Genomic DNA, 111,856 nt, shown 5'->3' with positions numbered 1-111,856 from the left:
CTTCGTTCTCGTCCGTGAAACGGTAGATCGATACGACCGGGCCGAAGGTCTCCTCCGTGCAGACCGCCATGGGTGCCTCGACGCCGTCCAGGATGGTCGGCTCGTAGAAGTAGGGGCCGATGTCGGGGCGCGCTACGCCGCCCGCGACCAGCGTGGCGCCCTTGGCGACGGCCTCCTCGACGTGCCGCGTCACGGTCTCCAGCTGCCGCTCGCCGACGAGCGAGCCCATGTCGGCGCCGTACGCGAGGGACGTGCCGAGCCGCATCGCCCTCGTCCGCTCGGCGAAGCGCTCCACGAAGCGGTCGGCGATCGACTCGTGGACGTACAGCCGCTCGATGGAGATGCACAGCTGGCCCGCGGAGGAGAAGCAGGCGCGCACCGCGCCCGCGGCGGCCTTGTCGACGTCGGCGTCGTGCAGGACCAGCATGGCGTTCTTGCCGCCGAGTTCGAGCGAGACGCCGACCAGGCGGGCCGCGGCGCCCTGCGCGACCTCGCGGCCGGTACGCGTGGAGCCGGTGAAGGAGACGTAGTCGGCGTGCTTGACGACCTCGGGGCCGACGACCGGGCCCTCGCCGAGGACGACCTGGAAGACCTCGGACGGCAGGCCCGCCTCGATGATCAGGTCACGGGCCCACAGGGCGGTGAGGCAGGTCTCCGTGTCCGGCTTCATCACGAGCGCGTTGCCCGCGACCAGGGCGGGCAGCGCGTCGCCGATGGAGAGTTCGAGCGGGTAGTTCCAGGGGGCGATCTGCCCGACGACACCGCGCGGCTGGCGGTTCTCGGTGACCTTGGTGAGCGTCGGGACGACGCCGGTGTGCCGCTTGGGGCTCAAGTACGAGGGGGCCTTGCGGCCGTAGTGCCGGGCGGCGACCGCGACGGCCTGGATCTCCTCGTGGGCGTGGAGGCGGGCCTTGCCGGTCTCCAGCTGGATCAGGTCGAGCACCTCGGCCTGGCGCTGGAGCACCAGGTCGTGGAAGCGGAGCAGGACGGCCGCGCGCTGCCGCACGGGGTGCGGGCCCAGGCGATCTGGGCGGTGCGGGCGCGCTGGAAGGCGGTGGCCACGTCCTCGGGGGTGGACTCGGGCAGGTCGGCCAGCTTCTCGCCGGTGAGCGGCGTGTGGTTGGCCGTGCGCCCCGACCCGATGACGTCACGGGTGAGCTGGGCGATCAGCTCGGGCGTGACCACGTCGGCGGCGGTACGCGCGCCTGCGGGGGCCGGGGCGGTCGGGTTGGTTCCGAGGGGCGCTGCGGTGGCCTGCGAGTCCGTCATGCTCGTGAGAGTAGGCCCACGTCAGGGTTTTGGGTACCCATCGGTAACGGGCTTCACGGGCCACTCACACGACGCCAGTGTTTGCTGGCGACAAAGCCGCTGATCAGGGCGTTGTCGCACGCCGTGCCCCTCCTGGGGCCTGTCTCAGAGCTTGTCGAGCTCCAGCTTCGCGATCGCGGCCTTCGCCACCTCGCGGCCGCGCGCCGTGAAGTCGCCCTTGCCCGGGTAGTCGATCCACAGCCGGTACATGTCGCCCGACTTGGTCCGGTAGTAGAAGATCTTCGCCTCGTGCGGCAGCTCGGTCTGCGAGTCGGTGTACGTGACCGTGTTCTCGGCGGCGGGCCGGTCCTTGAACGTGGTCTCCTTCGTCTTCCCGTGCGGCGCGGGATCGCTGTCCATGTCGCTGAACAGCGACTCGCCGCTCTCCTTGAACTTCTCCATGTCGGCGTACGCCTGTGCCGCCGAGGTCCCGGCGATGTCCTGGGTCGTGTCCGTCTTCTCGGCGAGGTCGAGCGTGAGGAAGATGGCGCCGCTCGGATCGTCGTACCTGACCCAGTTGTTGTTCGTGTCGGTCGCTTCCGGCTTGCTCTCCACGTAGTGCTCCGGCGCGGAGACCGTGGCGGCGACCACCGCTGTCTTGTGCTTCTTCCAGCCCTCCGCCTCCGATGAACCCCCGAACGGGTTCACGGCCACCAGCACGCCCGCCGCCACCGCCGCGACGACCACCCCGGCTATGACGGCCAGCGCCTTGCGGCTCAGGAAGACGCCCTTGCCGTCACGTCCATCGCCACCGCCGCCGTCCGCGACGGTGACGACCTGCGTCGGCGCCGGCTGCGGCGGCTTGGCGGCTTCCTCCAGGAGGGCGCGGACCTGTGCGGCGTTCGGGCGCTGCGCGGGGTCCTTGGCCAGCAGGCCGTCGATGACCCGGGCGAGCGGCCCCGAGGCGGAGGCGGGCGCGGCGGGCGTCGCGTTGAGGACGGACTGGAGCGTCGCCGGGGTGTTGTTGCGACGGAACGGAGAGACGCCCTCCGTCGCGGCGTACAGCACGACGCCCAGCGACCAGAGGTCGGAGGCCGGGCCGGGGCGCTGGCCCAGCACCCGCTCCGGGGCGATGAATTCGGGGGAGCCGACGAAGCCGCCGGTGTCGGTCAGGTTGGTCTCGCCCTCGATCTGGGCGATGCCGAAGTCGGTGAGGATCACCCGGTCGTGCCTGCCGAGCATGACGTTGTCCGGCTTCACGTCACGGTGCAGGATGCCCGCCTGGTGCGCGGCGTCCAGGGCGTTCAGGACCTCCAGGCCGATGCGCGCGGCGTCCCGGGCGCCCAGCGTGCCCTCCTGGAGCGCGGCGCCGAGCGAGCGGCCCCGCACCAGCTCCATGACGATCCACGGCTGCCCGTCCTCGACCGCCACGTCATGGACGTTGACCACCGCGGGGTGGTCGAGGCGGGCGGCGGCGCGGGCCTCGCGGCGCATCCGCTCGAAGGCGTTGGCGCGCTCACGCTCGGGCAGGTGGTCGGGCAGGCGCGGCTCCTTCACGGCGACCTCGCGGTCCACCGTCTCGTCCTTGGCGCGCCACACCGTGCCCATGCCGCCGTGGCCGAGCTTGGCCAGCAACCGGTAGCGGCCCGCGATCAGCCGCCCGGCGCCCGGGTCCGGCGCGGGCACGGGCGCGGCGGCCTGCTGCGCGTACGGGTTGCCGGGGTGCGCGCCGCCGCTCTGCCCGGGTCGTCCGGGAACAGGCGTTCCCGGGGCACCGGACTGCCCCGGCACACCGGGCTGTTGCGGCGGCTGCAAGCTGAAGCTCGTGGGCTCGTACGGACCGTAGGAGGCTCCCCCGTCATGACTCATGCCCCCATGACTACCCTGCCGGGTACCTACGTTTCCAGCCAGGCCCCCCAGTTGTGACCTGGGCGATGCACGCCACGGGGCGGGGATTCATCGGCGTACGAACGTGTCGACCGCCGTGTCGAAGTACTTCCGCACCTGCTCCGCCTCCTCCACCGGTCCCGAGACCCACACGTCGTACATCCGGCCGCCCTCCTCCCAGCACAGGTCGTACGTGTGCCGCTCGCCGGCCGGCTTGTCGAAGCCGTCCCACGTGAACTCCAGGAGGGCGGCCGGGCGGCCGTTGCGCGTGGTCTCGGTGACCTCGCCGTCGCGGTAGCCGGGGTGGGTCCGTGGCCCCTCGGTGTCCGAGCGGCGCTGCGCGGCGAGCGGGCCGCCCGGCTCCCGGTCGGACTCCCTGATGCCGATGCGGTAGGTGCCGCTCGGCGAGAGGTAGAAGACGCGGGGCCCCTCGGTCCGGCGTGCGAAGCCCTTCGGCACGGCGATCGAGAAGCCCTCCGGGTCCTTCGCCAGGCGGTACCCGTCGGGCGGCTGGGGCGCGGGCGGCTTGGGCGTACGGGTGCTCCGGGTGACTGTGACGGTGGGCGTCGGGCCGCTGACGGAGGTGGCGGGCGAGGCGGTGTTCGCCGGCGTACCGCCGTCCCCGTCCCTGCCGAGCAGCAGCGCGGCGGCCGAGACCCCGGCCCCGGCCACGGCCGCCGCCAGCGCCCCGGCGATCAGCATGACCCGCCCCTGACGGCCGCGCGCCGCACCGGGCTCCGGCAGGCCGGTGCCCGCCCCGCCGTGGCCCGAGCGCGCGGGCATGTGCCCGGTGTCGACGTATGCCCGCAGCAGCCGTTCCGCCTCCGCCGCGTCGATGCGCCGCCGCGGGTCGCGCTCCAGGAGGCCGAGGACGGCCGGGAGGAGCGGCGCCGCGCTGTCCGGCGGTCGTATCTCCTCGTAGACGACGGCGTGCAGGACGCCGCCGATGGAGTCCCTGCGGAAGGGCGACTCGCCGGACAGCGCGGTGACGAGCAGCGCGCCGAGCGACCACAGGTCCGACTTCGGGCCGGTCCGCTCCCCCGCGATGCGCTCGGGCGCGGTGTACTCGGGCGAGCCCACGAACGACCCCACCTCCGTGAGCGTCGTCGCGCCGCTGACCTGCGCGATCCCGAAGTCGGTGAGGACGACACGGCCGGTGGCCCGCTCCACCAGTACGTTGGCGGGCTTGAGGTCGCGGTGCAGGACGCCCGCCTCGTGGGCCGTGCTCAGGGCGCCGAGGAGGTTGATGCCCATGCGCGCGACCGCCTGCGCGTCCAGCGGCCCGTGCCGTGCGATCCGACCTGCGAGGGAGCCGCCCTCGATCAGCTCCATCACGATGTAGGGCTGTTCGTCGTGCACGACGACGTCGTGGACGACGACGATGTGCGGATGCCGCAGCTGCGCCACGGCCCGGGCCTCGCGCAGGGTCCGCTCGCGCGCCTGCGTGGCCTCGGTGTCGGAGAGCGACTCGTCCCGCTCCAGCTCCTTGACGGCGACCTGGCGCGCGAGCACCAGATCGGTGGCCCGCCACACGACGCCCATGCCGCCCCTGCCGAGCCGCGCCTCCAGGCGGTAACGGCCCGCGATCACACGGGCGTTGCTCCCACCTGCGTGGTCTCCCAGGCTCCCCATGCGGCCATCATGCCCCACACGTGTACGAACGGAATGGGTCTCACCGAGCGGCTGGCGGGTTCCGGCCGCACGGGACGGGCGCACCGGGAGCGCCGGGAGCACCGGGGAGCGCCGAGGGGGCGCCGGGGGCGCACCACGCGCCCCCCGGCGCGGGCGCGGGCGCTCAGCCCTCCCGCCATCCCCGCAGCATCGCGTCGAACTGCTCGCGGGTGGTGTCCCAGTCGTCGGCGGGGGCCGACATGTAGAGGGCGTACTCCACGCCGTCACGGCTGAGATACGTCTGTTCGATCGCGCGGCGCGGACCCCTGGTGGTGTCGTTCGCCCCGGCCTTCCAGCTGAACTCCCACAGGGCGCCCGGCCGGTCGCGGAACGTGTTGGAGTTCAGGTGCAGCCGCCGGTACTCGGGGAGCCGCAGGGCCTTCTCCAGCGACAACAGGTGCAGGTACGAGGTCTCGTACTGCGGTTTCCTGTCGACGGCGATGCGCAGGAAGCGGCGGCCGCCGTCGGGCGTGTAGTCGACCTGGTTGCCGTCCACCTGGCGCTTCCAGCCCTTGGGCAGCATGAGGCTGAAGCCGTCCGGGTCCTTCACCCGCCGCCAGTCCGCCGGGATGCCGCCCACGGTCTCGCCCGTACTGCTGCCGGCCGCGGACCGCTCCTGGCCGCCGGCTCCCGTGAGCTGTAGATAGCCGAGGACACCGGCGCCGCCGAGCAGCGCCGCCGCGACGGCGAGTGCGGCGACGGCGAGCCGGCGGCGGCGCCTCCCGGCCGGACGGGCCGGGGCGGAGGTGTGGGCCCCGATCGCCACGGCGGGGCCGTCCGCGGCCTCCTCGGCCGCGGCGGCGGCGACGTCGCGCCGCGTGCCGGAGGCGGGGTGCGCGGCGGAGGCGGGGGGCGCGCCGGAGGCCGGGTGTCGGCTCGTGGCGTGCGCCTGCGTCGGCACGTATGCCTGCGCGGTGTGCGGGCGGCGGCCCTCTGCCGCCTCGGCGAGCATGTGCTCGGCCTCCTCGGCGGTGGGCCTGGCCGCCGGATCCTTGCGCAGGAGGGCGCTGATGACGGGCGCGAGGACCCCGGCGTGCGCGGGCGGCGCGGGCTCCTCGGTGACCACGGCCTGCATGGTGCCGATCGGTGACGTGCGCCGGAACGGGGAGGTGCCCTCGACCGCCGTGTACAGCGTCGCGCCGAGCGCCCACAGGTCGGAGGCGGGGCCGGGGTTGGCGCCGCTGACCCGCTCGGGTGCGAGATAGTCGACGGAACCGACGACTTCCCCGGTGCGCGTGATCGTCGAGTCGCCCTCGATCGCCGCGATCCCGAAGTCGGTGAGCAGGATCCGCCGGTCCCTCGCCAGGAGTACGTTGCCGGGCTTGACGTCGCGGTGCAGCACCCCGGCGGCGTGCGCGGCGCGCAGGGCCTTGAGCGTCCACAGGCCGATGCGGGCGGCCTCGATGGCGTCGACGCGGCTCTCCTCCTTGACCGCGTCGGCCAGCGAGCGGCCTTCGACCAGCTCCATCACGATCCAGGGCCGGTCGTCGTAGTCCAGGACGTCATGGACAGTGACCACGGCGGGATGGTTGATCCGGGCGGCGGCCCGCGCCTCGGCGTGCGTGCGCGCGAGGAGGATCGTGCGGTCGGCCTCCTGCGCGTACTGCGCGGCCGTCAGTTCCTTGACGGCGACGGCACGGTGCAGCACCTCGTCCCGGGCGCGCCACACCCGCCCCATGCCACCGCGGCCGATGGACTCCCCGAGTCGGTAGCGGCCCGCGAGGAGCAGGCCCTGGCTCTGATTCACGTTCCCCCGCAATGGTCTTGACAGGGTCAGGGTAGGGAGGGAGGGGCGCGCGCGGAACCACAGGGGGCCCATGGAGACCTCTATGTGACGCATGCCGTTGATGTACCGGGGCGGGTCAGTCGGCGGTCCGCGAGTCGCCGGGGGCTAATCGGTGACCTGGTACGTCTTCGACGCCTGCTCGAACAGCCGTGTCACCTCGTCCCGTTCGGCCTCGGGCCCCCGCACCTGCACCACGTGGTACTTCCCGCCGGCGACCATCGCGAGATTGCGTACGTAGACCTCACGGCCCTCCCCGTCCTGCCAGGTGAACTGCCCCTCCGCCATGGCCCGCCCGCCCACGTCGATGCGGCGCATGCCGCTGGAGGTGGCCCAGGAGGAGTCGCGGAACGGCTGGAGCTCGCGCTCGTGCTCACGCTGGTACTTCATGGGGTCGCTGCCGTAGCTGTCCGTGGTGTCGCGCCCCGGCACCACGAGCAGTTCGAAGTCGCCGTGGGTGTAACGCACCTGGCCCCGACCGTTCTTGGGCTGCCGGTCCCAGCCGCGCGCCACGGCGACGCGGAAACCTTCCGTGTCCTTGCGCAGCGTGAAGCCTTGCGGCACCTCGGGGCTGTGGGGCCCGTCGGTCTGCGCTTCCTGCGAACTGGGGCTGTTGCCGGCCTTGTCCTCGCCCTTGCCGTCGCCCTTGCCGTCGTTCTCGCCTTCGGCCCTGCCGTCGTCGTTGTTCTTGCCGTTCTTGCCGTTCTTGCCGGGCTTCTCCTCCTGGCTGGGGTCCGCGCTCGCCTCCCCCACGGTCCCGGCTCGGTCACCCGGCTCCTTCTCACCGGCCTTGGGCAGGAACAGCATGGCGTACGCGACCGCCGCGGCGAGCCCGACGAGGATGGCGATGAGCAGCAGCCGCCCCAGCGAACGGGGCCGCGCGGTGCCCAGGGCCTGCGGTACCCGCTGCGGCCCCGCCTCGCGGAACGGCTCAGCCCCACGAACCGGCCCGGCCTCGCGCGGCGCGGCCTCACGGGACCGCTGCGGCTCACGGGACCGCTGCGGCTCGCGTAGAACACGCGCGGCCTCGACGGCCCGCGCCTCCTTGCCCCTGCCCCGCTTGTGGCGGCCGTGGCCCCCGGCGGGCGCGGGCGCGGCGGAGCGGCGCCCGCGCACGACCTCGCGGCGCCTGCGCACGACCTCGCCGCGACGGCGTACGACGGGCAGCCGCCCGGCGTCGTACGGCGGCACCGGCACGACATGCGTCCCGGCCTCGGGCTCCGGGGCCGACCGCACCAGGGAGCGGAGCCAGCCGCTCAGCTCCTCGAAGTCGAGCCGCTCGGTGGGGTCCTGACGCAGCAGGGACTCGACCACGGGCCGCAGCGGGCCGCACTCCTCGGCGAAGGCGGGCGGCTCGGCGCACACCATCTGCACGAGTTCCGCGGTGCTGTCCTCGGGGTAGGGCGCGTGTCCCTGCACGGCGCGGAAGAGCAGCGCCCCGAGGGCCCACAGGTCGGTGGCGGGGCCGATCGGCGCGGCGAGCTGCCAGTTCTCGTGCACGGGACCGGCCTGCTCGGGCGCCCACCGCTCGGTGACGGCCCCGACGACCACCATGCGGGCGTGCCGGGCCCGCTCGGCGGCCAGCGCGGTGGCGGGTCCGCGGGGGGTTCCGGCCTCACCGCCGGTCATGTCCCACGCCCCACGCTCCTCGCGCGCGCCGCCGGGCGCGGGGGAGGTGCGACGCGCCGCGCCATGCGCCTGGGTCGCCTGGGCCTGAGCCGCCTGAGCCTGGACCGTCTGAGGCTGGATCGCCTGAGCCCGGGCCGGCGTGGTGACTGGGCCGCCGGGCTCACGCGGGGCCACCACTCGCCCCCCGCTCTCGCCCCGGACCGCCTGCCCGCCCCGCCGGGCTGCGTCGCCGTCCCTGCCGCCCTGCCCGGAGCGGTCTCCGTCCCGCGCCGCCAAGCCCTTCTGGCCGTCGCCGCGCGGAACCGCCCCATGCCAGGGCTTCGTCTCGCCGACTCCATACGGGTCCGAGATCCGCCCGGCCGCTGCGGGCTCCGCGGCGCCGCCCCGAGGCCCCGGCACGCCCGCGGCCCGAGGCCCGGTGCCGCCCGCGTCCGTCCCCGTCGGCGGCTCCTCCTCGACGCGTGCGGAGGCCTGTGCCGAGGCCCGTGCGGCGCCCGCGCGATACGCCGCGAGGGACCCGCCGCGCGCGGCCCGCGCCGCGCCCCGGCCGGAGTCCCCGGGCTCTCCGGGTCCCCCGCCGCGCTCGATCTCTTCGTGCTCTTCATACGCCTCCGGTGCGGGCTCAAGCGGCACGCCCCTGTACTCCACCCGCGAGGCACCTTCATACGCACCCTCTGAGGCACCTTCATAGGCGCCCCCAGGGGCACCCTCATACGCGGCCACGTTCCCGACCGATCCCGCCGAACCGGCGGCCTCCCCCGCCTCCACGGGCCGGGGGTCGTACCCGCACAGGGCCTCCTCGGCCGCGCCAGCGGCGAGTCCCGTCAGCATCACGCGACCGTCGTCGCAGATCAGCACCGTGCGCGCGGTGATGTTCCGGTGCACCCAGCCGTGCGCGTGCAGCACCCGCAGCGCGGCCAGGACGTCCGCGGCGACCTCGGCCGCCCGGTAGGGGCTCAGCGGCCGGTCCGCGAGGAGCGCCGCCAGCGGCCTCGCCGCCACCAGTTCGCTGACGATCCACAGCGAGCCGCCCTCGGCGAACACGTCGAAGACCTGGTCGAGCCGGGGGTGGTCCGGTATCTGCGCGGCCGTCTGCGCCGCCTCCATCGCGCGCCGCACGGCCGGATCGGTGGGCCTGCGTGTCGTGCGCGCGGAGGCCCGCCGCACCCCGGCGCCGCCCGGACGCGCTCCCGCCCGGGGCACGAACCCCTCGGGCAGGTCGTCCTCGTCGAGCACCTCGGCCTCGACCACCTCGGGCAACGGCACCTGCCTGACCAGGACTTCCTGGCCGCTGTAGGTGTCGAAGGCACGGGATTCGGCGAGCTCGTACTCGTCCGAGGGAGGCAGCGGCAGGCGGTAGCGGTCGGCGAGCACCCGTCCCGCATAGTCGTCCACGACGCCTCCCCCGTCCGCCCGGTGGTCAATTCCGATCGACTTACGGCTTGTTGCGGCTCGTTGCGGCTGCCTACGGCCCGCAAGCATTCACGATACGTGCCATGGGCGAACCGCAATGAGGGGATACGAGATCTCAGCTCACGACTTCGGCTGGAACGTCCTCGTGAAGGTCCGCCACGTGGCCCGCCGCTCCTCGCCCTTCCAGTCGTCGGCCTTGGCGGTGTACATCATTCCGTAGCCGAGCCCGCCGTTGACGACGAAGCCGCGGTCGACGGAACGGTACTTCGTGCCGCCCTCTACGTAGGTGAACTCCCAGTCAGCGGTGTTCCACCCGCGGAAGTCCACCTTCTCGATCCTGATCCGGTCGTACTGCGACCGGACCATGTAGTTCTCCTGGTTCTTCCAGTCGCTCACCGGGTTGCCCTTGGGTGTGGTAGTCCAACCGATGAGCAGCTTCTGGCTGTTGGGCCCGGTGAACCGCGCGCCCGCCGTGCCCGTGGACCGGTACTTCCACCCCTTCGGCAGCCCGATCTTGAAACCCTGGTCGTGCTCGTACGTGGACGCCGCGCCGTCACCCGGCTTCTTGCCGTCGTCCTTGCTGGGGTCGTGCCCCTCGCCCTCGTCCGAGTCGGCCTCGTCGCCCTTGCCCTGGTCCGTGCCCTGGCCCTGCCCCTGCCCCTGGCCCTTGTCGTCGGCGGAACCGGAACCCGAGCCGCCGTCCGTCTCCTTGCCCGCGTCCTTGCCGGTGTCCTTGCCGTCTCCGCCCGCGGTCGCCCCGCTGGACGCGGCCTTGTCGCCGCCCTTGCTGTCCCGGCCGGAACCGCCGTCCTCATCACTCGACAGCGCGAAGGCGAGCACCGTGCCGAGGACGGCGAGCACGGCCACCACGGACGCGATGACCAGCGTCCGGCGCGGCACCACATCGGTGAGCGACGCCTTGGGCGGCACCCGGGGCGCCCCCCGCGGCGGCGCGCTCGGCGCCGGCGGCACAGGCGCCCCGCGCCCGACCCCGGACGCACCGGAACCGACCGAACCAGGCCCGGAACCCGAGCCCGCACCTGTCCCCGAACCGGCCGCAGCACCCGCACCCGCACCCGTGGCGGCCTTGCGCACCGACCGCAGCGCACCCTTCAGCCGATCCGCGGCCTCCTCACCCTTGCGCCCCGCGACGGACCCGGAGGCGGCGGACGCACCGGCGGCACCGGCGGCCGCGCCCGCACCGGCCTTCTTCGTCAGCCTGGCCGGAGTGCCCGGCCGGGCCGTCTTGGACGGCTTCGAGGGCTTCGACGGTTTGGACAGTCGGCTGGTCCTGGCCGGCGGCGGCGGAACCGGAGGCAGCGGCACGACCTTGGTCGCCTCGACCGGTTCCGGCTCCGCCTCAGCCCCCGCCCCGTGGATGACGTCCATCAGGAGCGCCCGCGCCCCTGCGTCGTCCAGCCGCTGCTGGGGGTCCTTGGCGAGCAGGCCGTAGATGACCGGCGCCAACGGCCCCGCGTTCTGGGGCTTGTCGACGTCCTCGGTCATCACCGCGGTGAGGGTCGCGATGGCCGACCCCTTGTCGTACGGAGGTACGCCCTCCACCGCCGCGTACAGCAGGCCGCCCAGCGACCACAGGTCGGCCGCGGGGCCCGGCTTGTGCCCGCGCGCCCGCTCCGGGGAGATGTACGAGGGCGCGCCGACGAGCATGCCGGTCGACGTGATCGACGGGTCACCCTCGACCTGGGCGATGCCGAAGTCGGTGAGCACGACCCGGCCGTCCTCGGCGATCAGCACGTTCGACGGCTTCACGTCGCGGTGCAGGATCCCCTCGCGGTGCGCGGACCGCAGTACGTCGAGGATGGCGAGGCCGACCTCGGCCGCCCGCCGCGGCGTGAGCACGCCGTCCTCACGGATCGCCTCCGCGAGGGACTTGCCCTCGACCAACTCCATCACGATCCACGGCCGGTCGTCCTCGTCGACGACGTCATAGACCGTCACCGCGCTGTTGTTGCGGATCCGCGCGATCGCCTTGGCCTCGCGCAGCGTCCGCGTGATGAGCCGCCGCTTCTCGTCCTCGTCGATACTCGACGGGAACCGCAGCTCCTTCACCGCGACCGTACGGCCCAGGGTCTCGTCCTTGGCGCGCCACACAGTGCCCATGCCGCCGCGGCCGAGCACCTCTCCCAGCCGGTACCGGCCGGCAAGGAGACGTTCGCTCTTGTCCCGACGGGCGTCACCCGTCTGCTCCGCGTCCGACATGCGTCCCCTCTGCTGCTACCGCTGCTACCCGCGCAACCCGCCCTGACAGAGCCTTCATTGTCCCTTACTCAAGGACCGGCCGGCGCCCAGGGTCCACCGTCCCTCATGAGAGACCACGTACCGGGAGGAAGCGCCACGCCGACACCGCGCTCACTGGCGGCCGTCGCCCTGGCGGCGATCCTCATCAGCCTGACGGCAGGCCAGCCGCACCGCACGGCGTCGGCCCTGGATGCCACTCTTCCGCTGCTCACCGGTCCCGGCAAGGCCCCGGCCGCGGCCCTCCTGCCCCGCGAGCGGTCCGCACCACCCCCACGCCCCCTCCGCCCCCGCCGTCAGCCCTCCCTCACGGAGCCTCAACAACCCCGTGAGGCAAGGCCCGTACGCCCCGGCGCGCCGCTTCCCGAGGCCGGCACACGGAGTCGCCCGGCTAACCGAGCGGCACGATGTCCGGCGCGCCCAGCCGCGCCGCGTCCGCCGTCAGGTCGTCCGGCTGACGCTGCGACTCCCGCTCGGCCTCCACCCGCTTCTCGTAGTGCTGCACCTCCCGATCGATCTGGCCCTTGTCCCAGCCGAGGACCGGCGCCATCAGCTCGGCACACTCCCGGGCGCTGCGCGTGCCCCGATCGAACGTCTCGATGGAGATGCGCGTCCGCCGCGTCAGGACGTCGTCGAGGTGCCGGGCGCCCTCGTGCGACGCGGCGTAGACGACCTCGGCCCGGAGGTAGTCGTCGGCCCCCGGCAGGGGTTCGCCCAGCTTCGGGTCGGTGGTGACGAGTTCGAGCACCTCTTCGGCCAGCGCGCCGTACCGGTTCAACAGGTGCTCCACGCGCACGACATGAAGGCCCGTCCGGGCGGCGATCCGCGCGCGGGCGTTCCACAGCGCTTTGTACCCCTCGGCCCCGACCAGGGGGATGTCCTCGGTGACGCAGTCGGCGACCCGCTGGTCCAGACCGTGCACGGCCTCGTCGACGGCGTCCTTGGCCATCACCCGGTACGTCGTGTACTTGCCGCCAGCGATGACGACCAGGCCGGGCGCCGGGTGCGCGACCGTGTGCTCGCGCGACAGCTTGCTCGTGGCGTCCGACTCACCGGCGAGCAGCGGCCGGAGGCCGGCGTAGACCCCCTGGACGTCGTCGCGGGAGAGCGGCACCGCGAGCACCGAGTTCACGTGTTCGAGCAGGTAGTCGATGTCGGCGCTGGACGCGGCCGGGTGGGCCTTGTCGAGGTCCCAGTCCGTGTCGGTCGTGCCCACGATCCAGTGCCGGCCCCAGGGGATGACGAACAGGACGCTCTTCTCGGTCCGCAGGATCAGGCCGGTCGTGGAGCTGATCCGGTCCTTGGGGACGACCAGGTGGATGCCCTTGGAGGCCCTGACGTGGAACTGCCCGCGCTCCCCGACCATGGCCTGGGTGTCGTCCGTCCACACGCCGGTGGCGTTCACGATCTGCTTGGCGCGGACCTCGTACTCCCCGCCGCCCTCCACGTCCTGCACCCGGGCGCCGACCACGCGCTCGCCCTCACGCAGGAAGCCGGTGACGCGCGCGCGGTTGGCGACCTTCGCGCCGTACGCCGACGCGGTGCGCACGAGGGTGGCGACATAGCGGGCGTCGTCCATCTGGGCGTCGTAGTACTGCATCGCGCCGACGAGCGCGTCCTTCTTCAGGCAGGGGGCGACCCGCAGGGCGTGGCGGCGCGTCAGGTGGCGGTGCATGGGCAGGCCGCGGCCGTGTCCGCGCGACATCGACATGGCGTCGTACAGCGCGACGCCCGATCCGGCGTACCACCGCTCCCAGCCCTTGTGCTGCAAGGGGTAGAGGAACGGCACCGGCTTCACGAGGTGCGGGGCGAGCCGCTCCAGGAGCAGGCCGCGCTCCTTCAGCGCTTCCCGGACGAGCGCGAAGTCGAGCATCTCCAGATAGCGCAGCCCGCCGTGGATCAGCTTGCTCGACCGGCTCGACGTGCCCGAGGCCCAGTCGCGGGCCTCGACGAGGCCGGTGGACAGTCCGCGGGTCACCGCGTCGAGGGCGGTCCCGGCGCCGACCACCCCCGCGCCGACCACCAGGATGTCCAGCTCCCTGTCGGCCATTCCCGCAAGTGACTCGGCACGCTCCGCCGGCCCCAGTGTCGCTGTCCTCACCGCTGCCTCCCGCTGTGATCGGGTGTGGTCGGACTCACATCATGCCCAGATTTCCTTCGCCCTCGCCGATCTCGTCCGCAGCCTGTGGACAACACTCCGGACCGGCACAGCAGTGCAATGCCACAAAACGGTCATATTTACTCCTAGTCTGACATTGCGCTGGTCCCCCTTGTCCACAGGGCTTGCGCGCTCGTCCCGCTCCGGCTATTGGGAGGACGGCCCACCGCCATGCCCGCAGATCTCGCCGTCATCGGTCTCGGCCACCTCGGCCTGCCCCTCGCCCAGGCCGCCGTCGCGCGCGGCATCGCCACCATCGGCTACGACCCCGCCCGCGCCGCCGACCTGGCGGGCGGCCGCCTGCCCTGCGACGGCGCCGAGGGCACCCTCACCGCCGCCGACGTCCGCCGGATGCTCTCGGGGGGCTTCCGGCCGACCACCGACCCGGCCCCGCTCGGCCGGGTGCGTACCGCCGTCATCTGCGCGCCCACCCCGCCCGCCGCCGACCGCTCGCTCGACCTGAGCCAGGTCGCCGACGCCGCACGGGCCCTGGCCGCACGTCTGCGCCCGCACACCACCGTGATCCTCGAATCTCCCGCGTACCCGGGTACCACCGAGGAATTCGTCCGGCCGCTCCTCGAATCCGGTTCGGGTCTGCGCGCCGGCCGCGACTTCCACCTCGCCTACTCCCCGGGCCGCCTCGACCCCGGCAACCGCTCACACGGCTACGCGTGCACCCCCAAGGTCATCGGCGGCCTCACCCCGGCCTGCACCGAATCGGCGGCCGCCTTCTACGGCCGCCTGACCGACAAGGTCGTACGCGCCCGAGGGCCCCGCGAGGCCGAGACCGTGCACCTCCTGGAGACCAACTACCGGCACGTCAACATGGCCCTGGTCAACGAGATGGCGGTGCTCTGCCACGACCTGGGCATCGACCTGTGGGACGTCATCCGCTGCGCGGAGACCAAGCCCTTCGGCTTCCAGGCCTTCCGCCCCGGCCCCGGCGTCGGCGGCCACGGCGTCCCTCTGGACATCCCGAACCCGTCCCGCGGCGCCCGCCCCCTGCGCATGGTCGAACTGGCCCAGCAGGTCAACGACCGCATGCCCCAGTACGTCATCCAGCGCTCGGCGACGCTGCTCAACGAACACGGCAAGTCCGTCCGCGGCGCCCGCGTCCTGCTCCTCGGCGTCACCTACAAGCCCGACCTCGCCGACCAACAGGGCGCCCCCGCCCAGGAGGTGGCGACCCGTCTGATGGAGCTGGGCGCCGCCGTCAGCTACCACGACCCCTACGTCCCCAACTGGAGCGTCCTGGGCCGCCCCGTCCCGCGCGCGGACTCCCTCTACGAGGCGGCGGCCGAAGCCGACCTCACGATCCTGCTCCAGCACCACCGCACGTACGACCTCCAGGGACTGGCCGTGAAGGCGCAGCTGCTCCTCGACACGCGCGGCGCGACCCCGGCGGGCGCGGCGCACCGCCTCTAGGCACGCGCGCGTGCACGTACGCGTGAGGCCCGGACGCATAGGCGTCCGGGCCTCACCTCGGTCACACGCTCGGCGCGAGCGTCACCGCTTGTGCTGCGAGTCCCCGACCGTCACCTCGACGCGCTGGAACTCCTTGAGCTCGCTGTAGCCCGTCGTGGCCATCGCGCGGCGCAGCGCCCCGAAGAAGTTCATCGAACCGTCCGGAATGTGCGAGGGACCGGTGAGGATCTCCTCGGTCGTGCCGACCGTGCCGAGGTCGACCTTCTTGCCGCGCGGCACGTCCTCGTGGACGGCCTCCATGCCCCAGTGGTGGCCCTTGCCGGGCGCGTCCGTGGCCCGGGCCAGCGGGGAGCCCACCATCACGGCGTCGGCGCCGCACGCGATGGCCTTGGGCAGGTCGCCGGACCAGCCCACGCCACCGTCGGCGATGACGTGCACGTAACGGCCGCCGGACTCGTCCATGTAGTCGCGGCGGGCGGCCGCGACGTCGGCGACGGCGGTGGCCATCGGGACCTGGATGCCCAGGACGTTGCGCGTGGTGTGCGCGGCGCCGCCGCCGAAGCCGACGAGGACACCCGCGGCGCCCGTGCGCATCAGGTGCAGAGCGGCGGTGTAGGTGGCGCAGCCGCCCACGATGACCGGCACGTCGAGCTCGTAGATGAACTGCTTGAGGTTCAGCGGCTCGGCGGCGCCGGAGACGTGCTCGGCGGAGACGGTGGTGCCGCGGATCACGAAGAGGTCGACCCCGGCGTCCACGACCGCCTTGGAGAACTCGGCGGTGCGCTGCGGGGAGAGCGCGGCGGCGGTGACCACACCGGAGTCGCGCACCTCCTTGATGCGCTGCCCGATGAGGTCGGCCTTGATCGGCGCGGAGTAGATCTCCTGGAGGCGCCGGGTGGCGGTCTCCGAGTCCAGCTCGGCGATCTCGTCGAGCAGCGGCTGCGGGTCCTCGTACCGCGTCCAGAGGCCTTCGAGGTTCAGGACGCCGAGGCCGCCCAGCTCACCGATGCGGATGGCGGTCTGCGGGGAGACCACCGAGTCCATGGGAGCGGCCAGGAAGGGCAGCTCGAAGCGGTAGGCGTCGATCTGCCACGCGATCGAGACCTCCTTCGGGTCGCGGGTGCGCCGGCTCGGTACGACGGCGATGTCGTCGAAGGCGTACGCGCGGCGGCCGCGCTTGCCGCGCCCGATCTCGATCTCAGTCACGTTGTGGGGCCTTTCCCTCTTGGTCTGCCTGTCCAGTATCCCCGACACGCACGGAAGGGGCGGCCCCGGTGAGCGGGACCGCCCCTCCACGCGCGCGTGGAGCGCAGGAGACTACTTGCTACGGCTGTAGTTCGGCGCCTCGACCGTCATCTGGATGTCGTGCGGGTGGCTCTCCTTGAGCCCCGCGGACGTGATGCGGACGAAGCGGCCGTTGGCCTGGAGCTCGGGGACGGTGCGTCCGCCCACGTAGAACATCGACTGGCGCAGACCGCCGACCAGCTGGTGGACGACCGCGGAGAGCGGGCCGCGGTAGGGCACCTGGCCCTCGATGCCCTCGGGCACCAGCTTCTCGTCGGAGGCGACGCCCTCCTGGAAGTAGCGGTCCTTGGAGAAGGAGCGCTGGTCGCCGCGGGACTGCATGGCCCCGAGCGAGCCCATGCCGCGGTACGACTTGAACTGCTTGCCGTTGATGAACATCAGCTCACCGGGGGACTCCTCGCAGCCGGCGAGCAGCGAGCCCAGCATGACCGTGTCCGCGCCGGCGACGAGCGCCTTGGCGATGTCTCCGGAGTACTGCAGGCCGCCGTCGCCGATGACCGGGACACCGGCCTCCTTGGCGGCGAGCGAGGCTTCGTAGATGGCCGTCACCTGCGGGACGCCGATGCCGGCGACGACACGCGTCGTGCAGATGGAGCCGGGGCCCACACCGACCTTGATGCCGTCGACACCGGCGTCGATGAGCGCCTTGGCGCCCTCGCGCGTGGCGATGTTGCCGCCGATGACGTCGATGCCCGGGGCGTCGGACTTGATCTTGGCGACCATGTCGCCGACCAGACGGGAGTGGCCGTGCGCGGTGTCGACGACGATGAAGTCGACGCCCGCGGCAACCAGCGCCTGGGCGCGCTCGAAGGCATCACCCGCGACACCGACGGCGGCGCCGACCAGGAGGCGGCCCTCGCCGTCCTTGGCGGCGTTCGGGTACTTCTCGGCCTTCACGAAGTCCTTGACCGTGATGAGGCCCTTGAGGATGCCCGCGTCGTCGACCAGCGGCAGCTTCTCGATCTTGTGGCGGCGCAGCAGCTCCATGGCGTCCACGCCGGAGATGCCGACCTTGCCGGTGACCAGCGGCATCGGCGTCATGACCTCGCGGACCTGACGGCTGCGGTCGTTCTCGAAGGCCATGTCGCGGTTGGTGACGATGCCGAGCAGCTTGCCCGCCGCGTCGGTCACCGGGACGCCGCTGATGCGGAACTTCGCGCAGATCGCGTCGGCCTCACCGAGCGTCGCGTCCGGGTGCACGGTGATGGGGTCGGTGACCATGCCGGACTCGGAGCGCTTCACCAGGTCGACCTGGTTGGCCTGGTCGGCGATGGAGAGGTTGCGGTGCAGCACGCCGACGCCGCCCTGCCGCGCCATGGCGATCGCCATGCGGGACTCGGTGACCTTGTCCATCGCGGCCGACAGCAGCGGGACGTTGACGCGCACGTTCTTCGAGATGAACGAGGAAGTGTCGATCTGGTCGGGCGCCATGTCCGACGCGCCCGGCAGCAGCAGCACGTCGTCGTAGGTCAGCCCGAGTGTCGCGAATTTCTCGGGCACCCCAGTCGAAGAACCGCCGTTTGCAGTCATGACACCTTCCCCAAATGGCCTTGATCGGTGCGGATGTCCATGCTAACGGGAACCGAGGGTGTCTCATTCCACGATCAAGATCATCGAGCAGCTTTGTACGTTCGTACGTCAGTGCCCGCTGTGGTACGACCCTCAGTACTTACTGCTCGACTTACTGCTCGGCGAGCGCCCGCAGGCGGCTCAGTGCCCGGTGCTGGGCCACCCGCACCGCCCCGGGCGACATGCCCAGCATCTGTCCGGTCTCCTCGGCCGTGAGCCCGACCGCGATCCTGAGCAGCAACAGCTCGCGCTGGTTCTCCGGAAGGTTGGCGAGGAGCTTCTTGGCCCACTCCGCGTCACTACTGAGCAGGGCGCGCTCCTCCGGGCCGAGCGAGTCGTCGGGCCGCTCGGGCATCTCGTCGGAGGGCACGGCGGTGGATCCGGGACGGCGCATCGCCGCGCGCTGCAGATCGGCCACCTTGTGCGCGGCGATCGCGAAGACGAACGCCTCGAAGGGCCGTCCCGTGTCCTTGTAGCGCGGCAGGGCGAGGAGCACCGCGACGCAGACCTCCTGCGCCAGGTCCTCCACGAAGTGCCGCGCGTCACCCGGCAGCCGGGACAGCCGGGCGCGGCAGTACCGCAACGCCAGCGGGTGCACGTGCGCCAGCAGGTCGTGCGTGGCCTGTTCGTCGCCGTCGACGGCGCGAAGGACGAGGGCACCGATCACCGTCGTCTTGTCATCGCGCATCGGTCCATGGTGCCTTGGTGGCGACTGATCCGTGGCACCGCGTCCGTAGTTGTGCACTGAAGCGTTATGAGCAGGTGCGCCGGAACTCATCTCCTGCGCCCTCCCCTCCCGCTCGATCGACTCGTCCCCGAGGAACTCCACACCTCAAGGATGCGGCATCGGCGGCGAAGCGACGGCAACCGCTCCCGAAAAGGTCGAAAGCGGGCGTCCGTCGCCCCGCCCACCGAGCGGCGGGCGGGGAGCACCGCGCCCCCGCTGCGGCGCACTCAGCGGACCAGACCCCAGCGGAAACCGAGCGCCACCGCGTGTGCCCGGTCCGAGGCGCCGAGCTTCTTGAAGAGCCGCCTGGCGTGCGTCTTCACCGTGTCCTCGGAGAGGAAGAGCTCGCGTCCGATCTCCGCGTTCGACCGGCCGTGGCTCATGCCTTCGAGGACCTGGATCTCACGCGCGGTGAGCGTGGGCGCGGCGCCCATCTCGGCCGAGCGCAGTCTGCGCGGGGCGAGCCGCCACGTCGGGTCGGCGAGCGCCTGCGTGACCGTCGCCCGCAGTTCGGCGCGCGAGGCGTCCTTGTGCAGATAGCCGCGGGCACCGGCGGCCACCGCGAGCGCGACCCCGTCGAGGTCCTCGGCGACGGTGAGCATGATGATGCGCGCACCGGGGTCGGCGGACAGCAGCCGCCGGACGGTCTCCACGCCGCCCAGACCGGGCATGCGTACGTCCATCAGAATCAGGTCCGAGCGGTCGGCGCCCCAGCGGCGGAGGACTTCCTCGCCGTTGGCCGCCGTCGTCACACGCTCGACGCCGGGCACGGTCGCGACCGCCCGGCGGAGCGCCTCTCGGGCAAGCGGGGAGTCGTCGCAGACGAGGACGGATGTCATGACTGTCCTCCGCGGCTCTCACAGCTGCTGCGCGTCACCTTGAGCCTCCAGGCTGGTACTTATTCGTCACCTGTGCGGTTGACGCTCTCGGACACCTGCCCGAGCGCTTGTTCTTTCAACCGCCTCCGCCCTCTCAACGACGGTCACCCGAAAGAGTTACGGGGCTGCCAGTCATCTTCGGCACTCTACGTGAGGGCCCGAACACAGAGCAGAGCGTGCGGCAGACCCTCAACGTTTCATCACAAGCTATGCCCCATTTAGCGGCTTTTCTTCCCATTTACCGGTGTCTGTGGCTAGATTCGCAATGAGTCATATTTTCATCTCCTTAGATAGTAGATGTACGGTCGTGGGCACCGTACCCGCGTCAGAACGGCTTCAAGGGGACCAGCAATGGCAGATTTCTCCCGCCTTCCCGGACCGAACGCAGATCTGTGGGACTGGCAGCTCCTCGCGGCCTGCCGCGGGGTCGACAGCTCGCTCTTCTTCCATCCGGAGGGCGAGCGGGGCGCGGCGCGCAGCGCACGAGAGAACTCCGCCAAGGAGGTCTGCATGCGGTGCCCGGTGCGCGCGGAGTGCGCCGCTCACGCACTCGCGGTGCGCGAGCCGTACGGCGTGTGGGGCGGACTGACCGAGGACGAGCGCGAGGAACTCATGGGGCGGGCCCGCAACCGCCTGGTCACGGCGTCCGCGTCGGTGGACAGAACCGCGTCACACCCCTGAAGGAACGTTTCTCCAAGCAGGTCCGGCGCCCCCGCCCGGCGGTCAGCGGGTCGCGGCACGCGCGAGGTGGTCCAGCGTGGCGGCGACGGCCGGCACCTGCGCCAGATCCGGCAGGGTGAGCGCGACGATCTCCCGCCGCACGGCAGGCTCCACCGTCACCGTGCGGGCACCCCGGGGGCGCACCGACTCGATCGCGAGCTCGGGCAGTACGGCCACCCCGAGGCCCGCGCCGACCAGCCCGATCACCGCCGGATAGTCGTCGGTCGCGAAATCGATCCGGGGCACGAAGCCGGCCCCCTCGCAGACCTCCACCAACTGCCGCCGGCAGCGCGGGCAGCCCGCGATCCACGGCTCATCGGCGAACTCCCCGATGGTCACCGCGTCGGCCCCCGCGAGCCGGTGCCCCTCGGGCACGAGCCCGACGAGCCGGTCCGCGAGCAGGGGGCGTACGACGAGGTCGTCCCACTCCTCGCCGGCGGACGCACCGGCGCCCTTGCCCTGAGGCGCTTCGCGCCGCCCCTCGTACCGGAAGGCCAGCGCCACGTCGCAGTCGCCCTCGCGCAGCATCTCCACCGAGCGCGGCGGTTCGGCCTCCACGAGGGAGACGCGCGTGCCGGGGTGGGCCGCGCGCAGCGCGGCGAGGGCGCCGGGCACCAGTGTCGAACTGCCGCTCGGGAAGGAGACGAGGCGGACCCGGCCCGCACGCAGGCCCGCGATGGCGGCGATCTCCTCCTCCGCGGCGGTGAGGCCGGCGAGGATGCCCGTGGCATGCCTGACCAGGGCCTCGCCCGCCTGCGTCAGCCGCATCTCGCGGCCGGTGCGGATGAGCAGCGGCGTACCGGTCGAGGCTTCGAGGGCCTTCATCTGCTGGCTGACGGCGGGCTGGGTGCAGCCGAGCTCGCGGGCCGCCGCCGAGAAGGAGCCGGTGGCGGCCACGGCGCGCAGGACACGGAGATGACGGGCCTCGATCATGATTCCGATCATAAGCGATGCTTGGGCCTGAGGCGAAATATTCGGTCGCGCCTTTGGGTTGGGTGGACCTACGCTGCGGGATCATGAAGCTTCTCTCTGTGAATCTGGGCCGTCCCGAAGCCGCCTCGTACACGGATGCCCCCTCCGGCCGCACCGGCATCGCCAAGCGCCCGGCGTCAGGACCGGTCAAGGTGACCGCGCCGGGCCCCAAGGGCGTCGCAGGCAGCGGCCTGGCCGGCGACGCGGTCGCCGACCTGCGCCACCACGGCGGGAACGACCAGGCGGTGTACGCCTACGCGCGCGAGGACCTCGACGCCTGGGAGGACAAGCTCGGGCGCTCCCTGCCCGACGGCTCCTTCGGCGAGAACCTCACGACGTCCGGGCTCGACGTGAGCGGCGCGAGGATAGGCGAGCGCTGGCGGGTCGGCGCCGACCTGGTGCTCGAAGTGACGAGCGGCCGTATCCCCTGCCGTACGTTCCAGGGCCACCTCGGCGAGCGGGGGTGGGTGAAGCGGTTCACCCTGGAAGGCGTTCCCGGCGCCTATTTCCGGGTGATCGAGCCCGGTGAGATCAAGGCCGGCGACCCGGTCGAGATCCTGCACCGGCCGGCGCACGAGGTCACCGTCGCCCTCCAGTTCCGCGCCGTCACGACGGAGAACACGCTGCTGCCGCGGCTGCTCGCCGCGGGCGAGGCGCTGCATCCCGAGGTGGCGGAGCGGGCGCGCAAGTACGCGGCGCGCTCCGGCGCGGAGGTCTCGTGATCCGGAGGCATGGCGTCCGTGCGGCGCGGCCGTCGTCGGACCTCACTAGCCTTGGGCCATGACTACGGCTCTGATTACGGGATCAACCGCCGGCATCGGCGCCGCCTTCGCGCGACGCCTCGCCGGTGACGGCCACAACCTCGTCCTGGTGGCGCGCGACACCAAGCGGCTGCGGGAACAGGCGACCGAGCTGCACGACCGGCACGGCATCGAGGCGGAGGTGCTCACCGCCGACCTCGCCACGGACGAGGGCATCGAAGCCGTGGAGAAGCGGCTCTCGAACCGCAGGGACACGGTCGATCTGCTGATCAACAACGCCGGGTTCGGCAACAAGGGCCGGTACCTGGAAGTCCCGATGGCCGACGAGCTGACCATGCTCAAGGTGCACTGCGAGGCGGTGCTGCGCCTGACGTCGGCGGCCGTGGAATCGATGCGGGAGCGGGGCCGGGGCGGCGTGGTGAACGTCGCGTCGGTCGCGGCGTTCCTGCCGCGCGGTACGTACGGGGCCTCCAAGGCCTGGGTCGTGCAGTTCACGCAGGGCGCGGCAAAGGACCTGGCCGGTTCCGGGGTGCGGCTGATGGCGCTGTGCCCCGGCTTCGTGCGGACGGAGTTCCACGAGCGGGCGGGGATGGGCACGTCCAACATCCCCAACTGGATGTGGCTCGACGCGGACAAGCTGGTGGCGGCGGCGCTGGCCGACTTGGCGCGGGGCCGGACGGTCTCGATCCCGGACCCGCGGTACAAGGCGCTGATGGGCGTCGCCAAACTGACGCCCAGGTCTCTGCTGGGCGGGGTCACGTCGCGTAGAGGGCGGAAGTACGGCCCCCAGTAGCCCTGGCCCTGGGCGGGCCGCGAGCCCCTAAAGGGGCCGTGCCCCGTCAGGGGTGCGGGGAACTGCGCGACCGGCCAGGAACAACCCGCACCCGGCGACGCACAGCAACCCGGCAGCCGCACCCCGGAAAAGGCCGAGGCCCGGCTCCCCCGCGAGGGGAAGCCGGGCCTCGGTACACCGTTCAGGCGGAGCGGCAGCGATCAGTGCGAGTGACCGTGACCGTGGCCGTGTCCGGCCTCCGCCTCGTCCTCGGCCGGCTTCTCGACGACCAGCGTCTCGGTCGTAAGGAGCAGCGAGGCGATCGACGCGGCGTTCTCCAGCGCGGAGCGCGTGACCTTGACCGGGTCGATGACGCCGGCCTTGACCAGGTCGCCGTACTCGCCGGTCGCGGCGTTGAAGCCGAAGCCCTTGTCCAGCTCGGCGACCTTGGAGGTGATGACGTAACCCTCCAGGCCGGCGTTCTCGGCGATCCAGCGCAGCGGCTCGACGGCGGCGCGGCGGACGACGGCGACACCGGTGGCCTCGTCGCCGTCCTTGCCGAGGTTGCCCTCAAGGACCTTCACGGCGTGGACGAGCGCGGAGCCGCCACCGGAGACGATGCCCTCCTCGACCGCGGCGCGGGTCGCGGAGATGGCGTCCTCCAGACGGTGCTTCTTCTCCTTCAGCTCCACCTCGGTGGCGGCGCCGACCTTGATGACGCACACGCCGCCGGCCAGCTTCGCGAGGCGCTCCTGGAGCTTCTCGCGGTCCCAGTCGGAGTCCGTGGCCTCGATCTCGGCCTTGATCTGGGCGACGCGGCCCTCGACGTCGGCCTTGTTGCCGCCGCCGTCGACGATCGTGGTGTCGTCCTTGGTGATGGTGACGCGGCGGGCGGTGCCGAGCACGTCCAGGCCGACCTGGTCGAGCTTGAGGCCGACCTCCTCGGCGATGACGGTGGCACCGGTGAGGGTGGCCATGTCGCCGAGCATCGCCTTGCGGCGGTCACCGAAGCCGGGGGCCTTCACCGCGACGGCGTTGAAGGTGCCGCGGATCTTGTTCACGACCAGGGTCGACAGGGCCTCGCCCTCGACGTCCTCGGCGATGATCAGCAGCGGCTTCGAGGAGTTGGACTGGATGACCTTCTCAAGCAGCGGCAGCATGTCCTGGATGGAGGAGATCTTGCCCTGGTGGATCAGGATGTACGGGTCGTCGAGGACGGCCTCCATACGCTCCTGGTCGGAGACCATGTACGGCGAGAGGTAGCCCTTGTCGAAGGCCATGCCCTCGGTGAAGTCGAGCTCCAGGCCGAAGGTGTTGGACTCCTCGACGGTGATGACACCGTCCTTGCCGACCTTGTCCATCGCCTCGGCGATGAGCTCGCCGACCTGCGGGTCCTGGGCGGACAGACCGGCGACGGCCGCGATGTCGGCCTTGTCATCGATCGGCCGGGCGGTGGCGAGGAGCTCCTCGGAGACGGCCTTGACGGCGGCGTCGATGCCCTTCTTCAGGGCGGCCGGGGAGGCGCCGGCGGCGACGTTGCGCAGGCCTTCCTTGACCAGGGCCTGGGCCAGCACGGTGGCGGTGGTGGTGCCGTCACCCGCGATGTCGTTGGTCTTGGTCGCCACCTCCTTCACCAGCTGGGCGCCGAGGTTCTCGTACGGGTCCTCGACCTCGACCTCACGGGCGATGGTGACGCCGTCGTTGGTGATGGTGGGGGCGCCGAACTTCTTGTCGATGACGACGTTGCGGCCGCGGGGGCCGATCGTCACCTTGACCGTGTCGGCAAGCTTGTTGACGCCGCGCTCAAGGGCGCGACGGGCGTCCTCGTCGAACTTCAGGATCTTCGCCATGGGAGCGATTCAGCCCTCTCGAAAACTCGGGTGAACGAACTGCGCCCCTCGCCGCCCGGCAATCAGCGGGGTGACCAGGGGCGCAGCTCGAAAAGCAATGCTTCTGCTTCGGGTGAACTACTTCTCGACGATCGCGAGCACGTCGCGAGCCGAGAGGACGAGGTACTCCTCGCCGTTGTACTTCACCTCGGTGCCGCCGTACTTGCTGTACAGCACGATGTCGCCGGTCTTCACGTCGAGCGGCAGGCGCTCGCCGTTCTCGAAGCGGCCCGGGCCCACGGCCAGGACGACGCCCTCCTGGGGCTTCTCCTTGGCGGTGTCCGGAATGACCAGGCCGGAGGCCGTGGTCTGCTCGGCATCGAGCGGCTGGACCACAATGCGGTCCTCAAGCGGCTTGATGGCAACCTTGGAGCTGGTGGTCGTCACGATCCGGTCTCCCCCTTCGGAGATCTCACGGGGTCAAGTCTGAGGTGTGGCGACCAGGTGGATCCGTCGTCGCGGGTGCCGGACCTGCCCGTCGCTGTTGGCACTCTCCAACGGGGAGTGCCAGAAGCGAGACTAGGACGGCGATTAGCACTCGGTCAAGCGGAGTGCCAATCGGCGGCGTCGGGCTTTACGTGTTCCGGCTTCACGGGGAGGGGGTGCCCCGTGGCCGGGCGGGCGCGGGAGTGGCCTTGTCCGGACAACGGCTCCGCGGGGTCCGGGGTTCCTCCCCCGGCGTTTCCTTCGTGTCGTTCGCGTGGGGCGGCCGCGTCTTTAGGGCCTGCCCGCAGCGGGAGCCGTCAGGCTTGCGCGGCGGCAGTCTCTCCGCGGCTTTGCGGCCCAGGCGTTCGATCGGATCGACCGACTCGGCGCAGGCCGTCAGCAGCGCGGGCGCGAGTACTCCGCACAGCAGGGCCCCGGCGAGGAGGCGGCGGTGTGCCCGCGCCCGCCGGGTCACAGGTAGTCCTCCAGCCGGGCCACCGCGTAGCCCTTGTCCGTGACCGTCTTCATGACCCGGCGGACCATGTCGGGCATGGTGCCCTTCCAGTCCTCGCGGCCCCGGAAGTGGGTGAGGATGATGTCGCCGGGATGCAGGTCACGGTCCCACTCGCGGTAGGCCATGCGGTCGGCGAAGGCCTCCGCGTTCCACAGCGGCACCGCCTTGATGCCGCAGGACTTGGCGGCCCGCAGCGTGTCCCGGTTGTAGTTCCCGTACGGCGGCCGGAAGAGCTCGGGCCGCTTGCCGTAGCGCTTCTCGATGACGTTCTGCATGCCGCAGATCTCGCGGCGCTGGCGCTCGTACGACAGTTTGGGCAGGTACGGGTGGTGGAGGGTGTGGTTGTTCAGGACGACACCGCGGTCCTGCATCGTCTTGAAGTAGCCGTAGTCCTCCTTGACCAGGTAGTCGCTGAGGAAGGCGGTGTAGGGGATCTTCAGGTCGCTCATCATCCGCAGCAGCGCCCGGTCCTTCTCGGCACCGTCGTCGATGGTCAGGAAGACGACCTTCTTCTTGGTCGGGATCGTCGTGAAGACGGGCGGCAGCTTCGCCTGGCCCTTGACCTCGAAGCCCTTGCGGGTGGTCAGGCGCGGCTTCTTCGCGGGCGGCGGGGGCGCGGTCAGCGGCGTCTTGGCGAGGCCCCAGCGCTTGGCGGCGGCGACCCGCGCCGCCTGGGCGGCGCCGAGCTGGCGGGCGTAGGAGTCGAGGGCCCGGGCGGGCGGGGCCTGGAGCGGCTGCTGGCCATGAGCGGGCGCCACGCCGCCGGAGCCGACCTCGGAGACACAGCCCGAGGCGACCGCCGCGACGGCCAGGGCGGCCACCACGGCACGCGCCTGATTCTTCCGTCTTACGGCGGATTCTTCGTTTTGTCGTACGAGTTGCATGGCGCCGGATCCTCGCAGCTCACCGCCGCACCCGGCGGCCGACACCGCCGCCCGCCGCGCACCATCCACCGACTGGCCCACAATGGGGCAGGTGAACGCCCCGAACACACCGAGCAGCCCCGCCGCCGGCCACGCCTGCGGCGACGCCGGTCCCGGTGACCCCCTCGCCGCCTTCGCCGCCCTGCGCACCGGCACCGGCCGGGCCCTGCTCGACGAGGTGCGGGATGTCGAACCCGCCCAGGAACTCGCCGCCGCCACCCGGCTGCGCCGCGCCTACCCGGCGCCGCTGGTCTCCGCCGCCCTCGCCCAGGCGCGGCTGCGCCGGCGGGCCGCGGCGAAGTTCGGCGCCGAGGACGCGGCCCGGATGTTCTTCACACCGAACGGCGTCGAGCAGTCCACCCGCGCCTCCGTCGCCGCGCACCGGGCCGAGCGCTTCAAGGCCCTCGGGGTGCGTTCCCTCGCGGACCTGTGCTGCGGCATCGGCGGCGACGCGATCGCCCTGGCGCGGGCCGGGATCTCCGTACTCGCCGTCGACCGCGACCCGCTGACGTGCGCGGTCGCCCGGGCCAACGCGGAGGCGCTCGGCCTCGCCGGCCTGATCGAGGTGCGCGAGGCCGATGTCACCGACGTCGACACCTCGGCGTACGACGCGGTGTTCGTGGACCCGGCGCGGCGCTCCTCCAAGCGGGGCCGCATCTTCGACCCGGAGTCCTACTCCCCGCCGCTGTCCTGGGCGGTCGAGGCGGCCCGCGAGGCCCCCCGCGCCGCGCTGAAGATCGCCCCCGGCATCCCGCACGGGGCGGTCCCCGCCGAGGCCGAGGCCGAGTGGATCTCGGACGGCGGCGACGTGAAGGAGGCCGTGCTGTGGTTCGGCACGGACTCCCCCGCCTCGCACCGCGCGACGCTCCTGCCCCGCGACGTCTCCCTGCACAGCCCCCTCGCCACCATGCTGCCCGACCCTGGGGTGCGCCCCGTGGGACGGTACCTGTACGAGCCGGACGGCGCCGTCATCCGCGCGCACCTGGTCGCCGAGGTCGCGGCCCGGGTCGGCGGCGGACTGATCGACGAGACCATCGCGTACGTGACCTCCGACGAGCTGCGTACGACTCCGTATGCCGTCGCGTACGAGATCACCGATCAGCTTCCCTTCGGCGTGAAGAAGCTGAAGGCGCTGCTGCGCGAGCGGGAGGTGGGCATCCTCACCGTGAAGAAGCGCGGCTCGGCGGTCGAACCGGAGGAGCTGCGCCGGAAGGTGAAGCCGCAGGGCAAGAACGCGGCGACGGTGTTCCTGACGCGCGTGGCGGGGGCGCCGGCGATGCTGATCGGACACCCGGCCCCGTAAGGGGCGCGGGGAACTGCGCCACCAGCCACAGCCGACCCGCGGGCTCCGAGATGTCAGCCCCGCCGGCGCTTGAGGAGCGGGGCCCGGGGCGGAGCCTCGATGCGGGAGCTGTGGGCGCGGGCAACAGGGTCCGGGGCGGGGTCCTGGGGCGGTGGTGCGGGCGATGACGGGCGCCGGCCGTGCACCACCGCCGTCGCCAGCGCGGCCGCCACCAGGAGCCCTGCGGACACCGCGAAGGCCGCCGCCTGCCCCTCGGCGAGGGAGGCCCGGTCCGTGCCCGCTCCCGTGGCGTTCGCCGCGACCGTGACCAGGACCGCGAGGCCGAGCGAGCCGCCGAGCTGGCGCGAGCTGTTGAGCAGCCCGGAGGCCATGCCGGTCTCCTCGGGTGCCACACCGCTGGTCGCCGCCGTGCCCAGCGGGACGAAGCACATGCCGATGCCGACGCTCGCGACCAGCGAGGGCCCCAGGATGGAGCCCAGGAACGTGCCGCCCGCCTCGACCGTCAGCGCGAACCACCCGAACCCGGCGGCCCCCAGCAACCCGCCCGCCACGAGCAGTGCCCGCTCACCGGCCCGGCCGATCAGCCGGGTGGCGGCCATCGACCCGGCCACGACACCCGCGCAGAACGGCAGGAAGGCCGCACCGGCCGCCGTCGCCCCGTACCCCATCACCTCCTGGAGGTAGAGCGAGGTGAAGTAGAAGGCGGCGAACTGCCCCGACGACATCAGCAGCGCGAAGACGTTCGCCGAGAGCACGGGCCGGTGGGCGGTCCCCAGCAGACCGAGCCGCAGCAGCGGCTCCCGCTTGCGGGCCTCGACGGCGACGAAGGCCACGAGCAGCACGGTCGCGGCGCCGAGCGTGCCCAGCGTGGTGCCGGACCCCCAGGCGTACGTCTCCGTGCGCACGAGACCGAGTACGAGCACCGCCGTCCCGGCCGTGACGAGCAGGGCCCCGGTGACGTCCAGGCGGGGCGCGGGCCCGGTGCGGCGGTCGACGGGCACCCCGCGGCGCGAGGCCAGGAGGGCGGCGGCGACCACGGGGACGTTGACGAGCATCACGGAGCGCCAGCCCACCCAGTCGGTGAGCAGCCCGCCCGCCATGATCCCGACCGCGCCGCCGAGCGCGCCCGAGACGCCCCACAGCCCGAGCGCCCGGGAACGCGCGGGCCCCGCCGCGTAGTTGACGGTGATCAGGGCGAGCGCGACGGGGGCGAGCGCCGCCGCGCCCGCGCCCTGCACCGCGCGGGCCGCGACGAGCTGCCACGGCGTCAGGGCGAGCCCGCCCACGAGACTGGCCACGCCGAAGACGACGAAGCCCCACAGGAGGGTGCGCCGCCGCCCGGCGAGGTCGGCGAGGCGCCCGCCGAGCATGAGCAGGCCGCCGAAGGCGAGGGCGTAGGCGTTGACGACCCAGAGCAGCGAGTCGGGGGCGAAGCCGAGGTCGTCACCCATGTCGGGCAGGGCGATGTTGACGACGGACATGTCGAGGGAGACGAGGAACTGCACGGTGAGCAGCACCGGCAGTAACCGTCCTTGCGAGGCACGCGAGTTCACCTTGTTCACCATGCGCGGCACATTACTATACGCGTATAGAAACTCCGCAAGACCTGGCCGCGCGGGCAGGCATGACAATGGGCGGGTGGCAGCAGAGAAGGACCCAGGGACAGCCGGAGACGCAACCGGAGAGCCGAGGAAGCGCCGCGCGGGGCGCCCCCGACGCCTCGAACCGGAGACGATCGTCGCGACCGCCCGCCGCATCCTTCAGGAGGAGGGCGTGGCGGCCCTGAGCATGCGCCGGGTCGCCAAAGAGGTCGGCACGACACCGATGGCCCTGTACCACCACGTGCGCGACAAGGACGAGCTCCTGATGCTCACGCTCTCCGGTACCGCCGCCACGGCCCCCCGCCCCGACCTGCCGTCCGACCCCCGCGAGCGCCTCCTCGCCGTCACCCTGCACATGCACGGCACGCTGGCGCGGATGCCCTGGGTGGTGGAGGTGCTCAGTCTCGGCGACCTCACCGACAAGGGCGCCCTGTGGATGGTCGAGGAGATCGTCGGCGCGGGCATCGCGTGCGGCCTTACCCCGGCGGAGGCGGTCCGCGCGTACCGGACCCTGTGGCACTGCGTCCACGGCGACCTGGTCTTCCGCCGCGCGATGGAGCGCCGCGCCGAGGATCCGGGCCGCAAGCGGTACTTCCCCGACATGCTCACGGACGCGGACGCGGCCGAACTCCCCCACCTCGCGGCGCTCGCGGACCAGTGGGCCGAGCTGACCGAGGACTACGACGTGGGCCGCCAACTGGGCGCGGTGATCGACGGGTTGCTGGGCCGGGCGGGACGGGAGGAGCAAGCCGGGCGCCAGCGGGCGGACTGAGCCTCGTGCCAGGCTCGCCGCCATGCCCTTCGACCACAACGACCACTACCACCCGCTGCTCCTGAGGCTCCTGCCGCCGCACGGCCGCACCGCCCTCGACGTCGGCTGCGGCACCGGCCGCTTCGCCCGCCTGCTCGCGGCGCGCGGCTACGACGTCGACGCGCTCGACGCGTCGGCGGAGGTCGTCGCCGCGGCGGAGGCGGCCGGCGGCGGGCCCCACTACCGGCGGGCGGACGTCACCGCGGAGGACCTTCCCGAGGGCCGCTACGACGTGATCACCTGCCTGGCGAGCCTGCACCACATGCCGTTCGCCACCGTCACACGGCTGCGCGCGGCCCTCGCCCCCGGCGGCACCCTGCTCGTCCTCGGCTGCTACTCCGGGATCACGTGGTGGGACCTCGCGGCGTCGCCCGCCAACGCCGTGGCGCGACTGGCGGTCCACACGGGCGAACGCCTGCGCGGTACGTACACACCACCGCTCAAGGCCCCGGTACGCCGACCCGACATGACGCTCCCCGAGATCCGCGCCGAGGCGGCCCGCCTCCTGCCCGGCGGCAGCGTACGGCAACTGCTGTTCTGGCGGTACCTGCTGACGTACCGCCAGGCGTGAGCGTCAGTCCGCGTCGCCGACCGACTCGAACCGCCAGCGGTGCACCGCGCGCGTGACCAACTCCGGCGCGGGCTCCGGCAGTTCCGGCAGCTTCGCGTCGTACGCGGCCTCCCACCACGTGATGACGAGGACCCGGTCCCGCGGCGCGCGGAAGTACTCCCGGCGCAGTGGCGCGACGTCGAACCGCTGTTCCCGCGCCCACGCCAGCAGCTCCGCGCCCCGCCCCTCGGCGGCCCGGGCCTCCCACATCAGCGCGACGGTCACGAGTAGAGGTTCTCCTTGCTGACCTCGTGCACGTGGTCATGGTCGTGCGTATGCCCGTGCGTGTGGCCCGGCACGTGCGGCTCCGTCACCGGCAGCGACGAGTCCGCCGACAGGTCGAGGGACGAGGCCGAACGGTTGCGCGCCACCATCTCCGCGCCGAGGGCGGCGACCATCGCGCCGTTGTCCGTGCACAGCTTCGGGCGCGGCACGCGCAGCCGGATGCCGGCCTTCTCGCACCGCTCCTCGGCCAGCGCCCGCAGCCGCGAGTTGGCGGCCACGCCACCGCCGATCATCAGGTGGTCGACGCCCTCGTCCTTGCAGGCGCGTACGGCCTTGCGGGTCAGCACGTCGACGACGGCCTCCTGGAAGGACGCCGAAACGTCCCGCACCGGCACGTCCTCACCCGCGGCACGCTTCGCCTCGATCCAGCGGGCGACGGACGTCTTCAGTCCGGAGAAGGAGAAGTCGTACGCGGGGTCGCGCGGCCCGGTGAGACCGCGCGGGAAGGCGATCGCCTCCGGGTCGCCCTCGCGCGCGTACCGGTCGATGACGGGGCCGCCCGGGAAGCCGAGGTTCAGCACCCGCGCGATCTTGTCGAAGGCCTCGCCCGCCGCGTCGTCGATGGTCGAGCCGAGCGGCCGCACGTCGGAGGTGATGTCGGCGGAGAGCAGCAGGGAGGAGTGGCCGCCGGAGACCAGGAGCGCCATGGTCGGCTCGGGCAGCGGCCCGTGCTCCAGCTGGTCCACACAGATGTGCGAGGCGAGGTGGTTCACGCCGTACAGCGGCTTGTCGAGCGCGTACGCGTACGCCTTGGCCGCCGAGACGCCGACGAGCAGCGCGCCCGCGAGCCCGGGCCCGGCGGTCACCGCGATGCCGTCGAGGTCCTTCGCGCTCACCCCGGCTTCCTTCAGGGCGCGGTCGATGGTCGGCACCATCGCCTCCAGGTGCGCGCGGGAGGCGACCTCGGGGACGACACCGCCGAAGCGGGCGTGCTCGTCGACGCTGGAGGCGACGGCGTCGGCGAGCAGCGTGGTGCCGCGGACGATGCCGACGCCGGTTTCGTCGCAGGAGGTCTCGATGCCGAGGACGAGGGGTTCGTCGCGCGAGTCAGCCATGAATCTCGGTTCCTTGTACGCCGGATACGGGGGTGGAGGGATCGGTGCGACGCATGACCAGGGCGTCCACGTTGCCCGGTTGGTAGTAGCCGCGCCGGAAGCCGATGGGCTCGAAGCCGAAACGCTCGTACAGCTTCTGTGCGCGTGTGTTGTCGACCCGCACCTCCAGCATGACCTCGGCGCACTCGAAGGCGGTGGCGGCCTGGAGCAGGTCGGTCAGGAGCCGGGCGCCGAGCCCGGTGCCCCAGTGGTCGCGGGCGACGGCGATGGTCTGGACGTCGGCGAGGTCGCCGGAGGCGGCGAGGCCCGCGTACCCGACGAGGCGGTCGCCGTCCATGGCCACCACATAGCGGCGGGTGGCCAGCGCCCCGCGCGCGTGAGCGAGTTCGGACCAGAACATGCCGCGCGACCAGGCGTCGTCGGGGAAGAGCTCCTTCTCCAGGGCGAACACCGCGTCGATGTCCCACCAGCGCATCTCGCGCAGCACGACGGCCGCGTTCACTCCGGTCACTTGGGGGTGACCACCTTGTAGTTCTTCGGTACCTGGGCGTCGGGGCGGCGCAGGTACAGCGGCCTCGGCTCCAGGAGTTCCTCGCCCGCGGCGAGCCGCTCGGCGGCGAGGGAGGCGAGGGCCGCCGCCGAGACGTGCTCGGGGGCACGGGCGTCCGGGAAGACCTCGGGGTAGAGCAGCGCGCCCGCGCCGACCGCCGGCAGGCCCTCGACCTCGGCGGCGATGTCCGCGGGCCGGTCGACGGCGGCGTCGGTCACGCGGGTGCGCGCGTCGTCGTAGCGCGCCCAGTAGACCTCCTTGCGCCGGGCGTCGGTGGCGACCACGAAGGGGCCGGCCTCGATGCCGGAGGCGTACGCGAGCCCGTCCAGCGTGCACACGCCGTGCACGGGGACGCCGAGCGCGAGGCCGAACGTCTCGGCGGTCATCAGGCCGACACGCAGTCCGGTGTAGGGGCCGGGGCCCACCCCGGCGACGACAGCCGTGACGGCGTCGAGTCTCAGGCCGGCGTCGGCGAGGACGCGGTCGACGGCCGGTAGCAGCAGTTCCCCATGCCGGCGGGCGTCCACCTGGCTCGATTGGGCCACGACGGAGGAGCCGTCGTGGAGGGCGACGGTGACGGCGGGCGTTGCGGTATCAAGAGCGAGCAAGAGCACGCGAACAGCCTACGGCTCCGGCGCCCGCCGCACGGCCGCCCCGGGATGAGCGGCGACTCCTGCTACCGTCACTTCATAGTCGTCGCAGTACGAAAAGGTGGGTGGCGCAAGGTGTCAAGGAGCAGCTCGGGATTTGTGGCCGGGCTCACCGCCGCTGCGGTCGCCGCGATCGGCTTCCTCGCCTACCAGGCCTCGGCCAGCGTCCCGGAGGACCTGGGCAAGCGCCCCGAGAAGTCCCCCGGCGCCTCCGCCCCGCGCAGCCCCAAGGAGAAGGCCGACCCGACGGTGGTGCCCGCTCGGTCCGGTGCGGGCGAGCGGGTCGTGTACTCCCTGGCCGAGGACCGCGTCTGGCTAGTCGAGGCCTCGGGCAAGCCGCGGATCACCTACAAGGTGACGCCGGGCTCGGTCGACCCGGCGCCGGGCACGTACGCCGTCACCTCCCGCTCCGGCTCCGTCACCGGTACGGACGGTGTGCCGATCGAGCACGTCGTGCGGTTCACGAGCGTCGACGGCATCGCGGTCGGGTTTAGCGCCGCGGTCGACAACTCCACGCCGAAGCCCGACCCGTCGAAGAAGACCGGCGGCATCCGCGAGTCGCGCGCGCACGGCAACGCGATGTGGGAGTTCGCGACGATCAGCAAGAAGGTCGTCGTCGTTCCGTAGGCCGGTTCCCGGCGGGCGCCGGATGCCTGGGCGGCGTGGAGACGGCCGTGGCGGCGGCGCACGATGCCAGCAGGTCGCTCATCGACAGGTGCGCGGGGCCGGAGACGGCCAGAGGTCCCGGCAGCCCGTGCGGCTGCGGCTGTGCGTCACGTTCTGAAGCCGGCATGGATGCCTCCTGGGCTCCCGGGGACAGACGTGGTTAGGTAGACCTAACCAAGACCGGTCTCCATGTGACCACGGGCGACGCACGCGACGCAATATTTTGCCGACGACTTGTCGGAACCTTCGGGTGAACGTACCAAGCCCGTGCCGCGCCTAGGCCGCGAGCGACGCCAGGTCCGCGTCGGCCCACCGCTCGCCGAGCCCGGTCAGCGTCACCTCGCGCACCTCGTCCGTCGTGTCGCCGACGGCCCGGTGGATGACGACGTGCAGCCGGTCCTCGGTCAGCTCCTCGACCTTGCCCTCGCCCCACTCCACGACGACGACCGATTCGGGGAGCGAGACGTCGAGGTCGAGATCCTCCATCTCGTCGAGGCCGCCGCCCAGGCGGTACGCGTCGACGTGCACCAGCGCGGGGCCCGCGCCGAGCGGCGGGTGGACGCGGGCGATGACGAAGGTCGGCGAGGTGACGGCGCCGCGCACGCCGAGCCCTTCGCCGAGACCGCGGGTCAGCGTCGTCTTGCCGGCGCCGAGCTCACCGGTGAGCATGACGAGGTCGCCGGGGTGCAGGAGTTTGGCCAGGCGTCGGCCCAACTCGCCCATCTGTTCGGGGGAGTTGATGGTGATCTTGAGAACGTTGGCGGGGGCCTGGTGGTGCGGTGCTTCCATACCGACCACGTTAGCCGCTGGAGGACCCCGCGTCGGCTGCCGCCCGGCCACCGGCGCCCACCCTGGACAGCAGGTCGGCGAGGCGGTCCGTGACCACCTCGGGGTGTTCCAGCATGACCAGGTGCCCGGCGTCGGGGACCAGGACCAGCTCGGCGTCCGGCAGCAGCGCGGCGATCGCCTCGCTGTGCTCGCTCGGTGTGACCAGGTCCTTCTCCCCCGCGAGGACCAGCACCGGCAGCCCCGCGAAGTGCGCGAGGGCCGCCGCCTTGTCGTGCTCGGCGAAGGCCGGGTAGAACTCCGCGACGACGTCGATCGGCGTCGACTCGATCATCCGCTCGGCGAAGCGCGAGATCGCCGGGTCGACGTCCTTGCGTGAGAACGAGTACCGCTTGATGACGCCCGCGAAGAGATCGGCGGTGGCCCGCCGCCCGCGCTCCACCAGCTCGGCCTGCGAGCCCAGCGCCCGCAGCACGCCGGGCAGCACCCGCCGCACCGCGTTCATCCCCGCCACCGGCAGCCCGAAGTTCACCTGACCGAGCTGCCCCGAGGACGTACCGACGAGGGCGACGCCCACGACGCGCTCGCGGATCAGCTCCGGGAACTGGTCGGCCAGAGCCATCGTCGTCATGCCGCCCATGGAGTGCCCGACGAGGACGAGCGGCCCCTTTGGCGCCGCCGCGTCGATGACGGCCTTCAGGTCGCGCCCCAACTGGTCGATGGAGACCGGCACGTCGCGCTCCGCCTGGTCGACGCCCCGGCCCGAGCGGGCGTGGCTGCGCTGGTCCCAGTAGACCGCGCGGACCGTGCCGCGCAGGGCGGCCCGCTGGAAGTGCCAGGAGTCCTGGTTCAGGCAGTAGCCGTGGCTGAAGACGAGGGTGACGGCACCGGCCGGGGCGCCCTCGGCTTCCTCGACCTCGTAGGCCAGCTCCGTGCCGTCGTCCGCGTACGCCGTGCCGGGCATGCCGCGCAGCGAGCCGTAGGGTCCCGCGGCGTCCAGGGCGAGGCGGGCCTTCTTGCGCATGCCCCGGCCGACGGTGAGCCGCTCGATGGCGACCCCGGCGGCCGCGCCCGCGGCGATGACACCCAGCGCCGCGCCGGCCACCCCGGCCCGGCGCCAGCTCCCCGCCGCGGCGGCGGCCTCCGTCACCGCTTCCGCCGCGGCAGCCCCCGTGCTGCTCTCGCTCACGTGCCGCTCCTAGTCAGTGGTCGGACTGCTCGTTCACGTCTCTCCGGTGCCGGGCCGCTCATTCACGTATACGCGCGGCACACGCGATCCGATGCGGGTGACGATCTCGTACGCGATGGTGCCCGCCGCCTGCGCCCAGTCCTCGGCGGTCGGCTCCCCGCGGTCACCCGGCCCGAACAGCACGGCCTCGGCGCCCACTTCGGGCTCGTCCCCGCCGAGGTCGACCACGAACTGATCCATCGCCACGCGGCCCGCGGCCGTCCGCCACTTGCCGCCGACGAGCACCGGGGCCGTGCCGGAGGCGTGACGCGGGATGCCGTCGCCGTACCCGGCCGGGATGAGGCCGAGGGTCGTCTCCCCGGGGTGACGTAGTGATGCCCGTAACTCACGCCGTGGCCCGCCGGGGCGCGCTTCACGTGGGCCAGCGAGGCGGTGAGCGTCATGACGGGCCGCAGCCCGAAGTCCGCGGGGGTGCCCACCTCGGGGCTCGGCGAGACGCCGTACGTCGCGATGCCCGCCCGTACGAGATCGAAGTGCGCCTCCGGGAGCGTGAGCGTCGCCGGTGAGTTGGCGATGTGCCGCACCTCGGGGCGTATGCCCTGGTCCTCGGCGTACGCGACCATCTCCCTGAAGACGGTGAGCTGGGCGGCGATCGAGGGGTGCCCCGGCTCGTCGGCGCACGCGAAGTGCGACCAGAGACCGGTGACCTTGACGAGCCCCTCGGCCTCGGCGCGCAGGGACTCGGCGATCAGCTCGGGCCAGTCGGCCGGCATGCAGCCGTTGCGCCCGAGGCCGGTGTCGGCCTTGAGCTGGATACGTGCGATGCGCCCCGCCTCGCGGGCCGACGCCGTCACCTCGCGCAGCGCCCACAGCGCGCTCACCGACATGTCGAGGTCGGCCTCGACGCCCTCGCGCCAGGGGCCGCCGGGCGTCCACAGCCAGCACATGATCCGCCCCGGCAGGCCCGCCGCGCGCAGGGCCAGGGCCTCCTCCGGCGTCGCGGTGCCGATCCAGGCGGCGCCCGCCTGGACAGCGGCCCTGGCGCAGGGCACCGCTCCGTGGCCATACCCGTCGGCCTTCACCACGGCCATGAAGGCGGCGCCCGGCGCGTGGGCGCGCAGCGAGCGCACGTTGGCGCGCAGAGCGGCGAGGTCGATCTCGGCGCGGACGCGGAAAGAGGCTGTCTCGTTCATCGCGCACCAGTCTCTCAGAGCGCACCGACAGCCAGACCCGCGTGCCCGGCGGCACATCCCACCGACCACATCCCACCAAGTCGGCCCCGGCCAACCGCGCCCCGCCGCACATCCCGCCAAGCAACGGAGACCACCTCAGCCACATCCTGCGCGGCCACAGGCGCCCCATCAGCGGCGCGCCGGGCGGCGAGGCCGTGCAGATACGCGCCCACGGACCCACGCACACGCCCGGCAACCGCGTCAGCCACACCCCACCCGGCCGGACCACCCCCACGACCGCTGCCCCCCACAGCCCGTCAACCGCCCCGCCGCACATCCCGCCAAGCAACGGAGACCGCCTCAGCCACATCCTGCGCGGCCACAGGCGCCCCATCAGCGGCGCGCCGGGCGGCGAGGCCGTGCAGATACGCGCCCACGGACCCCGCGTCCCGCGCGCCGAGGCCCGCCGCGAGCAGGGACCCCGCGAGTCCGGACAGCACGTCGCCGCTGCCCGCGGTGGCGAGCCAGGGCGTGCCGGTGGCGTTGACGCGCACAGCACCCTCGGGCGAGCCGACCAGGGTGGTGGAGCCCTTCAGCAGGACGGTCGCACCGAACCGCCCCGCCAGCTCCCGCACGGCGGCGAGCCGGGCCGCTTCCACCTCCTCCCGGGCGACACCGAGAAGGGCGGCTGCCTCCCCCGCGTGCGGCGTGAGCAGCGTGGGCGCGCGGCGCTCCCGCACCGCCCGCTCCTGGGCAAGCCGCAGCCCGTCGGCGTCGATCAGCACCGGCACCTCGGCGCCGACCACGTCCCGCAGCCGCTCCTCGTCGTCACCGAGGCCGGGCCCCACGACCCAGGCCTGCACCCGCCCCGCCTTCGACGGCGGCCCGGCGGAGACCAGCGCCTCGGGGAACCGCGCGATGACGGCGTCCGCGGCGGGCCCCACGTACCGCACGGCGCCCGCGCCCCCGCGCAGCGCCCCGGCCACGCAGAGCACGGCGGCGCCGGGATACCGCGCGGAACCGGCGACGACACCGACGACCCCGCGCCGGTACTTGTCACTCTCGCCACCCGGCAGCGGCAGCAGCCCCGCGACATCGACGTACTGAAGGGCCTCCAACACCCGCTCCCGGTCCACCAGTTCCAGACCGATGTCGACGAGCCGCACGGCACCCGCGTACTCCCGCCCGGGATCGATCATCAGCCCCGGCTTGTACGCCCCGAACGTCACCGTCACATCGGCCCGCACCGCCTCGCCGTGCACCTCACCGGTGTCCGCGTCGACGCCGCTCGGCAGATCCACGGCGACGACCAACGCGTCCGGCGCGGCGGCGGCGACGAGCCGGGCCGCCCGCTCCCGGAGCCCGCCCCGCCCCCCGATCCCCACGATCCCGTCCACGACCAGCCGGGCCCGCGCGACCACGCCCTCAGCCCGGTCGGCACCGCCGTCCACGATCACACCCCCGGCGGCCCGCAACGCGGCGAGCCCTCCGGCATGGGTCCGCTCCGGAGCCAGCAACACCGCGCTGACCCCCGCCCCCCGCCGGGCGAGCCGGGCCCCGGCATACAGGGCGTCCCCACCGTTGTCCCCACTGCCCACCAACAGCGTGACCCGGGAGCCGTACACCTTGCCGAGCAACTGCGCGCACTCGGCGGCGAGCCCCGCCGCGGCACGCTGCATCAAGGCCCCTTCGGGCCCCCGCGCCATGAGCTCAAGCTCCGCCGCCCTGACACTCTCCACACCGTACGCATCACGCATGCCCGTGAGTGTCCCCCACCAGCGAGCCGCGAACCCGACGAAATGCCGCACCCGCGAGCGCACCGGAGGGGACGCGGGGGTATGTGCGCGCGGAGCACAGTGGTGGTCATCAGGGCACCGAAGCAGCAAAGGCCCGGCGCCAAGATGGCGAGCACGGACATACCCCCGCGCCCCCGCCCCCGAAAACGACCCCAGGCGCCCCCGCCCGAGCCGCACGCGCACCCGCACCCGCACCCGCACCCGCTACCCCTCAGCAATCACCACCGCAGAAGCAACCCCCGCGTCATGGCTGAGCGATACATGCCAAGCCCGCACCCCCAACTCCGCCGCCCGAGCCGCCACAGTCCCCCGCACCCGCACCCGCGGCTGCCCACTCCCCTCCACGAACACCTCGGCATCGGTCCACCGAAGCCCCCCCGGCGCCCCCAACGCCTTCGCCAAGGCCTCCTTCGCCGCGAACCGCGCCGCCAGCGAAGCCACCCCCCGCCGCTCCCCGCTCGGCAGCAGCAACTCGCTCTCCAGGAACAGCCGTTCGGCCATCCCCGGCGTCCGCGCCATCGCGGCCCCGAACCGCTCGATCTCGGCCACGTCGATGCCGACCCCGATAATCACAGGCCCACTCACCCCAGAAATCGCCCGAAAACCACCGGCTCAGCGTGACACACCCCACCACACGCCCCACCCCACCACCGTTCGAACAGCCGTAACAATGGACTGTGATCCCTTCGGTCTCCGCGCCAGACAAGGCGCAGCGGAGCGCCCACCGGCACAAGCCGGAGGCGACTCCCTACCTCGACCTCACCCGCGCCGAGTGGAGCGCTCTGCGGGAGAAGACGCCCCTGCCCCTGACGGCGGAGGAGGTGGAGAAGCTGCGCGGCCTCGGAGACGTCATCGACCTGGACGAGGTCCGCGACATCTACCTCCCGCTCTCCCGCCTCCTGAACCTCTACGTAGGAGCGACGGACGGCCTGCGCGGCGCTCTCAACACCTTCCTCGGCGAGAAGCGGTCCCAGTCCGGAACGCCCTTCGTCATAGGAGTCGCGGGCTCCGTCGCCGTCGGCAAATCCACCGTCGCCCGCCTCCTCCAGGCCCTGCTCTCCCGCTGGCCGGAACACCCCCGCGTGGAACTGGTGACGACCGACGGCTTCCTCCTGCCCACCAAGGAGCTCGAAGCGCGGGGCCTGATGTCCCGCAAGGGCTTCCCCGAGTCGTACGACCGCCGCGCCCTCACCCGCTTCGTGGCGGACATCAAGGCGGGGAAGAAGGAGGTCACGGCCCCGGTCTACTCCCACCTGATCTACGACATCATCCCGGGCAAGCGCCTCACCGTCCGCCGCCCCGACATCCTCATCGTCGAGGGCCTGAACGTCCTGCAGCCCGCCCTCCCCGGCAAGGACGGCCGCACCCGCGTGGGCCTCGCGGACTACTTCGACTTCAGCGTGTACGTCGACGCCCGCACCGAGGACATCGAGCGCTGGTACCTGAACCGCTTCAAGAAACTGCGCGACACGGCGTTCCAGAACCCGTCCTCGTACTTCCGCAGGTACACGCAGGTGTCGGAAGAGGAAGCCCTCGACTACGCCCGCACGACCTGGCGCACGATCAACAAGCCGAACCTGCTGGAGAACGTGGCGCCCACCCGGGGCCGCGCGGCCCTGGTGGTCCGCAAGGGCCCCGACCACAAGGTGCAACGCCTGAGCCTGCGCAAACTCTGATTTCCCCCGCCCGCCCCACCCATCTCGACCGCCCGACTACCCTGCGCACATGCTGCACCTGCGCCTGATCTCCCCTGCGGACAAGACCGACGACGTACTGCGCCTGATCGAGGGAACGACCGGCACCACGCACCTGGCCGTGGTGCCCGGCGCGGCCCGCCACCCCAAGGGCGACGTGATCATGTGCGACGTCGCACGCGAGGCGGGCGACGAGCTGATCGGCGGCCTGCGCGCACTGGACCTCGACAAGTGCGGCTCGATCGCGGTCGAGAATATCGACCTGTCCCTCTCCGACCGCGCCGACAAGGCGGAGCACGACGCTCCGGGCGAGGCGGCGGACGCGGTCCTGTGGGAGCAGCTGTCCGACGCGACCCACGAGGAGTCGACGCTCTCGATCACGTACATCGCGTTCATCACGCTCGCCACGATGATCGCGGCCTGCGGCGTCGTGCTCGACAACGCGATCCTGATCGTGGGCGCGATGGCCGTCGGACCGGAGTTCGGCCCCCTCGCCGGTTTCTGCACGGCCCTGGTGCGGCGCGCGCCCCGGCTGGCCCTGCGCTCACTGGTCGCGCTGCTGGTGGGCTTCCTGGTGGCGATGGTGGTGACGGTCGGGTTCAGCTACTTCATGGACGCCACGGACCTGTTCACCCACCAGGCCCTGAAGGCGGAGCGGCCGAACACGAACTTCATCTACCGCCCGGACTGGTTCTCGTTCGTCGTCGCGGTCCTCGCGGGCGCCGCGGGCACGCTCTCCCTCACGTCGGCGAAGTCGGGCGCCTTGGTGGGCGTGGCGATCTCCGTGACGACGGTCCCCGCGGCGGCGAACGCCGCGGTCGCCTTCAGCTACAGCGAGTACAAGCAGGCGTGGGGCTCCACCGAACAGCTCCTGCTGAACCTGCTCGGCATCGTGCTGGCGGGCACGCTCACGCTGCTGGCCCAGAAGGCCCTCTGGGCCACGCAGCGCGACCGTACCGCCAAGCCGCGGCGCGCTTAGCCCAGCGCGGACTTGACCGAGTCCGCGAGCCGCTCGGCCACGGACCGCGCCTGCTCGATGTCGGCGGCCTCGACCATGACCCGCACCAGCGGCTCCGTCCCGGAGGGCCGCAGCAGCACCCGGCCGGTGGAGCCCAGCTCGCGCTCGGCGTCGGCGACGGCGGTCGCCAGCTCGGCGGAGGTCTTCACGCGCGACTTGTCGACGTCCGGCACGTTGATGAGGACCTGCGGCAGCCGCTCCATGACACCGGCGAGGTCGGCCAGCGTACGTCCGGTCTCGGCGACGCGGGCGGCCAGCAGCAGCCCGGTCAGCGTGCCGTCACCGGTGGTGGCGTGGTCGAGGACGATGACGTGCCCGGACTGCTCGCCGCCGAGGGCGAAACCGTGCTCCTTCATCGACTCCAGGACGTACCGGTCGCCGACGGCGGTCTGCACCAGGGAGAGGCCCTGGGCCTCCATGGCGAGCTTGAAGCCGAGGTTCGACATGACGGTGGCGACAACGGTGTCGTGACGCAGTGTGCCGTGCTCGCGCATGGCGAGGGCCAGCACGGCGAGGATCTGGTCGCCGTCGACCTCCGCGCCGGTGTGGTCCACGGCCAGGCAGCGGTCCGCGTCCCCGTCGTGTGCGATGCCGAGGTCGGCTCCGTGCTCGACGACGGCGGCCTTGAGCAGGTCGAGGTGGGTGGAGCCGCAGCCGTCGTTGATGTTCAGGCCGTCGGGCTGCGCGCCGATGGTGATGATCTCGGCACCGGCGCGCGTGAACGCCTCGGGCGAGACACGGGCGGCGGCGCCGTGCGCCTCGTCGAGGACGATCTTCAGTCCGTCGAGGCGGTTGGGGAGGACCCCGAGCAGGTGCGCGATGTACTGGTCGAGCCCCTGGTCGTAGGCGTTCACGCGGCCGACGCCCGCGCCGGTGGGCCGCTGCCACGGGGCGGCGGTGCGGTGCGCGAACTGCTCGTCGTACTCGGCCTCGATGCGGTCCTCCAGCTCGTCGGCGAGCTTGTGGCCGCCGCGCGCGAAGAACTTGATGCCGTTGTCAGGCATGGCGTTGTGGCTGGCGGAGAGCATCACGCCGAGGTCGGCGCCCAGCGCACCGGTGAGATGGGCCACCGCGGGAGTGGGCAGCACACCGACGCGCAGGACGTCCACGCCCGCGCTCGCGAGGCCGGCGACCACCGCGGCCTCCAGGAACTCCCCGGACGCGCGCGGGTCCCGCCCGACCACCGCCACCGGGCGATGGCCTTCAAAGGTGCCCACCTCGGCCAGTACGTGCGCCGCCGCCACGGAGAGTCCGAGCGCGAGCTCGGCCGTCAGATCCGCGTTGGCGACACCGCGCACGCCGTCCGTGCCGAAGAGTCGTCCCACTGCTGTCCTCCGAACGTTCGTTCTTGATAGACGAACGCCCCGGCGAGCACAGGATGTGCCGCCGGGGCGAACGAAAAGTACAAGCTGGCCAAGCAGGCAGCGATTAGCGCTTGCTGTACTGCGGGGCCTTACGGGCCTTCTTGAGACCGGCCTTCTTGCGCTCGACCGCACGGTCGTCACGCTTGAGGTAACCGGCCTTCTTGAGGGCGCCGCGGTTGTTCTCGACGTCGGCCTCGTTCAGCGCACGGGCGACACCGAGACGGAGCGCACCGGCCTGACCGGAGACGCCGCCACCCGCGATGCGGGCGATGACGTCGTAGCGGCCGTCGAGCTCAAGCACCTTGAAGGGCTCGTTGACTTCCTGCTGGTGGACCTTGTTCGGGAAGTAGTCCTCAAGCGTGCGCCCGTTGACCTTCCACTTGCCGGTGCCCGGGACGATCCGGACGCGGGCGATGGCGTTCTTGCGACGGCCCAGGCCGGCGGCCGGCTGGGGGTCACCGAAGCGCGCGGCGTTCGACTCCGAGGTGTACTCGCCCTCAAGGGGAGCCTCGGACTCGGTGGTGTACTGCTCGACGTCAACAACCTCGGTCTCTTCGACCGGCTGCTCAACGGTGGTCTCGGCCACGATTCTCCTCAGATTTCTTTTCGTCTTAGGGGGTGGCCGGAACTACTGCGCGACCTGGGTGATCTCGAACGGGACCGGCTGCTGAGCACCGTGCGGGTGCTGGTCGCCGGCGTAGACCTTCAGCTTCGAGAGCATCTGACGGCCCAGGGTGTTCTTCGGGAGCATGCCCTTGACGGCCTTCTCCACGGCCTTCTCGGGGCTCTTCTCAAGCAGCTCGTCGTAGCGGACGGAACGCAGACCACCCGGGTAACCGGAGTGGCGGTACGCCATCTTCTGGGTCTTCTTGTTGCCGGAGAGGTGCACCTTCTCCGCGTTGATGATGATGACGAAGTCACCGGTGTCAACGTGGGGGGCGTAGATCGGCTTGTGCTTGCCACGCAGGAGGGTGGCGGCGGTGGTCGCCAGACGACCGAGGACGATGTCCCGGGCGTCGATGACGTGCCACTGGCGGGTCACATCGCCGGGCTTGGGGCTGTACGTACGCACTTAGTAGCCTTCGCTTCTTCAGTGGATGGGGTCCAGACACACGGCACCCAGGAAGCGATCATGCAGCTGGGGCTCACAATGCCGGGGACGCTGCCCGTATGCGAGCCACTGGTAACTGCTCCAGGGAACCTACGTAAGGGCCCTTTCGCGTGAGATCGAGGACACCAATACGTATCAATCCCCGAGAGTACCTGCGCCGCCCCGTACCGGTCAAAACGCGGCCCTGAAGACCGGCACCGGCGACTCACACATCACGGACAGGTCTGTACTCATCAGGGTAACCGCCCGCCCGCTCCACCCCGCACCGAGCGTGCAGCGCCCCCACCGCACACGCCCACCCGACCGTGACCGCGAGCAGACACAGCGTCGCCGCGTCCTTGAAGGCCCGCCGCGTCATCGGCTCCAGCCAGGGCCAGGTGAAGCCGGGTACCTGCGGGACCAGCGCCACCCAGAACCACGGACCGCGCCCCGGCGCCCCCGCCGTCAGCACCCCCGCGAGCAGCAGCGGCAGCACGACGAGGAGGTAGTGGTCGTACGAGGGCCGGGAGACGAGAAAGGCCGAAAGCATCAGCATCGTGGCGCACTCCACCACCCTGGACGGCCCCTCGTCGCCCCTCCCCCACCGCCGCCAGGCACACCACACCCCGGCGGCGGCGGCACACCCCGCGAGCAGCGTCGCCGCCGACTGCGGCACCCCGACCCGCGCCAGGACCGCCGAGGGCGACGCCTCGTAGAGCCGTACGAAGGCGTCGTCGCCGCGCAGCAGGAAGGGCAGCGTCCGCGTGAAGAACCCGGCGGGATCCGGCATCACGAGCGCGGCCCCCAGCGAGGCCACCGCGGGGACCGCGACCGCCGCCCCGAGCGCCCGCCACCGCCCCGCGAAGACGAAGAGGAGCGCGACGGGCACGAGCAGCGGCTTCACGGCGACGGCGGCGCCGATGACGAGCCCGGCCGCGGTCCACCGCCCGCGGCACACGAGCAGCAGGGCGAGCGGCAGCGCCGCCGCGGACGCCACCGTCCAGTTGCCGAGCTGGACGAGGTGCCCGAAGGGCGTGAAGCCGAGCGCGAGCCCCAGCAGGCCGTACGCGGCGAACCGGCTGCGCCACGGCACCTCGTACAGCCGCAGCGCGCACAGCCAGCCGGCGACGAGACCCGCGGTGACACCGGCGGGCACCAGGAAGCGCACGACCCCGGCGGGGAGCAGGGCCTGCGGCACCGCTGCGAGGACGGCCGCCGGCAGGTAGAGGAAGTGCCGGTCGGCGTAGGGCGAGCGCCCGTGGATCCACGCCTCGGCGGCCCGCACCACGATGGCGTTGTCCATGCCGCCGTCGGGCGACCGCAGCCCCACCCGGACGGCCCCGGCGAGCAGCACCAGACCGAGGACGGCCCGGACATGCCACCCGGAGGGCCGCAGCAACCATCCGCTTACCGCCGATTTGCCCGTATTCATACGGCTCAGGCTAGGCCGGGGACCCCCCGCGACCCCCGCTCAACATCCCGGGCCCCCGTCTAAGATGCGCCCCATGAGCTTTGGGCAAGGGGGACCTCAATGGGGTCCGGGGGGAACGGGCGGGCCCGGCGGCGGTCCCACGCCCGACTGGGCGGCGCTCGCCGAAGCCTCCGAGGCACGCACCCGGCGCCGCAAATGGCTGATGATCGGCGGCGGCGCGTTCGCCACGATCGGCATCGCGGCGGCCGTGGCGATCACCGTCGTCTCCGCGAACAGCGACGACGCCACCGCCTCGAACAAGCCGGCCAGTGAACTGCCGGCGACGGCGGACATCCCCGGGGAGAGCGACGACCCGGGCCCGACCTTCAAAGAGACCACGCCGCCGCCCCCGCCGAACCCCAAGGACTTCATCTCCAGCGCCAAGAAGGACAAGGCGCCCCTCACCCCGGAGGGCCTCTTCCCCGGCAAGACGTTCACCTCGGGCGAGACGGTCTACAAGAAGGGCGCGACGGACAGCACCAAGAGCTGCGCGTCCGTCACCCAGCCCGCCCTCGGCGCGATCCTCACCAAGCACGACTGCACGCGTCTGATCCGCGCCAGCTACCTCAAGGGCGGCCTCGCGGTCACCGTCGGTGTCGCCGTCTTCGACACCTCGGCCGACGCCGCGAAGGTCAAGGACGAGGTGAATAAAGGCCTGGTCACCGCGTTGCCCGGCAAGGGCGTGCCCGGCTTCTGCCAGACCGGGGTGTGCCGCGGCACGTACAACGCGTACGGCCGCTACGCCTACTTCACCACCACGGGCTACACCAACGGCAAGGACGTGACGACGGGCGACAGCAAGGCCTACGCCGTCGGCGACACCCTCGCCCGCTTCGCCTTCCAGCGGATCAACCAGCGGGGCGAGGCCCAGGCATCGGCCGCGGCCGCCGCCCCGCGGTAGCCCTCCAGCCGGCTCAGCAGCAGCCTGAGCCGGAGCCGGGCAGCGTCCGCTTGTTGCGCGCTTCCTTGTTGCGCGCGGCGAGCAACTCGTCGGCGGGGTAGCCGACTTCCTCCAGCGTGAGCCCGTGCGGCCGCACCACGTGCACCGCCGAGTCCCGCACGCGCGCCTGAAGCACCTTCCCGGGCCACTCCACGGGCCGGTGCCCGTCCCCCACGAACAGCATGGCGCCGACGAGGGAGCGCACCATGTTGTGGCAGAAGGCGTCGGCGCGGACGGTCGCCTCAAGGATCCCGTCGGGCCGCCGCTCCCACCGCAGCTCCTGGAGCGTACGAATGGTGGTGGCCCCCTCACGCCGCTTGCAGTAGGCGGCGAAGTCGTGCTCGCCGATCAGGTGCTCGGCGGCGGCGTTCATGGCGTCGAGGTCCAACTCCCAGTCGTGCCAGAGCACATGACCGCGCAGCAGCGGGTCGACGCCACCGGGGTGGTCGGTGACGCGATAGGCGTACCGCCGCCAGACGGCGGAAAACCGCGCGTTGAACCCGACGGGCGCCTCGGCCACCTTCCACACCCGCACGTCGTGGGACAGCCGCCCCGCGAGCCGCCGCAGCAGCTTCTCGCGGTGCTCCTCCCACACGCTCTCGGGCAGATCGACGTGGGCGACCTGCCCCCGCGCGTGCACCCCGCTGTCGGTCCGCCCCGCGACGGTCAGCTCGTACGTCTCCTGGGAGCGCGTCACGGTCCGCAGCGCGGCCTCGATCTCCCCCTGGACGGTCCGCTGCCCGTCCCGCTGCTTGGCCCACCCGGAGAAGCCCTTGCCGTCGTACGACAGGTCAAGCCGCACCCGCACGAACCCGGGCTCTACTTCGTCACTCACTCGTGGATCCTCTCAGGCAACACAAAAGCGGGCCCGCCCCCGCAAGGGACGGACCCGCGACGCCCTGAAGGGGCGCGGGGAACTGCGCGACCGGCCACGACGAGGCCGCAGCCGACGACGCGCAGTCCCCGTCAGGACACTTACGCGTCCTTCGACTCCTCGGCCGGAGCCTCGACAGCCTCGTCGGACTTGGCCTCGGCGGCGTCGTCCTTCTTGAGGGAGTCTTCCTTGACCGCACGCTTGGTCGCGGCCTCGGCCTCACCGGTGGCCTCCTGGGCCACGGTCAGGGCCTCCACCAGCTCGATGATCGCCATGGGCGCGTTGTCGCCACGACGGTTACCGATCTTGGTGATACGGGTGTAACCACCCGGGCGGTTCTCGTAGCGCGGGCCGATCTCCGTGAAGAGCGTGTGCACGATGCTCTTGTCGGTGATGACGGACAGCACCTGGCGGCGGTTGTGAAGGTCACCCTTCTTCGCCTTGGTGACCAGACGCTCCGCGTACGGACGCAGGCGACGGGCCTTCGCCTCGGTGGTGGTGATGCGGCCGTACTCGAAGAGCTGCTTGGCGAGGTTCGCCAGCAGAAGCTTCTCGTGCGCGGCGCTGCCGCCCAGACGGGCACCCTTGGCAGGCTTCGGCATGGTGTTTCTCCTTGATGTCTGCCCCGGCCGTATCAGGTACCGGGGTCAGTGGATCCCGCGCCCCTGAAAAGGGGCGCGGGGAACTGCGCGACCAGCCACAACGGTCCCGCAGCCAAAATCGAACCGTCAGTCCGAACTCTTAGTACTGCTCGGTCTCGACGAACCCGGCGTCCGCGTCGTCGTCGGCGCCAAAGGCGTCCGCGGCGGCGGTCGGGTCGAAGCCGGGAGGCGAGTCCTTCAGCGCGAGACCCATCCCGTTGAGCTTCATCTTGACCTCGTCGATCGACTTCGCACCGAAGTTGCGAATGTCGAGCAGGTCCGCCTCGGAGCGGGCCACGAGCTCGCCCACCGAGTGGATGCCCTCGCGCTTGAGGCAGTTGTACGACCGAACGGTGAGCTCCAGCTCCTCGATCGGCAGCGCCAGGTCGGCGGCCAGGGCGGCGTCCGTCGGGGACGGGCCCATGTCGATGCCCTCGGCGTCGATGTTGAGCTCGCGGGCCAGACCGAACAGCTCGACCAGGGTCTTGCCGGCCGACGCCATGGCGTCACGCGGACGCATGGCCTGCTTGGTCTCGACGTCGACGATCAGCTTGTCGAAGTCGGTGCGCTGCTCGACACGGGTCGCCTCGACCTTGTACGTGACCTTGAGCACCGGCGAGTAGATCGAGTCGACCGGGATGCGCCCGATCTCCTGACCGACCTGCTTGTTCTGGACGGCGGAGACGTAGCCGCGGCCGCGCTCGACGGTCAGCTCCATCTCCAGCTTGCCCTTGCCGTTGAGCGTGGCGAGGACGAGGTCGGGGTTGTGGACCTCGACACCGGCCGGCGGGGCGATGTCAGCGGCGGTGACCAGACCCGGACCCTGCTTGCGCAGGTACATGACGACGGGCTCGTCGTGCTCGCTGGAGACGACCAGCTGCTTGATGTTGAGGATCAGGTCGGTGACGTCCTCCTTGACGCCCGGCACGGTGGTGAACTCGTGCAGGACACCGTCGATGCGGATGGACGTGACAGCCGCACCCGGGATCGAGGAGAGGAGCGTACGACGCAGGGAGTTGCCGAGGGTGTACCCGAAGCCCGGCTCCAGCGGTTCGATCACGAACCGGGAGCGGAATTCGTCGACGACTTCTTCGGTCAACGAGGGACGCTGAGCAATCAGCATGTTGCGATCCTTCAGTCAGGGGCACCCACTATTTGATGCCCTGAATTCACTACAAGGGTACGGGCGGCACGCCTCCGAAGAGCCGTACCGCCCGGAACCTCAAGACAGACTGCCGTGCGTCAGACGCGGCGGCGCTTGGGCGGACGGCAGCCGTTGTGCGGCGTGGGCGTCACGTCCTGGATCGAGCCGACCTCAAGGCCGGTCGCCTGGAGCGAACGGATGGCGGTCTCGCGACCGGAACCCGGGCCCTTGACGAAGACGTCGACCTTGCGCATGCCGTGCTCCTGCGCGCGACGGGCAGCCGACTCGGCGGCCATCTGCGCGGCGAACGGCGTGGACTTGCGCGAGCCCTTGAAGCCGACGTGGCCGGCGGAGGCCCACGAGATCACGTTGCCGGTCGGGTCCGTGATGGACACGATCGTGTTGTTGAACGTGCTCTTGATGTGAGCGTACCCGTGGGCAACGTTCTTCTTTTCCTTGCGGCGCACCTTCTTGGCAGCGCCCTGACGACCCTTGGGGGGCATCTATAACTCCTACGGGAGGTGGTCGGTCCTGCAGCGTCAGCTGTCGATAGACCGCTGAGCGAGGACTACTTCTTGCCCGGCTTCTTCTTACCGGCAATGGCGCGACGCGGGCCCTTGCGGGTGCGGGCGTTCGTGCTGGTGCGCTGACCGTGGACGGGCAGGCCACGACGGTGACGCAGACCCTGGTAGCAGCCGATCTCGACCTTGCGGCGGATGTCGGCCTGAATCTCGCGACGGAGGTCACCCTCGGTCTTGATGTTGGCGTCCACGTACTCGCGGATCTTGACGAGGTCTTCCTCGGTCAGGTCGCGGACGCGGGTGTTGCGGTCCACCTCGGTGGCGTCCAGCGTCTGCTGGGCCAGCGTGCGGCCGATGCCGAACACGTAGGTGAGGGCAACCTCGATGCGCTTGTCGCGCGGGAGGTCAACGCCTTCAACGCGTGCCATTCATGGCTCCTGTTGATTCTTCGGAGGTCTTCAGCAGAACCACTCCCAGACGCCGTCCTCTTCCACTGGAGAAGATTTGGTACGTACTGGGTCCCCGGCCTCCGACCGGGGGTGTCGCCCTCCATTACCAAAGGAACTGAAGAGGGACGGGTCCTGCATATGTGTATTACGTGCGTCGCGCGAAACTCTGCGAACTGCAGTCGTGCGTCAGCCCTGGCGCTGCTTGTGGCGCGGGTTGTCGCAGATGATCATGACCCGGCCGTGACGGCGGATCACCCTGCACTTGTCGCAGATCTTCTTGACGCTCGGCTTGACCTTCATTGGGTGAGGTTCTCCGGGTCAGTGCCACCACCCCGCCGCGGCGGAGTGCGGGCAAGATCTACTTGTACCGGTAGACGATCCGGCCACGCGTCAGGTCGTACGGAGACAGCTCCACCACGACCCGGTCGTCAGGGAGGATGCGGATGTAGTGCATACGCATCTTGCCGCTGATGTGTGCCAGGACCTGGTGGCCGTTCTGGAGCTCCACCTTGAACATGGCGTTCGGAAGAGACTCGACGACAGTGCCTTCGATCTCGATGGCACCTTGCTTCTTGGCCACGCTTCGCCCTTCGAATCGACTACCTTGATCGGCCACGTACGGGCACATCTCCGAATGGAGACACACGTATGCACGAGAGCCGACGCGTCAGTCTACGTCAGCACACCCCGAAAGACGAATCGAGAAAGTCTGCCCCACGACGGAGATCCTTAAGCAAGGGGGTCACGCTCGGCCCAACGGATCCGGCGCCGCCGTCACCCCGTACTCCGCCAGCTTCGCCCGACCGCAGTCCGGAGCCGTCAGCACCAGCGGACCCTCCTCCGTCAACGCCACCGAGTGCTCCCAGTGCGAGGACCACGTGCCGTCCGTCGTGATGACCGTCCAGTCATCCTCCAGGACCTCCGTGCGGGGAGTGCCGAGGGAGACCATCGGCTCGATCGCGAGGCAGAAGCCGGGGACCAGCTTGGGGCCCTTGCCGCGGCGGCGCTCGACGTAGTTCAGGAGGTGGGGGTCCATGTGCATCTCGGTGCCGATGCCGTGGCCGCCGTAGTCCTCGATGATCCCGTACTTGCCGCCGCCCGGCTTCGGCTGGCGGCGGATGTACGTCTCGATGGCGCGGGAGATGTCCACGAGCCGGTTGCCCTGCTTCATGGCCGCGAGACCGGCCCACATCGACTCCTCGGTCACCCGGGAGAGCTCGATCAGCTCCGGGGCGTGACCGGTGCCGACGAACGCGGTGTACGCCGCGTCGCCGTGCCAGCCGTCGATGATCGCGCCGGCGTCGATGGAGATGATGTCGCCGTCCTTGAGGACGGTCTTGTCGTCGGGGATGCCGTGGACGACGACCTCGTTGACCGAGGTGCAGATCGTGGCGGGGAAGCCGCCGTACCCGAGGAAGTTCGACTTCGCGCCGTGCTCGGCGATCACCTTGCGGGCGACCTCGTCGAGATCCCTGGTGGTGGCGCCGGGCACCGCCGCCTCACGCGTGGCGGCGTGAATCGCGGCGACGACAAGGCCCGCCTCACGCATCTTCGCGATCTGCTCGGGGGTCTTGATCTGCACCATGGGGCTTCCGCTCTCCGTCATCCGTCGACAATCCGGCCGCGTACGCACAACACAACCGGCTACGTACACGCGACACGTACGTAGACAACAGTACGGCCGCGGTCCCCCGACGGGCACCGCGGCCGAAACAGCGTACTGACTACTTGTCGCCCTTCAGGGCTTCCATCGCACGCTCGGTGACCTCGTCCACCTTGCCGAGCGCCGAGATCGTGACGACCAGACCCTGGGTCCGGTAGTAGTCGATGATCGGCTCGGTCTGCGTGTGGTAGACCTCAAGGCGCTTGCGGACGGTGTCCTCGCTGTCGTCCGAGCGCTGGTACAGCTCACCGCCGCAGACGTCACAGACGCCCTCCTGCTTCGGCGGCGAGTACGTCACGTGGAAGACGTGGCTGGACTCCTTGCGGCAGACGCGACGGCCGGCGATCCGCTTGACGACCTCGTCCTCGGGGACCTCCAGGTCCAGGACGGCGTCGAGCTTCACGTCATCGGCCTTCAGCGCCACGTCCAGCGCCTCCGCCTGCGAGACGTTGCGCGGGAAGCCGTCGAGCAGGAATCCGTTCACGGCGTCCGGCTGCGCCATGCGCTCCTTCGCCATGCCGATCGTCACTTCGTCGGGCACGAGGTTGCCGGCGTGGATGTACTCCTTCGCCCGCTTGCCCAGCTCCGTGCCCTGGCTCATATGGGCACGGAAGAGGTCGCCCGTGGAGATGTGCGGGATCGACAGGTTCTTGGCGAGGTACGCGGCCTGCGTGCCCTTGCCCGCACCGGGCGGCCCGACGAGGACGATTCGCATCAGCGGAGGAACCCTTCGTAATTGCGCTGCTGGAGCTGGCTCTCGATCTGCTTCACGGTTTCCAGACCCACACCCACGATGATGAGGATGCTCGTCCCGCCGAACGGGAAGTTCTGGTTTGCCCCGAAGCCCACCAACGCCATCGTCGGCACAAGAGCGATCAGACCCAGATACAGCGAACCCGGCCAGGTGATCCGGTTGAGTACGTAGCTCAGGTACTCAGCGGTCGGACGGCCAGCCCGGATGCCCGGGATGAAGCCACCATACTTCTTCATGTTGTCGGCGACTTCCTCGGGGTTGAAGGAGATCGCGACGTAGAAGAAGGCGAAGAAGACGATCAGGATGAAGTACGTGGCGATGTAAATCGGATGGTCACCCTTGGTCAGGTTCGCCTCGATCCACGTCTTCCATCCCGCATTGCCGCCCGCGAACTGGGCGACCAGCGCCGGAATGTAGAGCAGCGAAGAGGCAAAGATCACAGGGATGATGCCCGCCTGGTTCACCTTCAGCGGGATGTACGTCGACGTCCCCCCGTAGGATCGGCGGCCGATCATGCGCTTCGCGTACTGGACGGGGATGCGCCGCTGCGCCTGCTCGACGAAGACCACCAGGCCGACCATGACAAGACCGACTGCGATGACGGTGCCGAACTCGATCCAGCCATCGGCCAGCGAGCCCTGCTCCTTGATGGCCCACAGGGCGGCCGGGAAGGTCGCGGCGATCGAGATGAACATCAGGATCGACATGCCGTTGCCGATGCCGCGGTCGGTGATGAGCTCACCGAGCCACATCACGCAGGCCGTACCGGCGGTCATCGTGATGACCATGGTGATGGTGACGAAGATCGACTGGTCGGGGACGATCTCGCTGGCGACGGGGCAGCCCTGGAAGAGGGTGCCGGTGCGGGCGGTGGCCACCAGGCCCGTGCCCTGAAGGATCGCGAGCGCGATCGTCAGATAGCGCGTGTACTGCGTGATCTTCGCCGTGCCGGCCTGACCCTCCTTCTTGAGGGCCTCAAGCCGGGGGATCACCACGGTCAGCAGCTGCAGAATGATGCTCGCCGTGATGTACGGCATGATGCCGAGCGCGAAAATCGTGATCTGGAGCAGCGCGCCACCACTGAACATGTTGACGAGACCGAACAAGCCCTGAGTCTGACTCTGATTGTCGATACAGGCCTGGACGTTCTTGTAGCTGACCCCGGGAATCGGCACATGCGTACCCACCCGGTAGATCACGATGATGCCGAGCGTGAAGAGCAGCTTCTTGCGCAGGTCGGGCGTCTTGAACGCCCGGGCGAACGCGGTGAGCACGGTGCCTCCTGCGACCCCCGCGCGCGTGCGCCAGAGGTGGTGGTCTTGAGGTTCGACGAATACGTATCAGTCAACAAAACCGTGCGGGCAGACCGCACGGAGCTTAGACAGTGCACGCCACCTTACCGGCGTCCGTGCCCCCCTTGGAACGACCAACCGGGGATGCCCCTTTTGTGGGGCATCCCCGGCTGGGAATCGCTCATGTCATCGACACGTCTGAGGAAGTCAGACGAGCTCGGTGACAGTACCGCCCGCGGCGGTGATCTTCTCCTTGGCGGAGCCGGAGACGGCGTCGACCGTCACCTGCAGCGCCACGGTGAGCTCACCCTGGCCGAGGACCTTGACGAGGCTGTTCTTGCGAACGGCGCCCTTGGCGACGAGACCCTCGACGGTGACCTCGCCACCCTCCGGGTACAGCGCGCTCAGCTTGTCGAGGTTCACGACCTGGAACTCGGTCTTGAACGGGTTCTTGAAGCCCTTGAGCTTCGGGAGACGCATGTGGAGGGGCATCTGGCCACCCTCGAAGCGCTCCGGAACCTGGTAACGGGCCTTGGTGCCCTTGGTACCACGACCAGCGGTCTTACCCTTGGACGCCTCACCACGACCCACACGGGTCTTGGCGGTCTTGGCGCCCGGGGCGGGCCGGAGGTTGTGGACCTTCAGCGGGTTCTGCTCCGCCATGTCAGTCGACCTCCTCAACCGTCACGAGGTGGCGGACGGTGTGCACCATGCCGCGGAACTCGGGACGGTCCTCCTTGACGACCTGCGTGTTGATGCCCTTGAGACCAAGGGAACGCAGGGTGTCGCGGTGGTTCTGCTTGCTGCCGATGTACGACTTCGTCTGCGTGATCTTGAGCTGTGCCATTACGCAGCACCAGCCCCGGCACGCGCCCGCAGCAGAGCCGCGGGAGCGACGTCCTCAAGCGGCAGACCACGGCGAGCCGCGATCTCCTCGGGACGCTGCAGACCCTTGAGGGCCGCCACGGTCGCGTGCACGATGTTGATCGCGTTCGACGAACCGAGCGACTTCGACAGGATGTCGTGAACGCCGGCGCACTCGAGCACGGCACGCACCGGGCCACCGGCGATAACACCGGTACCGGGGGAAGCAGGCTTGAGCAGGACGACGCCCGCGGCCTTCTCGCCCGTGATCGGGTGCGGGATGGTGCCCTGGATACGGGGGACCTTGAAGAAGTGCTTCTTGGCCTCCTCAACACCCTTGGCGATGGCGGCCGGCACCTCCTTGGCCTTGCCGTAACCGACACCCACGGTGCCGTCACCGTCGCCCACCACGACCAGCGCGGTGAAGCTGAAGCGACGACCACCCTTCACAACCTTGGCGACGCGGTTGATCGCGACAACGCGCTCAACGTACGCGGTCTTCTCGGCGGCGGCGTTGCCACCGTCGCGACCCTTCCGGTCCCGCCGCTCGCCGCCACCGGCACCGCCACCGCGGCGCTGGGGTCCAGCCATTGGAATTACCTCTCTCTGTTTCCGCTAGCTACGCAGTGACACAAGTCGCTGCGCGACGGACGACTCAGAACTTGAGTCCGGCTTCGCGGGCGGCGTCCGCCAGGGCGGCGATGCGCCCGGCGTACTGGTTACCACCACGGTCGAACACGACAGTCTCGACACCGGCGGCCTTGGCGCGCTCGGCGACCAGGGCGCCGACCGACTTGGCGGCCGCGGACTTGTCGCCCTCGGCGCCGCGGATCGTGCTGTCCAGGGTCGACGCCGACGCAAGGGTGTGACCCTTGATGTCGTCGATGACCTGGGCCACGATGTGGCGGTTGGAGCGCGTCACGACCAGGCGCGGACGCTCAGCCGTACCCGAGATGTGCTTACGGATGCGGATGTGACGACGCTTGATGGCAGCACGCTTGTAAGCGTCGCCCTTAGCAATCTTGACACCGTATGCCATGGCTTACTTACCCGCCTTTCCGACCTTGCGGCGGATGACTTCGCCTTCGTACTTGACGCCCTTGGCCTTGTACGGGTCAGGCTTGCGCAGCTTGCGGATGTTGGCCGCAACCTCGCCGACCTTCTGCTTGTCGATGCCCTCGACCGAGAACTTGGTCGCCGATTCGACCTTGAAGGAGATGCCCTCGGGCGCCTCGATCAGGATCGGGTGGCTGTAGCCGAGCGAGAACTCCAGGTTGGAGCCCTTCGCCAGGACGCGGTAACCGACACCGCTGATTTCGAGCTTCTTCACGTAACCCTGGGTCACGCCGGTGATCATGTTCGCCACCAGCGTGCGGGACAGGCCGTGCAGGGCCTTGTTCTGACGCTCGTCGTTCGGGCGGGTGACGTTCAGAACGCCGTCCTCACCCTTAGCGATCTCGATCGGCGCGACGACGGTGTGGCTCAGGGTGCCCTTGGGACCCTTGACCGCGACCGTCTGGCCGTCGATGGTGACGTCCACGCCGGCGGGAACCGTGATGGGGAGCTTGCCAATACGCGACATTAGCTATTCCTCCGTTCCCGACTACCAGACGTAGGCGAGGACTTCCCCACCTACGCCCTTCTTGCCTGCCTGCTGGCCGGTCAGAAGACCGTGCGACGTGGAGATGATCGCCACGCCGAGGCCGCCGAGGACCTTGGGCAGGTTGGTGGACTTCGCGTAAACCCGGAGACCGGGCTTGGAGATCCGCTTGATGCCCGCGATGGAGCGCTCACGGTTCGGGCCGAACTTCAGCTCGAGAACGAGGCTCTTGCCAACCTCGGCGTCCTCGACCTTCCAGCCCGTGATGAAGCCCTCCTGCTGGAGGATCTCCGCGATGTGAGACTTGATCTTGCTGTGCGGCATCGCCACGGTGTCGTGGTACGCCGAGTTCGCGTTACGCAGACGAGTCAGCATGTCCGCGATCGGATCAGTCATGGTCATGAATTGGCCTTCGGCCTCTCTCGCCGGGGTTTCCTATCTGCGCCATCCCTCTCCCCACTCAGAGGCGGGACGGGTGCGGCGCGGGGACCTACGGCGTAGTAAGTCGGTCAGGGCGGCAGACGCCCAACCCTCCTAGCCTAAGCCATGGAGAGCGGGGCCTCTGCCGACCCTTTACTTACCGAGAGATCCAGGAGTCCTAAAACCCTTGAAAAGGGAGGACTACCAGGAGCTCTTGGTCACGCCCGGCAGCTCGCCACGGTGAGCCATCTCACGAAGGCACACGCGGCAGAGGCCGAACTTGCGGTAGACGGAGTGCGGACGGCCGCAGCGCTGGCAGCGGGTGTACGCACGCACACCGAACTTGGGCTTACGAGCAGCCTTGGCAATCAGAGCCTTCTTCGCCATCTCGCTTACGCCTCCTTGAACGGGAAGCCGAGGTGACGAAGGAGCGCACGGCCCTCAGCGTCGTTGGTCGCCGTGGTGACCACGGTGATGTCCATACCCCGGACGCGGTCGATCTTGTCCTGGTCGATCTCGTGGAACATGACCTGCTCCGTGAGACCGAAGGTGTAGTTGCCACGGCCGTCGAACTGCTTGGGGGACAGACCGCGGAAGTCGCGGATGCGCGGCAGCGCGAGCGACAGGGTGCGGTCCAGGAACTCCCACATGCGGTCGCCACGGAGCGTGACGTGGCAGCCGATCGGCTGACCCTCGCGCAGCTTGAACTGCGCGATGGACTTCCGGGCCTTCGTCACGGCCGGCTTCTGGCCGGTGATCGTGGTGAGGTCGCGGATGGCACCGTCGATCAGCTTCGAGTCACGGGCGGCGTCGCCGACACCCATGTTGACCACGATCTTGACCAGGCCGGGGATCTGCATGACGTTCTCGTACGAGAACTCCTCACGCAGCTTGCCCGCGATCTCCTCGCGGTACTTCGTCTTGAGACGCGGAGTGGTGGTGGTCGTCATCAGATGTCCTCACCCGTCCGCTTGGCAACGCGGATCTTGTTGCCCTCGTCGTCGAAGCGGTAACCGACGCGCGTGACGACCTTGTTGCCGTCCTTCTCCACGACCAGCTGGACGTTGGAGACGTGGACGGGGGCCTCGGTCGTCACGATGCCACCGGCCTGCGAGCCGCTGGCGGTCGGGCCGGCCTTCGTGTGCTTCTTGACCCGGTTGACACCCTCGACCAGGACGCGCTCCTCGCGCGGGTAAGCGGCAATGACCTTGCCCTGCTTGCCCTTGTCCTTACCGGTGATGACCTGGACCAGGTCGCCCTTCTTGATCTTCATGCTTACAGCACCTCCGGCGCGAGCGAGATGATCTTCATGAACTTCTTCTCGCGCAGCTCACGGCCGACGGGGCCGAAGATACGGGTGCCGCGAGGGTCGCCGTCGTTCTTCAGAATGACGGCGGCGTTCTCGTCGAAGCGGATGTACGAGCCGTCCGGACGGCGGCGCTCCTTGACGGTGCGAACGATGACCGCCTTGACGACGTCACCCTTCTTCACGTTGCCACCGGGGATCGCGTCCTTGACGGTGGCGACGATGACGTCACCGATACCCGCGTAGCGGCGACCCGAGCCACCGAGAACACGAATGGTGAGAATTTCCTTCGCACCCGTGTTGTCGGCGACGCGAAGTCGCGACTCCTGCTGGATCACGTCTATCTCCTGATTGTCTGCCGGTTCCCGGCAGGGGCTGCTCTCTTACGAGATGGGCCCCTGCCGAGCCTGGCGGAACGAACTCCGAGGGGGGTGCCCCTCGGAGAATTACTTGGCCTTCTCGAGGATCTCGACGATGCGCCAGCGCTTGGTCGCCGACAGCGGACGCGTCTCCATCAGGAGGACGCGGTCGCCGACGCCGGCAGCGTTCTGCTCGTCGTGCGCCTTGAGCTTGTTCGTACGGCGGATGACCTTGCCGTACAGCGCGTGCTTGACGCGGTCCTCGACGGCGACGACGACGGTCTTGTCCATCTTGTCGCTGACGACCAGACCCTCACGGGTCTTGCGGAAGCCGCGGGTCTCGGTGTTCTCAGTCACGTTGCTCTCGCTCATCAGGCGCTCTCCACCGTCTCGATGCCCAGCTCGCGCTCACGCATCAGGGTGTAGATCCGCGCGATGTCCTTACGGACGGCCTTGAGCCGACCGTGGTTCTCGAGCTGGCCCGTCGCCGCCTGGAAGCGGAGGTTGAACAGCTCTTCCTTGGCTTCGCGGAGCTTGTTGACAAGCTCCTCGTCGCCCAGCTCGCGCAGCTCGGAAGCCTTGGTACCGGCCGACATCACGACTCACCTGCCTCGCGCCGGACGATGCGGCACTTCATCGGAAGCTTGTGAGCAGCGCGGGTGAGCGCCTCACGAGCAATCTTCTCGTTCGGGTAGGACAGCTCGAACATCACCCGACCGGGCTTGACGTTCGCGATCCACCACTCGGGAGAACCCTTACCGGAACCCATGCGGGTCTCGGCGGGCTTCTTGGTGAGCGGACGGTCCGGGTAGATGTTGATCCAGACCTTGCCGCCACGCTTGATGTGGCGGGTCATCGCGATACGGGCCGCCTCGATCTGGCGGTTGGTCACGTACGCCGGAGTGAGGGCCTGAATGCCGTACTCGCCGAACGCAACCTGCGTACCACCCTTGGACATACCGCTGCGCTTCGGGTGGTGCTGCTTGCGGTGCTTGACCCTACGGGGGATCAGCATTTCGGTCAGGCCTCCGTTCCGGTGCTCTCAGCAGCCGGAGCAGCGGCGGGCGCCTCGGCCTTGGGGGCCTCGGCGGCCGGAGCCGACTGCTGCGGCTTGCGACCGCGACCGCCACGCTCGCCACCGCGGCCACCACGGGCCGGGCGGTCGTTGCCACCACGGGCCGGGCGGTTGCCGGCGCGGGCAGCGGCGTTCTCGGCGCGGACCTCGGCGATGTTCTTGACGTCGCCCTTGTAGATCCAGACCTTCACGCCGATGCGGCCGAAGGTCGTCTTGGCCTCGAAGAAGCCGTAGTCGACGTTGGCGCGGAGCGTGTGCAGGGGCACGCGGCCCTCGCGGTAGAACTCCGAGCGGGACATCTCGGCACCGCCGAGACGACCACCACACTGGATCTTGATGCCCTTGGCGCCCGCCTTCATCGCCGACTGCATGCTCTTACGCATGGCACGACGGAAGGAGACGCGGGAGGACAGCTGCTCCGCCACGGCCTGGGCCACGAGCTGAGCGTCGACCTCGGGGTTCTTGACCTCGAGGATGTTCAGCTGGACCTGCTTGCCCGTGAGCTTCTCGAGGTCACCGCGGATGCGGTCGGCCTCGGCGCCACGGCGGCCGATGACGATGCCGGGACGAGCGGTGTGGATGTCCACACGCACGCGGTCACGGGTGCGCTCGATCTCCACCTTCGAGATGCCGGCGCGCTCCATGCCGGACGTCATCATCCGACGGATGGCGACGTCTTCCTTGACGTAGTCCTTGTACAGCTTGTCGGCGTACCAACGCGACTTGAAGTCGGTGGTGACACCGAGCCGGAACCCGTGCGGGTTTACCTTCTGGCCCATTACCGGGTTCCTTCCTTGCTGCTGACGACCACGGTGATGTGGCTGGTCCGCTTACGGATCCGGTAGGCACGGCCCTGAGCACGCGGACGGAACCGCTTCAGGGTCGGGCCCTCATCCACGTACGCCTCGCTGATGACCAGCGAAGAGGCGTCGGTGTGGTCGTAGTTGTGCGCGGCGTTGGCAATGGCGCTGTCCAGCACCTTGCCGACCGGCACGCTCGCGGCCTGCGGGGCGAAACGCAGGACCGCCTGAGCCTCCGTGGCATCCATGCCACGGATGAGGTCCACCACGCGGCGGGCCTTCATGGGCGTGACGCGGATGTACCGCGCCTGGGCCCTGGCTTCCATGGTTGTCCCTTCGGTGTTAGTCATAGTCGATTCCACCCCGCCTTAGCGGCGCTTCGACTTCCGGTCGTCCTTGACGTGACCCCGGAAGGTGCGCGTCGGCGAGAACTCGCCGAGCTTGTGGCCGACCATCGACTCGGTGACGAACACCGGGATGTGGGTCTTGCCGTTGTGCACCGCGATCGTGTGGCCCAGCATGCTGGGGATGATCATCGAGCGACGGGACCAGGTCTTGATGACGTTCTTGGTGCCGGCTTCGTTCTGGGCGTCCACCTTCTTTACGAGGTGGTCGTCGACGAAGGGCCCCTTCTTGAGACTGCGCGGCATCTAAACCCGCTCCTAGCGCTTCTTGTTCGACTTGCGGCGGCGGACGATGTACTTGTTGCTCGCCTTGTTGCGATCACGAGTACGACCCTCCTTCTTGCCCCACGGCGAGACCGGGTGACGACCACCGGAGGTCTTGCCTTCACCACCACCGTGCGGGTGGTCGACCGGGTTCATCACGACACCACGCACGGTCGGGCGGACGCCCTTCCAGCGCATGCGGCCGGCCTTGCCCCAGTTGATGTTCGACTGCTCGGCGTTGCCGACCTCGCCGATGGTGGCGCGGCAGCGGACGTCGACCAGGCGGATTTCACCGGACGGCATACGAAGGTGCGCCATGGCGCCTTCCTTCGCGAGCAGCTGCACGGAGGCACCCGCGGAGCGGGCGAACTTCGCGCCGCCGCCGGGCCGCAGCTCGATGGCGTGGATGGTCGTACCGACCGGGATGTTGCGCAGCGCCAGGTTGTTGCCGGGCTTGATGTCGGCGCCGGGGCCACTCTCGATCCGGTCACCCTGCTGCGTGCCGCGCGGGGCGAGGATGTAGCGCTTCTCGCCGTCCGCGTAGTGCAGCAGCGCGATGCGCGCGGTGCGGTTGGGGTCGTACTCGATGTGCGCGACCTTGGCCGGCACGCCGTCCTTGTCGTGACGACGGAAGTCGATCACGCGGTAGGCGCGCTTGTGTCCGCCACCCTGGTGACGAACGGTGATCCGACCGGCGTTGTTACGGCCGCCCTTGCTGTGCAGCGGGCGAACCAGCGACTTCTCCGGCGTGGACCGCGTTACCTCGACGAAGTCGGCGACGCTGGAGCCACGACGGCCCGGCGTAGTCGGCTTGTACTTGCGGATTCCCATTTCTCAGTCCTCGTCCGATATTCGGACCAGGGCACTCCGTTAGGAGGCCTGGCCGAAGATGTCGATACGGTCGCCCTCAGCAAGGGTCACAATCGCGCGCTTGGTGTCGGCACGCTTGCCGAAACCAGACTTGGTGCGCTTGCGCTTGCCCTGACGGTTGATCGTGTTGACTCCGGTGACCTTGACCGAGAAGACCGCCTCGACGGCCTGCTTGATCTGGGTCTTGTTGGAGCCGGGGGCCACGATGAACGTGTACTTGCCCTCGTCGAGCAGCGCGTACGACTTCTCGGAGACGACCGGCTTGACGAGGACGTCGCGCGGGTCCGAGAAGGACTTGCTCAGCGGAGTGGGCTCAACAGCGATCTTGCCCTCGGTCGCGATGCGCTTCGCCTTGGCGACACGCGCGGCCTTGGCGGCCTTCGCAGCCTTGGACGCGATGCTCTGGTGACGAATAGCCATCAGGCTTCGCTCCCTTCGGTCTCATTGGCCTTGGGGCCAGACACGAAGGACTCGAAGGCGGCCTTGGTGAAGACCACGTCGTCCGAGACGAGCACGTCGTACGTGTTCAGCTGGCCCGGCTCCAGGATGTGCACCTGGGGCAGGTTGCGGGCGGAGAGCAGCGACAGCTCGTCCGAGCGCTCGATGACCAGCAGCACGTTCTTGCGCTCGCTGACCTTGCTGAGCAGGCTCTTCGCGGCCTTCGTCGAGATCTCGCCCTCGACCACGCCGGAAACGACGTGGATGCGGGAGTTGCGCGCCCGGTCGGTGAGGGCGTGACGCAGAGCGGCAGCCTTCATCTTCTTGGGGGTGCGCTGGGAGTAGTCACGCGGCACGGGGCCGTGGACGACGCCACCGCCGGCGAACTGCGGCGCACGGGTCGAACCCTGGCGCGCGCGGCCGGTGCCCTTCTGGCGGTAAGGCTTCTTGCCACCACCACGGACTTCACCGCGGGTCTTGGTCTTGTGCGTGCCCTGACGGGCCGCGGCCAGCTGCGCGACGACGACCTGGTGGATCAGCGGGATGCTGATCTTCTCGACGTCGAAGATCTCCGCGGGGAGCTCGACCGTCCCGGTCTTGTCGCCTGCCGGCGAAAGGATGTCAATGGTGCTCATGGGTTACCTCAGGCCCCCTTGGCCGCGGTACGGACCAGGACGAGGCCGCCGTTCGGACCAGGAACCGCGCCCTTGATGAGCAGCAGACCCTTCTCCGCGTCAACGGCGTGGACGGTCAGGTTCTGGGTGGTGACCCGCTCGTTGCCCATGCGGCCCGCCATGCGCATGCCCTTGAAGACACGGCCGGGGGTGGCACAGCCACCGATGGAACCGGGCTTGCGGTGCACGCGGTGGGCACCGTGGGAGGCCTTGCCGCCGTGGAAGTTGTGACGCTTCATCACACCGGCGAAGCCCTTGCCCTTGCTCTTGCCGGTGACGTCGACCTTGATACCGGCCTCGAACGTCTCGGCGGTCAGCTCCTGGCCGAGGGTGTACTCGCTGGCACCAGCGGTACGGATCTCGACGAGGTGGCGACGGGGGGTCACGTCGGCCTTGGCGAAGTGGCCCTTGAGGGGCTTGTTCACCTTGCGCGGGTCGATCTCGCCGAAGGCGATCTGGACCGACTCGTAGCCGTCGCTGTCATTCGTACGGACCTGGGTAACGACGCAGGGCCCGGCCTTGACCACGGTCACCGGGACGACACGGTTGTTCTCGTCCCAGACCTGGGTCATGCCGAGCTTCTCGCCCAGGATGCCCTTGATCTGCTTGGTCATCTTCTTCGCGCCCTTCAGAGCTTGATCTCGATGTCAACGCCGGCCGGAAGGTCCAGGCGCATCAGCGAGTCAACGGTCTTGGGCGTCGGGTCGAGGATGTCGATCAGGCGCTTGTGCGTGCGCATCTCGAAGTGCTCGCGCGAGTCCTTGTACTTGTGCGGCGACTTGATGACGCAGTACACGTTCTTCTCAGTGGGCAGCGGCACCGGGCCCGCGACCGACGCACCAGTGCGAGTCACCGTCTCGACGATCTTCTTCGCCGAAGAGTCGATGACCTCGTGGTCGTAGGCCTTGAGCCGGATGCGGATCTTCTGTCCCGCCATGGCTACTTAGTAGTCCTGTCTCTCGTAACGCTCTGGAACCTGTGGGCCCTGTTTCACACTTCCTCCGACCCACGCGGTCGGGCGTGTCGCAGTCCCGCTGACAGAGATATCCGTACGGATTTCCCTGCTAAGGGGCTGCGGCCCAAAGCCGCATGGTCTGGGGGAAGAAACCCACCAGGCGCCTGGTCGAGCCCCCCGCTGACACTTCCCGAAAGATTCCCGTACGTCCGCCCCAGCGCTGCCGCAAGCGACAGATAAGGCGACGAGTACTGTGGGACTCGCTTCCGGTCCTCCCGGCGGGAGGCGCGCAGCATCGGCACTCAACCGAGCAACCCCGACAGTCTGCCACATGGGGCACGCCCGGGGCCAATCGAGCCGAGAAGACTACCCCGTGAGTGACGAAGGTCAAACCCGGCGTGGCGGCCCGCCCCGTCCGACGGTCCTGCACGTCGTTACGCCATTTCGTCACCGTAGGTAATCACCCATGGGTCGTGACAGGCGCCTGCGCCCCGCCCTGAGGACATCCTCGGGGTAAAAGTCTGGCCGGATCATGCCATACCGCAGTTCAAGGCCTCGGAGCTGCTTGGGGTTGTTCACAGGCCGCCCTGCGGCCACTCCCGGTGAACGCCCCACCGCCGATCCGTCCCGGAACTTCAGCATCCGGAACCCGTCCCCACGTACTCCGGTGTGGCGGGCGCCTTCCCTCAAGAAACGTGGGTGAGAAAGAACCCCACCAAGCCCCACCCCGCCCCGCGTCCAGCCTCACGCCCCGCTCACTCACGCGGGTGAACATCCCGGGTTCAGCTGGATCTGCGGCCCCCCAACTCCCTTACTCTCGGCGCCAGCAGGCAAAACAACCGCAGACATGCGACGGCCCCCGCCGGGACGGCAATCCCATTGGCGAGGGCCTGACCACCGAGGAAGAGAGAGCTTCCCGATGGACACCCAAAACCCTAGCGTGCCCCCGCGCGCCCGGTCCGCCGTGGGCGGCAGTCAATCCCACGCACGAGCGACCCAGCGGCCGCCAGCCCGGCCCGACGCTCATCGGCGGCGCACCGCCGCCCGCCCTTCCGGCATCGCTCACGACAACACCTGCCACACCACCCGCTTCACGGTGATCGGCAACCACCTCACCCAGCACCCGGAGCTCTCCCTCCTGGCGATCGGCCTCGCCTGCCACATCCAGTCGCTGCCCGCCGGGGCCCGCGCCGACATCAAGACGCTCGCCGCCCGCTTCCCGGAGGGCACGACCCGTATCGCCGCCGCCCTGCGCGAGCTGGAGGCCCACGGCTACCTGCGCCGCGAGCGCGAACGCACCCCCGCCGGCCGCATCGTCACCCGCACGATCTCCTGCAACCAGCCGGGCGCGGCCCGACAGCACCCGCTCGCCGCCGCTCCGCCGCGGACCCGACCGCCCGAGGCCAACGACCACCCGGCGCCGAACCCCCCGCCACGCAAGCAGCCACGCCCCCTCCCGGCCGTACCGCACCCCGCGTACCCGGCCCCCGCGCTCCTCCAGCAGGCCACCGCCCTCCTCGCGGACCTGCGCCACCACGACCCCCGTCTGCTCCTCTCCGCCCACGACACCGCCCACCTGGCCCCCGGCGTCGCCGCCTGGCTGGAACGCGACGTCGAGCCCGTCGCCGTACGCCACGCCCTCACCCGCGACCTGCCACCCGAGGGCCCACGCCGACCGGCCGCCCTGCTCGCCCACCGCCTCGCGGCCCTGCTGCCGCCACCCCCACCGTTCAGGGCCCCGGCCGCGGCCCCGCCACCCGCACGCCATCCCCTGCACAACTGCGACTCCTGCGACCGCGCCTTCCGCGCACCGGCCCCAGGCCGCTGCCGCGAGTGCCGGGCGACTCCATCCGCAGCCACTGAGCAGGGAGAACACCCCGCATGTCCACGTCCTCACACCCCATGCGCCTCGGCCGACTAACCTGGCCAGGGCACTACCGGGAGGACTCCATGAGCACACAGGCCGATCACGGACACGAGCTGGTCCCCCGCCCCGAGCAGACGCCGGACGCCCTCCGCGCCGCCCTCGCCATCGTCGCCCCCGCACGCCTGCCGGAGATGCAGCGGACCAAGGACGAGGCCTTCGCAAAGGCTGTCGAGTGGAAGTCCCTCAGCCCGGTGCAGAGCTGGGTCCTGGCCTGGGCCAGGGACATCGAGATCGCCCGCCGCCCCGACCTGGCGGCACGGCATGCCCATGCCATACGCCATCTGGAGCATGCGGACGCGGCCCTCGCCCATGCGGCACTGAGCGAGCTGAGCGCCGTCCTGGACGAGGCCATGAAGGCAGTACGGATGTGACCTGGAGCTGGGAGTACGCCTTCGCGGCGGAGGAATCCGCACGCACCGCGCCTCCGGACTTTCTCGCCGAGGTGGAACGCAAGGCGGAAGAACTGGTCAGGGCGGCCGAAGCACTGCACGTACATGGCCGCAGTCACCAAGGCGTCGACCCCAAGGGGGGCGACATCACCGTCCGAGGCGGAATGTTCCGGTACCAAATCGTCGTACGCAGCGAACGCGTCTACATCATCCAGCTCACCTACCTGGCCTTCTGAGGCCCTGGGCCAGGCACCGCACCCTGGCCCAGGCACCGCACACGAGAAAGGGCCCGTACGACCGAAGTCGTACGGGCCCTTCCGCTACTGCGTGTACTGCTGGTACTGCGATGCGCTCAGTTCAGAGCGACCGGGTCTCCCCGATCTTCAAGCAAGCGGGAAGCTTACTTGTTGATCTTGGTGACCTGGCCGGCGCCCACGGTCCGGCCACCCTCACGGATGGCGAACTTCAGGCCCTCTTCCATGGCGACGGGCTGGATGAGCTCGACGGTCATCTCGGTGTTGTCGCCCGGCATGACCATCTCGGTGCCCTCGGGGAGGGTCACGACGCCGGTCACGTCCGTGGTGCGGAAGTAGAACTGCGGACGGTAGTTGTTGAAGAAGGGGGTGTGACGGCCACCCTCGTCCTTCGACAGGATGTAGGCCTGGGCCTCGAACTCGGTGTGCGGCGTGACCGAACCGGGCTTGATGATGACCTGGCCGCGCTCGACGTCCTCGCGCTTGATGCCACGGAGGAGCAGACCGACGTTCTCACCGGCCTGGCCCTCGTCGAGCAGCTTGCGGAACATCTCGATGCCGGTGACCGTGGTGGTGGTCTTCTCGGTCTTGATGCCGATGATGTCGACGGTCTCGTTGACCTTGAGGACACCACGCTCGATACGACCGGTGACGACGGTGCCACGACCGGTGATCGTGAAGACGTCCTCGATCGGCATCAGGAACGGCTTGTCGACGTCACGCTCGGGCTCCGGGATGGACTCGTCGACAGCCTTCATCAGGTTGAGGACGGACTCACCCCACTCCTTGTCGCCCTCGAGCGCCTTGAGCGCCGAGACGCGCACGACCGGAAGGTCGTCGCCCGGGAACTCGTACTCGGAGAGGAGCTCACGGACCTCGAGCTCGACGAGCTCCATGATCTCCTCGTCGTCCACCATGTCGGCCTTGTTCAGGGCGACGACGATGTACGGAACGCCGACCTGGCGGGCCAGGAGCACGTGCTCCTTGGTCTGCGGCATCGGGCCGTCGGTGGCGGCGACCACGAGGATGGCGCCGTCCATCTGCGCGGCACCCGTGATCATGTTCTTGATGTAGTCCGCGTGACCGGGGCAGTCGACGTGGGCGTAGTGACGGGTCTCCGTCTGGTACTCGACGTGCGCGATCGAGATCGTGATACCGCGCTGGCGCTCCTCGGGAGCCTTGTCGATCTGGTCGAAGGCCGAGGCCTCGTTCAGGTCGGGGTACGCGTCGTGCAGCACCTTGGTAATGGCGGCCGTGAGGGTCGTCTTACCGTGGTCAATGTGACCGATGGTGCCGATGTTGACGTGCGGCTTAGTCCGCTCGAACTTCGCCTTCGCCACTGGGTCCTCCTGGGAGTGGTTCTGTACGCCTTGCTTCATCGGCGCCAGGTGATCTTTGCTGGGAAGCCAGCCGCCGGGGTTCTTGCCTTACGGGGTCGAACCCCGGCGGATGGTGTCAAGCCTAAAGCGTTAACTGGGGTGAGTTACTCGCCCTTGGCCTTCGCGATGATCTCCTCGGCGACGTTCCGCGGAACCTCGGCGTAGGAGTCGAACTGCATTGAGTAGCTTGCGCGACCCGACGTCTTGCTGCGGAGGTCTCCGACGTAGCCGAACATCTCCGAGAGGGGCACGAGGCCCTTCACGACGCGAGCGCCGCTGCGCTCCTCCATGGCCTGGATCTGGCCACGGCGGGAGTTGATGTCACCGATGACATCGCCCATGTAGTCCTCGGGCGTGGTGACCTCGACGGCCATCATCGGCTCGAGCAGCACGGGGCTGGCCTTGCGCGCGGCCTCCTTGAAGGCCTGCGAACCGGCGATCTTGAAGGCGAGCTCGGAGGAGTCGACCTCGTGGTAGGCGCCGTCGATGAGCGTGACGCGGACGCCCGTCATCTCGTAGCCCGCCAGGATGCCGAACTGCATGGCCTCCTGAGCACCCGCGTCCACCGAGGGGATGTACTCCTTGGGGATGCGGCCACCCGTGACCTTGTTCACGAACTCGTACGACGCGTCGCCGCCCTCGATGGGCTCGATCGCGATCTGCACCTTCGCGAACTGACCGGTACCACCGGTCTGCTTCTTGTGGGTGAAGTCCACACGCTCGACGGCCTTGCGGATCGTCTCGCGGTAGGCCACCTGCGGCTTGCCGACGTTCGCCTCGACGCGGAACTCGCGCTTCATGCGGTCGACGAGCACCTCAAGGTGAAGCTCGCCCATACCACCGATGATGGTCTGGCCGGTCTCCTCGTCCGAGTGAACGCGGAAGGAGGGGTCCTCCTCCGAGAGACGCTGGATGGCGACACCCAGCTTCTCCTGGTCGCCCTTGGACTTCGGCTCGATGGCGACCTCGATGACCGGCGCCGGGAAGTCCATGGACTCCAGGATCACCGGGTTCTTGTCGTCGGAGAGCGTCTCACCCGTGGTGGTCTGCTTCAGGCCCATGACGGCGACGATGTCACCGGCGCCCACCGAGGCGATCTCCTCACGCTTGTTCGCGTGCATGCGGTAGATCTTGCCGATGCGCTCCTTCTTGCCCTTGACGGAGTTCAGCACCGCGGTGCCGGCGTCCAGGCGACCGGAGTAGATCCGGACGAAGGTGAGCTTGCCGAGGTGCGGGTCGCTCGCGATCTTGAAGGCGAGGGCCGACAGCGGCTCGTCGTCGGACGGCTTGCGCTTGATGACCTGCTCCGGGTCCTTGACGTCGTGGCCCTCGATGGCCTCGACGTCCAGGGGGGACGGCAGGTAGCGCACGACCGCGTCGAGCAGGGGCTGGACGCCCTTGTTCTTGAACGCGGTACCGCAGAAGACGGGGGTGACGGTGGTGTCGCCGCCCTTGCCGGAGGCGATGGTGATGCGACGGATCGCCGCGTACAGCTGGTCCTCGGTGGGCTCCTGGCCCTCGAGGTACAGCTCCATCATCTCTTCGTCGTTCTCCGCGACGGCCTCGAGCAGCTTGCCGCGGTACTCCTCGGCAGCCTCGGTGTGCGTGTCGGGGATGTCGACGATGTCGTAGGCCTCGCCCATCTTGGTCTCGGCGGACCAGACGAAGGCCTTCATGGTGACGAGGTCGACGACGCCCTTGAAGTCAGCCTCTGCGCCGATGGGCAGCTGCATGACCAGGGGGGTCGCACCGAGGCGGTCGACGATCATGTCGACGCAGCGGTGGAACTCGGCACCCGTGCGGTCGAGCTTGTTGACGAAGCAGATGCGCGGGACGCCGTAGCGGTCCGCCTGACGCCACACGGTCTCGGACTGGGGCTCAACGCCGGCGACGCCGTCGAACACCGTCACGGCACCGTCGAGCACGCGGAGCGAACGCTCCACCTCGACGGTGAAGTCGACGTGGCCCGGGGTGTCGATGATGTTGATGGTGTGGTCGACGTCGTTCAGCGGCCAGTGACAGGTGGTAGCAGCAGAGGTGATCGTGATGCCACGCTCCTGCTCCTGCTCCATCCAGTCCATCGTCGCGGCGCCGTCGTGGACCTCACCGATCTTGTACGAGACACCGGTGTAGAACAGAATCCGCTCGGTGGTCGTCGTCTTGCCCGCGTCGATGTGGGCCATGATGCCGATGTTGCGCACCTTGGCCAGGTCAAGTGAAGTGGTAGCCATGTCGGCTCAGTCTTCTCTCGGTCTCGATGTGGGGAGCGACTACCAGCGGTAGTGCGCGAAGGCCTTGTTGGACTCGGCCATCTTGTGGGTGTCCTCGCGCTTCTTCACAGCGGCACCCAGGCCGTTGGAGGCGTCGAGGAGTTCGTTGAGCAGACGCTCGGTCATGGTCTTCTCGCGACGGGCGCGGGAGTAACCGACCAGCCAGCGCAGGGCGAGCGTGTTCGCACGGCCCGGCTTGACCTCGATCGGGACCTGGTAGGTCGCGCCACCGACACGGCGGGACTTGACCTCAAGGGTCGGCTTGATGTTCTCGAGCGCGCGCTTCAGCGTGATGACCGGGTCGTTACCGGTCTTCTCGCGCAGGCCCTCCATGGCGCCGTACACGATGCGCTCGGCGGTGGAGCGCTTGCCGTTCAGCAGCACCTTGTTGATGAGGGAGGTCACCAGAGGAGAACCGTAGACCGGGTCGATGATGACCGGGCGCTTCGGGGCGGGGCCCTTACGAGGCATTCTTACTTCTCCTTCTTGGCGCCGTAGCGGCTGCGGGCCTGCTTGCGGTTCTTGACACCCTGGGTGTCGAGGGAACCGCGGATGATCTTGTAGCGAACACCAGGCAGGTCCTTCACACGGCCACCACGCACGAGCACGATGGAGTGCTCCTGCAGGTTGTGTCCCTCACCCGGAATGTAGGCCGTAACCTCGATCCCGGAGGTCAGACGCACACGCGCGACCTTACGGAGGGCCGAGTTCGGCTTCTTCGGGGTGGTCGTGAACACACGCGTGCAGACGCCACGGCGCTGGGGCGAACCCTCGAGTGCGGGCGTCTTGTTCTTCTCGACCTTGTCCTGCCGGCCCTTACGGACCAGCTGCTGGATCGTAGGCACTACTTCTCCGGTTTCTGTGTGCCGAATAGTAAAGCTAACCTGGAACGTTCCCGACCCACGCGGTCGGGTGTGTCGAATGCTGCAAACTCCCGCCGCGAGGCGGAAAGGGGCGCAGATCGCGGTGGCCTTGTTGACGGACTCGCGATGCGGTTGAAGACACGCGCACGAGCCCAGGCACACCCCAGGCACAAGGTCTGAGCGTACCTACCTCATCGAGTCTGGTCAAAACAAATGCGGTGGGGGCCGACACGCCGGACTTGTCCCCTCTTCGCCACGCCCGTCACCTGGGCTCCTCGCACGATCCAGCCGTTCGCTGTTCAACGGGAGTCGGTTTCAGCCGTTGTCTCTCGCTCCATGGCCGCCTTCATTACGTTCGGGTCGGCCTGAAGAGCGGGGGAACACATGGAGACAGCCCACACGACGGGCGACGGGGGGCTCGACGACCGGGTGCCCTTTCTCGCCCGGCTCGAGCAGAGCGACCGCGGCGCGTTGCTCGCCATCGGCCGGTCCCTGGCCTATCCGTCCCGCGACGTCATCATGCGCCAGGACGAGCCGTCCTCCCACGTCCTGCTCATCCTCCGCGGCTGGACCAAGGTCACCGCCACGGCCGCCAACGGTTACGAGGCCCTGCTCGCCCTCCGCGGTCCCGGCGACATAGTCGGCGAGGGGGCTGCACTCAGCGGACGCCATCGATCGGCGACGGTGACGGCTCTGGAGCAGGTCGAAGCCGTAGGCATCGAGCAGAGCCGTTTCACCGCGTTCCTCAGCCGCAACCCCCAGGTGGCGCTGAAACTGCTCGGGCTCGCCACCGACCGGCAGCGCTCGACCGACCGCCGTCGGCTGGAGTGGGCCGCCCTCACCGTGCGCGAACGGCTCGCCGTCCTGCTGCTGGACCTCGTACGGACCCATGGCACCCGCACCGACGAGGGCATAGCGCTGACCATTCCGCTCAGCCAGCACGAATTCGCCGGCTCGGTCGGTGCCTCCCGGGAAGCGGTTGCCCGGCTTCTGAAGGAGCTGCGGGACAGACGGATCGTCGTCACGAGCCGCCGCAAGATCGTCGTCGTCCGGCCTGACGTGCTGCGCCGCATCGTCGGAAGCGGATCCATGTAGCCGTGGCCGTCTGTGCACGCGGTCACAGTTCGTACGCGTCATCGGCCCTCTGAGGATCACCCCCGGCCCGCCATCGTGCTGGTCGACGGAGTTTTCCGACCGACGAGAGGCAGACATGTCCGAGCCCGTGAACCGCACCATCCTGCTCTTCGACATCGAAAAGTTCGGCACCCGGGACGACGTGGAGCAGGCCTTCCTCCGGCGGCTTCTGTACGACGTCGCGGACGGTTCGCTGAACGCCGCGGGTGTCAGCGAGACGGCGCGGCTGCGCACCGACCGGGGCGACGCCGTCGTCGAACTCATCGACGCCAACGTTCCGGTGTCGACACTGGTCAAGGCGTTGCTCACCGAAACCCCGATGCTGTTGCACGCGAAGAACCGGCTGATCGCCCGCAGCACCCGGATGCGGTTGCGCATCGTGCTCGCCGCCGGGTACGTGGCCCTCGACGAGAAGGGGTGGGTGGGGTCGGACCTCAACCACGCCTTCCGCCTCCTCGACGCGGACCCGTTGCGGGAAGCGTTGAAGTGCGCCGACGGCAGCAGTGTTCTCTGCGTCTCCGACAGCGTGTACCAGGGTGTGGTGCGACACGGGCACCACGGACTGCGGCCCGAGGAGTTCCACCAGGTCACTGTGCAGGCCAAGGAAGGCCCCACGAGCGCCTGGCTGCACCAGGTCCCCTCGGCCGGGCGGAACGCCGGAGGAACGCCCCGGCCCGGGTCGCCCGCCTCCGGCAGTTCCTTCACCGGTGTCTCCGGAAACCCACAGATCATGGGCTCGCAGTACGGGGTGGCGGGCGGTGACGTCAACGGCAACCTCTCGTTCGACTTCCGCGGCCACGGCCAGGGCGGAAACCAGTGAGTCAGGAGGGGCAGCCCCCGGCGGGAAGGCCGTCGAGGGGTGACCGTCCGGACAAGGTGGAGAAGCCCGGCAAAGGTGCCGCCCCGGGGGACGGGGGTTCTGGCGACGATGGACAGGAACAGGATGAGTCGTCGCAGGGCTCCGGGGAGCGGCAACCGGCCTGGGCCGCCCGCCGCGACCTCATCGACCACACCCCGGAAACCCTCATCACCCGCGACCAGTTCGGGGTGGTGGGTGGCCATGTCGCCGGCGACGTCATCTTCCAGCTCGGCTCACCGGGCTCCGGCACGTCCCTCCGCACGGCGTCCGGCCACGTCCCTCAGGGCCGCCTGGAGGAACTGCTCCCCGTCTATCGAAGTTGCCCGAGCTTCGAGGAGGCCTTGGTACGGCTCCGGGACGAGCGCATCGTCATCCTCCGGGGCAGCCGTGCCACCGGGCGCCGGTCCGCCGCGCTGATGCTGCTGCACCGGCTGGGCGCCCACCCGGTCCGGCTGCTCGAACCGAGCACCGCCCCGGCGGCACTGCCGGACGCCCTGGACGGTGCCACGGGCTTCCTCCTGCGTGATCTGACCACCAGCCGCAGCAAACCGCTGCTGGAACCCCACGTGCTGGCCATGCGTGAGCAGCTGGCGCGGCACGGGGGCCTGTGCGTGGTCACGGTGGAGACATCGTCCATATTGCTCGACGTCTCTTGTGTCACTTGGGAGCCGCCACCGGTCGAACAGATCCTCGCCGCTCATGTGGTTCACCTGGTCGGCGCTGAGGCCTGGCAGCATCTGCGTCGGGCGCAGCCGGTCGAGGAGTTCATCGCACGCACCCACCAGCCCGGAGAGACACGGGAGTTCGCCGAACAGCTCGCCGCCCACCACCGGGGTGAACTCGACGAGGAGAAGCTGATCGACTTCGCCCGGTCGGCACTGGCGGACCGCGTCACCCGGTGGCTGACCGCGCCGGAGAAACCGAACGGTGACGAGCTGCGCGACAAGGCGTTCCTCATCTCCCTCGCCGTCTTCGACCGTGCTCCGTACGCCACCGCCGCCGAGCTCGGCGACAACCTCTTCGTCCAGCTCCAGGAGACAGCCAATCCGCACGAAGCACCCCGTATCCCGATCTTCGGAAGTTCCATTTCCTCGCGGCTGGAGCTGGCCCACGCCCTCGGTTCCACTCGAGACGACGTCACGGAGTGGGGCCCTGTCCCCCAGTACTCCATCGAGTTTCAGGACTCCGATACCGCTCGCGTGCTGCTGCGGGAGGTGTGGACCGTCCACCCCTCGACCCGGCCCGCCCTGGTCCGTTGGCTCCGGCAACTCGCGGCAGATGGCCGCCCACTGGTCCGCACCCGTGCCGCTGCCGCCACCGCGCTCCTCGCCAAGGCCGACCTTTCGTCCGCCATGGCACATCTGATCGAGCCCTGGGCCGGCGGCAAGTCGTACAACGGCTGGCTCACCGCGGCCAACGCACTCAGTCTGGCAGGGCTGATCGACGTGGAGGGCGTCCACCGAATCCTGCACACCTGGTGCACCGGCGAGCACGCCAGTCGCCGCTGGACCGCCATCCGTGTCTACGGCCTCCTTGGCCCGAGGCACCCTGAGGAGGCGCTCGGAGCCCTGCTCGACGCCGTACGCCTGGAGAACGACGAAGAGGAGGAAGCGGGCCAGCTCGCCGAAGCGACCCAGCTGTTGCTCCTTGCGGCGCGCGGACCGGTGCTCAGGCAACTCGTGCCGCTGCTCCACGACGACCCCACGGTGCACGACCATGTGCTGCGAGCCTTCGGCCTTGCCTGCCGGGAGACGGAGGAAGGCACGAAGCGTCCTCTTGTCCTGCAGTGGTACTCCAGTGCCCACACCGACCCGGGCAGTGACGAGGACGGACTTCTCGCCGCCCTCTGGCGTGCGGCTCTGGCCGATCGCGCGCATACCGACAGCGCTCTGGACACCCTCCAGCGGTGGATTCGCGTGGCGGAGTACGACCGGCAGGTCGAGGAGGCGCTGGCGTTGTTGTTGCCCGCACTCGTCGTCCCCGCCACCAATCAGCACCGGATCAGCTACCTCCTGCGCACCGCACGAGAGGCGGACGGCAGTCCTTTGCGCGTCACAGGCCGCCTCCAAGCAGCCGCCCCAGCACTTCCATGAGCCCCCGAGGAGCCCGCCGTGGCGAACAGTCATGAACCGTCGGATAGACAAGAGTTCGAGCTTCCCCTCCCCCCTTCCCTCACTCCTTCCCTCACCGAACAGCCTGCCGGGCCCGGGAAGCTGGAGCGGGTCGCACCGCTCGAACGGCGGGATCGTCCCCACGTGTGCGATCGCCCCACCGGCCTCACCGACCCCGTCCTGGCCGTGCGCCACCTATCACGCTATGAGCTGACGGGCCGACGCTTCCTGGGCCGCGCGGACTGCGCCCTCGTCCTGGCCGGGGCCGGTGACACGTACGAGACCTTCCTGCCTCCCCGGCGCCCCGCCGGCCTCCGCGGCCATACCGCTGTGTACGAGGTTGACATGGGGGTTCAGCCGTTATGCCTTCGCATCCGGCTCCCCAGCGAGATCGACAGCTTCGAGTTCGACACCACCTTCGACCTCACGTGGCAGGTCGTCGACCCCGAATTGTTCGTCATCAGTCACGAACGTGATGTACCAGCCTTGCTGAACCGGGTGCTCCAACGGCTGGCGCGTCCGGTGACACGGAACTTCCCCATCTCCTCCAGTGCCGATGCTGAAGCCTCCGTACAACGGCTGCTCGACACATCTACCGACATCGCGGCCAGGCAAGGCCTCCGTATGGAAGGCACGGCGCGGCTGGAGCGGGACCCGAAGCTGCGCCATCTCGAACAGGAGCAGGAGCTCAGAACTCGGAAGCTCGGCTTCTACCGGCACCATCTGGCCCGCGGCGGGCTCGACGCCCTGCTTCTCCATCTGTCCGAACACCCACAGGACACTCGCCTCGTCGTGGACAACCTGCGCGCCGACGAACTCAAGAAGGTCGAGAACCAGCTCCAGCTCATCGACCGCGTCCTCCCGGACGGACCTCTGGAGAAGTACCAGCTCGAAGAACCGCAGCGCCTGGTCCTCGCGCTCTTCAGGTCCGCTCTGCGACAGGCGAAGTCAGGACCGCTCCCTGAAGAAGACCCGCCACCCGCATCGGTCATCCCCTTGCCCGCACGGCCGAGCGCCCCTCGCCCCTAGCCCCTAGCTCCTAGCTCCTAGCCCAGGGAGGGAACACCATGTCCCAACCGTACGAACCGGAGTATCCCGAGCCCATACCCTCGGCGACGGACCACCGCCACGAACCGTCCTTCGGTCCCCCGCCGCCCCGTAACACCGCCTCCGGCCCGGGCCGCATACACATCGCGGCCCCTCGCCGGAGCGCCGATGCCATGGCCATCAGCTCCCTCGCCTTGCATCTGCCGCACACAGTCGCCGGGCTCGCGGTCATGACCTGTCTCGGCTACCTGGTGGAGAGCTGGACCCGTTTTCCCGTCTGGGCCACGGCTGGGGGCTGGCTGCTCAGTGGCATGCTGATCTTTCACCACCCCGCCGAGTCCTTTCTGGCGCGCCACATGCTGGGCTACCGGCCGCCGTCACTCGCCGAGCAGGACCGGATCTCTGCGTCCTGGGACGACGTCACGGCTCGTTTCGGAGTGGAAAGCACCGCTTACCGGCTCTGGATCCACGAGAGCGGGAACCTCAACGCAGAGGCCCCCGCCGGACGCATCGTCGCCGTGACATCGGCGGCACTGCGGCTGCCCCCCGGCCAGCTTGGCGCTGTCCTCGCCCATGAACTCGGCCACCACGTCACCGGGCACTCCTGGACCGCGCTCCTGGCCTTCTGGTACGCCCTGCCCGCCCGGCTCATCTGGCAGCTCGTTCGTACACTGCACCGGCTGACCAAGCCCTTGCGTCCCAGCACGCCCACCAGGAGGGCCCTGAAAGCCAGGAACCAACTCCTCCTGGTCACGACCCTCCTCACGCTGGTGGTGGTGTATCTGTTCCCCTGGCTGGCTCTGCTGCCCCTGGTCCCCGTGCTCCTCGCCGCAGTCAAGCGGCGCACGGAACTGCGCGCCGACCGCTCCGCCGCCGCCTGCGGATTCGGCCCCCAGCTGGCCTACGTGCTCGAACAGTTCATCACCGAAGAGGGTGGGTCGAAGCTCTCCGCCCCACCCGACACCGAACGGTTCCGCCCGGTGGCCTCGCTGCTCTCCTCACACCCGGACCACCACACCCGTCTGCAGAGCCTTCAGCGCTACCTCGAAAGTCCCCGAAGCTGAGAACGCCGAAGGGCGGCCACCCCGCAAAGCGAGGCGACCGCCCTTCAACAAACCCAGGCCTTACAGGCCCTACCGGCCCTACTGGTTGTACGGCCCGTAGTCGTAGTCCTCCAGCGGAACAGCCTGACCGGAGCCCGTGCCGAACGGCGAGTAGTCGATGTCGTCGTAACCGACGGCCGAGTACATCGCTGCCTTGGCCTCCTCGGTCGGCTCCACCCGGATGTTGCGGTAGCGGGACAGGCCCGTACCGGCCGGGATGAGCTTACCGATGATGACGTTCTCCTTGAGGCCGATCAGGGAGTCGGACTTGGCGTTGATCGCCGCGTCCGTCAGGACCCTGGTCGTCTCCTGGAAGGAGGCCGCGGACAGCCACGACTCCGTCGCCAGCGAGGCCTTGGTGATACCCATCAGCTGCGGACGGCCGGAGGCCGGGTGGCCGCCTTCCGTCACGACGCGACGGTTCTCGGTCTCGAACTTCGAGCGCTCGACGAGCTCGCCCGGCAGCAGCTCCGCGTCGCCGGACTCGATGATCGTCACGCGGCGCAGCATCTGCCGGATGATGATCTCGATGTGCTTGTCGTGGATCGACACACCCTGCGAGTTGTAGACCTTCTGGACTTCGCCGACCAGGTGGACCTGGACCGCGCGCTGACCGAGGATCCGCAGCACGTCGTGCGGGTTGGTGGCACCGAAGGTGAGCGGCTGGCCCACCTCGACGTGGTCACCCTCGCGCACCAGGACCTTGGCACGCTTGGAGATCGGGAACGCCGTCTCGTCGCTGCCGTCGTCCGGGGTGACGACGATCTTCTTGGTCTTCTCGGTCTCCTCGATACGGACGCGGCCTGCCGCCTCCGAGATCGGGGCGACACCCTTGGGCGTACGAGCCTCGAAGAGCTCGACGACACGGGGCAGACCCTGGGTGATGTCGTCACCGGCCACACCACCGGTGTGGAAGGTACGCATCGTCAGCTGGGTACCGGGCTCACCGATGGACTGGGCGGCGATGATGCCGACCGCCTCACCGATGTCGACCAGCTTGCCGGTGGCGAGCGAGCGGCCGTAGCAGAAGGCACAGGTGCCGACCGCCGACTCACAGGTCAGGACCGAGCGGGTCTTGACCTCCTCGACGCCGTTGGCGACCAGGGCGTCGATGAGCACGTCACCGAGGTCGACGTTGGCCGGCGCGATGACCTTGCCGTCGATGACGACGTCCTCGGCCAGCATGCGGGCGTAGACCGAGGTCTCGACGTTCTCCGTCTTGCGGAGCACGCCGTCCTCACCCTTGACCGCGATCTTGAGCTTCAGACCGCGCTCGGTGCCACAGTCCTCCTCGCGAATGATGACGTCCTGGGAGACGTCGACCAGACGACGGGTGAGGTAACCGGAGTCGGCGGTACGCAGAGCCGTGTCCGCCAGACCCTTACGGGCACCGTGGGTGGAGATGAAGTACTCAAGGACCGAGAGGCCCTCACGGAAGGACGCCTTGATCGGACGCGGGATCGTTTCGTTCTTCGCGTTCGACACCAGACCACGCATACCGGCGATCTGCCTCATCTGCATCATGTTTCCTCGGGCACCCGAGTCAACCATCATGAAGATGGGGTTGGTCTTGGGGAAGTTCGCGTTCATCGCCTCGGCGACCTCGTTGGTCGCCTTGGTCCAGATCGCGATGAGCTCCTGCGTGCGCTCGTCCTTGGTGATCAGACCGCGCTCGTACTGCTTCTGGACCTTCTCGTCCTGCTCCTCGTAGCCCTTGACGATGGCCTTCTTGGCCTCGGGCACGACGACGTCGGAGATGGCCACGGTGACACCGGAACGGGTCGCCCAGTAGAAGCCCGCCGCCTTCAGGTTGTCGAGCGTCGCCGCCACGATGACCTTGGGGTAGCGCTCGGCGAGGTCGTTGACGATCTCGGAGAGCTGCTTCTTGCCGACGGAGTAGTCGACGAAGGGGTAGTCCTCGGGCAGCAGCTCGTTGAAGAGCGCGCGGCCCAGCGTCGTACGCAGCCGGAAGCTGTCGCCCTGCTGGTAGGCACGCTCGTCACCGAAGTCGTCGCCCTCGGCGCTGACCGGCGGGGTCCAGCCGCGCGGCGGGATGGTGCCCACCGGGAAGCGGATGTCGACCTTCGCCTGGAGCGAGAGCTCACGGGCGTCGAACGCCATGATCGCCTCGGCCGTGGAGCCGAAGGACCGGCCCTCGCCGATGACCTTGCGCTCTTCCTCATCGGTGGTGAGGAAGAACAGGCCCAGCACCATGTCCTGGGTCGGCATGGTGACGGGACGGCCGTCGGCCGGCTTCAGGATGTTGTTCGAGGACAGCATCAGGATGCGGGCCTCGGCCTGCGCCTCCGCGGAGAGCGGCAGGTGCACGGCCATCTGGTCACCGTCGAAGTCCGCGTTGAACGCGGTGCAGACGAGCGGGTGGATCTGGATGGCCTTGCCCTCGACCAGCTGCGGCTCGAAGGCCTGGATGCCGAGGCGGTGCAGCGTGGGCGCACGGTTCAGCAGAACCGGGTGCTCGGCGATGACCTCTTCGAGGACGTCGTACACGACCGTGCGGCCGCGCTCGACCATCCGCTTGGCGCTCTTGATGTTCTGCGCGTGGTTGAGGTCGACCAGGCGCTTCATCACGAACGGCTTGAAGAGCTCCAGCGCCATGGCCTTCGGCAGACCGCACTGGTGCAGCTTCAGCTGCGGACCGACGACGATCACGGAACGCGCGGAGTAGTCCACACGCTTGCCGAGGAGGTTCTGACGGAAGCGGCCCTGCTTGCCCTTGAGCATGTCGGACAGCGACTTCAGCGGACGGTTGCCGGGGCCCGTGACCGGGCGACCACGACGGCCGTTGTCGAAGAGCGCGTCGACGGCCTCCTGGAGCATGCGCTTCTCGTTGTTCACGATGATCTCGGGCGCGCCGAGGTCGAGAAGCCGCTTCAGGCGGTTGTTGCGGTTGATGACGCGGCGGTACAGGTCGTTCAGGTCGGAGGTCGCGAAGCGGCCACCGTCCAGCTGCACCATCGGACGCAGGTCCGGCGGGATGACCGGCACGCAGTCGAGCACCATGCCCTTGGGGCTGTTGCTGGTCTGCAGGAACGCGGAGACGACCTTGAGGCGCTTGAGCGCACGGGTCTTCTTCTGGCCCTTGCCGGTACGGATGATCTCGCGGAGGCGCTCGGCCTCCTCGTCGAGGTCGAAGGACTCCAGGCGCTTCTGCAGGGCAGCGGCACCCATGGAGCCGTCGAAGTACGTGCCGAAGCGGTCACGCAGCTCGCGGTAGAGCAGCTCGTCGCCCTCCAGGTCCTGGACCTTGAGGTTCTTGAAGCGGTTCCACACCTCGTCGAGACGGTCGATCTCGCGCTGGGCGCGGTCGCGCAGCTGCTTCATCTCGCGCTCGGCGCCTTCGCGTACCTTGCGGCGTACGTCGGCCTTGGCGCCCTCGGCCTCAAGCTCGGCCAGGTCGGTCTCGAGCTTCTTGGCGCGGGCCTCCAGGTCGGAGTCGCGACGGTTCTCGATCTGCTGACGCTCTACGGAGACGTGCGCCTCCAGGGACGGCAGGTCGCGGGTACGACGCTCCTCGTCCACGAACGTGATCATGTACGCCGCGAAGTAGATGACCTTTTCGAGGTCCTTCGGGGCGAGGTCCAGCAGGTAGCCGAGGCGCGACGGAACGCCCTTGAAGTACCAGATGTGGGTGACGGGAGCGGCCAGTTCGATGTGGCCCATCCGCTCGCGGCGCACCTTGGCGCGCGTGACCTCTACGCCACAGCGCTCACAGATGATGCCCTTGAAGCGGACACGCTTGTACTTGCCGCAGTAGCACTCCCAGTCTCGGGTCGGACCGAAGATCTTCTCGCAGAAGAGTCCGTCCTTTTCGGGCTTCAGGGTGCGGTAGTTGATGGTCTCCGGCTTCTTGACCTCGCCGTGGGACCACTGTCGGATGTCGTCCGCGGTGGCAAGGCCGATCCGCAGCTCGTCGAAGAAGTTGACGTCGAGCACTTTGTCGTCAATCCCTCTTTCGGGGTCGAGTCTCAATCATGGTCTGTACGGGTCCGGGGCAGGGCCGGGGCCTCACGAGGAGGCCCCGACCAGACCCGTCAGACCTCTTCGACGCTGCTCGGCTCGCGCCGGGACAGGTCGATGCCGAGCTCCTCCGCCGCGCGGAAGACGTCCTCGTCGGTGTCGCGCATCTCGATGGACATGCCGTCCGAGGACAGCACCTCCACGTTGAGGCAGAGCGACTGCATTTCCTTGATGAGCACCTTGAAGGACTCAGGGATGCCGGGCTCGGGGATGTTCTCGCCCTTGACGATGGCCTCGTAGACCTTCACGCGGCCGGTCACGTCGTCGGACTTGATCGTCAGGAGCTCCTGAAGGGCGTACGCGGCGCCATAAGCCTCAAGCGCCCACACCTCCATCTCACCGAAGCGCTGACCACCGAACTGTGCCTTACCACCCAGCGGCTGCTGGGTGATCATCGAGTACGGGCCGGTCGAACGGGCGTGCAGCTTGTCGTCGACCAGGTGGTGCAGCTTGAGGATGTACATGTAGCCGACCGAGATCGGCTCCGGGAAGGGCTCACCCGAGCGGCCGTCGAACAGCGGCGCCTTACCGGTCGGGAGCACCATGCGCTCGCCGTCGCGGTTCGGGATCGTGTGCTCAAGCAGACCGGCCAGCTCGTCCTCGCGCGCACCGTCGAAGACGGGGGTCGCGACGTTCGTGCCGGGCTCGACCTTGTCGGCACCGATGACCTGAAGGCGCTGCGCCCACTCGTCCGCGAGGCCGGAGACGTCCCAGCCACGGCTGGCGAGCCAGCCGAGGTGGATCTCCAGGACCTGTCCCGGGTTCATTCGGGACGGGACACCCAGCGGGTTGAGGATGATGTCGACCGGGGTGCCGTCCTCCAGGAACGGCATGTCCTCGATCGGCAGGATCTTCGAGATGACGCCCTTGTTGCCGTGACGGCCGGCGAGCTTGTCACCGTCGGTGATCTTGCGCTTCTGCGCCACGTAGACACGAACCAGCTGGTTCACGCCCGGCGGCAGCTCATCGCCCTCTTCGCGGTCGAAGACGCGGACGCCGATGACCTTGCCGATCTCGCCGTGCGGCACCTTCAGCGAGGTGTCGCGCACCTCGCGCGCCTTCTCACCGAAGATCGCGCGGAGCAGGCGCTCCTCGGGCGTCAGCTCGGTCTCACCCTTGGGCGTGACCTTGCCGACGAGGATGTCGCCGGCGACGACCTCGGCACCGATACGGATGATGCCGCGCTCGTCGAGGTCGGCGAGGACCTCCTCGGAGACGTTCGGGATGTCCCGGGTGATCTCCTCCGGGCCGAGCTTGGTGTCACGGGCGTCGACCTCGTGCTCCTCGATGTGGATCGAGGAGAGGACGTCGTCCTGCACGAGGCGCTGCGACAGGATGATCGCGTCCTCGTAGTTGTGACCCTCCCACGGCATGAACGCCACGAGCAGGTTCTTGCCGAGGGCCATCTCGCCCTCTTCGGTCGCGGGACCGTCGGCCAGGACCTGGCCCTCGATCACGCGGGCGCCCTCGTCGACGACAACCTTCTGGTTGACGGAGGTGCCCTGGTTCGACCGGGAGAACTTGGCAATGCGGTACGTGGTGTACGTGCCGTCGTCGTTGGTGACGGTGACGTAGTCCGCGGAGACCTCCTGGACCACACCCGCCTTCTCGGCCTTGATCACGTCACCGGCGTCGACCGCGCAGCGGTACTCCATGCCGGTGCCGACGAGGGGGGCCTCGGCGGTGATCAGCGGCACGGCCTGACGCATCATGTTCGCGCCCATGAGCGCGCGGTTGGCGTCGTCGTGCTCAAGGAAGGGGATCATGGCGGTCGCGACCGACACCATCTGGCGCGGCGAGACATCCATGTAGTCGACGTCCGTGCCGGGCACGTAGTCGATCTCTCCGCCACGGCGGCGGATCAGGACGCGGGCCTCGGCGAAGTGGAGGTCGTCCGTCAGCGGCGCGTTGGCCTGCGCGATGACGAAGCGGTCTTCCTCGTCGGCCGTCAGGTAGTCGACGTCGTCGGTGACCTGGCCCTCGACGACCTTGCGGTACGGCGTCTCGACGAAGCCGAACGCGTTGACGCGGCCGTACGAGGCGAGCGAACCGATCAGACCGATGTTCGGGCCTTCGGGCGTCTCAATGGGGCACATGCGGCCGTAGTGAGACGGGTGCACGTCACGGACCTCGAAGCCGGCCCGCTCACGGGAGAGACCACCCGGGCCAAGCGCCGACAGGCGGCGCTTGTGGGTGAGACCCGACAGCGGGTTGTTCTGGTCCATGAACTGCGACAGCTGGCTGGTGCCGAAGAACTCCTTGATGGAGGCGACGACCGGCCGGATGTTGATCAGGGTCTGCGGCGTGATCGCCTCGACGTCCTGGGTCGTCATGCGCTCGCGGACGACGCGCTCCATACGAGCCAGACCCGTGCGGACCTGGTTCTGGATGAGCTCGCCCACGTTGCGCAGACGGCGGTTGCCGAAGTGGTCGATGTCGTCGGTCTCGACGACGATCGACGTGCCGCTGTCGCCAACGGTCTCGGTCTCACCGGCGTGCAGCTTCACCAGGTACTTGATCGTGGCGATGATGTCCTCGACCGTGAGGATGCCCGCGTCGAGCGGAGCGTCCGCACCCAGCTTCTTGTTGACCTTGTAGCGGCCGACCTTCGCGAGGTCGTAGCGCTTGGGGTTGAAGTAGAGGTTCTCAAGCAGCGTCTGAGCGGCCTCACGGGTCGGCGGCTCGCCCGGACGGAGCTTGCGGTAGATGTCGAGCAGCGCGTCGTCCTGGCCCTGGGTGTGGTCCTTCTCCAGGGTGGCGCGCATGGACTCGTACTCGCCGAACTCCTCCAGGATCTGCTCGGTCGTCCAACCGAGAGCCTTGAGCAGAACGGTGACCGACTGCTTGCGCTTGCGGTCGATGCGGACACCGACCATGTCGCGCTTGTCGATCTCCATCTCCAGCCAGGCACCCCGGGACGGGATGATCTTGGCGGAGAAGATGTCCTTGTCGGACGTCTTGTCGATCGAGGAATCGAAGTAGACGCCCGGCGAACGGACCAGCTGCGACACGACGACACGCTCGGTGCCGTTGATGACGAAGGTGCCCTTGTTGGTCATGAGCGGGAAGTCGCCCATGAAGACCGTCTGGGACTTGATCTCGCCGGTCTCGTTGTTGGTGAACTCGGCGGTGACGAAGAGCGGGGCGGCGAACGTGAAGTCGCGCTCCTTGCACTCGTCGATCGAGTTCTTCGGAGGCTCGAAACGGTGGTCGCGGAACGTCAGGGACATCGACCCGGAGAAGTCCTCGATCGGGGAGATCTCCTCGAAGATCTCCTCCAGACCGGACTTGGTGGGGACGTCCTGTCCGCTTTCGAGAGCCGCCTCGACACGAGCCTTCCACGCGTCGTTGCCGAGCAGCCAGTCAAAGCTCTCGGTCTGCAGCGCAAGAAGGTTCGGAACCTCGAGGGGCTCCTTGATCTTTGCAAAGGAAATGCGCAGCGGGGCGGTGCTGGCGCCGTTGTTCGTATTCGCGGTCGAGGCAGTGCGCGAGGCGGCCAAGAGGGGGTCCTTCCGAGGGCTCGGACTCACTACGCGCGTACCGGTCCCAAGCCGGCACAGAGACAGAGATCCCAGGTCAGGGAAGCTCCGGTCCACAGTGCTCAAGCGAGGGTATGCCCCTGGTGACGGGCAGGAGGCAGCTAACAGGCAGCGCAAAGGGTCAGTGTAGCCAGTTGGCCCACTGATGTCCAGTGCGGGTTCTGGGAGACCCTCGTTTTTCTCAACCCCTGCTGCAAGCCGCGCCCTCGATGCACATCGATACTGCCCTCTTCGCCGCCGATCCATGCCTCGGATGCGGATCGTTGTGGCGACGCGTCCTGAGAATTGCGCGCTGCGTGCGGTTCGTCAAGGCCCCCCTGCCCCTGACTCTGCCCTGAGTACGTCACCGTCACGGGCCGTCCCGGGGCACAACGAAGATCACCATACTCGCCGCGACCGACAGTGCAAGGCACCCCTGGCGGGAGTGCCCGCGAACGCCGAAAGGCGACCACCCAGATGGGTGATCGCCTTTGGCGTCCCGTGCGTTACAGCGTTTCCGCCATACGAACGGTCAAAAGAGTCGGACGACTCGTGAGGTCACTTGACCTCGACGGAGGCGCCGGCGCCCTTGAGGGCCTCGGCGGCCTTCTCCGCGGCGTCCTTGGCGACCTTCTCGAGGACCGGCTTCGGGGTGCCGTCGACGAGGTCCTTGGCCTCCTTCAGGCCCAGCGAGGTCAGCTCACGCACGACCTTGATGACCTGGATCTTCTTCTCGCCGGCGCCGGTGAGGATGACGTCGAACTCGTCCTGCTCGGCCTCGGCCTCGGCCGGGGCGGCGGCAGCGCCACCGGCGGCAACGGCGACCGGGGCAGCGGCGGTGACGTCGAACTTCTCCTCGAAGGCCTTCACGAACTCGGAGAGCTCGATGAGGGTCATCTCTTCGAACTGCGCGAGCAGGTCGTCCTGGGACAGCTTCGCCATGGTGGCGTCCTTCCACTAATTCGGCGGGTGCCGGGTGTATATGGAGGCGGGCGTACGTTGGGCCCGCGGTGACCGTCGCCTCAGGCGGCGGTCAATGTGCGAGCCGAATTACTCGGCACCGCCCTGCTCGGCCTTCTTGGCACGAAGCGCCTCCGCGGTGCGGACGAACTTCGAGGGAAGCGCCTGGAAGAGCGCGGCAGCCTGGGACTGCTTGCCCTTCATGGCGCCCGCCAGCTTGGCGAGCAGAACCTCGCGGGACTCAAGGTCCGCAAGCTTCTTGATCTCGTCGGCGGACAGCGCCTTGCCGTCAAGGACACCGCCCTTGATGACGAGGTTCGGGTTCTCCTTGGCGAAGTCACGAAGACCCTTCGCCGACTCCACCGGGTCACCGGTGACGAAGGCGACCGCCGTCGGACCCGTGAACAGGTCGTCGAGCGTGTTGATCCCGGCCTCGTTGGCCGCGATCTTGGTCAGCGTGTTCTTCACCACGGCGTACTCGGAGTTCGCACCGAGGGAACGGCGCAGCTGCTTGAGCTGGGCCACGGTGAGACCCCGGTACTCGGTCAGCACGGCGGCGTTCGAGCTGCGGAACTTGTCCGTGAGCTCGGCTACCGCGGCAGCCTTGTCGGGCGTCGGCATAGAGCGTCGGCCTCCTTCCGGGTGATGAGGACCGCTCAGAAGGGGCTGGGAAAAACGAGACGCCCCGGCGCAGGCGCACGGGGCGTGAGCTCGACCGAACAGAATCCCGTCCGGGAGCACTTCCACATGTCACCTGCGCGGGTCGTCCGCAGTTTCAGCGGATCCTTCGGCCACTGCACCCTCTGAGTTGAGAACACAGCAACGACCAGCGGTCTTTGGCTTCTGGGGAAGAGTACGCGAACGGGTCCTCGTCAAGCAAATCGGTCAGATGTCGCCGTCGGAGCCGATGCCGCTGTCCGAGTCGATGCCGCTGTCGGAGCCCGCTCCCGAGCCGCCCTTGCCGAGCTCCTTGAACATCTCCATCAAGTCCAGGGTCTGCCCGGCCGGCGGCGGGGTGACCTTGGCGGCCGCGCCGTAGTCGGAGAAGGTCTGCGAGGTCTTGACCGTGCCGTCGGGCGTCTTGATGTCGATGTCCATACGGACCGGGTAGTCGTCCTCGTTGACCCAGACCTCGGTGTCGTAGCCCTTGATGCCGGACTTCTCGATGTTCTTGAAGAGCTGCTCGCGCTCGCTCTTGCCGAGGACCTCCTTGAGGCCCTTGTTGGACTCCATCATTTCCTTGACGGTGAGCCGGCCCTTGTAGCGCTGGGTCTGCACGCCGTCGACCTCGGCGGCGCCCAGGTGCTTCAGGTTCGGCGAGTCCAGGAGCATCGCGAGCTGCTGCGCGGGGTCCTGGCTCATGCTGTCCAGGCCGCCGGTCATCTGCTTGGCCAGCTTCTCGTCGCCGGCCTGCTCCGCGATGGAGTTCAGGTCCACCTTCATCCAGCGCTTGCCGTCCATGTCCTTGGACGCGGCGGCGCCCATGTCCATGTACATCACGTTGTCGCGCCAGAGCATCCGTACCTGCTCGGGGGCGTCGGGGTCGCCCTCCGTGAGCGCGGAGCCCGACATCGTCACGTCCATGACGGTCGGGTCCCAGCCCATGACGCCGGACATCTTCATCTCGCCGGCGCCGCCCATCGCCTTGGCGGTCTGGCCCGGCGGCGTGGACATCGTCATCTCGACCTTGGCCGACTTGGCGGCCGAGGTCTTCTTGTACGCGGCCGTGATGACCTCGGTCACCTGCGAGCGGGACTGGTGCCCGCCCGCGTTCCCCGCCCTCTTGTCGGACTCGGCGGAGTTGTCGTCCGAGCCGGTACAGGCGACCGCCCCGGTGCACAGCAGCGCGGTGGCGAGCACGGCACCCGCCGCCCGCCGCCCGCGCGCCTTGCTTCCACGTACGGCACCAACAGTCATGACCCCACCCCTAGGAACACATGATCGATCCATTTCCGAGTGCCGAGCGTACCCGAGCGCCAGGACCGTGGGCCTCCGGGTTTATGCGCCGGGCTGCTTGTTCATGAGCTCCTTGAAGCCCACGGTGTCCGAGGCCGGGGGCTTCTCGACGGAGAGCGGCGTGCCGTAGTCGCTGTAGTAGGCGGTCTGCTCGAAGGCGCCGTTCTTCGTGTCGGCCTTCTCGATCTTCTTGACGAGCAGGTCGTCGTCATTGACCCAGATGTCGATCGTCTCGGTGCTCATGCCGGCCTGCTCGAACTGCTTCTTCAGCTCGCTGAGCTGCTCCTCGTCCAGATCGGTGCTCTTGGCGGTGAAGTCGGCGACGTCGACCTTGCCCGAGTAGTGGGTCGCCTTCGTCCCGCGGACCTCCTCCTCGCCGACGCGCTTCACGTCGCCCGAGGCCAGCAGCATCTTCACCGACTGGTTCGGCGTGCTGTTCTGCATCTGGTCCTGGAACGCCTCGCCCGCGGCACCGCTCATCTCGGCCAGCGTCTCGTAGTCGTACTCCAGCCAGTGCCTGCCGCCACCCGCCTGGGACGCGAACTTGTCCCCCATGTTCGCGTAGAAGCCGTTCTTCAGATAGCGGTAGTCGATCTTCGTCTGGCCGAGCTGCTCCATCTGCTGAGCCTGGGTGCCGCCCGTGAAGGTCACGGTCACGTTGCCCGTGATGCCATCGGACCAGCCCATGACGCCCTTCATGTCCATGGACACCTGCGAGCCCATGGAGGTCGTGCCGTCGATCCGGGCGGTGTCCGCCTGGTCGGTCGACTTCTGGACCGTACGCAGGGCGGCTATTGGGCTGACATTGATCCCGCCCTTGTCCTTCCCGCCCCCGGCTCTGTCGGCAGAGCTCCCGGAGTCACCCGAACCGCAGGCCGCCAGGCCTGTCAGCGCGGCCGCCACCGCGATCGAGAGACCTGTACGCCGCATGGTCGTGCTGTTCATCTCGTCCCACCCCTTGGCTTCGTGGAGGCACCGCGTCCTTGCCGCGCGCCTCTGACAGTCGTATCCGAAAGGCTCGTACACAAACAGGACGGGCCCCGCACCTCGAAAGGTTGCGGGGCCCGTCCACAGAACGCGTGCGCGACGCGGCTGCCGTCAGTTTCAGACGGCGGCCGGGTCCTCCTCGGTGAGGAGGTTGCGGGTGCGGTTCGAGTCCAGCGGGATGCCGGGGCCCATCGTGGTGGTGATGGCGGCCTTCTTGATGTAGCGACCCTTGGCGGCCGACGGCTTCAGACGGAGGATCTCCTCCAGGGCCGCGGCGTAGTTCTCCACCAGCTTGGTGTCGTCGAAGGACACCTTGCCGATGATGAAGTGCAGGTTCGAGTGCTTGTCGACACGGAACTCGATCTTGCCGCCCTTGATGTCGTTGACAGCCTTGACGACATCGGGGGTCACGGTGCCGGTCTTCGGGTTCGGCATCAGACCACGCGGACCGAGCACGCGGCCGAGGCGGCCGACCTTGCCCATGAGGTCCGGGGTGGCGACGACGGCGTCGAAGTCCAGGCGGCCCTTCGCGACCTCGTCGATCAGCTCGTCGGCGCCGACGATGTCGGCCCCAGCGGCTTCCGCGGCCGCAGCACGGTCACCGGTCGCGAAGACCAGGACCCGGGCGGTCTTGCCGGTGCCGTGCGGGAGGTTCACGGTGCCACGGACCATCTGGTCGGCCTTGCGCGGGTCGACGCCCAGACGCATGGCGACCTCGACGGTGCCGTCGAACTTGGTCGCGGAGGTCTCCTTGGCGAGACGGACGGCCTCGAGCGGGGCGTACAGCTTCTCCCGGTCGATCTTGGCGTCCGCAGCGCGGAGAGTCTTGCTGCGCTTCACTGCTGCTCCTGGTGTGTTCAGGTATGGAGTCGTGGTGCGGGCCAGCGCTTGGCCCTACCACTGGAGAAAGGTCAGACGGGGGAGGAGGCTCAGCCCTCGACCGTGATGCCCATGGAACGGGCGGTGCCGGCGATGATCTTCGACGCGGCGTCCAGGTCGTTGGCGTTGAGGTCTTCCATCTTGGTCTGCGCGATCTCGCGGATCTGCGCCTCGGTGACCTTGGCGACCTTGGTCTTGTGGGGCTCGCCGGAGCCCTTCTCGACACCAGCGGCCTTGAGGATCATCTTGGCGGCCGGCGGCGTCTTGGTGATGAAGGTGAAGGAACGGTCTTCGTAGACCGTGATCTCCACCGGGATCACCCAGCCACGCTGCGACTCGGTCGCGGCGTTGTAGGCCTTGCAGAACTCCATGATGTTGACGCCGTGCTGGCCCAGGGCGGGGCCGACCGGCGGGGCCGGGTTGGCGGCACCAGCCTGGATCTGGAGCTTGATCAGCCCCGTGACCTTCTTCTTCTTGGGAGGCATTGCTCTCTCCGGGTCCTAGTGAGAGTTTTCAGCCGGCCATCCGGTCATCCGGATGGAGGCATACCGCACAACGATAACGGGTATAGTCGCGCGGCTAAAAACCGAGCAGGTCAGACAGGCTTTGGCAGCCCGTCTGACCTGTTCGGAGGCGTGTGTTCCAGAGGAAGCCGAGGCAGCCGCGGGGGCCGCGGGCTAGTTCTTCTGGATCTGGTCGAAGCTGAGCTCGACCGGGGTCTCGCGGCCGAAGATCTCGACGAGGCCCTTGACCTTCTTCGAGTCGGCGTTGATCTCGTTGATCGTCGCCTGCAGCGTCGCGAACGGGCCGTCGGTGACGGTGACCGAGTCGCCGACCTCGAAGTCCAGGACCTGGACCTCGACCTTGCGGGCGGAGCCGGCTTGCCCTCGGCCTCGGCGGCCTCGCGGGCGGCCTTCTCCTCGGCCTCGGGGGCGAGCATCTTGACGATCTCGTCCAGGGTCAGCGGGTACGGGTCGTAGGCGTTGCCCACGAAGCCGGTGACGCCGGGGGTGTTGCGGACGACACCCCAGGACTCGTTCGTCAGGTCCATGCGCACCAGCACGTAGCCGGGGAGCTTGTTCTGGCGGATGGTCTTGCGCTCGCCGTTCTTGATCTGGGCGACCTCTTCCTGCGGCACCTCGGCCTGGAAGATGAAGTCCTCGACGTTCAGCGAGACGGCGCGCTGCTCGAGGTTGGTCTTCACGCGGTTCTCGTAACCGGCGTAGGTGTGGATGACGTACCACTCGCCGGGAAGGGTGCGGAGCTCCTCGCGCAGGGCGACGATCGGGTCGACCGGCTCGGACTCCTTCTCGACGAGCTCCTCGTCCTCGGCGCCGTCTTCGTCGGCGGCCTCGGCGTCGGCAACGGCCTCGTCCTCTTCGGACTCGACGTCGGCCTCGGCGTCGCCCTCCAGGTGGACGGCGGCCTCTTCGGCGGGCTCGCCCGCGGCGGCGTCGGCTGCCTCGGCCTGATCCGGCTCCTCGGCGTCCGCCGCCTCGACGATGTCGAGCTGGTCCTCCACGGACTCCGCGTCCTCTCCGCGAGGCTCAACGGCGTCGTTCAGGTTCGGGTCAGACACGGTGGCTGCTTCTTCCTGGATACAAGGGGTGGAACACGCGAATAGGGGCGCCGAGTACGGCGCCCTTCGCTCTCGGCTCAGCCGAAGATGTACTTGACAGCGTGGCTGAAGCCATAGTCAATCACGGTCACAAGGCCGATCATGATGACGACGAAGACAATCACCACTGTGGTGTAGGTCGTGAGCTGGCTGCGAGTCGGCCAGACGACCTTGCGGAGCTCCGCGATGATCTGACGGTAGAAGAGCGCGAGACGGCCGAAGGGGCCCTTCTTGCCGCGCTTGCCGCCCTTGCGGGCCTTCTTGGACTCCGGCGCCTCGTCCTGGGCATCAGGCATGTCGATGGAGCCCACGGCGTCCGTCACTCGTCCTCACCTGATTCCGGGTCGTGGCCGTGCCGCGCCCGGTTGAGCCGCACGGCGGTGCAATGCAGTACGTACATGCGCACACATCCTGGCGAAGGAGTGTGTAGCAGGGCCGGAGGGACTTGAACCCCCAACCGCTGGTTTTGGAGACCAGTGCTCTACCAATTGAGCTACGACCCTTTGATTTCCCCCAACCTACCGCATCCGCCCAGGTGCACGGAGTGCGTCGAGAGGGTGCGGCCGATGAGGGCCAACGAGCAGTGAGTGTACGTGGTCTGCGGCCCCCCGTCGAACAGATTGGGTTCCGGCGCTGTGGGAAACCCCCGCACCGGGGGCCTTCCAGGTCTGGAACGATGGGGTCATGAGCGCTGCAACTTCTCCGACCGAGCGCCGGGTGTCCGCGCGCATCGGCGCGATCTCCGAGTCCGCGACCCTCGCTGTCGACGCCAAGGCCAAGGCCCTGAAGGCCGCCGGGCGTCCGGTGATCGGCTTCGGCGCGGGTGAGCCCGACTTCCCCACTCCGGACTACATCGTCGAGGCGGCCGTCGAGGCCTGCAAGAACCCGAAGTTCCACCGCTACACGCCGGCGGGCGGCCTCCCCGAGCTCAAGGCCGCGATCGCCACGAAGACGCTGCGCGACTCCGGGTACGAGGTGGACGCCTCGCAGATCCTGGTGACGAACGGCGGCAAGCAGGCCATCTACGAAGCGTTCGCCGCGATCCTCGACCCGGGCGACGAGGTCATCGTCCCGGCCCCCTACTGGACGACGTACCCGGAGTCGATCCGTCTGGCCGGCGGTGTCCCGGTCGAGGTCGTCGCCGACGAGACGACCGGTTACCGCGTCTCCGTCGAGCAGCTGGAGGCCGCCCGCACGGAACGCACCAAGGTCGTGCTCTTCGTCTCGCCGTCGAACCCCACGGGCGCCGTCTACAGCGAGGCCGACGCCGAGGCGATCGGCCGCTGGGCCGTCGAGCACGGCCTGTGGGTGATGACCGACGAGATCTACGAACACCTCGTCTACGGAGACGCGAAGTTCACCTCGCTCCCCGCGATCCTCCCCGAGCTGCGCGACAAGTGCATCGTGGTCAACGGCGTCGCCAAGACGTACGCGATGACCGGCTGGCGTGTCGGCTGGATCATCGGCCCGCGGGACGTCGTGAAGGCCGCGACGAACCTCCAGTCGCACGCCACGTCCAACGTCTCCAATGTCGCGCAGGCCGCCGCGCTCGCGGCCGTCTCCGGCGATCTGGTCGCCGTCGACAAGATGCGCGAGGCCTTCGACCGGCGCCGCAAGACCATCGTGCGGATGCTCAACGACATCGAGGGCGTCTTCTGCCCCGAGCCCGAGGGCGCCTTCTACGCCTACCCCTCGGTCAAGGGCCTCATCGGCAAGGAGATCCGTGGCAAGCGCCCGCAGGACTCCGTCGAGCTGGCCGCGCTGATCCTGGAGGAGGCCGAGGTCGCGGTGGTCCCGGGTGAGGCCTTCGGGACGCCGGGTTACCTGCGCCTTTCGTACGCGCTCGGTGACGAGGACCTCGTCGAGGGCATCTCGCGCCTCCAGAAGCTGCTGGCGGACGCCCGCGACTGACATCCGTCCCCCTCCGCGAGGGGAAACAGCGCTCCACGCGCGCGTGCGGGCCGCCTTTCCACTGGAGAGGCGGCCCGTTTCTTCGTTCGGGGAAGGCCCCGAAGGGGGAAAGGCGCTACCGGGACGCCAGGTGCGTACGGCAAGATCCTGGAATGGAGCGTGGACGAGACATAAGAGAGCTGCCCAAGGCCCATCTGCACCTGCACTTCACCGGGTCGATGCGGCCCTCCACCCTGCTTGAGCTGGCCGACAAATACGGGGTGCGGCTGCCGGACGCGCTGACCGGTGCCGAACCGCCGAAACTGCGCGCCACCGACGAGCGCGGGTGGTTCCGCTTCCAGCGGCTCTACGACGCGGCGCGTTCCTGTCTGCGCGAGCCCGAGGACATCCAGCGGCTGGTGCGGGAGGCCGCGGAGGAGGATCTGCGGGACGGCTCGGGGTGGCTTGAGATCCAGGTCGACCCGACCTCGTACGCGCCGCGGCTCGGCGGTCTGATCCCGGCCCTTGAGGTCATCCTGGACGCGGTCGACACCGCCTCGCGGGAGACCGGCCTGGGGATGCGCGTGCTGGTCGCCGCCAACCGCATGAAGCACCCGCTGGACGCCCGCACGCTGGCGCGCCTCGCGGTGCGCTACGCGGACCGGGGCATCGTCGGCTTCGGGCTCTCCAACGACGAGCGGCGGGGCATGGCGCGGGACTTCGACCGGGCCTTCTCGATCGCGCGCGACGGCGGGCTCCTCGCGGCGCCGCACGGCGGTGAGCTGACCGGCCCCGCCTCGGTGCGGGACTGCCTGGACGACCTGGGCGCGGCACGGATCGGGCACGGGGTGCGGGCGGCCGAGGACCCGCGGCTCCTGAAGCGGCTCGCGGACCGCGGCGTGACGTGCGAGGTGTGCCCGGCCTCCAACGTCGCCCTGGGCGTCTACGAGAAGCCCGAGGACGTGCCGCTGCGGACTCTCTTCGAAGCCGGGGTGCCGATGGCCCTCGGCGCCGACGACCCGCTGCTCTTCGGCTCGCGTCTGGCCGCCCAGTACGAGATCGCGCGCGAGCACCACGCCTTCGACGACGCCGAACTGGCCGAGCTGGCGCGGCAGTCGGTCCGCGGCTCGGCCGCCCCCGTGGGCGTACGGGAGAAGCTGCTGGCCGGGATCGACGCGTGGCTCAGCGGCTGATCCCCGCCAGGAGCGTGCGGGCGAGGGCCGCCGCGAACTCCTCGACGGGCTGTGAGGGCCGCTTGCCGACCACGGCGTCGTAGGCGAAGGCGCGCTGCGCGCAGGCGCCCAGGAGCAGCGAGGCGGCCGCGAAGGTGTCGGCGTCGGGGAGCGATCCGTCCGGCGCCGCGCTCGGCGCGGAGGTAGGCGTCCAGGGCCTCGATGGGCACGTGGTGGCCTACGCCCATCGCCTGGAGCGCGTCCTCGTGGCGGCGCTTGAGCTTGGTCTCGGCGTACAGGGACGCGGCGATGCGGGCAGCCTCTCCTGGAGGACGGCCACGAACAGCTCCTCCTTGCTCGCGAAGTGCTGGTAGAGCGCGGCTTGGGAGCAGCCCGCCGCCCTGACGATCTCCTTGGTGGTGGCGCGGGCGAGGCCGATGGTGAGCATGAGGTCGTGCGCCGCGTCGACGATGCGGGCCCGGGTGGGCTTCTGGCCTTCGACGGAGAGGGCCTGAAGGTCTTCCAGGGCGACCTGAGGGACCCCGAGGCGTTGTGGGCGGCGGTGACCGGCCGGGATGCGGTGCTCTCGGGGCTGGGGGCCCGCAAGATGTCGGACGCGCGATCGCGGCGGAACTCACCCGGCCCGTGGTGGGCGCGATGGAGGCCGAGGGGGTGCGCCGGCTGCTGGTGGTGAGCGCCTCCCCGGTCGGCCCGCCCGCCGAGCGGCAGTCCTTGGCCGACAAGGTCCTGGGGTTCGTGGTCAGCGCGGTCCTGGAGAGCGTGTACGTGGACCTGCGGGCCATGGAGGCGGAGCTGGCGCGCAGCGCCACGGACTGGACATCCGTACGCCCGCCGGGGCTCCAGGACAAGCCCGTGACGGGCGTCTACAGGAAGGCTGTCGGCGGCACGCCGCGCAGCGGGCGCTTCATAGGGCGTGCCGATGTGGCGCACGCGATGCCGGCGATGATCGACGACCCGTCGACGGTGAAGCAGGGCGTGGGCGTGGCCTACTAGGGGCTGCCGTCGGCGCCAGTGGGCTACAGACTGACGCCGACCATCACCGGTTCGTTGACCAGCGTGATCCCGAAGGCGTCCCGCACCCCGGCGACGACCTCGCGGGCGAGGGCCAGCAGGTCCTCGGTGGTCGCGCCGCCTCGGTTGGTGAGGGCGAGGGTGTGTTTGGTGGAGATGCGGGCCCGGCCCTCTCCGTAGCCCTTCGTGAAGCCCGCTTTGTCGATGAGCCAGGCGGCGGACGTCTTCACGCGGCCGTCGCCCGCGGGGAAGCCGGGCGGGTCGATGTCGGGGCCGAGCCGGTCCGCCACGCGCGCGTGGAAGGCCGCGAACTCGTCCTCGGTGAGGATCGGGTTGGTGAAGAAGGACCCGGCCGACCAGCTGTCGTGGTCCTCGGGGTCGAGCACCATGCCTTTGCCCGAGCGGAGCTTCAGGACGGTCTCTCGCGCGACCGCGGCCGGGACCCGCTCGCCCGCCTCGACACCGAGAGTGCGTGCCGTCTCGGGGTACTTGAGCGGGGCGCTCATCCCCTGCGCGTCCTCCAGCGCGAAGCGGACCCGCAGGACCACGAAACGCTCGGGCTCGGCCTTGAAGCGGCTGTGGCGGTACGAGAAGTCGCACTCGGCGTTCGGGATCACGACCGTCTCGCGGGTCCGCCGGTCGTACGCGACCACCTCGGTGATCGTCGAGGAGACCTCTTGGCCGTACGCCCCCACGTTCTGGATCGGCGTCGCACCCGCGGAGCCGGGGATTCCGGCGAGGCACTCGATGCCCGCGAGGCCTGCCTCGACGGTGCGGGCGACCGCGTCCGTCCAGATCTCGCCGGCCGCCAGCTCCAGCTCCGTACCGTCGAGGGCGAAGCCCTGGGTGGCGATGCGCAGGGCGGTCCCGTCGAAACCCTTGTCGCCGATGACCAGGTTCGATCCGCCGCCGATGAGCAGCAGCGGGGTCCCGGAGTCGTCGGCCTCGCGGACGGCCGCGATCACCTCGTCGTCGGTCGTCGCGGTGATCAGGCGGGTCGCGGGGCCACCGAGACGGAAGGTGGTCAGCGGGGCGAGGGGGGCGTCGATGAGTTCCTGCACGTGGCCAAGAGTACGAGAACGGCTCCGCCGCGCCCGCACTCGCTGTGGCGCGGGTGGCTACAGACGTAAGGGGCACACTCCCAGGGAGTGCGCCCCTTACTACGTCTACGGAGACCGAGACCGCTATGGCCGTCAGGCCAGCCGCACGACCGCACGCGACATGCCGAGCACCTTCTGGTCCGCGCTCTTGGCGACCAGGTCGACCCGGACACGGTTGTCGTCCATCTTGGCCGCGACCTTGGCGCTGACGTCGATGGTGGCGCCCTTGTCGTCATTGGGGACCACGACAGGCTTCGTGAAGCGGACGCCGTACTCGACGACCGCTCCCGGGTCGCTCACCCAGTCGGTCACGACCCGGATCGCCTCAGCCATGGTGAACATGCCATGCGCGATGACGTCGGGAAGGCCGACCTCCACCGCGAACTTCTCGTTCCAGTGGATCGGGTTGAAGTCCCCCGAAGCTCCCGCGTACTGCACGAGTGTGGCGCGTGTCACCGGAAAGGTCTGGGCCGGCAACTCGGTGCCGACCTCGACGTCGTCGTAAGAGATCTTCGCCGTCATCGCCTCAGACTCCCTCTCCCGCGGGCTGCGCCGCACGCGCGACGAGCTTCGTCCAGGCGGTCACGACGTGCTCCCCGGCCTCGTCGTGGACCTCACCGCGGATGTCGATGATGTCGTTGCCGGCCAGCGACTTGATGGCCTCGATGGTCGAGGTGACCGTGAGCCGGTCGCCCGCGCGCACCGGGCGGGTGTAGGCGAACTTCTGGTCGCCGTGCACCACACGGCTGTAGTCGAGCCCGAGCTGCGGGTCCTGGATCACCTGTCCCGCGGCCTTGAAAGTGATCGCAAACACAAAAGTGGGCGGGGCGATCACATCAGGGTGACCGAGTGCCTTGGCGGCTTCCGCGTCGGAGTACGCGGGATTGGCGTCCCCTACCGCCTCGGCGAACTCGCGGATCTTCTCCCGGCCGACCTCATAAGGATCGGTGGGCGGATAGGACCGCCCCACGAAGGACTGGTCGAGCGCCATGGACTCGGTACCTCCTGTGGTTGGTGGTTACGTAAAGATTTGTGTGCAAACGACGCGAGGCCGCCCCCCACAAAAGGGGACGGCCTCGGGTACGAGCCTGCGTGTCAGCGCGTTTCGCGGTGCGCAGTGTGCGCGTTGCAGCGCGGACAGTGCTTCTTCATCTCAAGACGGTCCGGGTCGTTACGCCGGTTCTTCTTGGTGATGTAGTTCCGCTCCTTGCACTCCACGCAGGCCAGCGTGATCTTCGGGCGGACGTCGGTGGCAGCCACGTGAGTGCTCCTTGGACGGACGGATGGACGGATGAACGCATAAAAGAGTAGCCGATCGAAGGACCGACCCCACAATCGGCTACCAGGAGTAGCGGTGACCGGACTTGAACCGGTGACACAGCGATTATGAGCCGCTTGCTCTACCGACTGAGCTACACCGCTGCGATGCCGGATCCCCCCACCCGAAGGCGAGGATCACTCGACATCAGAGCCCCAATGCGGAATCGAACCGCAGACCTTCTCCTTACCATGGAGACGCTCTACCGACTGAGCTATTGGGGCGAGCGATGAAGACATTACACGGTTGGTCGCCGATCGCCCAAATCCGTTTCGCCAGGGCCGTCCGGGGGCATCGGGATGAGCGCCTCAGGCGTCTCCGAACACCTCATCCGCACCCCTCGTCAGGGCCGTCGCACCACACCGGTACGACTATTTCGCTCCTCCTCGAAGCGGGCCTGTCGCCGTCCTAGGCTCGGCATACGCTGCGTGATCTTGACGCCTCGAATCGACAGCAGCCGCCCCCGAACCCCAGGAGCGCGATGCCCGACAGCCAGCCGCAGCCGCCCCACTCCTCCGGCTCCTCCGGCCCCGACCCCACGGCCGAGTCCGGCGCCCTGCTCCTCTGCGGTGCCAGGCTCACCGACGGCAGGACGGTGGACGTCCGGCTCGGCGGTGGGCGCATCGAGGCGGTCGGCACGACGGGCAGCCTGCCGGCGCACGCCGCGCGCGTGGACCTGGCGGGCTACCTGCTGTTGCCGGCGGCCGCCGAACCGCACGCGCACGGTGACACGGCCCTGTCGGCGGATGCGGCGGGCCCTGTGTCGTACGACATCCCCGACGTTCAACGCAGAGTCACGGAGGCGGCCCTGCTCCAGCTCGGGCACGGCGCGACGGCCCTGCGGTCACATGTGCGGATCGGCGATGTCCAGGGGCTCGACCCGATGGAGGCCGTGCTTCAGGCGCGGCGTTCACTGCGGGGCCTGGTCGACCTGACGACGGTCGCCGTGCCGCGGCTCCTGACCGGCGTCGCGGGCGCCGACGGCCTGGTGATGCTGCGGGACGCGGTGAAAATGGGCGCCTCCGTAGTGGGCGGTTGTCCGGATCTCGACCCCGATCCGACGGGGTACGCGGAGGCGGTCCTGGAACTCGCCGCCGAGCATGGCTGCCCCGTCGACCTGCACACGGACGGTGACGATCCGGCCCGCCTCGGGCGGCTCGCGGCGATGGCGGCGGGGCTGCGCGCGGGGGTGACCATCGGCCCGTGCGGCGGGCTCGGCCTGCTGCCGAGGGACGTGGCCGCGCGCACGGCCGAGCAACTGGCGGCGGCCGGGGTGACCGTGGTCTGCCTGCCGCAGGGCGGGTGCGGGAGCGCGGAGCGGCGCGGAGTGGCGCCGGTGCGGCTGCTGCGGGCGGCGGGGGTCCGGGTGGCCGCCGGCAGCGGGGCGATGCGGGACGTGTCGAACCCTGTGGGGCGCGGGGATCCGCTGGAGGCCGCGTACCTGCTGGCCTCGCGGTGCGGGCTGCGGCCCGAGGACGCGTACGCGGCGGTGAGCGGGGCGGCGCGGGACGCCATGGGCCTGCCCGAGGTGCGGGTGGAGGCGGGCTTCCCCGCCGAGCTGCTCGCGGTGCGCGGCGACCGGCTCGCGGGGGCGCTGTCGCTCGCGTACAGCCGCATCGTGGTGCACCGGGGGCGCGTGGTGGCGCGGACCAGCGCGGTGCGCGAGTACTGCGACTCGGCCGCGGCCGTGGCCTTGGACCTGCCGCGTCAGGGCCGCGCGCAGGGGGATGAGCCTGGGTGGTCGAGGGGCGGGGAGGGGGCTTCCTGAGGGATCGGGGGCTCCGGAGGCGGCTCCTGAAGGGCGGCGGAGCGCCGAAGGATCTGTGGGCCGACGGGTTGGAAGCTGGAGGACCGGGGGGCAGACGCTGATGGGCGCCCGCCTCTGCCTGCGGAGAGGCGCGTCCCCGCAGGCAAGGACGGGCGCCCACGCCGAGAAGCACCGGGTCGCCTGGAGAGCGCTGGTGAGCGGCTCGCCGGTCAATCGGTGCCGGCGTGGAGCCCTCGCGCGGTTACCCGCCCGCAAGGGCTCACGTGCCCGCATACGCGTGATCCAGGTGTTCCGCTCGCTGCGCGTGCGGCGAACGCGTCCGCGCTGCCGTACGGTCGACAGCATGCGCATTGTCATCGCTGGAGGTCATGGTCAGATCGCGCTGCGGCTGGAGCGCCTGCTCGCCGCGCGTGGTGACGAGGTCGCAGGGCTGATCCGCAACGCCGGCCAAGAGGCCGACCTGCGTGCGGTCGGTGCCGAACCGGTGCTGTGCGACCTGGAGTCGGCCTCGGTCGACGAGGTCGCCGAGAAGCTGCGCGGAGCCGACGCGGCCGTCTTCGCGGCGGGCGCGGGGCCCGGCAGTGGCGTCGACCGCAAGAACACCGTGGACCGCGACGCGGCCGTGCTTTTCGCCGACGCGGCGGAGCGGGCCGGGGTGCGACGGTACATCGTCGTGTCGTCGATGGGCGCTGACCCGGCCCACCAGGGCGACGAGGTCTTCGACGCCTACCTGAAGGCCAAGGGCGAGGCGGACGCGGACGTACGCGCGCGTGCCGCCCTGGACTGGACGATCCTGCGTCCCGGCATGCTGACGGACGACGCGGGCACCGGGCTCGTACGCCTGGAGGCGTCGACCGGGCGCGGGCCGATCCCGCGGGACGACGTCGCCGCGGTGCTCGCGGAGCTCTTGGAGACGTCCGCGACGGCCGGGCTGACGCTGGAGTTGGTCAGCGGTTCGGTGCCGGTTTCGGTGGCCGTCAAGTCCGTTGCGGGGAACTGAGTTCCGGACGCTGTCGGCGTCCTGAGGGGCCGAGCGGTTCCCCCGCGCAGACATCCTCGCGGAACTGTCTCCCTCCCGCTCAGAACAGCGGGAGCTGGCCCGGTAGGTCCGGGACCGTGTAGCCGTCCAGAGCGGGCTGTACGGCCCCCAGCTGGGCCTGGCGGCGGGATCCTGGGCAGGAGACCAGGTCGCCGGTGGCACGTGGGCCCGGCGGGTCGTGGCGGGCGAACCGTCCGCCGACGACAGCGATCTCTCGGCGGCACTCCGGGCAGTTTCTGCGGCGGGACGACATGGGCCCATTCTGGGCCCCGCGCTCCTCATGACGGCGGGCCCGACGCCCCAGCCACTCTCTGGACTTCTCTGGAGCTCTCCGGGCGCACGAAAAGACCCTCTCCGAGTTGCGTTTCCGCAATTCGGAGAGGGTCTCCTTCGTGTGGCGGCGCCAGGATTCGAACCTGGGAAGGCTGAGCCGGCAGATTTACAGTCTGCTCCCTTTGGCCGCTCGGGCACACCGCCTGGTTTGCTGCCTCGCCCCGCTTTCGCGGTGCTCCGTGGCAACGACGTAAACGATACCTGATGCACAGGGGTGCTTCGCCACCCGATTGATCGGCACCCCGCGCGGGGGCGGTGGCTAGGCTTTGCGGATGCGGCCAGCGTCAGGCGGCCGTGTATCCGCTGAGTACGCACACCCCGATACAAGGAGCCACAGGACATGGCCGACTCCAGTTTCGACATCGTCTCGAAGGTCGAGCGGCAAGAGGTCGACAACGCCCTCAACCAGACGGCCAAGGAGATCTCGCAGCGCTACGACTTCCGGGGCACGGACGCCTCGATCTCGTGGTCCGGCGAGAAGATCCTGATGGAGGCGAGCGGCGAGGAGCGAGTCAAGGCGATCCTCGATGTCTTCCAGTCCAAGCTGGTCAAGCGCGGCATCTCGCTGAAGGCGCTGGACGCGGGCGAGCCGCAGCTGTCCGGCAAGGAGTACAAGATCTTCGCCTCGATCGAGGAGGGCATCTCCCAGGAGAACGCGAAGAAGGTCGCCAAGATCATCCGCGATGAGGGCCCGAAGGGCGTCAAGGCGCAGGTCCAGGGCGACGAGCTGCGGGTCAGCTCGAAGAGCCGGGACGACCTCCAGGCCGTGCAGGCACTGCTCAAGGGCCAGGACTTCGACTTCGCCCTGCAGTTCGTGAACTACCGGTAAGCACATACGCGATGACCGGTACGCGCGTGCGTCACCGGTGAGCAGTCGCAATGCCCGGCGGCCCGTCCCTCTGGACGGGCCGCCGGTCTATGATCACGGCAAGGCGGGGTCGTAGCACAGAGGTAGTGCGCCTACACAGCATGGAGGAGGACGCCGGTTCGAATCCGGCCGCCCCGCCCCTCTGAAGTGACGGCGCCCGGACAGTTCCTGGGAACGGCGTCTCAGCGGCGCGAGTGACCGAAGAGGATGCGGTAGGCGACGAGAAGGACGAGCGAGCCGCCGATGGCCGCGGCCCAGGTGGCACCGTCGTAGAAGTCATTGACAATCGGGCGGTCGAGGTAGCGGGCGGATATCCAGCCGCCGATGAAGGCGCCCGCGATGCCGATGACGGTCGTACCGATGAAGCCGCCCGGGTCGCGGCCGGGCAGCAGCAGTTTGGCGACGGCCCCCGCGAGCAGCCCCAGAATGATCCAGCTGACGATGCCCATGCAGTGACCCGGCCCTTCTCGCGCGGTGAGCTTTTTGTGCGGTGTTGTCCTGAAGGACGCCTCTACGATGTGGTGCGGTTGCGGTGATCCGTGAGGTGCGGCATGTGACACGGCTGCGGGCGGCGGGCCGGCGGGCTGCGAGTCGGGCGCTCAGGGGCTCTGCGTCCGGCGGGTGCCAGGCTTCAGGCGGGCGTCACGCGCGTGTGGTCGTCTCGCCATGCCGGCAGTTCCAGGTCGTCGTTGTCCTCCTCGTACCAGCCCGTGCCGTCGAGCCAGGCGGTGAGCCAGGTCGTGAGGTTCGGGGAGTCGACGAACCAGGCGTGCTTCGGGTCGCCGCCGTTGGGCTCGAAGAGCAGGACTTGGGCCGTGTCCGTACGGCAGTTCACGCACGCGTACATCGCGCATCCCCAGTGGGATATCGGCAGCACGCCTTCGGGCCAGCCCCAGTCGTCGGAGTCGCGCATCTCCAGGTAGTGCTCGACGACGGTCGGCTCGCCTCCGGAGGACTTGCCTTCGAGCAGGGGCAACAGGCCGTACTCCGGGCCGAATCCGCCGTCGCCTACGCGGGTGTAGAGGGCGGCGAGCAGCGGCGGCAGGCGAAAGCCCAGGGCGGCCTCCGCGCGGGCCAGGGTCCGCGCGTCCAGGGGCGCGGGCAGGACGTCCCAGCCCCAGGGGCGGGTGGCGCGCGCCTCTGCGGCGACACGGGCCAGCAACTGCTCGGTGTCGGTCATGAGTTCATGGTGGACCACGGCACTGACAATCAGGCCGTCGCGGCGTGACGCCCAGGCACACCCGCAGCACGCGCGTCGTGCACGGGTGTGGGTGCGGGTGCGGGTGCGGGTGGTTCTAGTAGCGCGCGGTGAACGGCTGGTCCGTGCGGACGATCTCGCGTCCGAGCGGCAGCAGCGAGACCGGGATCAACTTGAAGTTGGCGACACCGAGGGGGATACCGATGATCGTGACGCACAGGAGGAGGCCCGTGACGATGTGGCCGAGCGCGAGCCACCAGCCGGCGAGGACCAGCCACAGGACGTTGCCCACGCACGAGGGCGCGCCCGCTTCGCGGCGCTCGACCGTGGTGTAGCCGAAGGGCCACAGGGCATAGCGGCCGATGCGGAAGCTGGCCAGGCCGAACGGGATGCCGATGACCGTGACGCAGAGCAGCACGCCCGCCACCAGGTAACCGAGGAACATCCAGAAGCCGCACAGGACGAGCCATATGACGTTGAGGATTGTCTTCACTGCTGACGACCTGCCATCTGCTCGAGTCGGGCGATGCGCTCCGCCATCGGCGGATGCGTGGAGAACATCTTGGACATGCCCTGCCCCGGACGGAACGGGTTCGCGATCATCATGTGGCTGGCCGTCTCAAGACGGGGCTCGGGCGGCAGCGGCAACTGCTTTGTCCCGACTTCGAGTTTACGCAGGGCGCTCGCGAGAGCGAGTGGGTCGCCGGTGAGCTGCGCTCCGGACGCGTCGGCCTCGTACTCCCTGGAGCGGCTGATGGCCAGCTGGATGATCGAGGCCGCCAGGGGGCCGAGCAGCATGATCAGGAGCATCCCGAAGATGCCGGGGCCTTCATTGTCGTTCGACCGGCCGACGGGGATCAGCCAGGCGAAGTTGACCAGGAACATGATCACGGAGGCGAGGGCGCCCGCGACCGAGGAGATCAGGATGTCGCGGTTGTAGACGTGGCTCAGCTCGTGGCCGATGACGCCGCGCAGTTCGCGTTCGTCGAGGAGGCGCAGGATGCCGTCGGTGCAGCACACCGCGGCGTTGCGCGGGTTGCGGCCGGTCGCGAAGGCGTTGGGGGCCTCCGTGGGCGAGATGTACAGCCGGGGCATGGGCTGGCGGGCCTGGGTAGAGAGCTCGCGGACCATGCGGTACAGCGTGGGGGCCTCGAATTCGCTCACCGGGCGGGCACGCATGGCGCGCAGGGCCAGCTTGTCGCTGTTCCAGTACGCGTACGCATTGGTGCCGAGCGCCACCAAGAGCGCGACGAACAGGCCCGTGCGCCCGAAGAAACTGCCGATGACGAGGATGAGAGCGGACAGTCCCCCGAGGAGTACGGCGGTCTTCAACCCGTTGTGCCGGCGGTGCACGGTACGCCCTCCTGGTGGTGCGTGGGGGAACCCTCTGCTGACTGGAGCTTCCACTGTTCAGTGGACCCTCCCGTACTGGTCAACGCCAGGCGGGGAGCACTAGTTCCCTTGTGCGCGCTCAGGAGCGGTGTAGGCCGCGCGGGTGACGGGCCCGCCCGCGTCAGAAGAGGCCGGTGTCGGAGAACCTCAGGACGAGCTGGGGCGCTCCGGAGAGGGCGATTCCGAGGGCCACCGTCAGCGCGATGGCCGCCGTGAGGGGGGCCGGGGCACGGTGCGCGACCGGCTCGCCCTCCGGGGCGCGGAAGAGGAGCGCGGTCCACTGGAGGTAGTAGTAGAGCGCGATCACGACGTTCACGGCCATCACCACGGCGAGCCAGCCGAGGCCCGCGTCGACCGCCGCCGAGAAGACGGTGACCTTGGCGAAGAGGCCGATGATGCCGGGGGGCAGGCCCGCGAGGCAGAGCAGGAAGAAGGCCAGTACGAGGGCGGCCAAGGGGTTGCGCGCGTACAGACCCCGGTAGTCGTTGACCCTGTTCAGGCGTTGGACGCGCCCGACGAGCGCGGCGACGGCGAAGGCCCCGAGGTTCACGGCCGCGTACATCAGCGCGTACGCGACGGTGGAGCCGACGGCCTTCTCCGCGGCGGCTTCGTTGTCGGCGTATCCGGCGGCGGCGATCGGCACCAGGAGGTAGCCGGCCTGGCCGACCGAGGACCAGGCGAGGAGGCGGACCGCGCTGTACGCCCGCGTGGACCGCTGCCGCAGGGCGGCGACGTTGCCCGCCGTCATGGTGAGCGCGGCGAGGACGGCGAGCACAGGGCCCCAGACGTCCGCGTACGAGGGGAAGGCGACGACCGTGACGAGGATGAGGCCGGTGAAGCCGACGGCCTTCCCGACGACCGACAGGTATGCGGCGACGGGCAGCGGCGCGCCTACGTAGGTGTCCGGTACCCAGAAGTGGAAGGGCACGGCCGCCACCTTGAAGGCGAAGCCGACGAGGGTGAGGGCGACGCCGGTCTGGGCGAGCGTGTGCAGCTGCCCGTCGGCGATCTGGGGGCCTTGAAGCTTGGTGGCGATCTCGGTGAGGTGCAGGGTGCCGGTGGCCGCGTACACGAAGCTGACGCCCATGAGGCTCACGGCGGTCGCGGTGACCGAGGAGAGGAAGAACTTCAAGGCCGCTTCGGAGGAGCGCTTGTCGCCGTGCCGGAGGCCGACGAGGGCGAAGGCGGGCAGGGAGGCGACCTCCAGGGCGACGATGAGCGTCGCGAGGTCGCGCGAGGCGGGCAGCAGGGCGGCGCCCGCCGCGGAGGACAGCAGGAGGAACCAGTACTCCCCCGCGGGGAGGTCTCGTCGGGAGTCCTTGAGGGTGCTCATGGAGAGCAGGGCCGTCAGCAGGGCGCCGCCGAGGACGAGGAGCTGGATGACCAGGGTGAAGCGGTCGGCGGTGTAGCTGCACGCGTGCGTGCCGCCGCCGGTCAGGCAGAAGGTCGAGCGGTCGTCGTCCAGGAGGGGCAGCAGAGCGAGCCCGGCCGCCGCCAGGCCGGCCACGGAGATCCAGCCGAGGACGGCCTTCTTGCCGTCACCCACGAAGAGGTCGGCGACAAGGACGACGAGGCCGACCACCGCGACGATGGTCGGTGGCGCGATCGCGAGCCAGTCGACGGACTGGACCATGCTGGAGGCGCTTTCGGCGGCCACGGTCACGACTTGCCTCCAGTGAGGAGCTTCTGCACGGCCGGGTCGGTCAGGCCGAGGAGAGCCGCGGGCCAGAGTCCGGCGAGGACGGTGAGGGCGACGAGCGGGGTCCAGGCGGCGAATTCGTAGCCGTGGACGTCGGCGAGGACCTGGGGCGCGGGCTCGTCGGTGCTCTGTGGCGTCGGCCCCATGCAGACACGACGTACGACGATGAGCATGTACGCGGCGGTGAGCAGCGTGCCGAAGGCGGCGATCGCCATGAAGGTGAGGAAGGCGGGGCGGCTCAGGTCGTCGGCGGGCTTGAAGGCGCCGAACAGCGCGAGCATCTCGCCCCAGAACCCGGCCAGACCCGGCAGGCCGAGCGAGGCGACCGCGCCGAACGCGAGCAGGCCGCCGAGGCGGGGGGCCTTGCCGTAGAGCGCGGCGCCGGACTCCTGTGCGAGCGAGTCGAGGTCGGTGGTGCCGGTGCGGTCCTTGAGCGCGCCGACGAGGAAGAAGAGCAGGCCGGTGATGAGGCCGTGGGCGATGTTGGCGAACAGCGCGCCGTTCACGCCGGTTGGGCTCATCGTCGCGATGCCGAGCAGTACGAAGCCCATGTGGCCGACGGACGAGTACGCGATGAGCCGCTTGAGATCGCCCTTCGCGCCCCGCTTGGCGAGGGCGAGGCAGGCGAGGGAGCCGTAGATGATCCCGACGACCGCGAAGGCCGCGAGGTAGGGCGCGAACTCCCGCATGCCGTCGGGGGCGATGGGCAGGAGGATCCGGACGAACCCGTACGTACCCATCTTCAGCAGCACGCCGGCCAGCAGGACCGAGCCGACGGTGGGCGCGGCGGTGTGGGCGTCCGGCAGCCAGCTGTGCAGCGGCCACATCGGCGTCTTGACCGCGAGCCCGATGCCGATCGCCAGAACGGCGATGACCTGCACGGATGTACTCAGGCCACGGCCGTTGTCAGTGGCGAGTGCCACCATGTCGAATGTGCCGGACCTGAGCCCGATGAGGAGCAGGCCCAGCAGCATCACGACGGACCCGAGCAGGGTGTAGAGGATGAACTTCCAGGCGGCCTGGGTTCGTTGCTCGCCGCCCCAGCGGGCGATGAGGAAGTACATCGGGATGAGCACCATCTCGAACGCCAGGAAGAACAGCAGCAGATCGAGGACGGCGAACGTCGCGAGGGTGCCGGACTCGAGGACGAGGATCAGTGCGACGAATGCCTTGGGGGACGGGCCCTTCGGCATCTTGAAGTAGCTGTAGAGCGCGCAGAGGAAGGTCAGCAGCGCGGTCAGGACCAGGAGGGGGACAGAGATGCCGTCGATGCCGAGGTGGATGCGCACGTCTAGTGCGGGGATCCAGCTGATGTCGGTCGTGGCCTGCATCTTTGACGGCTGGTCATCGTTGAAGCCGAGCGCGAGGACGATCGCGGCGAGCAGGATGACGCCGGTCACCAGCACGCCGTGCCTGAGCACGGCCTGGTCGGGCGACTTTCCCTTCAGCCCGGGCGGGGCCGGCAGGAGGGCGGCCACGGCGCCGATGAGCGGGCCGACGACGATCAACGCCAGAAGAAACTGCATCACGGACTCACTGATACCGATCACGGCTGCTCACGCTCCGGCGGTGGCGACGAGGACGGCGGCGACGGCCAGGACGACCGTGCCTGCGAGCAGCGCGCTCAGATAGGTCTGTACGTTGCCGGTCTGCGCGCGCCGGACGGCCGCGCCGAGCCAGCGGGGTGCGGTGCCCGCGCCGCGCACGTACGTCTCGACGACCTCGCGGTCGAGGAAGCGGACGAGACGCGCGGCGGCCTGGACCGGGCGGACGAACAGGGCGGTGTAGACGGCGTCGAGGCGGAAGCCTCCGGCGGCGTGGCGGTGCAGCGGGCCCAGCAGCAGGCGGCCCGGGTCGGCCGGGTCGTGGGCCGAGGCGATGTCCCCGTAGACGGGGGCGTGCGAGGCGATGGCCTCCGCCTCGACCTGTCCTCCGTCGCCCTCCGGGTTCACCGCGACCGCGCCCATCGGGACGCGGGCGGCGAGCGCGGTGGTGTGCCGCCACGCGCCGTACGTGACGACGCCGCCGACGAGGGCGAGGCCCGTGCCGAGCACGGAGGTCGTCAGCGTCGGGGTGAGCGAGTGGCCGTCGAACCAGTCCGGCAGGACACCGACCGTGAGACCGAAAACGAGGGAAGGGACCGCGAGCACCCAGAGCACGGCTGTCATGGCCACGGGCTGCTTCCCGTGGTCCGGGGCCTCGGTGCCCTTTCCGTGGAAGGCGAGCAGCCATAGACGCGTCGCGTAGGCGGCGGTGAGGAGGGCGGTGAGCAGTCCGGCGACGAGGACGATCCAGCCGGCCGAGGCGGGCGCGGACGCGGCGTGGCCCGTGGCGGTGTGCTCGGCGGCGCCGAGCACGGCCTCCTTGGAGAAGAAGCCGCTGAACGGCGGGATCGCGGCGAGCGCGAGGAGCGCCACGGTCATCGTCCAGTAGGCGTCCGGGATGCGGTCGCGCAGGCCCCCCATGCGGGACATGGCGGCCAGGGAGTTGGTGCCGGCGGCGTGGATGATCACGCCCGCGGCGAGGAACAGCAGCGCCTTGAAGGCGCCGTGGGACAGGAGGTGGAAGACGGCGGCACCGCGGTCGCCGGCGGCGAGGGCGCCGGTCATGTAGCCGAGCTGGCCGATCGTCGAGTACGCGAGGACGCGCTTGATGTCGTCCTGGGCGAGCGCGGCGAGGGCCGAGCCGGCCATCGTGACGGCGGCCATGACGGCGAGGACGACCAGGGCCGCCGCGGAGGCGGCGAAGACGGGAAGGAGGCGCGCCACGAAGTACACGCCGGCGGCGACCATCGTCGCGGCGTGGATCAGCGCGGAGACGGGCGTGGGGCCCGCCATCGCGTCGGGCAGCCAGGTGTGCAGTGGGAACTGCGCGGACTTGCCCGCCACGCCCGCGAGGAGCAGCAGGGCGATCAGCGTCGGGTGGTCGAGGCCGCCGTCGTCGACCGCCGCGAGGATCGTCGTGATGCGGAAGGAGCCCGCGTCGACGGCGAGGGCGAACAGGCCGATGAGGAAGGGGACGTCGCCGAGCTTGGTGACCAGGAAGGCCTTCAGGGAGGCGGCGCGCGCCTCGGGCGTCTCCCAGTAGTGGCCGACGAGGAAGTACGAGCAGATGCCCATGATCTCCCAGCCGACCAGGAGCACCATCAGGTCGCCTGAGTAGACGACGAGCAGCATCGCGGAGGTGAAGAGGGAGACGAGAGCGGCGTACGAGGGGTAGCGCGGGTCCTCGCGGAGGTAGCCCGTCGAGTAGATCTGCACGCAGGAGGCGACAACGCCGACCAGGACGGCGACGAGGGCGGCGAAGCCGTCGATGTGCAGGGCGAGCTCGATGGGGACCGAGCCGGTCGGGGTCAGCTCGGTGGCGGCGTCGACGGCCCGGTCGCCGCCTTGGCGGACGGCGACGAGGGCGGCCAGTACGAGTGCCGTCAGCGTGGGCAGCACCGCGAGGGGGCGTACGAGTCCGGGGCTCCGGCGCCCGAGCAGCAGGCCGGCGGCCGCGCCCAGGAACGGGAGGAGGGGGACGAGGATGGCGAGGGTGGTCGTGGTCACGCGGTGGCCTCGGTCTTCTGCGACTGCGGTGACGTCAGTGACTGCGGCGGCTCCTGTGACTCGTCCGGCCCGGTGGGCTCGGCGGTATCACGGAGGTCGTCGACGGCGGAGGTGCCGCGGTTGCGGTAGACGGCCAGGACGATCGCGAGGCCGATGCCGATCTCGGCGGCGGCGATGGCGATGGTGAAGAGCGTCAGGGCCTGGCCGGCGTGGAGGGCGTCGCGGAGCCAGACGTCGAAGGCGACGAGGTTGAGGTTGACGGCGTTGAGCATCAGCTCGACCGACATCAGGACCAGGATCGCGTTGCGGCGGGCGAGGACGCCGTAGAGGCCGACGCAGAAGAGGAGGACGGCGAGGACGGCGGGATAGGCGAGATGGAGGTGCATCAGCGGTTCCCCTCCCGGTCCGTGGCCGGGGCATCAGTGGCCGAGGCATCCGTGGACCGGGCAACCGTGGATCGGGCAACCGTGGACCGGGCATCCGCCGCGGTGTTCTTGCGGGACAGGGCGATCGCGCCGACGAGGGCGGCGAGGAGAAGGACGGAGAGCGCTTCGAAGGGAAGCACCCAGTGCCGGAAGAGGACCGAGCCGGTCACGCGGGTGGAGCCCTGGGCGGCGCCGTCCAGGTCGATCACCGTGGTGCGGAACGCGTCCACGACGACCCAGACCAGGGCGGCGGCAGCGGCGAGGGCCACCGCGAGCGCGATCGGGCGGTTGCCCGAATCGGCGTCCGGGGAGCGGCCGATGGGCGCCCGGGTGAGCATCAGGCCGAAGAGGAGGAGGACCACGACGGAACCGACGTAGATGAGGACCTGCACCCAGGCGATGAACTCCGCGGTCAGCAGGAGGTACTCGACGGCGAGGCCGCCGAGCGCCACGACCAGCCACAGGGCGGCGTGGACCAGCTGCCGGGTCGTGACGGTGATGACCGCCGCGCCGAGGGTGACGAGGCCGACGAGGAGGAAGGCGATCTCGACGCCGGTCGGTGAGAGGAAACCGTGGTTCTCGGCGGCCGCGGCCGCCGTTGCCGCGGTGGCTGCTGCGGAGGTCACGACTCACCTTCCCGCGGCTCGGGCTTGGACTTGGGCTCGGAGCCGGGCTTGGGCTCGGGCTTGGAGGCGGGGTCGGGCTTGGGCTCGGGGTGCCCGGTGGCGGGTGCGGGCGCCTGCGGGTCGGGCTTGGGCTCGGGGTGCCCGGTGGCGGGTGCGGGGTCGGGCTCGGGGTGCCCGGTGGCGGGTGCGGGCGCCTGCGGGTCGGGCTTGGGCTCGGGGTGCCCGGTGGCGGGTGCGGGGTCGGGCTCGGGGTGCCCGGTGGCGGGTGCGGGCGCCTGCGGGTCGGGCTTGGGCTCGGGGTGCCCGGTGGCGGGTGCGGGGTCGGGCTTGGGCTCGGGGTGCCCGGTGGCGGGTGCGGGCGCCTGCGGGTCGGGCTTGGGTTCTTGGGCGGCGGCCAGCTTCTCCGCTGCCTTGCGGGCGGCGGCGAGTTCCTTCGGCTCCTCGGCGCCGGGGTCCAGGGCGGGCGGGGCCGGGACCGTCCACATCCACTCGCGGAGCTTGTCGCGCTCGTGGGTGAGTTCGTGGATGTCGGTCTCGGCGTACTCGAACTCCGGGGACCAGAAGAGGGCGTCGAAGGGGCACACCTCGATGCAGATGCCGCAGTACATGCAGAGGGAGAAGTCGATGGCGAAGCGGTCGAGCACGTTGCGGCTGCGCTCACGGCCGCCGGGGGCGGCGGGCGGCACCGTCTCCTTGTGGGAGTCGATGTAGATGCACCAGTCCGGGCACTCGCGGGCGCACAGCATGCAGACCGTGCAGTTCTCCTCGAACAGGCCGATGACGCCACGGGTGCGGGGCGGCAGTTCGGG

At 69.7% G+C, this 111,856-nt stretch carries 109 protein-coding genes, 5 tRNA genes and 7 pseudogenes (2 of these 121 only partly in view); 26 read left to right on the top strand and 95 right to left on the bottom strand.

From position 1 onward, the window contains the following. The 7 genes and pseudogenes from ACOBQB_RS32470 to ACOBQB_RS32440 all read right to left on the bottom strand — a co-directional run. Positions 1–1,269 (bottom strand): annotated as a pseudogene (locus ACOBQB_RS32470) (succinic semialdehyde dehydrogenase) (it extends 347 nt beyond the left edge of the window). A 144-nt stretch (positions 1,270–1,413) separates the two neighbouring features. Further along, positions 1,414–3,117: a serine/threonine-protein kinase gene (locus ACOBQB_RS32465; protein ID WP_423596790.1), complete on the bottom strand. Its 1,704-nt coding sequence runs from the start codon at positions 3,115–3,117 to the stop codon at positions 1,414–1,416. Positions 3,118–3,204: 87 nt separating this feature from the next. Next, the gene (locus ACOBQB_RS32460) at positions 3,205–4,767 is read right to left on the bottom strand and encodes a serine/threonine-protein kinase (RefSeq protein WP_423596788.1); all 1,563 of its coding nucleotides are present in this window, start codon (positions 4,765–4,767) and stop codon (positions 3,205–3,207) included. Between the two features lie 163 nt (positions 4,768–4,930). Further along, positions 4,931–6,553, bottom strand: a complete 1,623-nt coding sequence (locus tag ACOBQB_RS32455; RefSeq protein WP_423596786.1) for a serine/threonine-protein kinase — start codon at positions 6,551–6,553, stop codon at positions 4,931–4,933. 144 nt (positions 6,554–6,697) lie between these two features. Continuing rightward, a complete protein-coding gene (locus ACOBQB_RS32450; RefSeq protein WP_423596784.1) occupies positions 6,698–9,613 on the bottom strand; it encodes a protein kinase in 2,916 nt (971 codons plus the stop codon). A 138-nt stretch (positions 9,614–9,751) separates the two neighbouring features. Next, the gene (locus ACOBQB_RS32445) at positions 9,752–11,851 is read right to left on the bottom strand and encodes a serine/threonine-protein kinase (protein ID WP_423596782.1); all 2,100 of its coding nucleotides are present in this window, start codon (positions 11,849–11,851) and stop codon (positions 9,752–9,754) included. Positions 11,852–12,278: 427 nt separating this feature from the next. Continuing rightward, positions 12,279–13,988, bottom strand: coding sequence for a glycerol-3-phosphate dehydrogenase/oxidase (locus tag ACOBQB_RS32440; RefSeq protein ID WP_423596780.1), 1,710 nt, complete (start codon positions 13,986–13,988; stop codon positions 12,279–12,281). Between the two features lie 228 nt (positions 13,989–14,216). Between ACOBQB_RS32440 and ACOBQB_RS32435 the strand changes: the two genes are divergently transcribed. Beyond that, positions 14,217–15,470, top strand: a complete 1,254-nt coding sequence (locus tag ACOBQB_RS32435) for a nucleotide sugar dehydrogenase (protein WP_423596778.1) — start codon at positions 14,217–14,219, stop codon at positions 15,468–15,470. Between the two features lie 81 nt (positions 15,471–15,551). Here the strand turns inward: ACOBQB_RS32435 and ACOBQB_RS32430 are convergent, their stop codons facing one another. The 4 genes from ACOBQB_RS32430 to ACOBQB_RS32415 all read right to left on the bottom strand — a co-directional run bounded on the left by ACOBQB_RS32430 (position 15,552) and on the right by ACOBQB_RS32415 (position 19,910). Then, positions 15,552–16,676, bottom strand: coding sequence for a GuaB3 family IMP dehydrogenase-related protein (locus ACOBQB_RS32430; RefSeq protein WP_423596776.1), 1,125 nt, complete (start codon positions 16,674–16,676; stop codon positions 15,552–15,554). 111 nt (positions 16,677–16,787) lie between these two features. Further along, positions 16,788–18,305: an IMP dehydrogenase gene (gene guaB / locus ACOBQB_RS32425; protein WP_423596774.1), complete on the bottom strand. Its 1,518-nt coding sequence runs from the start codon at positions 18,303–18,305 to the stop codon at positions 16,788–16,790. A gap of 151 nt (positions 18,306–18,456) precedes the next feature. Beyond that, positions 18,457–19,032: a sigma-70 family RNA polymerase sigma factor gene (locus ACOBQB_RS32420; protein ID WP_423596772.1), complete on the bottom strand. Its 576-nt coding sequence runs from the start codon at positions 19,030–19,032 to the stop codon at positions 18,457–18,459. A gap of 266 nt (positions 19,033–19,298) precedes the next feature. Continuing rightward, positions 19,299–19,910, bottom strand: a complete 612-nt coding sequence (locus ACOBQB_RS32415) for a response regulator transcription factor (RefSeq protein ID WP_003948568.1) — start codon at positions 19,908–19,910, stop codon at positions 19,299–19,301. Between the two features lie 390 nt (positions 19,911–20,300). Between ACOBQB_RS32415 and ACOBQB_RS32410 the strand changes: the two genes are divergently transcribed. After that, positions 20,301–20,630 (top strand): WhiB family transcriptional regulator, encoded by a 330-nt coding sequence (locus ACOBQB_RS32410; protein ID WP_423596770.1) that lies wholly within the window; start codon positions 20,301–20,303, stop codon positions 20,628–20,630. 42 nt (positions 20,631–20,672) lie between these two features. Here ACOBQB_RS32410 and ACOBQB_RS32405 read toward each other — a convergent pair whose 3' ends face one another. Continuing rightward, complete coding sequence (locus ACOBQB_RS32405) at positions 20,673–21,602, bottom strand: LysR family transcriptional regulator (RefSeq protein ID WP_423596768.1); 930 nt, start codon at positions 21,600–21,602, stop codon at positions 20,673–20,675. 83 nt (positions 21,603–21,685) lie between these two features. On the opposite strand from ACOBQB_RS32405, the gene ACOBQB_RS32400 reads away from it, so the two are divergent. Together ACOBQB_RS32400 and ACOBQB_RS32395 are read left to right on the top strand one after the other, a co-directional pair. After that, entirely contained in the window at positions 21,686–22,363 is a 678-nt protein-coding gene (locus tag ACOBQB_RS32400; RefSeq protein ID WP_423596766.1) for an MOSC domain-containing protein, read from the top strand. 58 nt (positions 22,364–22,421) lie between these two features. Next, the gene (locus ACOBQB_RS32395) at positions 22,422–23,195 is read left to right on the top strand and encodes an SDR family NAD(P)-dependent oxidoreductase (protein WP_423596764.1); all 774 of its coding nucleotides are present in this window, start codon (positions 22,422–22,424) and stop codon (positions 23,193–23,195) included. 200 nt (positions 23,196–23,395) lie between these two features. Here the strand turns inward: ACOBQB_RS32395 and groL are convergent, their stop codons facing one another. The 3 genes from groL to ACOBQB_RS32380 all read right to left on the bottom strand — a co-directional run bounded on the left by groL (position 23,396) and on the right by ACOBQB_RS32380 (position 26,887). Continuing rightward, a complete protein-coding gene (gene groL, locus ACOBQB_RS32390) occupies positions 23,396–25,024 on the bottom strand; it encodes a chaperonin GroEL (RefSeq protein WP_423596762.1) in 1,629 nt (542 codons plus the stop codon). Between the two features lie 117 nt (positions 25,025–25,141). Beyond that, positions 25,142–25,450 (bottom strand): co-chaperone GroES, encoded by a 309-nt coding sequence (gene groES, locus ACOBQB_RS32385; protein WP_017239619.1) that lies wholly within the window; start codon positions 25,448–25,450, stop codon positions 25,142–25,144. A gap of 510 nt (positions 25,451–25,960) precedes the next feature. Next, positions 25,961–26,887, bottom strand: a complete 927-nt coding sequence (locus ACOBQB_RS32380; RefSeq protein WP_423596759.1) for a polysaccharide deacetylase family protein — start codon at positions 26,885–26,887, stop codon at positions 25,961–25,963. A gap of 82 nt (positions 26,888–26,969) precedes the next feature. On the opposite strand from ACOBQB_RS32380, the gene ACOBQB_RS32375 reads away from it, so the two are divergent. Then, a complete protein-coding gene (locus ACOBQB_RS32375) occupies positions 26,970–28,229 on the top strand; it encodes a class I SAM-dependent methyltransferase (RefSeq protein ID WP_423598905.1) in 1,260 nt (419 codons plus the stop codon). 53 nt (positions 28,230–28,282) lie between these two features. On the opposite strand, the gene ACOBQB_RS32370 is transcribed toward ACOBQB_RS32375, so the two are convergent. Beyond that, entirely contained in the window at positions 28,283–29,794 is a 1,512-nt protein-coding gene (locus tag ACOBQB_RS32370; protein WP_423596757.1) for an MFS transporter, read from the bottom strand. A 73-nt stretch (positions 29,795–29,867) separates the two neighbouring features. On the opposite strand from ACOBQB_RS32370, the gene ACOBQB_RS32365 reads away from it, so the two are divergent. Then, positions 29,868–30,602, top strand: coding sequence for a TetR/AcrR family transcriptional regulator (locus ACOBQB_RS32365; protein WP_423596755.1), 735 nt, complete (start codon positions 29,868–29,870; stop codon positions 30,600–30,602). Between the two features lie 22 nt (positions 30,603–30,624). Then, entirely contained in the window at positions 30,625–31,212 is a 588-nt protein-coding gene (locus ACOBQB_RS32360) for a class I SAM-dependent methyltransferase (protein WP_423596753.1), read from the top strand. Positions 31,213–31,215: 3 nt separating this feature from the next. On the opposite strand, the gene ACOBQB_RS32355 is transcribed toward ACOBQB_RS32360, so the two are convergent. Genes ACOBQB_RS32355 through tsaB form a run of 4 tightly spaced genes read right to left on the bottom strand, consistent with a single transcriptional unit; the run spans position 31,216 to position 33,755 of the window. After that, positions 31,216–31,476 (bottom strand): hypothetical protein, encoded by a 261-nt coding sequence (locus ACOBQB_RS32355; protein WP_423596751.1) that lies wholly within the window; start codon positions 31,474–31,476, stop codon positions 31,216–31,218. Next, positions 31,473–32,591, bottom strand: a complete 1,119-nt coding sequence (gene tsaD, locus ACOBQB_RS32350; protein ID WP_423596749.1) for a tRNA (adenosine(37)-N6)-threonylcarbamoyltransferase complex transferase subunit TsaD — start codon at positions 32,589–32,591, stop codon at positions 31,473–31,475. Before tsaD ends, ACOBQB_RS32355 begins: the two co-directional genes overlap by 4 nt. Next, positions 32,584–33,066 (bottom strand): ribosomal protein S18-alanine N-acetyltransferase, encoded by a 483-nt coding sequence (gene rimI / locus ACOBQB_RS32345; protein ID WP_423598903.1) that lies wholly within the window; start codon positions 33,064–33,066, stop codon positions 32,584–32,586. Before rimI ends, tsaD begins: the two co-directional genes overlap by 8 nt. A 32-nt stretch (positions 33,067–33,098) precedes the next feature. Further along, positions 33,099–33,755, bottom strand: a complete 657-nt coding sequence (tsaB, locus tag ACOBQB_RS32340) for a tRNA (adenosine(37)-N6)-threonylcarbamoyltransferase complex dimerization subunit type 1 TsaB (protein ID WP_423596747.1) — start codon at positions 33,753–33,755, stop codon at positions 33,099–33,101. A 111-nt stretch (positions 33,756–33,866) separates the two neighbouring features. Between tsaB and ACOBQB_RS32335 the strand changes: the two genes are divergently transcribed. Continuing rightward, a complete protein-coding gene (locus tag ACOBQB_RS32335; RefSeq protein WP_423596745.1) occupies positions 33,867–34,418 on the top strand; it encodes a hypothetical protein in 552 nt (183 codons plus the stop codon). A gap of 315 nt (positions 34,419–34,733) precedes the next feature. On the opposite strand, the gene tsaE is transcribed toward ACOBQB_RS32335, so the two are convergent. The 5 genes and pseudogenes from tsaE to ACOBQB_RS32310 all read right to left on the bottom strand — a co-directional run bounded on the left by tsaE (position 34,734) and on the right by ACOBQB_RS32310 (position 39,973). Continuing rightward, on the bottom strand, positions 34,734–35,246 hold the full coding sequence (gene tsaE, locus ACOBQB_RS32330; RefSeq protein ID WP_423596743.1) for a tRNA (adenosine(37)-N6)-threonylcarbamoyltransferase complex ATPase subunit type 1 TsaE: 513 nt from the start codon (positions 35,244–35,246) through the stop codon (positions 34,734–34,736). A 10-nt stretch (positions 35,247–35,256) separates the two neighbouring features. Beyond that, the gene (locus ACOBQB_RS32325) at positions 35,257–36,432 is read right to left on the bottom strand and encodes an alpha/beta fold hydrolase (RefSeq protein ID WP_423596741.1); all 1,176 of its coding nucleotides are present in this window, start codon (positions 36,430–36,432) and stop codon (positions 35,257–35,259) included. Positions 36,433–36,465: 33 nt separating this feature from the next. Further along, positions 36,466–37,625: pseudogene (gene alr / locus ACOBQB_RS32320) on the bottom strand (alanine racemase). Between the two features lie 296 nt (positions 37,626–37,921). After that, positions 37,922–39,361, bottom strand: coding sequence for an NAD(P)H-hydrate dehydratase (locus ACOBQB_RS32315; RefSeq protein WP_423596739.1), 1,440 nt, complete (start codon positions 39,359–39,361; stop codon positions 37,922–37,924). A gap of 243 nt (positions 39,362–39,604) precedes the next feature. Then, the gene (locus ACOBQB_RS32310) at positions 39,605–39,973 is read right to left on the bottom strand and encodes a holo-ACP synthase (protein ID WP_423596737.1); all 369 of its coding nucleotides are present in this window, start codon (positions 39,971–39,973) and stop codon (positions 39,605–39,607) included. A 107-nt stretch (positions 39,974–40,080) separates the two neighbouring features. On the opposite strand from ACOBQB_RS32310, the gene coaA reads away from it, so the two are divergent. Both coaA and ACOBQB_RS32300 read left to right on the top strand, forming a co-directional pair. Beyond that, complete coding sequence (gene coaA / locus ACOBQB_RS32305) at positions 40,081–41,076, top strand: type I pantothenate kinase (protein ID WP_423598901.1); 996 nt, start codon at positions 40,081–40,083, stop codon at positions 41,074–41,076. A 49-nt stretch (positions 41,077–41,125) separates the two neighbouring features. Next, complete coding sequence (locus ACOBQB_RS32300) at positions 41,126–42,073, top strand: DUF389 domain-containing protein (RefSeq protein WP_423596735.1); 948 nt, start codon at positions 41,126–41,128, stop codon at positions 42,071–42,073. Here ACOBQB_RS32300 and glmM read toward each other — a convergent pair. From glmM to ACOBQB_RS32280, 4 genes are all read right to left on the bottom strand, one after another. Continuing rightward, complete coding sequence (gene glmM, locus ACOBQB_RS32295; protein WP_423596733.1) at positions 42,070–43,437, bottom strand: phosphoglucosamine mutase; 1,368 nt, start codon at positions 43,435–43,437, stop codon at positions 42,070–42,072. The genes ACOBQB_RS32300 and glmM overlap by 4 nt on opposite strands. A 103-nt stretch (positions 43,438–43,540) precedes the next feature. Next, entirely contained in the window at positions 43,541–44,062 is a 522-nt protein-coding gene (rpsI, locus tag ACOBQB_RS32290) for a 30S ribosomal protein S9 (RefSeq protein WP_055534112.1), read from the bottom strand. Positions 44,063–44,104: 42 nt separating this feature from the next. Beyond that, entirely contained in the window at positions 44,105–44,548 is a 444-nt protein-coding gene (gene rplM, locus ACOBQB_RS32285; protein ID WP_030782512.1) for a 50S ribosomal protein L13, read from the bottom strand. Between the two features lie 244 nt (positions 44,549–44,792). After that, positions 44,793–45,998: a glycosyltransferase family 87 protein gene (locus ACOBQB_RS32280; RefSeq protein WP_423596730.1), complete on the bottom strand. Its 1,206-nt coding sequence runs from the start codon at positions 45,996–45,998 to the stop codon at positions 44,793–44,795. 73 nt (positions 45,999–46,071) lie between these two features. On the opposite strand from ACOBQB_RS32280, the gene ACOBQB_RS32275 reads away from it, so the two are divergent. Beyond that, entirely contained in the window at positions 46,072–46,938 is an 867-nt protein-coding gene (locus ACOBQB_RS32275) for a hypothetical protein (protein WP_423596728.1), read from the top strand. Positions 46,939–46,951: 13 nt separating this feature from the next. Here the strand turns inward: ACOBQB_RS32275 and truA are convergent, their stop codons facing one another. The 32 genes and pseudogenes from truA to ACOBQB_RS32115 form a co-directional block, all read right to left on the bottom strand. After that, a complete protein-coding gene (gene truA / locus ACOBQB_RS32270; protein WP_423596726.1) occupies positions 46,952–47,812 on the bottom strand; it encodes a tRNA pseudouridine(38-40) synthase TruA in 861 nt (286 codons plus the stop codon). A 140-nt stretch (positions 47,813–47,952) separates the two neighbouring features. Further along, positions 47,953–48,453: a 50S ribosomal protein L17 gene (rplQ, locus tag ACOBQB_RS32265; protein WP_219686924.1), complete on the bottom strand. Its 501-nt coding sequence runs from the start codon at positions 48,451–48,453 to the stop codon at positions 47,953–47,955. A 139-nt stretch (positions 48,454–48,592) separates the two neighbouring features. After that, complete coding sequence (locus ACOBQB_RS32260) at positions 48,593–49,615, bottom strand: DNA-directed RNA polymerase subunit alpha (RefSeq protein WP_016645160.1); 1,023 nt, start codon at positions 49,613–49,615, stop codon at positions 48,593–48,595. 119 nt (positions 49,616–49,734) lie between these two features. Then, positions 49,735–50,139: a 30S ribosomal protein S11 gene (gene rpsK / locus ACOBQB_RS32255; protein ID WP_423596723.1), complete on the bottom strand. Its 405-nt coding sequence runs from the start codon at positions 50,137–50,139 to the stop codon at positions 49,735–49,737. 65 nt (positions 50,140–50,204) lie between these two features. Next, positions 50,205–50,585: a 30S ribosomal protein S13 gene (rpsM, locus tag ACOBQB_RS32250; protein ID WP_423596721.1), complete on the bottom strand. Its 381-nt coding sequence runs from the start codon at positions 50,583–50,585 to the stop codon at positions 50,205–50,207. Between the two features lie 207 nt (positions 50,586–50,792). Continuing rightward, positions 50,793–50,906 (bottom strand): 50S ribosomal protein L36, encoded by a 114-nt coding sequence (rpmJ, locus tag ACOBQB_RS32245; protein ID WP_003948619.1) that lies wholly within the window; start codon positions 50,904–50,906, stop codon positions 50,793–50,795. A gap of 58 nt (positions 50,907–50,964) precedes the next feature. Next, positions 50,965–51,186 carry a translation initiation factor IF-1 gene (infA, locus tag ACOBQB_RS32240; protein ID WP_003948620.1) on the bottom strand — a complete coding sequence of 74 codons (222 nt, stop codon included), beginning with the start codon at positions 51,184–51,186 and terminating at the stop codon, positions 50,965–50,967. 162 nt (positions 51,187–51,348) lie between these two features. Beyond that, positions 51,349–52,191 carry a type I methionyl aminopeptidase gene (gene map, locus ACOBQB_RS32235; protein WP_423598899.1) on the bottom strand — a complete coding sequence of 281 codons (843 nt, stop codon included), beginning with the start codon at positions 52,189–52,191 and terminating at the stop codon, positions 51,349–51,351. A gap of 139 nt (positions 52,192–52,330) precedes the next feature. Then, positions 52,331–52,984 (bottom strand): adenylate kinase, encoded by a 654-nt coding sequence (locus tag ACOBQB_RS32230; protein WP_423596719.1) that lies wholly within the window; start codon positions 52,982–52,984, stop codon positions 52,331–52,333. After that, positions 52,984–54,297 (bottom strand): preprotein translocase subunit SecY, encoded by a 1,314-nt coding sequence (gene secY, locus ACOBQB_RS32225; RefSeq protein ID WP_423596717.1) that lies wholly within the window; start codon positions 54,295–54,297, stop codon positions 52,984–52,986. Before secY ends, ACOBQB_RS32230 begins: the two co-directional genes overlap by 1 nt. Before the next feature lie 225 nt (positions 54,298–54,522). Beyond that, the gene (gene rplO, locus ACOBQB_RS32220; protein ID WP_062775150.1) at positions 54,523–54,978 is read right to left on the bottom strand and encodes a 50S ribosomal protein L15; all 456 of its coding nucleotides are present in this window, start codon (positions 54,976–54,978) and stop codon (positions 54,523–54,525) included. A 1-nt stretch (position 54,979) separates the two neighbouring features. Further along, a complete protein-coding gene (gene rpmD, locus ACOBQB_RS32215) occupies positions 54,980–55,162 on the bottom strand; it encodes a 50S ribosomal protein L30 (protein ID WP_005481207.1) in 183 nt (60 codons plus the stop codon). Then, complete coding sequence (gene rpsE / locus ACOBQB_RS32210) at positions 55,162–55,770, bottom strand: 30S ribosomal protein S5 (RefSeq protein ID WP_127912612.1); 609 nt, start codon at positions 55,768–55,770, stop codon at positions 55,162–55,164. Before rpsE ends, rpmD begins: the two co-directional genes overlap by 1 nt. Positions 55,771–55,834: 64 nt before the next feature. After that, positions 55,835–56,218, bottom strand: coding sequence for a 50S ribosomal protein L18 (gene rplR, locus ACOBQB_RS32205; RefSeq protein ID WP_127912613.1), 384 nt, complete (start codon positions 56,216–56,218; stop codon positions 55,835–55,837). Between the two features lie 3 nt (positions 56,219–56,221). Next, complete coding sequence (gene rplF, locus ACOBQB_RS32200) at positions 56,222–56,761, bottom strand: 50S ribosomal protein L6 (RefSeq protein ID WP_125514479.1); 540 nt, start codon at positions 56,759–56,761, stop codon at positions 56,222–56,224. Between the two features lie 21 nt (positions 56,762–56,782). Continuing rightward, positions 56,783–57,181, bottom strand: coding sequence for a 30S ribosomal protein S8 (gene rpsH / locus ACOBQB_RS32195; protein ID WP_028812365.1), 399 nt, complete (start codon positions 57,179–57,181; stop codon positions 56,783–56,785). A 219-nt stretch (positions 57,182–57,400) separates the two neighbouring features. Continuing rightward, positions 57,401–57,586 carry a type Z 30S ribosomal protein S14 gene (locus tag ACOBQB_RS32190; RefSeq protein WP_003956452.1) on the bottom strand — a complete coding sequence of 62 codons (186 nt, stop codon included), beginning with the start codon at positions 57,584–57,586 and terminating at the stop codon, positions 57,401–57,403. A 5-nt stretch (positions 57,587–57,591) separates the two neighbouring features. After that, entirely contained in the window at positions 57,592–58,149 is a 558-nt protein-coding gene (rplE, locus tag ACOBQB_RS32185) for a 50S ribosomal protein L5 (RefSeq protein ID WP_062775145.1), read from the bottom strand. Further along, positions 58,149–58,472: a 50S ribosomal protein L24 gene (rplX, locus tag ACOBQB_RS32180; RefSeq protein ID WP_030685463.1), complete on the bottom strand. Its 324-nt coding sequence runs from the start codon at positions 58,470–58,472 to the stop codon at positions 58,149–58,151. Before rplX ends, rplE begins: the two co-directional genes overlap by 1 nt. Before the next feature lie 2 nt (positions 58,473–58,474). Continuing rightward, complete coding sequence (gene rplN / locus ACOBQB_RS32175) at positions 58,475–58,843, bottom strand: 50S ribosomal protein L14 (protein ID WP_003974257.1); 369 nt, start codon at positions 58,841–58,843, stop codon at positions 58,475–58,477. A gap of 108 nt (positions 58,844–58,951) precedes the next feature. Beyond that, positions 58,952–59,236, bottom strand: a complete 285-nt coding sequence (rpsQ, locus tag ACOBQB_RS32170; protein ID WP_125514477.1) for a 30S ribosomal protein S17 — start codon at positions 59,234–59,236, stop codon at positions 58,952–58,954. Then, a complete protein-coding gene (gene rpmC, locus ACOBQB_RS32165) occupies positions 59,236–59,460 on the bottom strand; it encodes a 50S ribosomal protein L29 (RefSeq protein WP_127912615.1) in 225 nt (74 codons plus the stop codon). Before rpmC ends, rpsQ begins: the two co-directional genes overlap by 1 nt. Beyond that, positions 59,460–59,879, bottom strand: coding sequence for a 50S ribosomal protein L16 (gene rplP / locus ACOBQB_RS32160; protein ID WP_014047785.1), 420 nt, complete (start codon positions 59,877–59,879; stop codon positions 59,460–59,462). Before rplP ends, rpmC begins: the two co-directional genes overlap by 1 nt. Positions 59,880–59,884: 5 nt before the next feature. Beyond that, a complete protein-coding gene (gene rpsC, locus ACOBQB_RS32155) occupies positions 59,885–60,718 on the bottom strand; it encodes a 30S ribosomal protein S3 (RefSeq protein WP_055564829.1) in 834 nt (277 codons plus the stop codon). Next, on the bottom strand, positions 60,718–61,065 hold the full coding sequence (gene rplV / locus ACOBQB_RS32150; RefSeq protein WP_004571827.1) for a 50S ribosomal protein L22: 348 nt from the start codon (positions 61,063–61,065) through the stop codon (positions 60,718–60,720). Before rplV ends, rpsC begins: the two co-directional genes overlap by 1 nt. Before the next feature lie 42 nt (positions 61,066–61,107). Beyond that, positions 61,108–61,389: a 30S ribosomal protein S19 gene (gene rpsS / locus ACOBQB_RS32145; RefSeq protein ID WP_030782571.1), complete on the bottom strand. Its 282-nt coding sequence runs from the start codon at positions 61,387–61,389 to the stop codon at positions 61,108–61,110. 12 nt (positions 61,390–61,401) lie between these two features. Continuing rightward, positions 61,402–62,238 carry a 50S ribosomal protein L2 gene (gene rplB / locus ACOBQB_RS32140; protein WP_030782576.1) on the bottom strand — a complete coding sequence of 279 codons (837 nt, stop codon included), beginning with the start codon at positions 62,236–62,238 and terminating at the stop codon, positions 61,402–61,404. 39 nt (positions 62,239–62,277) lie between these two features. After that, entirely contained in the window at positions 62,278–62,697 is a 420-nt protein-coding gene (gene rplW / locus ACOBQB_RS32135; RefSeq protein WP_125514474.1) for a 50S ribosomal protein L23, read from the bottom strand. After that, positions 62,697–63,350, bottom strand: a complete 654-nt coding sequence (rplD, locus tag ACOBQB_RS32130; RefSeq protein WP_423596709.1) for a 50S ribosomal protein L4 — start codon at positions 63,348–63,350, stop codon at positions 62,697–62,699. Before rplD ends, rplW begins: the two co-directional genes overlap by 1 nt. Positions 63,351–63,358: 8 nt before the next feature. Beyond that, complete coding sequence (gene rplC / locus ACOBQB_RS32125) at positions 63,359–64,003, bottom strand: 50S ribosomal protein L3 (RefSeq protein WP_030782583.1); 645 nt, start codon at positions 64,001–64,003, stop codon at positions 63,359–63,361. Between the two features lie 14 nt (positions 64,004–64,017). Further along, positions 64,018–64,326, bottom strand: coding sequence for a 30S ribosomal protein S10 (gene rpsJ / locus ACOBQB_RS32120; protein WP_003948644.1), 309 nt, complete (start codon positions 64,324–64,326; stop codon positions 64,018–64,020). A 452-nt stretch (positions 64,327–64,778) separates the two neighbouring features. Further along, positions 64,779–65,016 (bottom strand): annotated as a pseudogene (locus ACOBQB_RS32115) (hypothetical protein); the annotation flags it as partial. 247 nt (positions 65,017–65,263) lie between these two features. Between ACOBQB_RS32115 and ACOBQB_RS32110 the strand changes: the two are divergent. From ACOBQB_RS32110 to ACOBQB_RS32100, 3 genes are read left to right on the top strand one after another with little or no spacing between them, the layout of a single operon-like run. Further along, complete coding sequence (locus tag ACOBQB_RS32110; protein ID WP_423596707.1) at positions 65,264–66,265, top strand: helix-turn-helix domain-containing protein; 1,002 nt, start codon at positions 65,264–65,266, stop codon at positions 66,263–66,265. 29 nt (positions 66,266–66,294) lie between these two features. Next, complete coding sequence (locus ACOBQB_RS32105) at positions 66,295–66,642, top strand: hypothetical protein (protein WP_423596705.1); 348 nt, start codon at positions 66,295–66,297, stop codon at positions 66,640–66,642. Beyond that, positions 66,639–66,896, top strand: a complete 258-nt coding sequence (locus ACOBQB_RS32100) for a hypothetical protein (protein WP_423596703.1) — start codon at positions 66,639–66,641, stop codon at positions 66,894–66,896. Before ACOBQB_RS32105 ends, ACOBQB_RS32100 begins: the two co-directional genes overlap by 4 nt. 164 nt (positions 66,897–67,060) lie before the next feature. Here ACOBQB_RS32100 and tuf read toward each other — a convergent pair whose 3' ends face one another. From tuf to rpsL, 4 genes are all read right to left on the bottom strand, one after another. Further along, positions 67,061–68,254, bottom strand: coding sequence for an elongation factor Tu (tuf, locus tag ACOBQB_RS32095; protein ID WP_358577467.1), 1,194 nt, complete (start codon positions 68,252–68,254; stop codon positions 67,061–67,063). A gap of 143 nt (positions 68,255–68,397) precedes the next feature. Further along, on the bottom strand, positions 68,398–70,524 hold the full coding sequence (fusA, locus tag ACOBQB_RS32090) for an elongation factor G (protein ID WP_423596701.1): 2,127 nt from the start codon (positions 70,522–70,524) through the stop codon (positions 68,398–68,400). A 39-nt stretch (positions 70,525–70,563) separates the two neighbouring features. Then, a complete protein-coding gene (gene rpsG, locus ACOBQB_RS32085) occupies positions 70,564–71,034 on the bottom strand; it encodes a 30S ribosomal protein S7 (RefSeq protein ID WP_003974303.1) in 471 nt (156 codons plus the stop codon). A 2-nt stretch (positions 71,035–71,036) separates the two neighbouring features. Beyond that, positions 71,037–71,408: a 30S ribosomal protein S12 gene (gene rpsL, locus ACOBQB_RS32080; protein ID WP_003948652.1), complete on the bottom strand. Its 372-nt coding sequence runs from the start codon at positions 71,406–71,408 to the stop codon at positions 71,037–71,039. 402 nt (positions 71,409–71,810) lie between these two features. Here rpsL and ACOBQB_RS32075 point away from each other — a divergent pair, with 402 nt between their 5' ends. The 5 genes from ACOBQB_RS32075 (at position 71,811) to ACOBQB_RS32055 (ending at position 77,641) form a co-directional block, all read left to right on the top strand. Next, positions 71,811–72,521, top strand: coding sequence for a Crp/Fnr family transcriptional regulator (locus ACOBQB_RS32075; RefSeq protein ID WP_423596699.1), 711 nt, complete (start codon positions 71,811–71,813; stop codon positions 72,519–72,521). A 115-nt stretch (positions 72,522–72,636) separates the two neighbouring features. Beyond that, positions 72,637–73,380 carry a hypothetical protein gene (locus ACOBQB_RS32070; protein ID WP_423596697.1) on the top strand — a complete coding sequence of 248 codons (744 nt, stop codon included), beginning with the start codon at positions 72,637–72,639 and terminating at the stop codon, positions 73,378–73,380. A gap of 56 nt (positions 73,381–73,436) precedes the next feature. After that, a complete protein-coding gene (locus ACOBQB_RS32065) occupies positions 73,437–75,512 on the top strand; it encodes a hypothetical protein (protein WP_423596695.1) in 2,076 nt (691 codons plus the stop codon). Positions 75,513–75,674: 162 nt separating this feature from the next. Beyond that, positions 75,675–76,559, top strand: coding sequence for a hypothetical protein (locus tag ACOBQB_RS32060; protein ID WP_423596693.1), 885 nt, complete (start codon positions 75,675–75,677; stop codon positions 76,557–76,559). Between the two features lie 191 nt (positions 76,560–76,750). Continuing rightward, the gene (locus tag ACOBQB_RS32055) at positions 76,751–77,641 is read left to right on the top strand and encodes a M48 family metalloprotease (protein ID WP_423596691.1); all 891 of its coding nucleotides are present in this window, start codon (positions 76,751–76,753) and stop codon (positions 77,639–77,641) included. A 78-nt stretch (positions 77,642–77,719) separates the two neighbouring features. Here the strand turns inward: ACOBQB_RS32055 and ACOBQB_RS32050 are convergent, their stop codons facing one another. From ACOBQB_RS32050 to ACOBQB_RS32000, 11 genes and pseudogenes are all read right to left on the bottom strand, one after another. Next, a complete protein-coding gene (locus ACOBQB_RS32050) occupies positions 77,720–81,634 on the bottom strand; it encodes a DNA-directed RNA polymerase subunit beta' (RefSeq protein ID WP_127910227.1) in 3,915 nt (1,304 codons plus the stop codon). A gap of 98 nt (positions 81,635–81,732) precedes the next feature. Beyond that, positions 81,733–85,218: a DNA-directed RNA polymerase subunit beta gene (gene rpoB / locus ACOBQB_RS32045; RefSeq protein WP_423596689.1), complete on the bottom strand. Its 3,486-nt coding sequence runs from the start codon at positions 85,216–85,218 to the stop codon at positions 81,733–81,735. 576 nt (positions 85,219–85,794) lie between these two features. Continuing rightward, complete coding sequence (gene rplL, locus ACOBQB_RS32040; protein ID WP_030782597.1) at positions 85,795–86,178, bottom strand: 50S ribosomal protein L7/L12; 384 nt, start codon at positions 86,176–86,178, stop codon at positions 85,795–85,797. Between the two features lie 108 nt (positions 86,179–86,286). Continuing rightward, the gene (gene rplJ, locus ACOBQB_RS32035; protein WP_030782600.1) at positions 86,287–86,817 is read right to left on the bottom strand and encodes a 50S ribosomal protein L10; all 531 of its coding nucleotides are present in this window, start codon (positions 86,815–86,817) and stop codon (positions 86,287–86,289) included. Positions 86,818–87,081: 264 nt separating this feature from the next. Then, a complete protein-coding gene (locus ACOBQB_RS32030) occupies positions 87,082–88,113 on the bottom strand; it encodes a hypothetical protein (RefSeq protein WP_423596686.1) in 1,032 nt (343 codons plus the stop codon). An 81-nt stretch (positions 88,114–88,194) separates the two neighbouring features. Further along, positions 88,195–89,097 (bottom strand): hypothetical protein, encoded by a 903-nt coding sequence (locus tag ACOBQB_RS32025; RefSeq protein WP_423596684.1) that lies wholly within the window; start codon positions 89,095–89,097, stop codon positions 88,195–88,197. A gap of 159 nt (positions 89,098–89,256) precedes the next feature. Beyond that, a complete protein-coding gene (gene rplA / locus ACOBQB_RS32020) occupies positions 89,257–89,979 on the bottom strand; it encodes a 50S ribosomal protein L1 (RefSeq protein ID WP_423596682.1) in 723 nt (240 codons plus the stop codon). A gap of 89 nt (positions 89,980–90,068) precedes the next feature. After that, on the bottom strand, positions 90,069–90,503 hold the full coding sequence (gene rplK, locus ACOBQB_RS32015; protein ID WP_030782612.1) for a 50S ribosomal protein L11: 435 nt from the start codon (positions 90,501–90,503) through the stop codon (positions 90,069–90,071). A 192-nt stretch (positions 90,504–90,695) separates the two neighbouring features. Further along, a pseudogene (nusG, locus tag ACOBQB_RS32010) lies at positions 90,696–91,597 on the bottom strand (transcription termination/antitermination protein NusG). Positions 91,598–91,674: 77 nt separating this feature from the next. After that, positions 91,675–91,959, bottom strand: coding sequence for a preprotein translocase subunit SecE (secE, locus tag ACOBQB_RS32005; protein WP_398515311.1), 285 nt, complete (start codon positions 91,957–91,959; stop codon positions 91,675–91,677). A gap of 107 nt (positions 91,960–92,066) precedes the next feature. Continuing rightward, a tRNA-Trp gene (locus ACOBQB_RS32000) sits at positions 92,067–92,139 on the bottom strand. A 181-nt stretch (positions 92,140–92,320) separates the two neighbouring features. Between ACOBQB_RS32000 and ACOBQB_RS31995 the strand changes: the two genes are divergently transcribed. Both ACOBQB_RS31995 and ACOBQB_RS31990 read left to right on the top strand, forming a co-directional pair. After that, entirely contained in the window at positions 92,321–93,547 is a 1,227-nt protein-coding gene (locus ACOBQB_RS31995; RefSeq protein WP_423596680.1) for a pyridoxal phosphate-dependent aminotransferase, read from the top strand. A 152-nt stretch (positions 93,548–93,699) separates the two neighbouring features. Continuing rightward, complete coding sequence (locus ACOBQB_RS31990; RefSeq protein WP_423596678.1) at positions 93,700–94,719, top strand: adenosine deaminase; 1,020 nt, start codon at positions 93,700–93,702, stop codon at positions 94,717–94,719. On the opposite strand, the pseudogene ACOBQB_RS31985 reads toward ACOBQB_RS31990, so the two are convergent. Continuing rightward, positions 94,709–95,146 (bottom strand): annotated as a pseudogene (locus tag ACOBQB_RS31985) (helix-turn-helix domain-containing protein). The gene ACOBQB_RS31990 and the pseudogene ACOBQB_RS31985 sit on opposite strands and share 11 nt — an antisense overlap. Between ACOBQB_RS31985 and ACOBQB_RS31980 the strand changes: the two are divergent. Further along, positions 95,081–95,712 (top strand): annotated as a pseudogene (locus tag ACOBQB_RS31980) (NAD(P)-dependent oxidoreductase). The pseudogenes ACOBQB_RS31985 and ACOBQB_RS31980 sit on opposite strands and share 66 nt — an antisense overlap. A gap of 23 nt (positions 95,713–95,735) precedes the next feature. Here ACOBQB_RS31980 and ACOBQB_RS31975 read toward each other — a convergent pair. The 6 genes from ACOBQB_RS31975 to ACOBQB_RS31950 all read right to left on the bottom strand — a co-directional run bounded on the left by ACOBQB_RS31975 (position 95,736) and on the right by ACOBQB_RS31950 (position 98,372). Next, positions 95,736–96,791 carry a UDP-N-acetylmuramate dehydrogenase gene (locus tag ACOBQB_RS31975; RefSeq protein ID WP_423596676.1) on the bottom strand — a complete coding sequence of 352 codons (1,056 nt, stop codon included), beginning with the start codon at positions 96,789–96,791 and terminating at the stop codon, positions 95,736–95,738. Positions 96,792–96,923: 132 nt separating this feature from the next. After that, positions 96,924–97,352, bottom strand: a complete 429-nt coding sequence (locus ACOBQB_RS31970; RefSeq protein ID WP_423596674.1) for a MaoC family dehydratase — start codon at positions 97,350–97,352, stop codon at positions 96,924–96,926. 4 nt (positions 97,353–97,356) lie between these two features. Beyond that, entirely contained in the window at positions 97,357–97,821 is a 465-nt protein-coding gene (locus tag ACOBQB_RS31965) for an FAS1-like dehydratase domain-containing protein (protein WP_423596672.1), read from the bottom strand. A 104-nt stretch (positions 97,822–97,925) separates the two neighbouring features. Then, positions 97,926–98,090 (bottom strand): 50S ribosomal protein L33, encoded by a 165-nt coding sequence (gene rpmG / locus ACOBQB_RS31960; RefSeq protein WP_004571794.1) that lies wholly within the window; start codon positions 98,088–98,090, stop codon positions 97,926–97,928. Positions 98,091–98,179: 89 nt separating this feature from the next. Then, positions 98,180–98,252: transfer RNA gene (locus tag ACOBQB_RS31955), tRNA-Met, on the bottom strand. 47 nt (positions 98,253–98,299) lie between these two features. Beyond that, positions 98,300–98,372, bottom strand: a tRNA-Thr gene (locus tag ACOBQB_RS31950). 257 nt (positions 98,373–98,629) lie between these two features. On the opposite strand from ACOBQB_RS31950, the gene ACOBQB_RS31945 reads away from it, so the two are divergent. Further along, the gene (locus tag ACOBQB_RS31945) at positions 98,630–99,916 is read left to right on the top strand and encodes an amidohydrolase family protein (RefSeq protein ID WP_423596670.1); all 1,287 of its coding nucleotides are present in this window, start codon (positions 98,630–98,632) and stop codon (positions 99,914–99,916) included. 343 nt (positions 99,917–100,259) lie between these two features. Beyond that, positions 100,260–100,916 carry an SDR family oxidoreductase gene (locus tag ACOBQB_RS31940; RefSeq protein WP_423596668.1) on the top strand — a complete coding sequence of 219 codons (657 nt, stop codon included), beginning with the start codon at positions 100,260–100,262 and terminating at the stop codon, positions 100,914–100,916. Between the two features lie 79 nt (positions 100,917–100,995). Here the strand turns inward: ACOBQB_RS31940 and ACOBQB_RS31935 are convergent, their stop codons facing one another. Both ACOBQB_RS31935 and ACOBQB_RS31930 read right to left on the bottom strand, forming a co-directional pair. Then, entirely contained in the window at positions 100,996–101,208 is a 213-nt protein-coding gene (locus tag ACOBQB_RS31935) for a hypothetical protein (RefSeq protein WP_223776198.1), read from the bottom strand. Positions 101,209–101,350: 142 nt separating this feature from the next. Then, a tRNA-Tyr gene (locus ACOBQB_RS31930) sits at positions 101,351–101,432 on the bottom strand. A 196-nt stretch (positions 101,433–101,628) separates the two neighbouring features. Here ACOBQB_RS31930 and ACOBQB_RS31925 point away from each other — a divergent pair. Together ACOBQB_RS31925 and ACOBQB_RS31920 are read left to right on the top strand one after the other, a co-directional pair. After that, complete coding sequence (locus ACOBQB_RS31925) at positions 101,629–102,117, top strand: YajQ family cyclic di-GMP-binding protein (protein WP_127910240.1); 489 nt, start codon at positions 101,629–101,631, stop codon at positions 102,115–102,117. A 103-nt stretch (positions 102,118–102,220) separates the two neighbouring features. Beyond that, positions 102,221–102,295 (top strand) — tRNA-Ala (locus ACOBQB_RS31920). Positions 102,296–102,338: 43 nt separating this feature from the next. Here ACOBQB_RS31920 and ACOBQB_RS31915 read toward each other — a convergent pair. The 10 genes and pseudogenes from ACOBQB_RS31915 to ACOBQB_RS31870 form a co-directional block, all read right to left on the bottom strand. Then, positions 102,339–102,605 (bottom strand): GlsB/YeaQ/YmgE family stress response membrane protein, encoded by a 267-nt coding sequence (locus tag ACOBQB_RS31915; RefSeq protein WP_423596665.1) that lies wholly within the window; start codon positions 102,603–102,605, stop codon positions 102,339–102,341. Positions 102,606–102,787: 182 nt separating this feature from the next. After that, positions 102,788–103,336, bottom strand: a complete 549-nt coding sequence (locus tag ACOBQB_RS31910; RefSeq protein ID WP_423596663.1) for an SMI1/KNR4 family protein — start codon at positions 103,334–103,336, stop codon at positions 102,788–102,790. A gap of 115 nt (positions 103,337–103,451) precedes the next feature. Beyond that, positions 103,452–103,847, bottom strand: coding sequence for a YccF domain-containing protein (locus tag ACOBQB_RS31905; protein WP_423596661.1), 396 nt, complete (start codon positions 103,845–103,847; stop codon positions 103,452–103,454). After that, the gene (htpX, locus tag ACOBQB_RS31900) at positions 103,844–104,707 is read right to left on the bottom strand and encodes a zinc metalloprotease HtpX (protein WP_423596659.1); all 864 of its coding nucleotides are present in this window, start codon (positions 104,705–104,707) and stop codon (positions 103,844–103,846) included. Before htpX ends, ACOBQB_RS31905 begins: the two co-directional genes overlap by 4 nt. A gap of 160 nt (positions 104,708–104,867) precedes the next feature. After that, the gene (locus ACOBQB_RS31895; RefSeq protein WP_423598896.1) at positions 104,868–106,379 is read right to left on the bottom strand and encodes an NADH-quinone oxidoreductase subunit N; all 1,512 of its coding nucleotides are present in this window, start codon (positions 106,377–106,379) and stop codon (positions 104,868–104,870) included. 26 nt (positions 106,380–106,405) lie between these two features. Further along, positions 106,406–107,995, bottom strand: a complete 1,590-nt coding sequence (locus tag ACOBQB_RS31890; protein WP_423596657.1) for an NADH-quinone oxidoreductase subunit M — start codon at positions 107,993–107,995, stop codon at positions 106,406–106,408. A gap of 6 nt (positions 107,996–108,001) precedes the next feature. Then, a complete protein-coding gene (locus ACOBQB_RS31885) occupies positions 108,002–109,996 on the bottom strand; it encodes an NADH-quinone oxidoreductase subunit L (protein ID WP_423596655.1) in 1,995 nt (664 codons plus the stop codon). After that, complete coding sequence (gene nuoK / locus ACOBQB_RS31880) at positions 109,993–110,382, bottom strand: NADH-quinone oxidoreductase subunit NuoK (RefSeq protein WP_423596653.1); 390 nt, start codon at positions 110,380–110,382, stop codon at positions 109,993–109,995. Before nuoK ends, ACOBQB_RS31885 begins: the two co-directional genes overlap by 4 nt. Beyond that, positions 110,382–111,047, bottom strand: coding sequence for an NADH-quinone oxidoreductase subunit J (locus tag ACOBQB_RS31875; protein ID WP_423596651.1), 666 nt, complete (start codon positions 111,045–111,047; stop codon positions 110,382–110,384). Before ACOBQB_RS31875 ends, nuoK begins: the two co-directional genes overlap by 1 nt. 379 nt (positions 111,048–111,426) lie before the next feature. Further along, positions 111,427–111,856: pseudogene (locus tag ACOBQB_RS31870) on the bottom strand (NuoI/complex I 23 kDa subunit family protein) (its annotated part continues 99 nt past the right edge of the window); the annotation flags it as partial.

The sequence above is a fragment of the Streptomyces sp. G5(2025) genome (genome assembly GCF_049542075.1).
Taxonomy (GTDB): Bacteria; Actinomycetota; Actinomycetes; order Streptomycetales; family Streptomycetaceae; genus Streptomyces.
Note: the sequence above shows the minus strand (reverse complement) of the source record. Positions and strands in the feature narration are given on the sequence as shown.

What these genes read in the sequence shown, in the direction of transcription:
- ACOBQB_RS32465 (WP_423596790.1), bottom strand. Translation starts at nt 3,117, where the DNA reads ATGAGTCATGACGGGGGAGCCTCCTACGGTCCGTACGAGCCCACGAGC.
- ACOBQB_RS32460 (WP_423596788.1), bottom strand. Translation starts at nt 4,767, where the DNA reads ATGGGGAGCCTGGGAGACCACGCAGGTGGGAGCAACGCCCGTGTGATC.
- ACOBQB_RS32445 (WP_423596782.1), bottom strand. Translation starts at nt 11,851, where the DNA reads ATGTCGGACGCGGAGCAGACGGGTGACGCCCGTCGGGACAAGAGCGAA.
- ACOBQB_RS32435 (WP_423596778.1), top strand. Translation starts at nt 14,217, where the DNA reads ATGCCCGCAGATCTCGCCGTCATCGGTCTCGGCCACCTCGGCCTGCCC.
- guaB (WP_423596774.1), bottom strand. Translation starts at nt 18,305, where the DNA reads ATGACTGCAAACGGCGGTTCTTCGACTGGGGTGCCCGAGAAATTCGCG.
- ACOBQB_RS32420 (WP_423596772.1), bottom strand. Translation starts at nt 19,032, where the DNA reads ATGCGCGATGACAAGACGACGGTGATCGGTGCCCTCGTCCTTCGCGCC.
- ACOBQB_RS32415 (WP_003948568.1), bottom strand. Translation starts at nt 19,910, where the DNA reads ATGACATCCGTCCTCGTCTGCGACGACTCCCCGCTTGCCCGAGAGGCG.
- ACOBQB_RS32410 (WP_423596770.1), top strand. Translation starts at nt 20,301, where the DNA reads ATGGCAGATTTCTCCCGCCTTCCCGGACCGAACGCAGATCTGTGGGAC.
- ACOBQB_RS32405 (WP_423596768.1), bottom strand. Translation starts at nt 21,602, where the DNA reads ATGATCGAGGCCCGTCATCTCCGTGTCCTGCGCGCCGTGGCCGCCACC.
- ACOBQB_RS32400 (WP_423596766.1), top strand. Translation starts at nt 21,686, where the DNA reads ATGAAGCTTCTCTCTGTGAATCTGGGCCGTCCCGAAGCCGCCTCGTAC.
- ACOBQB_RS32395 (WP_423596764.1), top strand. Translation starts at nt 22,422, where the DNA reads ATGACTACGGCTCTGATTACGGGATCAACCGCCGGCATCGGCGCCGCC.
- groL (WP_423596762.1), bottom strand. Translation starts at nt 25,024, where the DNA reads ATGGCGAAGATCCTGAAGTTCGACGAGGACGCCCGTCGCGCCCTTGAG.
- ACOBQB_RS32380 (WP_423596759.1), bottom strand. Translation starts at nt 26,887, where the DNA reads ATGCAACTCGTACGACAAAACGAAGAATCCGCCGTAAGACGGAAGAAT.
- ACOBQB_RS32375 (WP_423598905.1), top strand. Translation starts at nt 26,970, where the DNA reads ATGGGGCAGGTGAACGCCCCGAACACACCGAGCAGCCCCGCCGCCGGC.
- ACOBQB_RS32370 (WP_423596757.1), bottom strand. Translation starts at nt 29,794, where the DNA reads ATGGTGAACAAGGTGAACTCGCGTGCCTCGCAAGGACGGTTACTGCCG.
- ACOBQB_RS32360 (WP_423596753.1), top strand. Translation starts at nt 30,625, where the DNA reads ATGCCCTTCGACCACAACGACCACTACCACCCGCTGCTCCTGAGGCTC.
- tsaD (WP_423596749.1), bottom strand. Translation starts at nt 32,591, where the DNA reads ATGGCTGACTCGCGCGACGAACCCCTCGTCCTCGGCATCGAGACCTCC.
- rimI (WP_423598903.1), bottom strand. Translation starts at nt 33,066, where the DNA reads ATGCGCTGGTGGGACATCGACGCGGTGTTCGCCCTGGAGAAGGAGCTC.
- tsaE (WP_423596743.1), bottom strand. Translation starts at nt 35,246, where the DNA reads ATGGAAGCACCGCACCACCAGGCCCCCGCCAACGTTCTCAAGATCACC.
- ACOBQB_RS32315 (WP_423596739.1), bottom strand. Translation starts at nt 39,361, where the DNA reads ATGCGTGATGCGTACGGTGTGGAGAGTGTCAGGGCGGCGGAGCTTGAG.
- ACOBQB_RS32300 (WP_423596735.1), top strand. Translation starts at nt 41,126, where the DNA reads ATGCTGCACCTGCGCCTGATCTCCCCTGCGGACAAGACCGACGACGTA.
- ACOBQB_RS32280 (WP_423596730.1), bottom strand. Translation starts at nt 45,998, where the DNA reads ATGAATACGGGCAAATCGGCGGTAAGCGGATGGTTGCTGCGGCCCTCC.
- ACOBQB_RS32275 (WP_423596728.1), top strand. Translation starts at nt 46,072, where the DNA reads ATGAGCTTTGGGCAAGGGGGACCTCAATGGGGTCCGGGGGGAACGGGC.
- rplQ (WP_219686924.1), bottom strand. Translation starts at nt 48,453, where the DNA reads ATGCCGAAGCCTGCCAAGGGTGCCCGTCTGGGCGGCAGCGCCGCGCAC.
- ACOBQB_RS32260 (WP_016645160.1), bottom strand. Translation starts at nt 49,615, where the DNA reads ATGCTGATTGCTCAGCGTCCCTCGTTGACCGAAGAAGTCGTCGACGAA.
- rpsK (WP_423596723.1), bottom strand. Translation starts at nt 50,139, where the DNA reads ATGCCCCCCAAGGGTCGTCAGGGCGCTGCCAAGAAGGTGCGCCGCAAG.
- rpsM (WP_423596721.1), bottom strand. Translation starts at nt 50,585, where the DNA reads ATGGCACGCGTTGAAGGCGTTGACCTCCCGCGCGACAAGCGCATCGAG.
- rpmJ (WP_003948619.1), bottom strand. Translation starts at nt 50,906, where the DNA reads ATGAAGGTCAAGCCGAGCGTCAAGAAGATCTGCGACAAGTGCAGGGTG.
- map (WP_423598899.1), bottom strand. Translation starts at nt 52,191, where the DNA reads ATGGTGCAGATCAAGACCCCCGAGCAGATCGCGAAGATGCGTGAGGCG.
- ACOBQB_RS32230 (WP_423596719.1), bottom strand. Translation starts at nt 52,984, where the DNA reads ATGCGAATCGTCCTCGTCGGGCCGCCCGGTGCGGGCAAGGGCACGCAG.
- rplO (WP_062775150.1), bottom strand. Translation starts at nt 54,978, where the DNA reads ATGGCGGAGCAGAACCCGCTGAAGGTCCACAACCTCCGGCCCGCCCCG.
- rpmD (WP_005481207.1), bottom strand. Translation starts at nt 55,162, where the DNA reads ATGGCACAGCTCAAGATCACGCAGACGAAGTCGTACATCGGCAGCAAG.
- rpsE (WP_127912612.1), bottom strand. Translation starts at nt 55,770, where the DNA reads ATGGCTGGACCCCAGCGCCGCGGTGGCGGTGCCGGTGGCGGCGAGCGG.
- rplR (WP_127912613.1), bottom strand. Translation starts at nt 56,218, where the DNA reads ATGGCATACGGTGTCAAGATTGCTAAGGGCGACGCTTACAAGCGTGCT.
- rplF (WP_125514479.1), bottom strand. Translation starts at nt 56,761, where the DNA reads ATGTCGCGTATTGGCAAGCTCCCCATCACGGTTCCCGCCGGCGTGGAC.
- rpsH (WP_028812365.1), bottom strand. Translation starts at nt 57,181, where the DNA reads ATGACCATGACTGATCCGATCGCGGACATGCTGACTCGTCTGCGTAAC.
- ACOBQB_RS32190 (WP_003956452.1), bottom strand. Translation starts at nt 57,586, where the DNA reads ATGGCGAAGAAGGCTCTGATTGCCAAGGCTGCTCGTAAGCCCAAGTTC.
- rplE (WP_062775145.1), bottom strand. Translation starts at nt 58,149, where the DNA reads ATGACGACCACCACCACTCCGCGTCTCAAGACGAAGTACCGCGAGGAG.
- rplX (WP_030685463.1), bottom strand. Translation starts at nt 58,472, where the DNA reads ATGAAGATCAAGAAGGGCGACCTGGTCCAGGTCATCACCGGTAAGGAC.
- rpsQ (WP_125514477.1), bottom strand. Translation starts at nt 59,236, where the DNA reads ATGAGCGAGAGCAACGTGACTGAGAACACCGAGACCCGCGGCTTCCGC.
- rpmC (WP_127912615.1), bottom strand. Translation starts at nt 59,460, where the DNA reads ATGTCGGCCGGTACCAAGGCTTCCGAGCTGCGCGAGCTGGGCGACGAG.
- rplP (WP_014047785.1), bottom strand. Translation starts at nt 59,879, where the DNA reads ATGCTGATCCCCCGTAGGGTCAAGCACCGCAAGCAGCACCACCCGAAG.
- rpsC (WP_055564829.1), bottom strand. Translation starts at nt 60,718, where the DNA reads ATGGGCCAGAAGGTAAACCCGCACGGGTTCCGGCTCGGTGTCACCACC.
- rplV (WP_004571827.1), bottom strand. Translation starts at nt 61,065, where the DNA reads ATGGAAGCCAGGGCCCAGGCGCGGTACATCCGCGTCACGCCCATGAAG.
- rpsS (WP_030782571.1), bottom strand. Translation starts at nt 61,389, where the DNA reads ATGCCGCGCAGTCTCAAGAAGGGGCCCTTCGTCGACGACCACCTCGTA.
- rplB (WP_030782576.1), bottom strand. Translation starts at nt 62,238, where the DNA reads ATGGGAATCCGCAAGTACAAGCCGACTACGCCGGGCCGTCGTGGCTCC.
- rplW (WP_125514474.1), bottom strand. Translation starts at nt 62,697, where the DNA reads ATGGCTATTCGTCACCAGAGCATCGCGTCCAAGGCTGCGAAGGCCGCC.
- rplD (WP_423596709.1), bottom strand. Translation starts at nt 63,350, where the DNA reads ATGAGCACCATTGACATCCTTTCGCCGGCAGGCGACAAGACCGGGACG.
- rplC (WP_030782583.1), bottom strand. Translation starts at nt 64,003, where the DNA reads ATGACCAAGCAGATCAAGGGCATCCTGGGCGAGAAGCTCGGCATGACC.
- rpsJ (WP_003948644.1), bottom strand. Translation starts at nt 64,326, where the DNA reads ATGGCGGGACAGAAGATCCGCATCCGGCTCAAGGCCTACGACCACGAG.
- ACOBQB_RS32110 (WP_423596707.1), top strand. Translation starts at nt 65,264, where the DNA reads ATGGACACCCAAAACCCTAGCGTGCCCCCGCGCGCCCGGTCCGCCGTG.
- ACOBQB_RS32105 (WP_423596705.1), top strand. Translation starts at nt 66,295, where the DNA reads ATGAGCACACAGGCCGATCACGGACACGAGCTGGTCCCCCGCCCCGAG.
- fusA (WP_423596701.1), bottom strand. Translation starts at nt 70,524, where the DNA reads ATGGCTACCACTTCACTTGACCTGGCCAAGGTGCGCAACATCGGCATC.
- rpsG (WP_003974303.1), bottom strand. Translation starts at nt 71,034, where the DNA reads ATGCCTCGTAAGGGCCCCGCCCCGAAGCGCCCGGTCATCATCGACCCG.
- ACOBQB_RS32075 (WP_423596699.1), top strand. Translation starts at nt 71,811, where the DNA reads ATGGAGACAGCCCACACGACGGGCGACGGGGGGCTCGACGACCGGGTG.
- ACOBQB_RS32070 (WP_423596697.1), top strand. Translation starts at nt 72,637, where the DNA reads ATGTCCGAGCCCGTGAACCGCACCATCCTGCTCTTCGACATCGAAAAG.
- ACOBQB_RS32055 (WP_423596691.1), top strand. Translation starts at nt 76,751, where the DNA reads ATGGCCATCAGCTCCCTCGCCTTGCATCTGCCGCACACAGTCGCCGGG.
- rplL (WP_030782597.1), bottom strand. Translation starts at nt 86,178, where the DNA reads ATGGCGAAGCTGTCCCAGGACGACCTGCTCGCGCAGTTCGAAGAGATG.
- rplJ (WP_030782600.1), bottom strand. Translation starts at nt 86,817, where the DNA reads ATGCCGACGCCCGACAAGGCTGCCGCGGTAGCCGAGCTCACGGACAAG.
- ACOBQB_RS32030 (WP_423596686.1), bottom strand. Translation starts at nt 88,113, where the DNA reads ATGACTGTTGGTGCCGTACGTGGAAGCAAGGCGCGCGGGCGGCGGGCG.
- ACOBQB_RS32025 (WP_423596684.1), bottom strand. Translation starts at nt 89,097, where the DNA reads ATGAACAGCACGACCATGCGGCGTACAGGTCTCTCGATCGCGGTGGCG.
- rplK (WP_030782612.1), bottom strand. Translation starts at nt 90,503, where the DNA reads ATGCCTCCCAAGAAGAAGAAGGTCACGGGGCTGATCAAGCTCCAGATC.
- ACOBQB_RS31995 (WP_423596680.1), top strand. Translation starts at nt 92,321, where the DNA reads ATGAGCGCTGCAACTTCTCCGACCGAGCGCCGGGTGTCCGCGCGCATC.
- ACOBQB_RS31990 (WP_423596678.1), top strand. Translation starts at nt 93,700, where the DNA reads ATGGAGCGTGGACGAGACATAAGAGAGCTGCCCAAGGCCCATCTGCAC.
- ACOBQB_RS31970 (WP_423596674.1), bottom strand. Translation starts at nt 97,352, where the DNA reads ATGACGGCGAAGATCTCTTACGACGACGTCGAGGTCGGCACCGAGTTG.
- ACOBQB_RS31965 (WP_423596672.1), bottom strand. Translation starts at nt 97,821, where the DNA reads ATGGCGCTCGACCAGTCCTTCGTGGGGCGGTCCTATCCGCCCACCGAT.
- ACOBQB_RS31945 (WP_423596670.1), top strand. Translation starts at nt 98,630, where the DNA reads ATGCCCGACAGCCAGCCGCAGCCGCCCCACTCCTCCGGCTCCTCCGGC.
- ACOBQB_RS31940 (WP_423596668.1), top strand. Translation starts at nt 100,260, where the DNA reads ATGCGCATTGTCATCGCTGGAGGTCATGGTCAGATCGCGCTGCGGCTG.
- ACOBQB_RS31935 (WP_223776198.1), bottom strand. Translation starts at nt 101,208, where the DNA reads ATGTCGTCCCGCCGCAGAAACTGCCCGGAGTGCCGCCGAGAGATCGCT.
- ACOBQB_RS31925 (WP_127910240.1), top strand. Translation starts at nt 101,629, where the DNA reads ATGGCCGACTCCAGTTTCGACATCGTCTCGAAGGTCGAGCGGCAAGAG.
- ACOBQB_RS31915 (WP_423596665.1), bottom strand. Translation starts at nt 102,605, where the DNA reads ATGGGCATCGTCAGCTGGATCATTCTGGGGCTGCTCGCGGGGGCCGTC.
- ACOBQB_RS31910 (WP_423596663.1), bottom strand. Translation starts at nt 103,336, where the DNA reads ATGACCGACACCGAGCAGTTGCTGGCCCGTGTCGCCGCAGAGGCGCGC.
- ACOBQB_RS31895 (WP_423598896.1), bottom strand. Translation starts at nt 106,379, where the DNA reads ATGGTCCAGTCCGTCGACTGGCTCGCGATCGCGCCACCGACCATCGTC.
- nuoK (WP_423596653.1), bottom strand. Translation starts at nt 110,382, where the DNA reads ATGCACCTCCATCTCGCCTATCCCGCCGTCCTCGCCGTCCTCCTCTTC.